Source organism: Streptomyces tanashiensis (assembly GCF_014648895.1).
Lineage (GTDB): Bacteria > Actinomycetota > Actinomycetes > Streptomycetales > Streptomycetaceae > Streptomyces > Streptomyces tanashiensis.
Genome location: NZ_BMRZ01000004.1, coordinates 55,475 through 168,585, shown reverse-complemented (window position 1 = coordinate 168,585; position 113,111 = coordinate 55,475). Strand labels below are relative to the sequence as shown.

The 113,111-nt window shown below is 71.0% G+C and carries 101 protein-coding genes and 10 pseudogenes (1 of these 111 cut by a window edge); 50 read left to right on the top strand and 61 right to left on the bottom strand.

The genetic code is table 11. The features are described from left to right. Positions 1-205 precede the first annotated feature (205 nt). The 3 genes from IE237_RS16525 to IE237_RS16515 form a co-directional block, all read right to left on the bottom strand. A complete protein-coding gene (locus IE237_RS16525; protein WP_189802721.1) occupies positions 206-406 on the bottom strand; it encodes a hypothetical protein in 201 nt (66 codons plus the stop codon). Positions 407-491: 85 nt separating this feature from the next. Then, positions 492-1,076 (bottom strand): DinB family protein, encoded by a 585-nt coding sequence (locus IE237_RS16520; RefSeq protein WP_189802720.1) that lies wholly within the window; start codon positions 1,074-1,076, stop codon positions 492-494. A gap of 111 nt (positions 1,077-1,187) precedes the next feature. Continuing rightward, positions 1,188-2,504: an MFS transporter gene (locus IE237_RS16515; protein ID WP_189802719.1), complete on the bottom strand. Its 1,317-nt coding sequence runs from the start codon at positions 2,502-2,504 to the stop codon at positions 1,188-1,190. An 89-nt stretch (positions 2,505-2,593) separates the two neighbouring features. Between IE237_RS16515 and IE237_RS16510 the strand changes: the two genes are divergently transcribed. Together IE237_RS16510 and IE237_RS16505 are read left to right on the top strand one after the other, a co-directional pair. Further along, positions 2,594-3,571, top strand: coding sequence for a winged helix-turn-helix domain-containing protein (locus IE237_RS16510; RefSeq protein ID WP_189802718.1), 978 nt, complete (start codon positions 2,594-2,596; stop codon positions 3,569-3,571). Between the two features lie 471 nt (positions 3,572-4,042). Further along, positions 4,043-4,775: pseudogene (locus IE237_RS16505) on the top strand (carbonic anhydrase). 66 nt (positions 4,776-4,841) lie between these two features. Here the strand turns inward: IE237_RS16505 and IE237_RS16500 are convergent. Continuing rightward, positions 4,842-5,012, bottom strand: coding sequence for a hypothetical protein (locus IE237_RS16500; RefSeq protein WP_189802717.1), 171 nt, complete (start codon positions 5,010-5,012; stop codon positions 4,842-4,844). Positions 5,013-5,124: 112 nt separating this feature from the next. Between IE237_RS16500 and IE237_RS16495 the strand changes: the two genes are divergently transcribed. From IE237_RS16495 to IE237_RS16485, 3 genes are read left to right on the top strand one after another with little or no spacing between them, the layout of a single operon-like run. Continuing rightward, on the top strand, positions 5,125-5,535 hold the full coding sequence (locus tag IE237_RS16495; protein WP_189802716.1) for an ATP-binding protein: 411 nt from the start codon (positions 5,125-5,127) through the stop codon (positions 5,533-5,535). After that, positions 5,532-5,735: a hypothetical protein gene (locus IE237_RS16490; RefSeq protein WP_189802715.1), complete on the top strand. Its 204-nt coding sequence runs from the start codon at positions 5,532-5,534 to the stop codon at positions 5,733-5,735. Before IE237_RS16495 ends, IE237_RS16490 begins: the two co-directional genes overlap by 4 nt. Continuing rightward, a complete protein-coding gene (locus IE237_RS16485; protein WP_157848163.1) occupies positions 5,732-5,890 on the top strand; it encodes a DUF6126 family protein in 159 nt (52 codons plus the stop codon). The genes IE237_RS16490 and IE237_RS16485 overlap by 4 nt, the downstream gene beginning before the upstream one ends. A gap of 163 nt (positions 5,891-6,053) precedes the next feature. On the opposite strand, the gene IE237_RS16480 is transcribed toward IE237_RS16485, so the two are convergent. From IE237_RS16480 to IE237_RS16455, 6 genes are all read right to left on the bottom strand, one after another. Then, positions 6,054-6,389, bottom strand: a complete 336-nt coding sequence (locus IE237_RS16480) for an ArsR/SmtB family transcription factor (protein WP_141297602.1) — start codon at positions 6,387-6,389, stop codon at positions 6,054-6,056. Positions 6,390-6,623: 234 nt separating this feature from the next. Beyond that, a complete protein-coding gene (locus IE237_RS16475; protein WP_189802714.1) occupies positions 6,624-7,034 on the bottom strand; it encodes an STAS domain-containing protein in 411 nt (136 codons plus the stop codon). Positions 7,035-7,050: 16 nt separating this feature from the next. After that, a complete protein-coding gene (locus IE237_RS16470) occupies positions 7,051-7,476 on the bottom strand; it encodes an ATP-binding protein (protein WP_229842713.1) in 426 nt (141 codons plus the stop codon). Further along, positions 7,473-7,895 (bottom strand): pyridoxamine 5'-phosphate oxidase family protein, encoded by a 423-nt coding sequence (locus IE237_RS16465; protein WP_141297604.1) that lies wholly within the window; start codon positions 7,893-7,895, stop codon positions 7,473-7,475. The genes IE237_RS16470 and IE237_RS16465 overlap by 4 nt, the downstream gene beginning before the upstream one ends. Continuing rightward, the gene (locus IE237_RS16460) at positions 7,892-9,547 is read right to left on the bottom strand and encodes a SulP family inorganic anion transporter (protein ID WP_189802971.1); all 1,656 of its coding nucleotides are present in this window, start codon (positions 9,545-9,547) and stop codon (positions 7,892-7,894) included. Before IE237_RS16460 ends, IE237_RS16465 begins: the two co-directional genes overlap by 4 nt. A 68-nt stretch (positions 9,548-9,615) precedes the next feature. Beyond that, positions 9,616-9,963: an ArsR/SmtB family transcription factor gene (locus tag IE237_RS16455; protein ID WP_189802970.1), complete on the bottom strand. Its 348-nt coding sequence runs from the start codon at positions 9,961-9,963 to the stop codon at positions 9,616-9,618. 328 nt (positions 9,964-10,291) lie between these two features. Here IE237_RS16455 and IE237_RS16450 point away from each other — a divergent pair, with 328 nt between their 5' ends. Continuing rightward, positions 10,292-10,651 (top strand): zinc ribbon domain-containing protein YjdM, encoded by a 360-nt coding sequence (locus IE237_RS16450; protein ID WP_141297605.1) that lies wholly within the window; start codon positions 10,292-10,294, stop codon positions 10,649-10,651. 225 nt (positions 10,652-10,876) lie between these two features. Here the strand turns inward: IE237_RS16450 and IE237_RS16445 are convergent. Further along, a pseudogene (locus tag IE237_RS16445) lies at positions 10,877-11,149 on the bottom strand (flavoprotein); the annotation flags it as partial. A 595-nt stretch (positions 11,150-11,744) separates the two neighbouring features. On the opposite strand from IE237_RS16445, the pseudogene IE237_RS16440 reads away from it, so the two are divergent. Then, positions 11,745-11,881: pseudogene (locus IE237_RS16440) on the top strand (CorA family divalent cation transporter); the annotation flags it as partial. Positions 11,882-12,494: 613 nt separating this feature from the next. On the opposite strand, the pseudogene IE237_RS16435 reads toward IE237_RS16440, so the two are convergent. After that, positions 12,495-13,748: pseudogene (locus IE237_RS16435) on the bottom strand (IS701 family transposase). A 457-nt stretch (positions 13,749-14,205) separates the two neighbouring features. On the opposite strand from IE237_RS16435, the pseudogene IE237_RS40750 reads away from it, so the two are divergent. From IE237_RS40750 to IE237_RS16405, 7 genes and pseudogenes are all read left to right on the top strand, one after another. Beyond that, positions 14,206-14,472, top strand: a pseudogene (locus IE237_RS40750) (NAD-dependent epimerase/dehydratase family protein); the annotation flags it as partial. Positions 14,473-14,518: 46 nt separating this feature from the next. Continuing rightward, positions 14,519-14,734, top strand: coding sequence for a hypothetical protein (locus tag IE237_RS40745; protein ID WP_229842744.1), 216 nt, complete (start codon positions 14,519-14,521; stop codon positions 14,732-14,734). A 295-nt stretch (positions 14,735-15,029) separates the two neighbouring features. After that, positions 15,030-15,674 carry a hypothetical protein gene (locus IE237_RS16425; protein WP_189802713.1) on the top strand — a complete coding sequence of 215 codons (645 nt, stop codon included), beginning with the start codon at positions 15,030-15,032 and terminating at the stop codon, positions 15,672-15,674. A gap of 23 nt (positions 15,675-15,697) precedes the next feature. Further along, positions 15,698-16,234 carry a flavodoxin family protein gene (locus IE237_RS16420; RefSeq protein WP_189802712.1) on the top strand — a complete coding sequence of 179 codons (537 nt, stop codon included), beginning with the start codon at positions 15,698-15,700 and terminating at the stop codon, positions 16,232-16,234. A gap of 284 nt (positions 16,235-16,518) precedes the next feature. Then, positions 16,519-16,977 (top strand): Crp/Fnr family transcriptional regulator, encoded by a 459-nt coding sequence (locus tag IE237_RS16415; protein WP_189802711.1) that lies wholly within the window; start codon positions 16,519-16,521, stop codon positions 16,975-16,977. 25 nt (positions 16,978-17,002) lie between these two features. Further along, on the top strand, positions 17,003-17,629 hold the full coding sequence (locus IE237_RS16410; protein WP_189802710.1) for a CBS domain-containing protein: 627 nt from the start codon (positions 17,003-17,005) through the stop codon (positions 17,627-17,629). A 65-nt stretch (positions 17,630-17,694) separates the two neighbouring features. Beyond that, entirely contained in the window at positions 17,695-18,381 is a 687-nt protein-coding gene (locus IE237_RS16405; RefSeq protein ID WP_189802709.1) for a response regulator, read from the top strand. Positions 18,382-18,392: 11 nt separating this feature from the next. Here IE237_RS16405 and IE237_RS16400 read toward each other — a convergent pair whose 3' ends face one another. Genes IE237_RS16400 through IE237_RS16385 form a run of 4 tightly spaced genes read right to left on the bottom strand, consistent with a single transcriptional unit; the run spans position 18,393 to position 24,560 of the window. Continuing rightward, positions 18,393-20,123 carry a sensor histidine kinase gene (locus tag IE237_RS16400; RefSeq protein WP_189802968.1) on the bottom strand — a complete coding sequence of 577 codons (1,731 nt, stop codon included), beginning with the start codon at positions 20,121-20,123 and terminating at the stop codon, positions 18,393-18,395. Positions 20,124-20,171: 48 nt separating this feature from the next. Next, positions 20,172-22,757 carry a cation-translocating P-type ATPase gene (locus tag IE237_RS16395; protein ID WP_229842712.1) on the bottom strand — a complete coding sequence of 862 codons (2,586 nt, stop codon included), beginning with the start codon at positions 22,755-22,757 and terminating at the stop codon, positions 20,172-20,174. Positions 22,758-22,800: 43 nt separating this feature from the next. Continuing rightward, a complete protein-coding gene (locus tag IE237_RS16390) occupies positions 22,801-23,661 on the bottom strand; it encodes a universal stress protein (protein WP_189802707.1) in 861 nt (286 codons plus the stop codon). Next, a complete protein-coding gene (locus IE237_RS16385) occupies positions 23,658-24,560 on the bottom strand; it encodes a universal stress protein (protein ID WP_189802706.1) in 903 nt (300 codons plus the stop codon). Before IE237_RS16385 ends, IE237_RS16390 begins: the two co-directional genes overlap by 4 nt. A 240-nt stretch (positions 24,561-24,800) precedes the next feature. Between IE237_RS16385 and IE237_RS16380 the strand changes: the two genes are divergently transcribed. Then, complete coding sequence (locus IE237_RS16380; protein ID WP_229842711.1) at positions 24,801-25,430, top strand: CBS domain-containing protein; 630 nt, start codon at positions 24,801-24,803, stop codon at positions 25,428-25,430. Between the two features lie 22 nt (positions 25,431-25,452). Beyond that, a complete protein-coding gene (locus tag IE237_RS16375; RefSeq protein ID WP_189802705.1) occupies positions 25,453-26,442 on the top strand; it encodes an Acg family FMN-binding oxidoreductase in 990 nt (329 codons plus the stop codon). Positions 26,443-26,450: 8 nt separating this feature from the next. Here IE237_RS16375 and IE237_RS16370 read toward each other — a convergent pair whose 3' ends face one another. After that, positions 26,451-26,915, bottom strand: a complete 465-nt coding sequence (locus IE237_RS16370; RefSeq protein ID WP_308433083.1) for a hypothetical protein — start codon at positions 26,913-26,915, stop codon at positions 26,451-26,453. Between the two features lie 277 nt (positions 26,916-27,192). Between IE237_RS16370 and IE237_RS16365 the strand changes: the two genes are divergently transcribed. From IE237_RS16365 to IE237_RS16335, 7 genes are all read left to right on the top strand, one after another. Further along, positions 27,193-28,620 carry an MBL fold metallo-hydrolase RNA specificity domain-containing protein gene (locus IE237_RS16365; RefSeq protein WP_189802704.1) on the top strand — a complete coding sequence of 476 codons (1,428 nt, stop codon included), beginning with the start codon at positions 27,193-27,195 and terminating at the stop codon, positions 28,618-28,620. Positions 28,621-28,714: 94 nt separating this feature from the next. Further along, a complete protein-coding gene (locus IE237_RS16360; protein ID WP_189802703.1) occupies positions 28,715-29,119 on the top strand; it encodes a cyclic nucleotide-binding domain-containing protein in 405 nt (134 codons plus the stop codon). Positions 29,120-29,129: 10 nt separating this feature from the next. Further along, complete coding sequence (locus IE237_RS16355) at positions 29,130-29,783, top strand: CBS domain-containing protein (RefSeq protein ID WP_189802702.1); 654 nt, start codon at positions 29,130-29,132, stop codon at positions 29,781-29,783. Between the two features lie 55 nt (positions 29,784-29,838). Further along, positions 29,839-31,173 (top strand): nicotinate phosphoribosyltransferase, encoded by a 1,335-nt coding sequence (locus IE237_RS16350; protein WP_189802701.1) that lies wholly within the window; start codon positions 29,839-29,841, stop codon positions 31,171-31,173. 302 nt (positions 31,174-31,475) lie between these two features. Then, entirely contained in the window at positions 31,476-32,201 is a 726-nt protein-coding gene (locus IE237_RS16345) for a potassium channel family protein (protein WP_308433082.1), read from the top strand. Between the two features lie 41 nt (positions 32,202-32,242). Further along, entirely contained in the window at positions 32,243-32,848 is a 606-nt protein-coding gene (locus IE237_RS16340; protein WP_189802699.1) for a CBS domain-containing protein, read from the top strand. Positions 32,849-32,853: 5 nt separating this feature from the next. Further along, positions 32,854-33,525, top strand: a complete 672-nt coding sequence (locus IE237_RS16335; RefSeq protein WP_189802698.1) for a DUF4389 domain-containing protein — start codon at positions 32,854-32,856, stop codon at positions 33,523-33,525. Here the strand turns inward: IE237_RS16335 and IE237_RS16330 are convergent. From IE237_RS16330 to IE237_RS16295, 8 genes are all read right to left on the bottom strand, one after another. Further along, entirely contained in the window at positions 33,453-36,206 is a 2,754-nt protein-coding gene (locus tag IE237_RS16330; protein WP_189802697.1) for a cation-translocating P-type ATPase, read from the bottom strand. The two genes, IE237_RS16335 and IE237_RS16330, sit on opposite strands and share 73 nt — an antisense overlap. After that, positions 36,199-36,750 (bottom strand): Rv1733c family protein, encoded by a 552-nt coding sequence (locus IE237_RS16325; protein WP_189802696.1) that lies wholly within the window; start codon positions 36,748-36,750, stop codon positions 36,199-36,201. The genes IE237_RS16330 and IE237_RS16325 overlap by 8 nt, the downstream gene beginning before the upstream one ends. 90 nt (positions 36,751-36,840) lie before the next feature. Continuing rightward, positions 36,841-37,344 carry a flavodoxin domain-containing protein gene (locus IE237_RS16320; RefSeq protein WP_189802695.1) on the bottom strand — a complete coding sequence of 168 codons (504 nt, stop codon included), beginning with the start codon at positions 37,342-37,344 and terminating at the stop codon, positions 36,841-36,843. After that, positions 37,341-37,796: an Hsp20/alpha crystallin family protein gene (locus IE237_RS16315; RefSeq protein ID WP_189802694.1), complete on the bottom strand. Its 456-nt coding sequence runs from the start codon at positions 37,794-37,796 to the stop codon at positions 37,341-37,343. The genes IE237_RS16320 and IE237_RS16315 overlap by 4 nt, the downstream gene beginning before the upstream one ends. 213 nt (positions 37,797-38,009) lie before the next feature. Beyond that, positions 38,010-38,423: a CBS domain-containing protein gene (locus IE237_RS16310; RefSeq protein WP_189802693.1), complete on the bottom strand. Its 414-nt coding sequence runs from the start codon at positions 38,421-38,423 to the stop codon at positions 38,010-38,012. A gap of 239 nt (positions 38,424-38,662) precedes the next feature. Beyond that, entirely contained in the window at positions 38,663-41,065 is a 2,403-nt protein-coding gene (gene ppsA, locus IE237_RS16305) for a phosphoenolpyruvate synthase (RefSeq protein ID WP_189802692.1), read from the bottom strand. A 128-nt stretch (positions 41,066-41,193) separates the two neighbouring features. Further along, positions 41,194-42,204, bottom strand: a complete 1,011-nt coding sequence (locus tag IE237_RS16300; protein WP_189802691.1) for a universal stress protein — start codon at positions 42,202-42,204, stop codon at positions 41,194-41,196. Then, positions 42,201-43,106 (bottom strand): universal stress protein, encoded by a 906-nt coding sequence (locus IE237_RS16295; RefSeq protein WP_189802690.1) that lies wholly within the window; start codon positions 43,104-43,106, stop codon positions 42,201-42,203. The genes IE237_RS16300 and IE237_RS16295 overlap by 4 nt, the downstream gene beginning before the upstream one ends. A gap of 224 nt (positions 43,107-43,330) precedes the next feature. Here IE237_RS16295 and IE237_RS16290 point away from each other — a divergent pair, with 224 nt between their 5' ends. Further along, positions 43,331-44,188, top strand: a complete 858-nt coding sequence (locus tag IE237_RS16290; protein ID WP_189802689.1) for a universal stress protein — start codon at positions 43,331-43,333, stop codon at positions 44,186-44,188. 290 nt (positions 44,189-44,478) lie between these two features. Here IE237_RS16290 and IE237_RS16285 read toward each other — a convergent pair whose 3' ends face one another. Together IE237_RS16285 and IE237_RS16280 are read right to left on the bottom strand one after the other, a co-directional pair. After that, entirely contained in the window at positions 44,479-45,204 is a 726-nt protein-coding gene (locus tag IE237_RS16285; RefSeq protein ID WP_189802688.1) for a helix-turn-helix domain-containing protein, read from the bottom strand. Beyond that, positions 45,204-46,103 (bottom strand): universal stress protein, encoded by a 900-nt coding sequence (locus IE237_RS16280; protein WP_189802687.1) that lies wholly within the window; start codon positions 46,101-46,103, stop codon positions 45,204-45,206. Before IE237_RS16280 ends, IE237_RS16285 begins: the two co-directional genes overlap by 1 nt. A 361-nt stretch (positions 46,104-46,464) precedes the next feature. Here IE237_RS16280 and IE237_RS16275 point away from each other — a divergent pair, with 361 nt between their 5' ends. Next, positions 46,465-47,064, top strand: a complete 600-nt coding sequence (locus IE237_RS16275) for a CBS domain-containing protein (RefSeq protein WP_189802686.1) — start codon at positions 46,465-46,467, stop codon at positions 47,062-47,064. Positions 47,065-47,089: 25 nt separating this feature from the next. On the opposite strand, the pseudogene IE237_RS16270 reads toward IE237_RS16275, so the two are convergent. Continuing rightward, positions 47,090-47,269 (bottom strand): annotated as a pseudogene (locus IE237_RS16270) (DUF1918 domain-containing protein); the annotation flags it as partial. Between the two features lie 244 nt (positions 47,270-47,513). Between IE237_RS16270 and IE237_RS16265 the strand changes: the two are divergent. The 8 genes from IE237_RS16265 to IE237_RS16230 are packed head-to-tail and all read left to right on the top strand — an operon-like array spanning position 47,514 to position 55,200. Continuing rightward, positions 47,514-48,191 carry a CBS domain-containing protein gene (locus tag IE237_RS16265; RefSeq protein ID WP_189802684.1) on the top strand — a complete coding sequence of 226 codons (678 nt, stop codon included), beginning with the start codon at positions 47,514-47,516 and terminating at the stop codon, positions 48,189-48,191. Continuing rightward, positions 48,188-49,990, top strand: coding sequence for an acetate--CoA ligase (gene acsA / locus IE237_RS16260; RefSeq protein WP_189802683.1), 1,803 nt, complete (start codon positions 48,188-48,190; stop codon positions 49,988-49,990). Before IE237_RS16265 ends, acsA begins: the two co-directional genes overlap by 4 nt. Beyond that, the gene (gene pdhA / locus IE237_RS16255; protein ID WP_229842709.1) at positions 49,990-51,060 is read left to right on the top strand and encodes a pyruvate dehydrogenase (acetyl-transferring) E1 component subunit alpha; all 1,071 of its coding nucleotides are present in this window, start codon (positions 49,990-49,992) and stop codon (positions 51,058-51,060) included. The genes acsA and pdhA overlap by 1 nt, the downstream gene beginning before the upstream one ends. Then, positions 51,057-52,067 (top strand): alpha-ketoacid dehydrogenase subunit beta, encoded by a 1,011-nt coding sequence (locus tag IE237_RS16250; RefSeq protein WP_189802682.1) that lies wholly within the window; start codon positions 51,057-51,059, stop codon positions 52,065-52,067. Before pdhA ends, IE237_RS16250 begins: the two co-directional genes overlap by 4 nt. A 1-nt stretch (position 52,068) precedes the next feature. After that, the gene (locus IE237_RS16245) at positions 52,069-53,400 is read left to right on the top strand and encodes a dihydrolipoamide acetyltransferase family protein (protein ID WP_189802681.1); all 1,332 of its coding nucleotides are present in this window, start codon (positions 52,069-52,071) and stop codon (positions 53,398-53,400) included. Further along, a complete protein-coding gene (locus tag IE237_RS16240; RefSeq protein WP_189802680.1) occupies positions 53,397-53,666 on the top strand; it encodes an acyl carrier protein in 270 nt (89 codons plus the stop codon). The genes IE237_RS16245 and IE237_RS16240 overlap by 4 nt, the downstream gene beginning before the upstream one ends. Then, positions 53,666-54,346, top strand: coding sequence for a CBS domain-containing protein (locus tag IE237_RS16235; RefSeq protein WP_189802679.1), 681 nt, complete (start codon positions 53,666-53,668; stop codon positions 54,344-54,346). The genes IE237_RS16240 and IE237_RS16235 overlap by 1 nt, the downstream gene beginning before the upstream one ends. Then, positions 54,343-55,200 carry a universal stress protein gene (locus IE237_RS16230; RefSeq protein WP_189802678.1) on the top strand — a complete coding sequence of 286 codons (858 nt, stop codon included), beginning with the start codon at positions 54,343-54,345 and terminating at the stop codon, positions 55,198-55,200. The genes IE237_RS16235 and IE237_RS16230 overlap by 4 nt, the downstream gene beginning before the upstream one ends. A gap of 12 nt (positions 55,201-55,212) precedes the next feature. Here the strand turns inward: IE237_RS16230 and fdhF are convergent, their stop codons facing one another. From fdhF to IE237_RS16215, 3 genes are read right to left on the bottom strand one after another with little or no spacing between them, the layout of a single operon-like run. Continuing rightward, positions 55,213-57,906 carry a formate dehydrogenase subunit alpha gene (fdhF, locus tag IE237_RS16225; protein ID WP_189802677.1) on the bottom strand — a complete coding sequence of 898 codons (2,694 nt, stop codon included), beginning with the start codon at positions 57,904-57,906 and terminating at the stop codon, positions 55,213-55,215. Next, positions 57,903-59,591, bottom strand: coding sequence for an NADH-ubiquinone oxidoreductase-F iron-sulfur binding region domain-containing protein (locus tag IE237_RS16220; protein ID WP_229842708.1), 1,689 nt, complete (start codon positions 59,589-59,591; stop codon positions 57,903-57,905). Before IE237_RS16220 ends, fdhF begins: the two co-directional genes overlap by 4 nt. Positions 59,592-59,643: 52 nt before the next feature. Further along, positions 59,644-59,901, bottom strand: a complete 258-nt coding sequence (locus IE237_RS16215; RefSeq protein ID WP_189802964.1) for an SHOCT domain-containing protein — start codon at positions 59,899-59,901, stop codon at positions 59,644-59,646. A gap of 236 nt (positions 59,902-60,137) precedes the next feature. On the opposite strand from IE237_RS16215, the gene IE237_RS16210 reads away from it, so the two are divergent. The 3 genes from IE237_RS16210 to IE237_RS41340 all read left to right on the top strand — a co-directional run bounded on the left by IE237_RS16210 (position 60,138) and on the right by IE237_RS41340 (position 62,212). Then, positions 60,138-61,352 (top strand): MFS transporter, encoded by a 1,215-nt coding sequence (locus IE237_RS16210; protein ID WP_308433081.1) that lies wholly within the window; start codon positions 60,138-60,140, stop codon positions 61,350-61,352. Between the two features lie 121 nt (positions 61,353-61,473). Then, complete coding sequence (locus IE237_RS41345) at positions 61,474-61,929, top strand: ABC transporter ATP-binding protein (RefSeq protein ID WP_268253700.1); 456 nt, start codon at positions 61,474-61,476, stop codon at positions 61,927-61,929. Beyond that, the gene (locus tag IE237_RS41340; RefSeq protein WP_268253699.1) at positions 61,877-62,212 is read left to right on the top strand and encodes an ATP-binding cassette domain-containing protein; all 336 of its coding nucleotides are present in this window, start codon (positions 61,877-61,879) and stop codon (positions 62,210-62,212) included. The genes IE237_RS41345 and IE237_RS41340 overlap by 53 nt, the downstream gene beginning before the upstream one ends. A 594-nt stretch (positions 62,213-62,806) precedes the next feature. On the opposite strand, the pseudogene IE237_RS16200 reads toward IE237_RS41340, so the two are convergent. Further along, positions 62,807-63,415, bottom strand: a pseudogene (locus tag IE237_RS16200) (carbohydrate binding domain-containing protein); the annotation flags it as partial. Between the two features lie 122 nt (positions 63,416-63,537). Further along, positions 63,538-65,904: an isoamylase gene (locus IE237_RS16195; RefSeq protein WP_189802675.1), complete on the bottom strand. Its 2,367-nt coding sequence runs from the start codon at positions 65,902-65,904 to the stop codon at positions 63,538-63,540. A 295-nt stretch (positions 65,905-66,199) separates the two neighbouring features. On the opposite strand from IE237_RS16195, the gene IE237_RS16190 reads away from it, so the two are divergent. The 4 genes from IE237_RS16190 (at position 66,200) to IE237_RS16175 (ending at position 69,864) form a co-directional block, all read left to right on the top strand. Then, positions 66,200-66,886, top strand: a complete 687-nt coding sequence (locus tag IE237_RS16190; protein ID WP_189802674.1) for an NADPH-dependent F420 reductase — start codon at positions 66,200-66,202, stop codon at positions 66,884-66,886. 70 nt (positions 66,887-66,956) lie between these two features. Continuing rightward, the gene (locus IE237_RS16185; protein WP_189802673.1) at positions 66,957-67,577 is read left to right on the top strand and encodes a TetR/AcrR family transcriptional regulator; all 621 of its coding nucleotides are present in this window, start codon (positions 66,957-66,959) and stop codon (positions 67,575-67,577) included. Positions 67,578-67,933: 356 nt separating this feature from the next. Beyond that, the gene (locus IE237_RS16180; RefSeq protein WP_189802962.1) at positions 67,934-69,409 is read left to right on the top strand and encodes a bifunctional aminoglycoside phosphotransferase/ATP-binding protein; all 1,476 of its coding nucleotides are present in this window, start codon (positions 67,934-67,936) and stop codon (positions 69,407-69,409) included. After that, positions 69,406-69,864: a CBS domain-containing protein gene (locus IE237_RS16175; RefSeq protein WP_189802672.1), complete on the top strand. Its 459-nt coding sequence runs from the start codon at positions 69,406-69,408 to the stop codon at positions 69,862-69,864. Before IE237_RS16180 ends, IE237_RS16175 begins: the two co-directional genes overlap by 4 nt. Positions 69,865-71,116: 1,252 nt before the next feature. On the opposite strand, the gene IE237_RS16170 is transcribed toward IE237_RS16175, so the two are convergent. Further along, positions 71,117-71,512 carry a cupin domain-containing protein gene (locus IE237_RS16170; protein WP_189802671.1) on the bottom strand — a complete coding sequence of 132 codons (396 nt, stop codon included), beginning with the start codon at positions 71,510-71,512 and terminating at the stop codon, positions 71,117-71,119. A 52-nt stretch (positions 71,513-71,564) separates the two neighbouring features. Between IE237_RS16170 and IE237_RS16165 the strand changes: the two genes are divergently transcribed. After that, a complete protein-coding gene (locus IE237_RS16165) occupies positions 71,565-72,557 on the top strand; it encodes a GlxA family transcriptional regulator (protein WP_189802670.1) in 993 nt (330 codons plus the stop codon). A gap of 433 nt (positions 72,558-72,990) precedes the next feature. On the opposite strand, the gene IE237_RS40740 is transcribed toward IE237_RS16165, so the two are convergent. The 6 genes and pseudogenes from IE237_RS40740 to IE237_RS16140 all read right to left on the bottom strand — a co-directional run bounded on the left by IE237_RS40740 (position 72,991) and on the right by IE237_RS16140 (position 78,872). Then, on the bottom strand, positions 72,991-73,728 hold the full coding sequence (locus IE237_RS40740) for an SAM-dependent methyltransferase (RefSeq protein ID WP_229842735.1): 738 nt from the start codon (positions 73,726-73,728) through the stop codon (positions 72,991-72,993). Between the two features lie 12 nt (positions 73,729-73,740). After that, positions 73,741-74,958: pseudogene (locus IE237_RS40735) on the bottom strand (glycosyltransferase); the annotation flags it as partial. A 268-nt stretch (positions 74,959-75,226) separates the two neighbouring features. After that, positions 75,227-76,444, bottom strand: coding sequence for a serine hydrolase domain-containing protein (locus IE237_RS16155; protein ID WP_189802668.1), 1,218 nt, complete (start codon positions 76,442-76,444; stop codon positions 75,227-75,229). A gap of 80 nt (positions 76,445-76,524) precedes the next feature. After that, entirely contained in the window at positions 76,525-77,190 is a 666-nt protein-coding gene (locus tag IE237_RS16150) for a DUF4097 family beta strand repeat-containing protein (protein ID WP_189802667.1), read from the bottom strand. Positions 77,191-77,246: 56 nt separating this feature from the next. Continuing rightward, positions 77,247-78,224: a GNAT family N-acetyltransferase gene (locus IE237_RS16145; protein WP_189802666.1), complete on the bottom strand. Its 978-nt coding sequence runs from the start codon at positions 78,222-78,224 to the stop codon at positions 77,247-77,249. A 102-nt stretch (positions 78,225-78,326) separates the two neighbouring features. Beyond that, on the bottom strand, positions 78,327-78,872 hold the full coding sequence (locus IE237_RS16140; RefSeq protein WP_189802665.1) for a carboxymuconolactone decarboxylase family protein: 546 nt from the start codon (positions 78,870-78,872) through the stop codon (positions 78,327-78,329). Between the two features lie 80 nt (positions 78,873-78,952). Between IE237_RS16140 and IE237_RS16135 the strand changes: the two genes are divergently transcribed. Beyond that, positions 78,953-81,919 carry an AfsR/SARP family transcriptional regulator gene (locus IE237_RS16135; RefSeq protein WP_189802664.1) on the top strand — a complete coding sequence of 989 codons (2,967 nt, stop codon included), beginning with the start codon at positions 78,953-78,955 and terminating at the stop codon, positions 81,917-81,919. A 330-nt stretch (positions 81,920-82,249) separates the two neighbouring features. Here the strand turns inward: IE237_RS16135 and IE237_RS16130 are convergent, their stop codons facing one another. Further along, a complete protein-coding gene (locus IE237_RS16130; RefSeq protein WP_268253703.1) occupies positions 82,250-82,921 on the bottom strand; it encodes an NAD(P)H-dependent flavin oxidoreductase in 672 nt (223 codons plus the stop codon). A gap of 417 nt (positions 82,922-83,338) precedes the next feature. On the opposite strand from IE237_RS16130, the gene IE237_RS16125 reads away from it, so the two are divergent. Next, on the top strand, positions 83,339-83,587 hold the full coding sequence (locus tag IE237_RS16125; protein ID WP_189802662.1) for a DinB family protein: 249 nt from the start codon (positions 83,339-83,341) through the stop codon (positions 83,585-83,587). Positions 83,588-83,629: 42 nt separating this feature from the next. Here IE237_RS16125 and IE237_RS41335 read toward each other — a convergent pair whose 3' ends face one another. Further along, positions 83,630-84,181 (bottom strand): alkylmercury lyase family protein, encoded by a 552-nt coding sequence (locus IE237_RS41335; RefSeq protein ID WP_268253698.1) that lies wholly within the window; start codon positions 84,179-84,181, stop codon positions 83,630-83,632. Further along, positions 84,178-87,843 carry a protein kinase domain-containing protein gene (locus IE237_RS16115; RefSeq protein WP_189802661.1) on the bottom strand — a complete coding sequence of 1,222 codons (3,666 nt, stop codon included), beginning with the start codon at positions 87,841-87,843 and terminating at the stop codon, positions 84,178-84,180. The genes IE237_RS41335 and IE237_RS16115 overlap by 4 nt, the downstream gene beginning before the upstream one ends. Before the next feature lie 227 nt (positions 87,844-88,070). Between IE237_RS16115 and IE237_RS16110 the strand changes: the two genes are divergently transcribed. Next, positions 88,071-88,739 (top strand): DUF7019 family protein, encoded by a 669-nt coding sequence (locus IE237_RS16110; protein WP_189802660.1) that lies wholly within the window; start codon positions 88,071-88,073, stop codon positions 88,737-88,739. Between the two features lie 8 nt (positions 88,740-88,747). Then, positions 88,748-89,983, top strand: coding sequence for a protein kinase domain-containing protein (locus IE237_RS16105; RefSeq protein ID WP_189802659.1), 1,236 nt, complete (start codon positions 88,748-88,750; stop codon positions 89,981-89,983). Here the strand turns inward: IE237_RS16105 and IE237_RS16100 are convergent. Next, on the bottom strand, positions 89,955-92,267 hold the full coding sequence (locus IE237_RS16100; protein WP_229842707.1) for an RHS repeat domain-containing protein: 2,313 nt from the start codon (positions 92,265-92,267) through the stop codon (positions 89,955-89,957). The genes IE237_RS16105 and IE237_RS16100 overlap by 29 nt on opposite strands. On the opposite strand from IE237_RS16100, the gene IE237_RS16095 reads away from it, so the two are divergent. After that, positions 92,268-93,139, top strand: a protein-coding gene (locus tag IE237_RS16095) for an IS5 family transposase (protein WP_370468197.1) whose coding sequence is annotated in 2 segments (ribosomal slippage) — positions 92,268-92,625 and positions 92,625-93,139 — 873 coding nt in all. Because the reading frame shifts where the segments join, the coding sequence is not laid out codon by codon here. It begins immediately after the preceding gene. Positions 93,140-93,151: 12 nt separating this feature from the next. Here IE237_RS16095 and IE237_RS16090 read toward each other — a convergent pair. Beyond that, a complete protein-coding gene (locus IE237_RS16090; RefSeq protein WP_229842706.1) occupies positions 93,152-93,484 on the bottom strand; it encodes a hypothetical protein in 333 nt (110 codons plus the stop codon). A gap of 209 nt (positions 93,485-93,693) precedes the next feature. Continuing rightward, entirely contained in the window at positions 93,694-94,581 is an 888-nt protein-coding gene (locus IE237_RS16085; RefSeq protein WP_189802657.1) for a PhzF family phenazine biosynthesis protein, read from the bottom strand. 358 nt (positions 94,582-94,939) lie between these two features. Here IE237_RS16085 and IE237_RS16080 point away from each other — a divergent pair, with 358 nt between their 5' ends. After that, complete coding sequence (locus tag IE237_RS16080; protein ID WP_189802995.1) at positions 94,940-95,161, top strand: hypothetical protein; 222 nt, start codon at positions 94,940-94,942, stop codon at positions 95,159-95,161. A gap of 19 nt (positions 95,162-95,180) precedes the next feature. Here IE237_RS16080 and IE237_RS16075 read toward each other — a convergent pair whose 3' ends face one another. Continuing rightward, positions 95,181-96,554: an outer membrane protein assembly factor BamB family protein gene (locus tag IE237_RS16075; RefSeq protein WP_189802656.1), complete on the bottom strand. Its 1,374-nt coding sequence runs from the start codon at positions 96,552-96,554 to the stop codon at positions 95,181-95,183. A 121-nt stretch (positions 96,555-96,675) separates the two neighbouring features. Here IE237_RS16075 and IE237_RS41510 point away from each other — a divergent pair. Together IE237_RS41510 and IE237_RS16065 are read left to right on the top strand one after the other, a co-directional pair. Further along, a pseudogene (locus IE237_RS41510) lies at positions 96,676-97,691 on the top strand (formylglycine-generating enzyme family protein). After that, the gene (locus IE237_RS16065) at positions 97,688-98,404 is read left to right on the top strand and encodes a cation:proton antiporter domain-containing protein (protein WP_229842704.1); all 717 of its coding nucleotides are present in this window, start codon (positions 97,688-97,690) and stop codon (positions 98,402-98,404) included. The pseudogene IE237_RS41510 and the gene IE237_RS16065 overlap by 4 nt, the downstream one beginning before the upstream one ends. Positions 98,405-98,953: 549 nt before the next feature. On the opposite strand, the pseudogene IE237_RS16060 reads toward IE237_RS16065, so the two are convergent. Next, positions 98,954-99,475: pseudogene (locus IE237_RS16060) on the bottom strand (hypothetical protein); the annotation flags it as partial. A 171-nt stretch (positions 99,476-99,646) separates the two neighbouring features. Between IE237_RS16060 and IE237_RS16055 the strand changes: the two are divergent. Further along, positions 99,647-100,291 (top strand): response regulator transcription factor, encoded by a 645-nt coding sequence (locus IE237_RS16055; RefSeq protein WP_268253702.1) that lies wholly within the window; start codon positions 99,647-99,649, stop codon positions 100,289-100,291. A 120-nt stretch (positions 100,292-100,411) separates the two neighbouring features. Here the strand turns inward: IE237_RS16055 and IE237_RS16050 are convergent, their stop codons facing one another. From IE237_RS16050 to IE237_RS15990, 13 genes are all read right to left on the bottom strand, one after another. Then, a complete protein-coding gene (locus tag IE237_RS16050) occupies positions 100,412-101,752 on the bottom strand; it encodes a sensor histidine kinase (RefSeq protein WP_268253697.1) in 1,341 nt (446 codons plus the stop codon). Then, the gene (locus IE237_RS16045; RefSeq protein WP_189802654.1) at positions 101,745-103,112 is read right to left on the bottom strand and encodes an ABC transporter permease; all 1,368 of its coding nucleotides are present in this window, start codon (positions 103,110-103,112) and stop codon (positions 101,745-101,747) included. Before IE237_RS16045 ends, IE237_RS16050 begins: the two co-directional genes overlap by 8 nt. Before the next feature lie 5 nt (positions 103,113-103,117). Further along, complete coding sequence (locus IE237_RS16040; protein ID WP_189802653.1) at positions 103,118-103,870, bottom strand: ABC transporter ATP-binding protein; 753 nt, start codon at positions 103,868-103,870, stop codon at positions 103,118-103,120. Positions 103,871-103,959: 89 nt separating this feature from the next. Then, positions 103,960-104,154: a hypothetical protein gene (locus tag IE237_RS16035; RefSeq protein WP_189802652.1), complete on the bottom strand. Its 195-nt coding sequence runs from the start codon at positions 104,152-104,154 to the stop codon at positions 103,960-103,962. A gap of 113 nt (positions 104,155-104,267) precedes the next feature. Further along, on the bottom strand, positions 104,268-104,933 hold the full coding sequence (locus IE237_RS16030) for an ABC transporter ATP-binding protein (protein WP_189802651.1): 666 nt from the start codon (positions 104,931-104,933) through the stop codon (positions 104,268-104,270). Continuing rightward, positions 104,926-105,924, bottom strand: coding sequence for an ABC transporter ATP-binding protein (locus IE237_RS16025; RefSeq protein WP_189802959.1), 999 nt, complete (start codon positions 105,922-105,924; stop codon positions 104,926-104,928). Before IE237_RS16025 ends, IE237_RS16030 begins: the two co-directional genes overlap by 8 nt. Before the next feature lie 11 nt (positions 105,925-105,935). Further along, positions 105,936-106,772: an ABC transporter permease gene (locus tag IE237_RS16020; protein ID WP_189802650.1), complete on the bottom strand. Its 837-nt coding sequence runs from the start codon at positions 106,770-106,772 to the stop codon at positions 105,936-105,938. Next, positions 106,765-107,757 carry an ABC transporter permease gene (locus tag IE237_RS16015; protein WP_189802649.1) on the bottom strand — a complete coding sequence of 331 codons (993 nt, stop codon included), beginning with the start codon at positions 107,755-107,757 and terminating at the stop codon, positions 106,765-106,767. Before IE237_RS16015 ends, IE237_RS16020 begins: the two co-directional genes overlap by 8 nt. Continuing rightward, positions 107,754-109,352 carry an ABC transporter substrate-binding protein gene (locus IE237_RS16010; protein WP_189802648.1) on the bottom strand — a complete coding sequence of 533 codons (1,599 nt, stop codon included), beginning with the start codon at positions 109,350-109,352 and terminating at the stop codon, positions 107,754-107,756. The genes IE237_RS16015 and IE237_RS16010 overlap by 4 nt, the downstream gene beginning before the upstream one ends. A gap of 111 nt (positions 109,353-109,463) precedes the next feature. Beyond that, positions 109,464-110,567 (bottom strand): acyl-CoA dehydrogenase family protein, encoded by a 1,104-nt coding sequence (locus IE237_RS16005; protein WP_189802647.1) that lies wholly within the window; start codon positions 110,565-110,567, stop codon positions 109,464-109,466. Further along, a complete protein-coding gene (locus tag IE237_RS16000; RefSeq protein WP_189802646.1) occupies positions 110,564-111,745 on the bottom strand; it encodes an acyl-CoA dehydrogenase family protein in 1,182 nt (393 codons plus the stop codon). The genes IE237_RS16005 and IE237_RS16000 overlap by 4 nt, the downstream gene beginning before the upstream one ends. Continuing rightward, a complete protein-coding gene (locus IE237_RS15995; protein WP_189802645.1) occupies positions 111,742-112,710 on the bottom strand; it encodes an NADPH:quinone oxidoreductase family protein in 969 nt (322 codons plus the stop codon). Before IE237_RS15995 ends, IE237_RS16000 begins: the two co-directional genes overlap by 4 nt. A gap of 69 nt (positions 112,711-112,779) precedes the next feature. Further along, a protein-coding gene (locus IE237_RS15990) for a helix-turn-helix domain-containing protein (RefSeq protein ID WP_189802644.1) crosses the window boundary here: on the bottom strand, positions 112,780-113,111 show its 3' portion. Its footprint extends 256 nt past the window's final position; the window shows 332 of its 588 coding nt (coding positions 257-588); its start codon lies off the right edge, out of view; the stop codon is at positions 112,780-112,782.

The following is a 113,111-nucleotide window of genomic DNA, read 5'->3' as shown; positions in this document are numbered from 1 at the left end:
CGAAGCTCTTCCCTACGCTCACCGAAGGCATCAAAGGCGCAGCAAGGCCGTATGGACCATAGGAAACGACCTCTTAGAGGGTGCGTAGCGTGGCAGGTTCCGCCGGCTTCTCGTAGCCGGTCAGGGCAGCAGCCAGGCCGAGGAAGGCCAGCCAGTGCGAGCCGTTTCGTTGGTATCGGACGGTGAGGCGGCGGTCGCCGAAGAGTCATGCGATCGACCGTTCGATCTTCCAGCGGTGCCGACCGAGGCGTTCTCCGGACTCGATGCCGGGCCGTGTGCTGCGCGCGACGCGCCCGATCTCGCGCAGCTGGGTCAGGTGCTCGACGGAGAAGTACGCCTTGTCCGCGCGGAGTTTGACGGGTCGGCGCCCGCCGTAGTCCCCGGCGGGACCGGACGGGCATGCCATGGATGAGCGGCTCGAGGGTGAGATTGTCGTGTACGGCACCCACGACCGGCATCATGCCGCACGATCACGTCACGTGAGACAACCTCTACGCCTTGATCGGTGCGGCCGACCGGGCGGCCTGCTCGATCTTCGCGCGGTGGGCCGCGCGGGCTTCCTCGTCGATCTGCTGCTCGTGTTCGGGGCGCAGGCCGGTCCGGCCGTCGAGGCCCTCGCGCAGGATGTCCGCGTGCCCGGTATGCCGGTTGGTCTCGCCGAGGACGTGGGTCATGATGGCGAACAGGTTCGTGTTGGGATATGGCTCCGGCCACCAGGGCACGTGGCCGGGGGCGTCGAGGGGAAGCTCGTTGATCGTGGCGTCCGAGTGCTCCCACGTGCGCCGGTAGAACGCGATGATCTGATCGCGGGTCTCGTCCTCGGTGGCGTACTGATCGCTGCCGTCGTGGTCCTGCCACCGGGGCAGCGGTTCCGGGGAAGGGCGGTCGAAGACCTCGCCGAAGTACCTGGCCTCGACGGTGGCCACGTGTTTGACCAGGCCGAGGAGATTGGTCCCGGTGACGGTCAAAGGCCGGCGGGCGTCGTACTCGGACAGGCCGTCGAGTTTCCAGAGCAGCGCCTCGCGGTCCCGCCGCAGTCTCCCGTGCAGGTTGTCCTTCGCGAATTCGTCGATCATGCGGCATGAACCTTCCATGGGCTTTATCGGGAAGCTGTCTGTCAGAGAGACGTGGGGATGGGGGTGGGGGTGGGGTGTGTAACGGCTCGCGGCCGACCCGACCTGTGACGGTCACCGCGCAGGAGCACGACACGCATGCTGTTCGGTGCCGTTCGCTGATCCCGTCGAACAGTTCGGGACGGGGACCGGGGATGTGGGCGGGTGCCAGGTGAGAATCCAGCCGGCGGTAAGCGCCGCCGCGCCGCCTGCCAGGGCGATTGCGCCGCCTGTTCCGATGCCTGCGGCCACCGAGCCGAAGCAGGCCGGCCCGACGCCCTGAAGCGTCATGCCGCCGGAGCCGAGCAGGCCGAAGGCCTGGCCCTGGCCGTCCTGCGGCAGGGCGTCCAGGAACGGCCGTTGCAGGCCGAGACCGTAGGCGAATCCGAAGCCGCAGAGCAGCAGCAGACAGGACGAGACGCCCACTCCGGGTTCGGCGGCGAAGCCGACCAGCGGCAGTCCCATCAGCGCGATCAACGGGACTACCAGTCGCTCCCGGGTGGGTGGCCGGAGCAGTCGGCCCACCAGCAGGTCACCGACCAGCATGCCGACCGGCAGACACCCCATCAGCACCGCGTACCAGCCGGGCGCGAAGTGGCGTCCTCCCGCGTAGGCGACGATCAGGCCTTCCGCGCCCGCTACGAACGCGGGCGGGAGCCACTGGGCCAGCATCAGTCGTCGCACCGTGTGTCCGCGCAGCAGTAGGCCGGACCCGTGCAGGCTTGCCCGGACGGCCCCGCCCTCGCCCCGAGCGCCGGCGGGTGTGCCGCCGGGCTCCCCCGGCTGCATCCGGGGTAGCCGGATGCGGATGGCGAGCGCGCAGCCGAGGTAGAGGGCGGCGCTTACCGCGAGCGCCCGGTGTGGGCCGAGTACCGCGACGACCGCGCCTCCCAGCGCCAGACCGAACAATTGCGCGCCGGAGGCGGCGATGTTGTTCAGTGAACGGCCCAGTACATAGGCGTCGCCCTCCAGCCACTGCGCGACCAGCCGACTCGACGCGCCGCTGAACACCGGTGTGGCGAGGGCGACCAGCGCCACGACACCGAGGCTTGCCGCGATCGGCATCCGCACCAGGGCGATCAGCAGGGCGGCGGCGCACGTCAAGGCGTAGCCGCCGGCGATGAGCGTGCGGGGCGGCAGTCGGTCGGCCAGTGAGCCCAGCAGCAGCGAGCCGAACAGCTGCGGGATGAAGCCGATGCCGAAGGCCAGTGCGCTCAGCAGCGCGGAGCCGGTGGTCGAGAAGACCAGCACCGAGAACGTGGTGATCCGCATCGCGTCCGCGGTGATCGCGACGGTGCGGGTCGAGAAGAGCAGCCGGAATCGCGGCTCGGCCAGCACCTCCCGGTAGGTGGCGCGGTGGTTGACCTGCGCGGGTTCGGCGGTTGGGGTCATGGCGCCCAGCCTCGCCATGCGTCCACGCCACTCACCAATGATTCGTCGCTGGACGAATCGAAGCAGACGTCCCGCGGTAGCCTGGCAGCGTGCTCCGCTTCGAAGTCTCCGTCGAGGACCTGCTGCGCAGCCGCTTCGCGCTGTCGCCCGCGCTGGACCTCTGTTTGCTGCTGCGCTCGCTCGCCGGCCGAGGGCAGCCGCTGCCGCGAGCCTGGGCCACCCGGCTCATGCCGGCCTTTGAACGGCTTCGCCGCGAGACCGAACTGAACGCCGCCCTCGCCCTGCAGACCCCGCAAGGCGGACCGAACTTCGTCGCCCCGCCCCCGCGCGGCCTCAACCAGACCTGGGCAGACGACCTGGCCATGATCCGGGCCACACCGCTGGAAGCGGCCCGCCACGAATTCGCCGCCACCGCGACCGGCCCGTCCGCCCGCGATCCCCGCGTACGCGCAGTGCTGGACTCGCCGGACACCGTCTCCAGGATCGCCGAGGCGATGGACCAGGCGTGGCACGAGCTGCTCGCCGCGGACTGGCCGCAACTGCGCGCGATCTGTGAGCGCGATGTCGTGCACCGGGTGGGTGTGATCGGCGAACACGGGTGGGCCGCGACCATCGAGAGCCTGCACCCGGGCATCGCCTGGCGCGCCGGCGGTATCGAGATCGGCTTCTTCCGAGGCGGAACGGTCCGCCTCGCCGGCGACGGGCTCCTGCTGATCCCTTCGGTCGTCGTCGGGCATATCGCCGCCCACATAGAAGACCCCTGGCCCAGGACCTTGGTCTATCCTGCCCGCGGCACCGCCGCCCTGTGGGGCGAACAGGAGACCGTCCCCCAACCGGACGCGCTGACCGCTCTGGTCGGCCGGGCCCGAGCCCGGCTGCTGTTGGCGCTGGAGGCCCCGGCCAGTACCAGCCACCTCGCCCGAAGCCTCGCCATGGCACCCGGCGCGGTAGGAGACCACCTCGCCATCCTGCGAGGCGCGGGGCTGCTCGTCCGCGCCCGGTCCGGACGGTCGGTGCTCTACCGGCGCACCCCGCTCGGCGAGGCACTGGTCGCCGCTTCGGGCTGAAGCCTCGGATCGGCACTGCTTCTTGAGGCGCCCCCAACAGATGCGCGAAGGGCCGGCCCGCCTGCCGCCGTACGCACGATCCGCGTGCGAAGCATGGCACGGGACGATTCGTTCGAGGTGGGCAAGGGCCTGAGAGGCCGCTGCCCTAGACCGGCAGCAGCACGGTCAGCCACGCGCCGTGGAGCCGTTCCAGGGGTGAGGCAGGTTTTCAGGACGGCCGGATGCTCGGCTGCCTGGCGGATTACGTACGGGCCAGAGGCCAGGACGGCGCTCCGCAGTGGGAGCAGGCCGGCCTCGGAACCGGAGCTGGTGAACGGGGGCTTCGCACCGCCCAGGCGGCAGGCGTACGCCAGCAGTCCACGGAGAGGGCTGGCCGACGAGGCCTGGCCGATCCTGGGGTCGCCCAAATCTTGCTCAAGGCCCGGCCTGCGCCCGCCACCCGGGCAAGGGAGGCGTCTGGCTTGTCCGGACATGAGTGTCGATCGTGACTGTGGGGCAGAGGTGCCTGCCGCGCGTCGCCGACTGGTGCGTGCAGCGTTGAGCGGGGCCGCGGCGTTAGAGGCGGGGGGGGTGGTGTGCGGGGCGTCGGCAGCCTCGGGGGCGCGAGCCGGGGCGGCAGCCGTTGGCGGGTCGCAGCCGTGCGCGCCGGGGCCTGCGTGGCGTGAGCTGGTGGCCGGGACCGGCGGTGGCGAGCGTTTCACGAGAGCCATCCGGACCGTACTGGGAATGTCCGCCGGGCGCTGGTGGGCGGGCAGCACCCCTTCGCGGTGGTCCTGGGCCGCATGGACTCGGGGGTGCCACCGAAGTTGATCTTCGACCAAGGGCTGGGTGATCTGCTCACCGTGCGGTCGGCGGGCGAGGTCCTGGACGAAGCGGTCCTGGGCAGCATCGCGAACTGGCCGTCCCCCTGATCGTCGTCCTGGGTCATCAGAGGTGCGGAGCCGTCGCCGCTGCCGTGCCCGCCGAGGCCGGCGGCGCGCTCCTGGCGCACATCCGCTACTTGGCAGAGCGGATCCGGCCGGCGATCGATCACGGGCTTGAGGGCGAGGCCCGGATCGACGCGGCGGTCACCGAGAACGTGCGCCGGGTCCGGGCGCGGCTTACCGCCGAGCCGGACCTCGCCGCCCGGATCGCCGACGGTTGCCTGGGCATTGTCGGCGCACGCTACGAGCTGACCAGCCAGCTGGTGCGCAAGGTGCCCTGATCAGCCGTGGCCGGTGAACTTCCGGGCGGACCCGCACCAGCTAGACTTGCAGAGTTATGCAATTTACTAGTTCTGGATATGGCGGACGGGGGGTGCGGTGTGGCCGGGTTCGAGGAAGCGGCGCTGGAACGGGTCCGTGTGGCGCGGGCTCGCCTTCAGGCTGCGCAGGAGGCTGACGATGCCTTCGATGAGGCGCAGGCCGCGGAGGAGCTGGAGGACGCGCTGCGCGTGGCCCACGATCACGGTGTGGCCACCGGTGCGTGGGACACCCGATGAACCTCGGGTTGCCCTCTGCGGGTCCGGGGCGTCGGTGATGGTCAGGCGCCCCAGCGGGCAGACGGCTGTCGAGGTGCGCAAGCACGTGTGGACGGTGCCGCTGGTGCCGGGTTCCGTGCGGGCCGCGCGCGAGCGCTGCGAACGCTCTCTGGTCCTCTTCGGGCTGGAGAGCTCCTCGGCGCTCTTCGGAGCCGTGCTCTTGGTGGTCAGCGAGCTCGTGACCAACGCCGTCCGGCACGCTCAGCACTCCCCGGACGCAGAGGTCACCCTCCACATGACCGAGGACCTGCTCGTGGCCTCCGTCGGGGACCTGGACTCGCGCCCGATAACGCTGGCCGACGCCGGCCGAGCCGCCGGGCAGGGGCTGCGCACGGTGGCTGACCTGGCGCGGACGTTCGGCGGTGACGTCCGCATCGAGCCCTTCTCCGGCGGGTGCGGCAAGACGGTTGTCGTCCGCTTCATCCTTCCGGAAGGCACTCCGTGACCAACAGCAGTGGAGAGGCCGCCCAGTCGTACGAGATCACTTACCTAAGCACCCGCCCTGAGCCGGAGGTCCGCACGGTCGAGGCCGGCGAGGTCGCGGCCGTCATCGAGCACGCAGGCGAGCACGGCATGCAGGTTCTCGTCCGTCCGTGCCGCCGCCCGGTCGAGGAGCCGGGCACCAGGAAGGAAGACGAATCATGACGGACAACCTGCCCGAGAAGGACACGGCTGCGGAGCACGAGAAGTGGAAGGAGAAGGGCGTCGCGATGCGGGCCTTCTTCTACATCTTCGGCACGCACGTGTTCGCCGGGTTCATCTGGTTGCTCTTCTACGTGGGGCAGCACGCCCAGAAGTGAGACCGGGACCGGAGTGGGATCCAGGCACGTCTGGGGTGCGGGTTCGGCATGGGAGGAGAGCGGCCGTCTTCCGGTCTCAGAAGCGCGTTGAACCCGCACGAACGGAAGACGGCCGCCGCATGTGGGGTGCGGGCCCCGTAGGGCCGGCACCGTCGGGCGCTGTTCAGGTGTGGCGGCCGGCCTTGAGGTCGGCCAGGAGTTCGACCTGGCCTTCCAGGACTCCGGAGAGGATGCCGCGGGCGACCCGCAGGAGCTCGGCGATCTGGGGATGGGTAAGGCTGTAGTGGACGTTCGAGCCTTCGCGGCGGGTGACCACCAGGTTGGCCTTGCGCAGGACGGCGAGCTGCTGGGAGAGGCTCGCGGCTTCCACGCCGACCTCGGGCAGCATCTCGGCGACCGCGTGCTCGCGTTCGGACAGGAGCTCCAAGACGCGGATGCGCACCGGGTGCCCCAGCGTTTTGAAGAACTCTGCCTTCAGCTGGTACAGCGGCGTGGTCACCTGTGCACCTCTCCCCTGACTGCCCATCTCATCCACCCGGAACCGTTCTTTCGTAGGGCATCCGTTCGGCCCTCTTCACACCTTGCGACCTCCACAATTGCAGATCCCTGCAACTCGCGGGTCCTGGCGGGGTGCCTTCGTGACCTTCGACTCCCCGGAGCGGGGCCTTCGCCGGTCAGGCCTTCTTGAGGAACCCGGTCTTCAGGACCAGGCCTCCGGACGGTGGTGCTGGTCTCAGATGAGGGCGGGCGCCTCGGGCGACTGCCCGGTGGGCCAGTCGTCGGTGGTCCACTGCTTGACCGTCCCGCGAGCTCCGTGGGCGGCCAGAGCGGCGGCGAGGTCGCAGTGGACGGGCACGGGCGGGCAGGTCGCATCGGGGACGAGCGAGCCGTCGGCGGGGATCGCGGCGAGCTCGAGCGGGCGTCCGCTCTCGGCGAGGCGGCGGGCGGCCTGGGCGACGGCGACCTGCCCGCCGGGCGACCAGCCCAGCAGTCCGGTCAGATCGAGGATGACCGGGCCGGTGCCACGGGCGAGCGCCCAGCCGATCGCTCCGGCAAACCGGTCGGTGGCCTCCGCGCCGAGATACCCGGCCAAGGACAACACGCCCACGTCCTGACGGGTGGTGTAGCGCCATTCAATCGTCATCGTCAGCTCCTCGACTTCACACGGGAAGGGTGATCCAGATGGCCTTGCCACGCCCGTCCGCATCCGCCCGCACGACAGCGGTGCCGCCGAGCTCCATCGTCATCTCCACCACCATGACCAGGCCGCTGCCCGGCGCGGTGCCGAGCGCACCGAACAGAGCGGGCTGATAGGGGTGACGGTCGTGGACGGCGAACGCAAAGGCGCCGGGTCCGCGGGCGTAGGTCACGGTGATCACCGGCGAGGACACAGCGGCGTGACGGACGGCGTTGGTGACCAACTCGGCCACGATCAGCAGCGCCGGTCCCACGCTCGGATGGCGAAGACCCACCCCGCATTCCACGAGGACCAGCTCGGTGGTCTCCCGGGCGATACGCACGGCCGAGCCCATGGCTGGCACGACCAGCACATGCCGGTAGGGCATCGCCTCGACCTGAACGCTCACCGGCCCGCCCCCGAGACCGTACGGGCGAGACGGAACCCGGACACGGACTGCGGGTGCAGGCGCAGCAGGGTGTCGTGCGGGCCGTGACTCCAGCCGGGCAGGGTACGCCGGTAGTGGGCGGCCTCGTCCGGGTCGGCGATGACGTCAGCCGGCCCGTGGGCGCTGACCGTCCAGCCGGTCCCCACCGGGGTGCGGATCTCATCGACCTGGTAGGTCAGCAGTGCCCGGCCGGGGATCGTGGCGGCCTGCACGGGGGCTCGGACGACGAGGCGTCCGTACTCCATCACGTGCGCGGCGGGCCGCACAACGGCCACCTCCCGCTGGATGTAGATGAGGCGGCCCTGAGCGGAGCCTTCCAGGAGCCACAGGGCCTCGGTGCCGGAGACCTCGATCATGCGGAGGTCGGCGGGGACGCTCATCGTGCGGCCTTCCGGATGCGGTGCGGTCGGTGAGGCGTACGGGGCAGCAGTCCCGCCTGCTCCAGATGCTTGCGGGCCCCGGCGATCGCCTCCGGGGTGGTGGCGTACTCGCGGCCTTCGAGGCGCAGCAGCTCCAGTACGCCGACGGCGTCCAGGGCCTGGCGCTGGCCGGGCCGGATGCCGGAGGTCATGACGGCGATGCCGCGCCGGTGCAGCTTCTCCACGGCGTCCTTGAGGACGAGGGCGCCGGTGGCGTCCAGGGTGGTCACCCGCGCCATCCGGAGGATCACCACCTTGACGTCGGCGACCTCTGAGAGCTCGAGGAGGAAACGGTGGGCGCCCGCGAAGAAGAGCGGTCCGTCGATGCGGTAGGCCACGATGTGCTCGGCGAGCAGGGCGTGCTCTTCGTCGCTGTGCTCGCCGGGTAGGTCGGGCCGGAAGTCGACCTGTTCCATCCGCGCCTGGCTCGCCACCGCCTTCAAGGCCAGGGCCCCAGCAACGACCAGGCCGATGATCACCGCATACACGAGGTCGAGAATCAGGGTGGCGGCGGCGGTCAGGACCAGAACGACAGCATCAGAGCGGGTCGCCTTCGCCATCGCGCGCAGCGAGCCGACCTCCACCATCCGGATCGCCGTCGCCAACAGCACCCCCGCGAGCGCGGCGAGGGGGACCTTCGAGACCAGTGGGGCGGCGGCGAACACGATCACGGCGAGTACCGCGGCGTGGGTGAGTGCGGCGAGCCGGGACGAGGCGCCGGTACGGACGTTGACCGCGGTACGCGCGATGGCGGCGGTGGCCGGGACGCCGCCGAACAGCGGGGCCGCCAGGTTGGCGACGCCCTGGCCGAACAGCTCCTTGTCCGGGTCGTGCTGCTGCCCCACCGTCATGCCGTCCGCCACCGTCGCCGACAGCAAGGACTCCAGCGCGGCGAGCGCCGCGACCGCGACCGCCGGGGCCAGCAGCGAGCCGAACGCGGACACATCGAGGAAGGCCAGCGACGGGGCGGGGAGCCCGGCGGGAAGGGCCCCGATCGGGGCCGTCGCGTCGAGATGGAACAGCTGCGCGATCACGGTCGCGGCGATCACCGCGACGATCGAGAACGGGACCGTCGGCTTCCACCGCGCCCCGGCGAGCATCACCACCGCGACACCCACGGACAGGCCGATCGCCGTCCAGTTCGGGAAGGCCACGAACTCCACGAAGGCCCGCCACGCCACCAGCACGACCTTCTCCCCCTCCGGCTTCTCGACCCCGAGTGCGTTGGGTATCTGCTGGAGGCCGATCACGCACGCGATCCCCAGGGTGAAGCCCTCCACCACCGGCGCCGGCACGTACCGCATGTACTGCCCAGCCCGCAGGACGGCGAGACCGATCAGAAGGACACCGGCCATCAGACCCACGGTGAGGACGCCGCCGGGTCCGTACCGGGCGACGATCGGCACCAGAACCACCGTCATCGCGCCGGTAGGCCCGGACACCTGGAGATTCGACCCGCCGAACAAAGCGGCGAGCGCGCCCGCGACCACGGCGGTCGCCAGCCCCGCCTCCGCACCCAAACCGGAGGAGACCCCGAACCCGAGCGCGAGGGGAAGGGCGACGATCGCCACGGTGAGGCCGGCCAACAGGTCCCGGCGAGGGCTGCGGGCCATCGCCGCGTAGTCCGCCCGGGCGGGCAGGACGGAGCGAACCCGGCCCAGCACGGCCGTCACCGCGGTGTTCACGCCCACGAGGCCGCGACCTCGGACTCGCGCAGTTCCTCCAGCAGCACGCTCTGCCCCGTCAGGACCTCGGTCAGGATCCGCCGCGCCGCCGGCATCAGCTGCGCCACGTCCCCGCCCGCCAGCTCGTAGACGACCGTCGCGCCGTCACGGGTCGATGTGACGATCCCCGATCGGCGCAAGACCGCGAGCTGCTGGGAGAGTGCCGAGGGCTCGACCTCGATCGCGGCCAACAAGTCCCGCACCGGCATCCGCCCGTCCTGCAGCAGCTCCAGAACCCTTATCCGCACCGGGTGCCCGAGCATCCGGAAGAACTCGGCCTTCGCCTGATACAGCGGAACCGGCACGGTCACGCACCCTTCTCACCACCCCGAACGGGGCAAACGCCTGGCGCTGTGCCCGCGGCTACCTACGAGCACAGCACATGCAGCATCTATGAAATTGCAGACTTTTGCAATTCAACGATCCTGCGACCCGTTGCCGGGATGCGGGCACTACGGGGCCACACGGGGATCACCGCCCGGCTCCACGCGCGACACCCCTGCCTGGGATGTAGCTAATTGCAGAATTTTGCAATTTGCTACTATGGCTACTCCATCGCGCGGTTGCCCGTCGGCCGGCCAGCCGGTCTACTCCAGGGCGCTCCCGCTTCCCGACGTTTAGAAACCTGCGTGAATGAGCGACAACCTGCCTCCGTGTCCGAAGTGCTCCAGTGAGTACACCTACGAGATGAACGCTCTGGCGGTCTGCCCGGAGTGCGGCCACGAATGGGTACCTGCCGAGAGCGCTGAAGGCGACGCCGGCGCCACGGGGGAGCGGGTGGTCAAGGACGCCGTCGGCAACGTGCTGTGCGATGGCGACAGCGTGACTGTCATGAAGGCGTTGAAGGTCAAGGGCAGTCCCTCGGGCATCAAGGCGGGCACCAAGGTCCGCAACATCCGCTTGATCGACGGCGTCGACGGCCACGACATCGACTGCCGGATCGAGGGCTTCGGAGCCATGCAGCTCAAGTCGAGCGTGGTCAAGAAGGCCTGACCCGCGGACCGCGCACGCAAGAATGCCCCGGACGCCGTGCGCTTCACGGAACTGGGCGGCGGCGCGTCCGGCGCCGGTGTCGTCGGGGCCGTTCCATCGTGCGCATCGACCCCGGCCTCCACCCTCAGCACCGGCGGCAGCGACAGCAGGCAACCCCGACCAGCCAGCACCGGACCGGTCCCCTGTTCGGGTCGCGGCCCCGCCGGCCTCGGTGTCGGGCTCGGTTCAGCAGCTGCCACCGCTCTCCTCGGCGGCCTCCGGCTCGTCGAAGAGACCCGCCCCGCCGCACACGCCCGTTTCGGGGAGGGCTAGTTCGACCCGTTCGGCGGCCTCGCGGTCCCCGGCGACTGCGGCGGCGATAGAACGCACCTGCTCGTGGCCGGTCATGGCGAGGCAGGTGGGGGCGCGGCCGTAGGACTTCATGCCGACGAGGTAGACGTCCTTCTCCGGGTGGGAGAGCTCGCCCACGCCGTGCGGGTAGACGGTGCCGCAGGAGTACCGGATGATGCTCGACCACTACCAGCAGACCAAGAATCTTCTCGTGTCGTACTCGCCGAAGAAGCTCGGCTTCTTCTAGGGACACAAAGAGAGGCGCCTGACCTGGGCCGCCCCGGCCGCCCAACTGGCGGCGCCGCAGGACGAGAGCACTCCACCGATGAAGGCCGAGGAAGGACCCCCGTTGGCGGGCTCCTTCGGGTCCCTGCTCAGGAACCCAGGCTGCGTGTTCGGACGACGACCGAGGACGACCCCGCTCTGGACTGCAAGGGCATGAACCGCTGGCCACTCACGAAAGACTCCCGCCGGGACGGGCCGCCCAGAACACGGACCACACGATCACGCTCCTCCCCCGGCACTTCGCGTAGCCGCTTCTCCGAGCCGAGAACCGGCCTTGACCAGGGGCGATGCTCCTGTCGAGGCAGCGCCAGCCGGGGAGAATCCGGGGAGAATCAAGCCGCCTTGGGGAGTGTCTGGGGAGAATCGACCGCGTAAGGCGGTGTCATCGTGAAAGCTCCAGAAAGGAGTAAAGCCGCAGGTCAGCACCCTTTAGACGTCTATCTGCGCAGGTCAGCACCCCGAGGGCGAGGACTTCTTGAAGGTCTTCTCGTGGGCGGCGATTCCCTTTGCTCCCACACGGGTGGGAACTATTTATGGCATGAGCTTCGACTCCATGCCGGAGCTGCGCTGGGGCCTCGGGTACCCTTCGCCATCGGCTTGATAGGGCTGGTATGAGGCAGTTTGTACGTGCTTTTCAAGCGGTGAGACCCGGCTGTAGCGAGCACCCGTCTCAAACACGCGCCGCGCACTGTTGGCGCATGCATCGCCGCGCAAACCGCCCATACGGGGCGCTGGGGAGAAGTGATGCGGGTGATCTCCTCGCCCTCGCCCTACATGGCCTCCGACCTGGCCTTTTAAGGATCCGTGAAACGCTGGGGGGGGAATCTGGGGAGAACCCCCCTTGTTGTTAATGATCCGGGGGGGGTGTCACCGGGTCCGGAGGCATCGACGGACCGCTGATGAGGGGCTTGAGCACCGGCTTCACCCGGGCCGGAAGAGCTCTCCGTAACGTGGATGTGGCAGGTCGGTGCCGAGGCAAGGCCGGACGAAAGCGTGATGGAGGGGCCTGCACGTGATCGACACCGGCGACATCGACGTCTTCCTCGGCCTAGTACTCCAGCAGGACTTTGGTGTCTGACCTGAGACGATGCCGGGCGGCTGGAGTGTAGCGGGACGGTGGCCGGTCAGGGGCGGTCTCGAAGAGACCGCCCCTCGATCGTGCGACAGCGCCGCTGGTAGTGACAGCGGCGGGCGACTGCTTGGCGTTGTCGGCGCCAGTTCGACCAGCTCAGCGCGTGGCGTCGTCCTCGGAGGCCACGAAGGTGCGGGGGCTGGGGACGACAAGCTGCCAGGAGTCGCCGAATCTCCGCCACTGTGAGCTCGATGAGCTCGGCTGTCTCACCGGTTCCGCCCCCTTTTCCCGGGGCTGGTGTGCGGTGGTGGCCAGGAAGGCGTGGGCGAGCATGGCAAGAGTGATGTGCCGATACCAGCCGACGTAGCGACGGACTTCGTACTGGTCCAGCCCGCACTCGTTCTTCGCGGCCTGGAAGCACTCCTCGATCGCCCAGCGCGTCCCGGCGATCCGCACCAGATCCCGAACAGTGGTCTCCAAGGGGGCATAAGCGAGGTAGTAGGCGATCTCGCCGGGCTTGCTGATGCTGCGGCGGGCCAGTGCCCACCGCATCCGGTGGGGGACCTCGCCTTGGTAGTCGAACTCGTCGACGGCCGGCAGCCGCACCGCCGCCCAGTGATAGACGCGCGTTCCTTTCGCGCCGTCACCGCACGAGATCTCCTCCCATGCTTCGGCGGGGGCCTGGGCGAACAGGCCGTCGATGCGGGGACAGCCCACGGTGAACTGGGACTTGGGAACGGCCAGCACGTAGCCGACGCCGGACTGTTCCAGCAGCCGACGGAAGCGGCTCTCCTGTCCGTAGGCGGAATCCGCGGTGACCCAGGCGATGGGCAGCGGCGAGGCCAGGCATCACAGCACCATGCGCCGGGCCAGTTCGCCCTTGGTGGCGAACTCCCGGTCGTCGGGGACCCTGGCGTCGCGGCATCGTGTCCGGTCCTCGGTCCAGGACCTGGGCAGGTAGAGCTCGCGGTCGGCCAGGGTCCGGCCGCGGGTGGTGGCATAGGCGGCGAAGACGCCGATCTGGCAGTTCTCGGTGCGGCCGGCGGTCCCGGAGTACTGGCGCTGGACCCCGGCGGAGGTGATGCCCTTCTTGATGAACCCGATGTCGTCGATGATGAGGACCCCGCCGTCCTCGCCCAGCTTGTCGGCGACGTATTGCTGCAGGTCGTCGCGGATGTCGTCGGGCTCCCACTTCGCGCCGGCGAGCAGGTGCTGCAGGCCGTCGGGAGTGGGGTGGCCGGCCTGTTCGGCCAACTGCCAGCTGTTCTTCCGGGCCACCGGGGCGAGCAGACCGCGTATGTAGTCACGCATGCGGCGACGGAGCTCGACCCGGCGGAAACGGTGACCGATGGTCACGAAGAGATCGTCCAGTTCATGGTCCCACTGCTCGGCAGCGTGCCCGGTGATCACGCGAGGAGGCTGCCCCGCCGCTGTCACTACCAGCGGCGCTGTCGCACGAGCGAGGGGCGGTCTCTTCGAGACCGCCCCTGACCGGCCACCGTCCCGCTACACTCCAGCCGCCCGGCATCGTCCCAGGTCAGACACCAAAGTCCTGCTGGAGTACTAGCCGCTGCTCAGAGGTACGAGGGCATCAACTGGGCCGAGGCGGGTGCCGAACCGCGGTGGCTGGGGATGGACACCAGCACCTGCGTCGCCGCCATCAACCCAAGCCACTTCCACATGCGGGGCGCGGACGAGTTCACACGTTTTCCCACGGAGCAGCTTCGCGCGGTGAGCCGGCGCTGATCATCGCCACGATGGGCGACGCGACCGGTGAGCCACGGCACTCGGTATTCGGCGGGGATGACGCCAGCGTGGACTTCTCGTATACGCGAACGCCGTCTTCCACCTGGCGGGCATCCCCGGGGTGCGCCCGTCTTGGGGTCCGAAGTTCACCGATCACGTGGCCTCCAACGTCATCGCCACGCACCGCGTCATGGACGCCGTCTCCCGGAGGGGCGCTCCCCGGCTCGTAGTGGCCTCCTCCTCCAGCGTCTACGGCTCCACCGACGGCGGTGCGAGCGTCGAGACCGATCGGCCGCAGCCGGCATCCCCGTATGCGGTCACAAAGCTCGCCGAGGAGCAGCTCTGCCTCGCGCACTCGACCCAGGCCCACTGCGCCACCAGCGTCGTCGCCCTGCGGTACTTCACCGTCTACGCACGCCGACGCATACATCAACGTGCAGGGCGACGAACCGTTCATCTCCCCCGCCGCGATCGATGCGGTCTCCGAAGCCCTGGAGCACCTGGCACCGGACACACTCGCGGTGAACGCATACACGGAGTTGACAGACGTCGGCCAGATGCTCTCCGTCGTGGACGACGGGCTAGCGGTCGACACACCTGAGGACCTCGCCAGGGCCGACCGGTTCCTCCGTTCTCGGCAGCTTCCATGAGTGACCCGGCACCGGTCGCGGCAGTAGTTGCATTGTGCCGCCCACACGCGTACCTGTGGGTCCTGCGCCGTATGCGTTGACCTGCGGGCCCTCGAGTCGCCTCGGGGATAGCCGGCAGCGTGCGTTCCGCTGGGTCGAGCGGCGCTCCCAGCTCCCCCGCCACCAACGGTTCCACAGCGCTCACAATTGGATGATCTTGACGTGTCCTGGTTCCGCAGGGGACCGGGGACCGTTCGGCCCCAGCGAGATGCCCAGCCTTGGACGAGACTGATGGTGTCGGATCTGGGAGGTGCACATGAATGCCCAGCCGCGTGTCGCCACGACAGCCGAGCCCCTCTTGCTCGACACGGCCCTGCCCGAGTTCCGGTTCTCCCGCCTCGAGTGTGCCGTGATCGCCGCTGCGCCGGACGTCGTGTACGGCGCAGCCCGAGATCTGGACATGCTGTCCATCCACTCGCCACTGTTCGACGCGGTCATGTGGGCACGTGGAGTTCCGGACCGCGTACGACGCCGGCCCGTGGTCACACCGCCTTCGATGCGGGTGTCCGACCTGTTCGAACCCGCCGTAGGTGGCGATCAGGGGGACCTGGAGGCCCAGCCCTGGGTTGCGCTGGGTGAGCGAGCGGGGCGCGAGATCGCCTTCGGGGCGGTCGGCAAGGTGTGGAAGCCCACGATCGAGTGGCGCCGTGTCGAATCCAGTGACTACGCGGGCTTCGACGAGCCCGGCTGGGCGAAGATGGCCGCCGCCTTCGTCGTCCATCCCTACGGGGCACGGCGGTCGCTCCTGACCTACGAAGCGCGTACCGCGTGCACCGATCCGGTTTCCACCACGCGGTTCGGCCGCTACTGGACGCTGGTCTCCCCGGGCGTCGGCATCGTCCTGCGCGGAGCGCTGCGGGCGATCGAAGCGGCAGCGGAGGCTGGAGAAGGAAATACCTGAGGAGATGAGCCGTGATGCGCGCTGTGATCGTGTACGAGAGCCTGTTCGGCAACACGCGCGAGATCGCCGACGCGATCGGAGAGGGTGTGAAGGAGACGCACCCGGACGCCGAGGTCGAGTGCGTGGCAGTGGTCGACGCGCTGCCGGAGCGCATCGGCCCCACCGACCTGCTGGTCGTCGGCGGTCCGACCCATATGCGGGGCATGAGCACCGGGATGAGCCGGAAGATGGGGCTGAAGGCCGAGAAGCAAGAGGCCGAGAACAGAGAGCGTCCCTTCACTCCCGAGGAGGGCGCCGAGGGCCCCGGCGTCCGAAACTGGTTCCACGACACACTCCCGAAGGCCCACACCGGTACCCATTCCGCCGCAGCCTTCGACACCAGAGCGGACATGCGCCTGGCCGGCGCCGCCGCGAACGGCATCGCCCGTCGGCTGCGCGGTCAGGGCTACGAACTCGTCGCGGAACCCGCGGGATTTGTCATCGAGGGCACCGAAGGACCGCTACGCGCCGGTGAACGAGACCGCGCGAAGGCATGGGGGGCGGCTCTCCAGGTCGCTTGACTGATCCAGCTGGAAACCGCCACTGGCAAGCGTGGGGGGCACGTCGAGCAGGACCCGCTTCCGTCGCGGATCCGCCATGCACGGGCATGTGACCTCCTGCCCGTGAAGGTGCTGGTCAAGCGCCCAGGACCAGAGGGTCATGCGTACCGCACCGGGCGGGACGCCAGGGGCGGGTGGACGCGCCTCGCACGGGCCGACCAGGCCCCCAAGGGGGCCCGTCCGGCCCTCCTCTCCCGTCACGCAGAGGGGCCAGACTGGGGGTGGACACCGCCCAGGAGGCCCCGATGAGCACACCTCCCAACCCACGGCTCACAGCAGCACTCTCCGCGGACCAGCGTGACCGGCTGTTGAAATGCGCCAGCCCGGTGGACTTCCCTGAAGGGACCCGGCCGTTCGAGGAAGGCGGGTACGCCGACCGGTTCTGGATCGTCCGGACCGGGACGGTCACCCTGGACGTCCGCGTGCCCGGTGGGCGGCCCCCCGTGGTCGACAGCGTCAGCGCCGGCGAACTGCTCGGCTGGTCATGGCTCTTCGAACCGTACCGCTGGCATTTCGGAGCCGAATCCATGACACGGGTACGAGCCGACGAGTTCGACGCGGCGACCGTGCGCATGCTGATGGACGCCGATCCGAGCTTCGGCTTCGCCCTGGACCACTTCGTGGGACAGATGCTCGCCCACCGTCTCTTCTCGGCCCGTGTGCGGCTGCTGGATCTCTACGCCCCGCACGGGAGCGGTCTGTAGCCCCTCACCCCTCAGGGAGAACGCGATGCCCGCCTCTCGCTACACCGTCAGCGACGTCATGACCCGCACCGCCGTCGCCATCGGGCGGGACGCGCCGTACAAGGAGATCGTCGCGCTCATGGCCCAGTGGAAGGTGAGTGCCTTGCCCGTTCTGGAGGGTGAGGGACGGGTGATCGGGGTCGTGTCGGAGGCGGATCTGCTGCCGAAGGAGGAGTTCCGCACGGACGAACCCCGCGCGGACGAGTTCGCCGCCGCGTCCAAGGCCGGAGCCGTACGCGCGGGGGAACTCATGTCCAGCCCGGCCGTGACCGTCCATCCTGACGCGACGCTCGCGGAAGCCGCACGGATCATGGCGACGCGGAGGGTGAAGCGCCTGCCCGTGGTGAACGGCGTCAGCATGCTGGAGGGTGTGGTCAGCCGGAGCGATCTGCTGAAGGTGTTCCTCCGTACGGACGCCGAGATCGAGGAGGACATCCGCCATTCCGTCCTCGGCGAGCCGGCCGCCCCCGTGGGGCTGGACGTGACGGTCACGGACGGCGTGGCTACGATCCGTGGCCCGCTGTCCGACCGGTCGCTGGTGCCGCTGGTCGCCCGCGCCGTGCGGGCCGTGGAAGGCGTCGTCGACGTCCGGATGGAGCTCGGTGCGACTTGAGACGATCCGTTGACGGACAATCCTTATGGGGGAGGGTGCCCAGCCGATCGACCACAGGGATCGCCATGACGGATCTACCGGCAGCCACCGCACCCACTCGGGTGTTCCTCGTCGACGATCACGAGGTCGTCCGCCGGGGTCTCCGTGACCTGCTCGACGGCGAACCCGGCATGGAAGTGGTCGGCGAGGCGGCAACGGCGGAGCACGCGCTGGCCAGGGGTCCCGCCCTGCGGCCGGACGTGGCGGTTCTCGACGTTCGGCTGCCGGACGGCGACGGGATCTCCGTGTGCCGGGAGCTGCGGTCCCGGATGCCCGAGCTGGCCTGCCTGATGCTGACGTCGTTCGACGACGAGGACGCCCTCCTGGACGCGATCATGGCCGGTGCGGCCGGATACGTCCTCAAGCAGATCAAGGGGTCAGACCTCGTCTCGGCCGTGCGGACCGTGGCCACCGGGCAGTCGATGCTGGACCCGGCCACGACAGCGCGGCTGATGCACTCGCTTCGAGACCCGGAGGCAGCGAAGCCACCGGAGGACGAACGGCTCGCAGTGCTGTCCGAGCGGGAGCGGTCCGTACTCGACCTCATCGGCGAAGGGCTCACCAACCGGCAGATCGCCAAGCGGCTCTACCTGTCGGAGAAGACCGTCAAGAACCACATCTCACGACTGCTCGGCAAGCTCGGTGTGGAACGCCGCGTACAGGCCGCCGTCATCGCCGCTCAGGTACACGAGCACGACTCCGAGGAGAAGTAGGCGTACGGTCCTCACTTCCGCCCTTCCGGCAGCGGGATCCTCCATTCAAGTATCGTGCCGCTGCGCGGCTCGGCTCTCGCCTGTACCGACAGTGTCCCGCCCAGCCGCTCGGCCCGTTCGGAGAGGTTGCGCAGTCCGCTGCGGCTGCCGCCCTGCGGGATGCCGGTACCGTCGTCTCTCACCGTCACTGCCAGCACGCCGTCCTCGGCTACGACCGACACCTCCGCGCTGTGGGCCCGCGCGTGCCGGGCCACGTTGGTGAGCGCCTCGCCGATGACCGCGATCACCTCCTCCGCCGCCTCATGGGGCACGTCTGTTTCGAGGAGACCCTCCATACGCAGCGCCGGAGCGAATCCGAGCGTGGTCGCGACCTCGTCGACTGCCTTGACCAGGCGACTTCTGAGCCTCGGCGCCTCGGCGGTCTCGTGTTCCCGTAGTCCGAAGATGGTCGACCGGATGATCTTGATGGTGGCGTCCAGGTCGTCGATCGCCCGGGTCAGGCGGTCCACGGCCTCCGGGTGCTCGACGAACCGGCGGGCGCTCTGCAGCGTCATCCCCGTGGCGAACAGGCGCTGAATCGCCAGATCGTGCAGGTCACGAGCGATCCGGTCGCGGTCTTCCAGGAGGCTCACCTGCTCGGCGTCCCGGCGGCGGTCGGCCAGTTCGAGCGCCAGGGCCGCCTGCCCAGCGAATCCCGGGAGAGCGATGATCTCCAAGCCGGTGAACGGGGGCCGCCCGTGCCGCCGTGCGAGGATCAGCACCCCGCTCAGGCGTTCCTTGGTACCGACCGTGACGGCGACCGCCGGCCCGAACCCCCTCCATCGTTCGGGCTGCACCCGGATACGCGACTCGTTCTCGACGTCGGCGACCGTGAGCAGGCCCTCCTGCGCGAGGGCGGCCTCGGCCAGGGTTCCCTCGCTGGTCGGCAGGACGACGCCCCGGTGCGCTTCGGCCCCCTCGCCGCGCGCCAGCGAGCCCCGCAGCTCGCCGCCGGCACCCACGAGGTAGAAGACCCCCATGTCGGCGGCCGCGATGTCCGCGGCCTGCTCCAGCATCCCGTCGAGCACCTCGGTCTCTTCCGCGCCGGACAGGAGTGCGCTGGTCAGGTCGGAACTCGCGGCGAGCCACCGCTGCCTGAGGCGGCCCTCCTCGTACAGGCGGGCATTCTCGATGGCGATGCCGGCCGCGACGGCCAGCATGGTCACGACGGACTCGTCCTCGGCGTCGAACTCGGCCCCTCCCCGCTTCTCGGTGAGGTACAGGTTCCCGAAGACCTCGTCGCGGACCCGGATGGGCACGCCCAGGAAGCTGTGCATCGGCGGGTGGTGGGGTGGGAACCCGTACGAGGCGGGATGCGCGGACAACTCGGTGAGCCGCAGCGGCTTGGGGTTGCGGATCAGCTCGCCGAGCAGTCCGTGCCCCGAGGGCAGGTCACCGATCTGCGCCCGCAGGTCGTCTGCGATGCCGACGGGGAGGAACTCCGAGAGCTTCCTGTCGTCCCCGATGACGCCCAGAGCGCCGTACTCGGCGTCCACGAGGGTGACGGCGGCCTCCACGATGTCCCTCAGCACCTGGGGCAGGTCGAGCTCCCTGCCCACGGACATGACGGCTTCCAGAAGCCCGTTGAGCCGGTCCCTGGTCCCTCGCACCTCGTCGATGCGCACTTGGACCTCGTCGAGCAGCTCGTCGAGTCTCAGCCGCGGAACCTTGCGGTTCGCAGGCCCCGGACCCTCCGGCACCATCATCACCTCCGGCCACGCCGAGAACCGGTCCACGCCTGAAGCACATCTTCACGGTAGTTCCGGTGCCCAGGACCCTCCAGCCGGACGCGCCCCACGGAAGGCGGTGCGGACGAGCCGTGCGGCCAGGAAGCCGACGGGTGCGCAGGCGACGGCGATCCCGGCGCCGGCCCAGCCGAGCGGTTCGGTCTCCAGAACCGTGCTCAGGAAGGGTACGTACAGCGCCGCTGCGGCCAGGAGGCCGGAGGCGAGGACGGACAGGGGTAGGAACGGGTTCTTCCGGGTGAACAGCCGGGAACGGAGCCCCAGCACCACCCCGAGCTGCGCGGCGAGCAAGGCGAGGAAGAGGACGCTCTGCCAGGCGAGGTCAACTGTCCGGGCGGCGAGTCCTGCGCTGAGGGAAGCCGCGGTGACGACGGCCGCGAGGACGAGCAGACGCTGCCAGGCACCGCCACCGAGGATGTGCTGGTCCGGCGGGCGTGGCGGCCGTCGCATCGCTCCCGGGGAAGCTGGTTCAGCGCCCATCGCGACGCCGGTGAGGCCGTGCGTCAGGAGGTTGATCCACAGGATCTGGCCCGCCCGCAGGGGCAGTGGCAACCCGAGCAGCGGGCCGATGATCATGACGAGGATCTCGGCGGCTCCGCCGGCCATCCCGTAGACCAGGAAGCGGCGGATGTTGTCGTAGACGCGCCGTCCCTCGTCGACGGCCGCCACGACCGTCGAGAGCTCGTCGTCGGTGAGGACGAGGTCGGCGGCCTGACGGGCGACCTCGGTGCCGCGTGCGCCCATGGCGACGCCGATGTCGGCCCGGTGCAGAGCAGGGCCGTCGTTGACGCCGTCACCGGTCATCGCGGTCACGGCTCCCCGGGAGCGCCACGCCTCCACGATGTCCAGCTTCTGCTGGGGGTCCGTCCGGGCAAAGACCCGCACCGAGGTGAGGTCGGCGACGCGACCCGCGGCCACGTCCGCCCCCGTGACCACGTGGCCTTCCGTCTCGCCGCCGTCACCCAGGAGGGCGACGTGGGACGCGACCGCCCGAGCCGTCGCCGGATGGTCCCCGGTGATGAGGACGGGGGTGATGCCGGCCGCCCGGCAGGCGGCGAGGGTCGCTGCCGCGTGCGGCTTGGGCGGGTCGCTGAGCGCGACGAGCCCGAGGAGAGCAAGCCCCGACTCCGCCGCGGTGATCGGGATCGGGGTGTCGTTCCGCACGCCCGATGCCACGGCGAGCACGCGGTAACCCCGGGCCGCCAGGCTCGCGGCCTCTTGGCGGGCCGCCGCGAGCGCGTCGGGGGGATCGAGCAGGACGGCCGGGTCGAGAACGGCTTCGGGAGCCCCCTTCAAGCAGACGAGCACCCTGCCTCCGCCCGTCTCGTGGAGCGTGGTCATGCGTCTGCGGAGGCTGTCGAAGGGTGCTTCTCCGATCCGCGGCCGGGTCACCGCCAGTTCTGCGGCATCCGGGCAGCCGGTCTTGGCCGCGGCCGTGAGCAGGGCGGCTTCCATGGGGTCGCCCAGGGCCGTCCAGCGGGCGTCGGACACCTTGCTGTCCGCGGGGCGCAGAGTGGCGTCGTTACAGAGCGCAGTCACCGTCAGCAGCTCACGCAGCGACTCGAGCTCGTCCGACGCCGCCGGCCTTCCGTCGACCAGGGCCTCGCCTACGGGCTCGTACCCCACACCCGAGAGCTCGGCGCTCACCTGCGGTGTCCAGACGTGGTCGACGACCATGCGGCCCTCGGTCAGGGTGCCGGTCTTGTCCGTGGCCAGGACGGACACCGAGCCGAGCGTCTCCACCGCGGGAAGTCGGCGCACCAGGGCGTGCCGGGTGACCATGCGCCGGGCTCCGAGCGCCAGTGCCAGGGTGACGACGGCGGGAAGGGATTCGGGTACAGCCGCCACGGCCAGGCTGATGGCGGTGACGGCCATCGTGCCGAGTGGGAGCCCCCGCACCAGGCCGAGCGCGAAGACCAGCACGCACAGGGCGAGCGTCACGCCCGCGAGGACGCGCCCCAAGGCGGCGAGGCGGCGCTGCAGCGGGGTCGGCTCGCGGCGCTCGTCGAGAAGGGCCGCGATGCGGCCGAGCGCGCTGGATGCTCCGGTCTCCGTGACAACGGCGACACCCCGGCCCCGGACGACGACCGTGCCTGCGCTCAGCGTCGCACCGGGATCCTTGTCGACGGGCACGGACTCCCCGGTGAGCATGGACTCGTCCACCAGTACTGCGGACGCCTCGGCGAGATCTGCGTCGGCGGCGACGATGTCACCTTCCCCGACGAGGAGGACATCACCAGGGACGACCACCGCCGCGGGAAGGTCGACAACGGCGCCGTCGCGCCGCACACGCGCGTGCGGGGCGGTGAGGGCCGAGAGTGCGGCGACGGCGTTGTCTGCGCGGATCTCCTGCGCCACGCCGACGGTCGTGTTCACGAGGACGACCAGGCCGATCACGATCGCGTCGGGATGGTCGCCGATCGCGAGAGTCAGTACGACGGCCCCCAGGAGCACCATGATCAGCGGGTCGGTCAGCTGGGCCAGAATCCGCTTGTGGAGCCGCACCGGCCTGCTTGCCGTCACTTCGTTGGGGCCTGTGCCGGCGAGCCGGCGGGCCGCCTCCTCCTGGGTGAGTCCCCTTGTGTCCCGCACCTGTGCAGGAGCCCGGTCCGGTGCTGACCTCGCCATGGCCCGCTCACACCGCGGGCACCGTGATCACCGGGCAGTGGGCACGATGCAGCAGTCCGTGCACGACGGAGCCGACGCGCATCCCGGTGTACCCGCCCCGGCCTCGACGGCCGACGACGACGGCGAGCGCGTGCTCGGCGGCGTTCGCGAGCGCCTCGACGGGGGAACCGATGGACACCTCGTGGGTGAGACGGACGTCGGGATACTTCTCCGCCCAGCCCGCGGTCGTCTCCGAGAGCAGACGGCGCTCGGCGTGGAACAGCGTGTCACCGCTGTGCAGGGAGAAGACCGGGGGCTGCCAGACAGCGATGGCCCGGAGCGCGCAACGCCGGAGGTCCGCCTCCTCGAAGGCCCAGGCCAGGGCTGCTCGCGAAGACTCGCTGCCGTCGACGCCGACCACGACGTACGGCGTCTCCTGGGTGACGTGCTCCGCGTCGCCCACGACGACCACCGGGCAGTGCGCCCGCGCGGCGACCGGGACCACCAGAGAGCCGGCACTCAGGAACTCCTCGGTGCGGCTGAGGTGGCGGGAGCCCAGCACGATCATGGCAGCCTCGGATGACAGACCGTTCAGGACACCTGCTGGGGATCCGTCGAAGAGGGCGGAGGTGGCCTTGACGGCCGGCTGCCGGGAGTGCGCCCAGGCAATTGCTGTGCGGAGTGCTTCCGTGCCGGCCTGCCGCTGTGCCAGATGACGAGGTGTGTCGTCGACGTGCTGGGTGTCGTGCTGCGGTGGAACCGCAACCACGAGCCGCAGTCCCACGCCTCGCAACCGGGCCTCGTCCACGGCCCAGGCAAGGGCCAGGTGCCAGTTCTTGACGGGGTCGATGCCGACGACGATGTCATGGCGATCCGTGGTGCGTGTCATGACGTACTCCCGTGTCCAGGGCCTTGCCGGGGGATGAGCTCCACGGGACAGTGGGCGTGCTGCAGCAGAGTGAGCGTGGTTCGCCCGACGCTGGGTCCGAGGTAGCCGGGCGACCGTCTCCCTCCGACGACCACGAGGTCGGCGTGGTGTGACGCGTCGACGAGAGCTCCGGGCACGCTGTGGCTCTTCTGGCCATCGGCCTGCAGCGTCAGTTCGGGGAACTCCTTCTGGACCCGGTCGGTGACTTCGGCCAACGCGTGTACGTGCTCGCGGGCGATCTCCTCGCCGCCGTTGTGCAACAGAGCGCGTGGGCCTGCGGACAGCCCCGTGTTCCAGATGTGCAGGAGCCGCAGCGGCACCTTGCGCAGCAGCGCCTCACGGGCCGCCGCGAGGGCGCAGCCCACGTCGGCCGCATCCCGGACCGCGGCCAGGACAACGCCCGTCTCGGCAGGCTCCGTGGCCTCGCGGACCACGACTACGGGCGTGGTGGCGGCAGCCACCACGCCAAGACCGACCGAGCCGAGCAACAACGAGGAGAACCCGCCCAGGCCCCTGTGCCCGACGACGATCGTTCCGGTCAGGGCAGCGGCCCGTCGCAGACTGTCAGGGGCGGCGTCATCGTCGAGTTCTGTGAGAACCGTGAGCTCGGGGTGACGCGTCGCGATCTCCTCGGCAGTCCTGTCGAGCAGTTCCCGCCCTGCTCGCCGACTCGCCGCGATCTCCGCCCGGGACAGAAACGGGAGCGCTGAGTCCGTGTTGGCCGCGTGGACGACGCGGAGAGAGCCACCCCGCAGAGCCGCCTCCTCTGCTGCCCACATCACCGCGGTACGCGCGGATGGTGAACCGTCGACGCCGACGACGACACCGCCGAGGCCCGGACGGGACGTGGATGCCGCCATGGCTCCTCCTCACACGATCCGAAGGACTCCTTCCACCTTCCCATCGGATCTCAGGCGGCCGGAGGGCCGCTGGGGCCAACGACGGGACCAAAGGGCCCCTCCACCTGGTCGGGAAAGAGCACAGGCCATGCCGAGACCGTTCGGTCCCGACGGTGGACCATTCGGCCCTCCCCCACACGCATCCGGCGGGGAAGGGTGATGAATCAGGACAGCACCCGCCGAACCCCCTGAACAGGAGGCATGGCGATGAAGCACATGAAGGTCGGCGGCCTGATGACCGACGACGTGGTTTCCGCCATCCCCGCGATGTCGTTTCGGGATGCGGCGAAGATCCTCGCCGAACACGACATCAGCGGACTTCCTGTCGTGGACGACGACGACCACGTCGTCGGAGTCGTGTCGGAGAGCGATCTCCTGGCCCACCGCGAACTGACCGTGAGGGACATGATGACGCGGCCGGCCATCACCGTCCACGCCGAGGAGACGGTGGCTGACGCGGCCCGGCTGATGGTGCGGCGAGGCGTCGAGCGCCTTCCCGTCGTCGACGAGGAGGAACGGCTGGTGGGCATCGTCACCCGCCGCGATCTGCTCTACGTCTATCTCCGCCCCGACGCCGAGATACGACGCCGCATCCATGAGGACGTCCTCTCGGACGCCATGGACCTGCCGACCGACGCGGTGGACGTCCACGTCCTCGACGGCGTGGCGACGCTCGCCGGCCGTGTCCCTCGACGCACCCAGGCCCGGATGCTCGTCGAACTCACCGAGAGGGTGGACGGTGTCGTCGCCGTCGTGGACCGGCTGTCCTCCCAGGAGGACGACACGCGCCTCTCGTCCGCCACCCGGACTCCGCACGACAGCCTCTGGTGACCCACAGCAGACAGGACTCACCGTGTCCACCACCCCTCTGACCCGACAGCTCGTGACGTCGCTGGTCGAGGACGCCGTCACCGCTCCCTCGATGCACAACGCACAGCCATGGACGTTCGTCTTCAGGACGGGCGCCGGCGTCATCGAGCTGCACGGCGACCCGCTGCGCGGCATGCCGCGCCAGGACCCCGACCACCGCGCCCTCCACCTCGGCTGCGGCGCCGCTCTGTTCGGTCTGCGAGTCGGCGCCGCGCACCGGGCCCTGAAGCCGGTGGTACGGCTGCTGCCCACCCCCGACGATCCCTGGCACCTCGCGGACGTACGGTTCGACGGTCCGGCCGACACCGACGGCGATCTGGTCGAGTTCCATGCCGCCCTGCCGCGTCGGCACACCAGCCGCTTCCCCTTCAGCGAGGAGGAGATCCCCTCCGAGGTGATCGACGGGCTCCGTGCCGCGGCTCTGCTGGAGGGCTGCCGGCTGGCCGTACCCGGGGCCTGGCACACCGACACCGTCATGGACCTCGTCCACGCCTCCGAACTGTTCGAGGCGGCGGACGAGGCCGTCCGGGCGGAGATAGCCGCCTGGACACGCACTGGCGCGCCCGGAGAAGGCCCTGACACCGAGGGCATCCCCTCATACGCCTTCGGCCCACGGCAGTACGACGTGACCTCTCCTGTCAGGGACTTCGGTGCCCCCCGCCAGGTACCCGGCCGCGAGTCGGCGCGCTTCGAGAAGCGGCCACAGATCGCGCTGCTCGGGACGGTCGCGGACACGCCGGAGGAATGGCTGAAGGCCGACCAGGCCATGCAGCGGGTGCTGCTCCAGGCCACGCTGGACGGTCTCGTCACCTCCCTGATGTCCCAGCCGCTGGAATGGCCCGAACTCCGGTCCGACGCACGCGATCCCGGCTCGGCGATGGGCTTCGTCCATATGGTGTTCCGCCTGGGCTACGGCCCCCAGGGGCGGGCCACGCCGCGCCGGCCCGTCGCCGAGGTGCTCACCTTCGACTGAAGCCGCGCTCAGAGCCGGAACCACCGCTCCTGCCCAGGTGCGACGCTGAGCTTCCGGTCACCGGGAAGTACGACGGCGAGCGGGCCCTCGGGCGAGTCAGGAACCGTGATGGCGAGCCGCCCGGGGAGCATCCTCAGCCGTACTCCGCGATGGCGGCCGCAGCACAGGGTGAAAGTGAACCGTGGGATCTCCGCCAGTGACACCGGAGTCACTCGCAGACCTTCCGGTCCCGTCTCCAGGCCGGTGATCCCGCGCTCGACGAGGTCGATCGTGCCGGCCATCGCGCCGAGATGGACGCTTTCCCCGGTCGTACCGCCCTGGATGTCGGCCACGTCGGCGAGCAGGGCCTCCTCGCAGTACCGCCAGGCGTCCGCGCCCTTCTGCCGGGCCAGCACCCAGCCATGGACGAGGCTGCTGAGCGTCGACCCGTGGCTGGTGCGCCGGAGGTAGTACGAGACGGTCGCCCGCCACACCTCGTCGTCCAGCGCTTAGCCGAGCCGGCCGAACAAGCGCGGCGGACGTGCCGTGCGCTGCCGTACGGATCAGTTGCCGAGCGCGTCGTCCCCACCGCCTCGTGACCGAGCACGCGGCCCGGCGTCACCTCCGGAACGTCCCCCCTTGAGTACGCTCCGCGGAGTCCCCCTGCGGTGCATGAGCCGGTCGGTCCCAAGACGGATCCGATTGGACCCTCAAGATGGGATCGGCCGGATGCGAAGGTGGAGACCGGCCCCCACCGAAGGAGGGCTGGCCATGTCCGAAGCAGCCCCGAACCCGGCTCCCACCACCCCTCGCCCGGCACTCCTGAGCTTCCTGGGCGCAGTGGGGACGGTCACCGGCAGCAAGTTCCTCGTCGAGAGCGACCATGCCCGGATCCTCCTCGACTGCGGTCTCTTCCAGGGTTTCGCGAACTTGCGGCGACGCAACTGGGAGCGGTTCGCCCGCGATGCCGCGGACGTCGACGCCGTGGTCGTCACCCACGCCCACCTCGACCACTGCGGCTACCTGCCCCGCCTGGTCCGGCAAGGATTCCGGGGCCCGATCCTCACCACCGCCCACACCGCCCGGCTCGCCGGGATCGTGCTGCGCGACAGCGCCCGCCTCCAGATGGAGGCCGCCCGGCATGCCGACGAGCACGGCTGGTCCAAGCACCGCCCGGCCAAGCCGCTCTACGACGACTCCGACGTCGAGAAGACGCTGTCGTTCTTCGACCCCGTCCCGGTCGGCGCAGACGTCGAGATCATGGCCGGCAACCGGCTGAGGCTCCACCACGGCGGGCACATCCTCGGGTCGGCGTGGGCGCACCTCACCCTGGAGGACGGCCACACGCTGGCCGTCTCCGGAGACCTGGGCCGGCCCGGACACCCGCTGCTGCTGCCGCCCGAGCCCTTCTCGGGCGCGGACGCGCTGCTCATGGAGTCGACGTACGGAGACCGCCGCCACGACCAGGAGTCCGCCCGGTCGGAGTTCGCCTCCGTGATCGCGCGGGCCCTCGCGCGCAGTGGCACCGTCGTCATCCCGTCCTTCGCGATCGACCGGACCGAGGTCGTCCTGCACGAACTGGGTCTGTTGCGCGACAAGGGCGTCCTGCCTCGGTCTGTGCCCGTGTACGTGGACAGCCCCATGGCGCTGGCCGCCCTCGACGTCTATCGGGACGCCGTACGCGAGCGTTCGGACGAGCTGCGGCCGGAGATCCTCGCCGAGGGAGAGGCCGCACTGAGCCCCGAACCGTTCCTCGCTGCCCGGACGGTCCAGGAATCCATCGACATCAACAGCACGCACGGTCCCGCCGTCATCGTCTCCTCGGCCGGCATGGCCACCGGCGGCCGCGTCCTGCACCACCTGCACCGGCTGCTCCCCGATCCGCGCAACGCGGTCGTCATCGTCGGCTTCGCCGCGGCCGGCACCCGGGCCCGAGACCTCGTGGACGGGGCCCGGGCGCTCAAGATGTTCGGCGAGTACGTTCCCGTACGGGCCGAGGTCGCCGACGTACCCCACTTCTCGGCCCACGCCGACGCCGGACAGATCATCGACTGGCTGCGCGGCGCCCCTCCCCCGCACACCACCTACCTCGTCCACGGCGAACCGGCCGCGTCCGAGGCCCTGCGCGACCGCATCGACCACGAACTGGGCTGGACGGCCGTCGTTCCCCGCTCCGGGGAGGCCGTCCTGGTCCGCTGAGGCGGGGCCCTTCGGTCCCCGGTGTGACCCGTACGGCCCTCCCGATGCCCACCCGCCGCGCGGAAGCCTGTGGGGAAAGGGCGGGAGGCACATCATGAGCACCAAGTGGATGCTGCTGAACGAACTCGCTCCGGCGGCGCGGGACCAGCTCCTGCGACGGGCGCGTCAGGTCCGGTTCGCCGCGGATACGCGCATGTTCCGCGAGCAGCAGCATGCCGACCGTTTCTGGATCATCGAGTCCGGGCGGGTCGAGCTGGACAAGCACCTCCCCGGTTCCGGCCGCGCTCTCGTCGACACGCTGGTGTCCGGCGATCTCCTCGGCTGTTCCTGGATGATCCCTCCGTACCAGTGGCGCTTCGGCGCCACGGCCATCACCGAGGTGCACGCCCTCGAGTTCGACGGGCGGACGGTCCGGGATCTCTGCGCACAGGACGTCTCGATCGGTGAAGCAGTGTCCGCGGCCGTCGCGGCGGCGCAGGAGCGCCGACTCCTCACGTGAGGAACAAGTCATGACACCTCAGCCGTTCACCGTCGCCGACATCATGACCACGAAGGTCGTCGCCGTCCTGCCCGGCGCGGAGTTCAAGGAGATCGTCGCCACCATGGAGCGGTGGAAGGTGACGGCCGTGCCCGTGGTCGAGGGCGAGGGCCGTGTCGTCGGAGTGGTCTCCGAGGCTGATCTGCTCCACAAGGAGGAGTTCCACGACCACCGCCTCGGCATCGTCGAACAGATGCGCCGTCTCGACGCCACCGCCAAGGCCGGCTTTCACAGGGCCGAGGACCTGATGACCTCGCCCGCCGTCACCGTCGATCCCAAGGCGTCACTGCCTCAGGCCGCGCGTCTCATGGCCGCCCACCGCGTGAAGCGGCTGCCGGTCGTCGACGCCGACGGCACGATCCAGGGGATCGTGAGCCGCTCCGACCTCCTCAAGGTCTTCCTCCGTCCGGACGACGACCTCGCTGCCGAGGTGCGCCGCGACGTCATCGAGCACCTCTTCCCGCTCTCCCACCACCAGGTCGACGTCCGTGTCGACGCCGGAGTCGTCACCCTGGCCGGCGAAGTCCGCGACAGCGCGCTCATCCCGCTGGCGGCCCGCCTGGCCCGCGCTGTCGAAGGCGTGGTGGACGTACGGTGCGAGCTCACCGCCCAGGGCCGGACATAGGCCGTCTCCGGCCCTGGGCGGTGCAGGTCACGGCTCCGTCGCTCATGCTCGAAGTATGTCCCAGGTGACCAGCACCGACCTGTACGAGGTCACGATGGCGCTCTCGTACCTGCGGGAGGACATGCGGGCCCCGGCCACCTTCAGCCTCTTCGTCCGCGACCTCCCCCCGGGCCGCGGATTCCTCGTCTCGGCGGGGCTCGAACCGGCCCTCGACTACCTTTCCCGGTTCCGGGTGAGCCGCCCCGACGTGCTGGAGTTCGCCGAGGCGCTGCGCCGGCCGGTCGAGGACCTGGAACCGCTGCACGGCCTGTCGTTCGACGGCCAGGTCCGCGCCGTACCCGAAGGACGGCTCGTCCTCGCCGGTGAGCCGCTCCTGGAAGTCACCGCGCCCCTGCCGCAGGCCCAGCTCGTGGAGACCTACCTGCTGTCCCTCGTCTGCCACCAGACGGCGGTCGCCTCCAAAGCGGCGCGGTGTGTGCTGGCCGCCGCCGGGCGGCCGCTGGTGGACTTCTCCCTCCGCCGGACCCACGGGCCCGAGGCCGGCCTGGAGGCGGCGCGCCTCTGCGCCCTGGTCGGGTTCAGCGGCACCAGCAACGTCGCCGCCGCGACCCGGTACGGCATTCCCGCATCCGGCACCATGGCGCACTCCTACGTCGAGACGTTCGCCTCCGAGGAGGAGGCGTTCCGGGCCTTCTCGCGCACCCATCCGGGCCCGGTGACCTTCCTGGTCGACACGTACGACACCGACCGCGGGGTCGCGACGGCCGCGCGCGTCCTGAGCGACTTGCGGCTCGGACCGGGGTGCGGAATCCGCCTCGACAGCGGCGACCTCGGAGTCCTCGCCCGACGCGCCCGTACCGCACTCGACGCGGCGGGGCTGAGAGACGTGCGGATCATCGCGAGTGGCGGCCTCGACGAGTACGCCGTCGCCGCGCTCGTGAGGGACGGGGCGCCCATCGACGTCTTCGCCGTGGGGACGAAGGTCGGCACGGCCGCCGACGCACCGTATCTGGACGCTGCGTACAAGCTGGTCGAGTACGACGGCCGGCCCGTCATGAAGCTCTCGTCGGCGAAGGTGACGACTCCCGCCCCGAAGCAGGTGTTCCGCGGCCCCGGCTTCCGCGATGTCATCGGCCTGGCGAACGAGGAGCCCCCCGAGGACTCGGAGCCGCTGCTGCGGACCGTGATGCGCGGCGGGCTCCGCACGGAACGGCCCGACACCCTGGCCACCGCCCGCGCCCGGTTCGATGCGGATCTCGCCGCACTGACGGAGGCGGCGCGCCGCATCGAGGACCCTGTGCCGCCGGTGCCAGTGGTGTCGAACCGCCTGTCGGCTCTGACGTTCGTCGTACGAGGCCGCATCGAGGCCCGGACGCAAGCCGGGCTGTAGCAACAGGGACACGCGGCGGAGACGGCACGCCCGAAGGAGCGAGCGGGCACGGCCAGTGGCCTGAGATCGAAGCCGGTCGCCGGGAGGCCGTCGCCGGTCGTGGGAAGAATGCGGGGATGACGTGGCTTGCGACACCGGTGGGTGCTGTCCTGGTGCTGTTCATCCTCCGGGACGTGTTCCACACGCTCTGGCACCCGACCCGTCACGGAGGTCTGAGCAGGTTGGTGATGGTGTCCCTTTGGTGGCTGTCCGCACGCCTCGGGGGGCGGAGGCGGCCGGCCGGTCTAGCGGGCCCGCTCGGCATGGTGGTGGTCGTCGCCGCGTGGGCGCTGACGGTGGCCGTGGGGTGGGGGCTCATCTACTGGCCCCACATGCCGGAGGACTTCTCGTACGCGACAGGGCTCGTTCCATCCGAACACGCGGGCCCGCTCGACGCCCTCTACATCTCGCTGGTCACCCTTGCCACGCTCGGACTGGGCGATATCGCGCCGGCCTCCGGATGGCTGCGCGTACTCGCCCCCATGGAGGCTCTCGTGGGGTTCGTCCTGCTGTCGGCGACCGTCGCGTGGATCCTCGGTATCTACCCGGCGCTGGCCCGCCGCAGATCGCTGGCCCTGCGGCTTTCGCACGTGCGCCGCAGCAGCGCCACCGCCCAGGCCCTCGACTCCGACGGCGGCGCCGCGCTCCTGGACGGACTCGCCTCGGCGCTCTCCACCATCACCGTCGACTTCCTTCAGTACGCCGAGTCGTACTACTTCCACGACGGGGACGACAACACGTCCCTGCCCCGGCAGATCCGCCACGCCCTCGGCCTCGCGGACCAAGCCGACGGGGCGCACCACCCGGACGTCAGGCTCTCCGCGTCGGTACTGCGGAGGGCACTGGAAGACCTGGCCGTGGTGCTCGACGAAAGCTTCCTGCACACGGACGGGGGACCCGAGCGGGTCTTCGCGGCCTACGCCGACGACCACGGGCATCCCCAGGGGCCGGACGGCCCTCCCCAGTACGGCGGCAGCGGGCGATCCTGAACGTGGGGGCGCCGGTCGAACGCGTGAGAAGGTGACGAGCGATGAGGCACCGCAGTGTCGCGGATCTCATGACACCCACGGCAGTCAGCGTGGTTCGGGGCACGCCGTTCGAGGAGATCGCACGGCTCCTGGACGAGTTCGACATCACCGCGGTGTGCGTGGTGGACGAGTCGAACCGACCACTCGGCGTGGTCTCGGAGGCGGACCTGGTTCGCCGCCGTGCTTCCGGGGCCGGGCTCGACACCGCGGGCGCCCTCATGTCGAGTCCCGCTGTCGTGGCCCGACCCGAGTGGAGCGTGGTGCGCGCCGCACGCGTGATGGACCGGGCCGGCGTCAAGCGCCTGCCCGTGGTCGGTGACGACGGGCTACTCGTGGGCGTGCTCAGCCGCAGCGACCTCGTCCAGCTGTTCCTGCGCCGGGACCGGGCGATCCAGGAGGAGATCGTCGAGGACGTGGTCACCCACACCCTGAGGCTGAGCCCGTCAGCCCTCTCGGTGGAGGTCGCGGATGGCAGGGTCACCCTCAGCGGCACGGTCCGCCGCCGCAGCCTCGTTCCGGTGCTTCTCAAGCTCTGCGACAGCGTCGACGGCGTCGTGGGGGTCGTCGACCGGCTCACGTACGAAGACGACGACCTGACGAGGAAGTGACGATCATGGTCACCCCGAGTGCCCCGTATGTTCCCGTGCATGTGGCGGCCGAGCTGGACAAGGAGCTGTCCCGCTGGCTGTGGCTGGTGAAATGGATCCTGGTGATCCCCCACTGGATCGTGCTGTTCTTCCTCTGGATCGCCTTCCTCGTCGTGACGGTGATCGCGTTCTTCGCCATCCTGTTCACCGAACGCTTCCCACGGGGCCTGTTCGACTTCAACCTCGGCGTCCTCCGCTGGTCCTGGCGCGTGTCGTACTACTCGTACGGCGCCCTCGGCACCGACCGCTACCCGCCCTTCAGCCTCGGCCCCGAACCCGACTACCCCGCCCGGCTCGACATCGCCTACCCGGAGCAGCTCTCCCGCTCGCAGGTACTGGTCAAGTGGTGGCTGCTCGCCATCCCCCACTACCTGATCATCGCCTTCTTCACCGGCGGCATCCGCGCCGGCTGGTGGAGCGGCGGCCTGATCACCCTGCTCGCCCTCATCGCGGGCTTCGCCGTGGCCTTCACCGACCGTTATCCGCGCGACCTGTTCGCTCTGATCGTTGGGCTGAACCGCTGGGTCCTGCGCGTCGCCGCGTACGCGAGCCTCATGACGGACGCCTACCCGCCCTTCCGCCTCGACCAGGGCGGTACCGAGACCGCCGCGACCGAGTGGGCCACCGCCGGCAGCTGACGTCGCCGCCTTGCACGCCGCAGCTCGTCAGTGCCCCACACAAGGACCGGGAACGTCGCGATGAGCAGGACAACATCCAGGGGAAGGGCGGCCGTGCCGAAAAGGTGTTGGAGCGGGGGCGCATAGACGAGGGCGGCTGTGAACGCGAGCTCGAAGGCGATACCGGCTAGTAGCAAGGGGTTCGAGAACAACCCGATGTCGCGCAGCGCCGCGTGGTCGGTGCGGGCCGCGAGGGCTGTGCCTACCTGGCAGGTGACGATGCCGGCGAAGGTGGCCGTGGTGGCCGTCACGTAGGCGTGGTGGAGGGGGCTGCCCGCGTCCGTGGGATCGCCCGGCTGCCAGCCCGCGCGCCACAGCACGTAGAAGTAACCCGCCATGACAAGGGCCGCCGAGACCAGTCCCAGGTAGCCCCAGCTGCGGACGAGCATGTCGCGGGAGATGACGCCCTGATGCCGTGGCCTGGGCGGCCGCTGCATGATGCCGGGCTCGGAGCGTTCCCTGCCGAGCGCGAGGGCGGGCAGCGTCTCGGTGCCGAGGTCGATGGCGAGGATCTGCAGGACGGTGAGGGGAAGCGGTACGGCGCCGGCGGAGAGGGCGAAGACGAGGAAGGGAACGATCTCCGGAGTCGCATGGGCGAAGATGTAGACGATGAACTTGCGTACGTTGTCGTAGACGCGGCGCCCGGATTCGACCGCGGTCACGATGGTGGCGAAGTCGTCGTCGGTGAGCACCATGGTGGCGGCTTCGCGGGCCACGTCCGTGCCGGAGCGTCCCATGGCCACCCCGATGTGGGCGCGGTGCAGCGCGGGGGCATCGTTGACGCCGTCGCCCGTCATGGCGACGATCCGGCCGTGGGCCCGCAGGGTGTCGGCCACCTTGAGTTTCGTCTCGGGCGAGGAGCGGGCGAAGACGATCTCGGCGTCGCCCTCCACCAAAAGCCGGTCGAGCTCATCGTCGCCCAGCAACGTGGAAGCCGCGACGACCTGGAGGCCGGGCACTCCGATGCCTACCTCCCGGGCCACCGCCGCAGCGGTGGCTCCGCTGTCCCCCGTCACGATGTGCACGCGTATCCCGGCCTCGTGGCAGCGGCGGACGGCCTCCGCCACCTCGGGGCGCGGCGGGTCGTACAGTCCGACAAGACCGAGCAGTGTCAGTCCCGATTCGGCTTCCTGACGGTTCGACGGCGACTCCGCGCCCGACGGCAGGTCGCGCGCGGCAACGGCGAGGACCCGCATGCCACCCTGGGCCAGCTCCTCCGCCGCCGAGCGGGCTGCCTCCGTGGCGGAGTCGGGATGCACGCGGGTCAGGACGGCTTCAGGCGCCCCCTTGGTGATGATCCGCAGGCGACTCGTCGCCTCGTCGACCTGCACGACCGACATCAGCCGCAGCCGCGGGTCGAAGCGGAACAGCCTGCGCCGTCCCTCGTCGCGCCGCGTGAGATCCACCGGGGCCTCGCGGTCGGCGGACCCCGTGACGAGGGCGGCCTCGGTCGGATCGCCGTGCAGCTCACCGTCCTCGTCACCGGTGACCGTGGTGCACAGCGCGCTCGCCCGTGCCAGCTCCTGAGCCCAGGGGCCGGGTTCCGTTCCATGACCTGCGGTCCACAGCACCCTCAGACTCATGCGGTTGCGGGTCAGCGTGCCGGTCTTGTCCGTACAGATGACAGTCGTCGAGCCGAGCGTCTCCACCGCGCTGAGTCGCTTCACCAGAGCGCCCTCCCGGGCCAGCGCGCGCACGCCGACGGCGAGGGCCAGGGTGATGGTCGGAAGCAGCCCCTCCGGGACGTTGGCGACGAGGAGCCCGATGGCGAACATGAGGGAGTCGGTCACCGGCAGCCCGACGACCACGCCCAGGACCAGGAAAACGCACCCCATGCCCGTTGCGACGCCGGCGATGAGCCAGGCCACCTTCTTGACCTGCCGCTCCAGGGGACTGGCCTCGCGCCGGGTTCGCTGGCTGAGGGCGGCGATCCGGCCGAGCTCGGTGTGGTTGCCGGTGGCGAACACGACGGCCCGAGCCTGTCCCTCGACGCAGGTCGTCCCGCTGAAGACGAGGTTCGGCTCCTCCAGCAACGGGGCCCCGAGGAGCCCGGCCGCGGCCATGCGTTCGGCGGGGACGGACTCCCCCGTGAGCATCGACAGATCGACTTCCATTCCGCCTTCGGTGACCCGCGCGTCGGCCGGTACCTTGTCGCCCTCCTCCAAGACGATCACATCGCCCGGCACCAGGTCGCGGGCCTCCACAGTGAGCGGCCGGCCGTCGCGTACGGCGAGGGCGTGCTCGGGCAGATAGCGCGCGAGGGTCTCCACCGCCCGCTCGGCCTGTCGCTCCTGAAGCAGCGCGAAGGCCGCGTTGACGGCAATGACCGCGAGGATCGCCCAGCCGAGCACCCCGAGGTCCGCGAGGAAGGCCAGCCCGGCTGCGGCCCACAGCAGCAGGGCCAGGGGGTGGATCAACTGCCCCACCAGCTCCCGCGCGAAAGAGGAGCGAGCCTTGCGCCGTACCTCGTTGGGACCGTGGACGGCGAGCCGGCGGGCAGCCTCGCGAGCGGACAGCCCGTCTGGTCCGGTGGCCAGTTCCCTGCGCAGTCTGGGCAGGGGCTCACTGGGGTCGAAGGGCAGAGCCGGGTCAGGGGTGGTGCTCGACTCCGCTGCGATGCGGTCGGTGGCACGGTCAGTCATCGTCGCCCCCGGCATCGCTGCCGCGACGCGGGCGGCCGGACCAGACGGGTTCCACCTGCTCCCACTCCCGTTCCCAGGCCGCGAGCCGGTGACCTTCGCTCCGCCGCCGTACGAGGAGGACCAGGCCGGCCCCCGCCACCCCGACGGCACCCGCCGCCGCGATACCGCCCGAGAGAGAGGTGAATGCTCGGTCCGCAGCGCTGCCCGGGGGGCGGGCAGGAGCACCTGCGTCGTCCACCCAGATGATCACGGTGCGGCCCTGGGGCGTCCTGGGCGGGACGTGGACGGTCCCGGAGCGGCGGACGTGCTCAGGCTGCTCCCACACCGCCGGTGCGAGGGCCTGCGGCTTCGCACCGTACCGGGCGGCGACGGATGGTTCCTTGGCCGGCCCTGTGGTGGTCGCCTTCACCTGATGCCGGTGAGCGGCGAGTTCGCGATCGGTCCTGGCTCCGGCGTTCCACAGTGTTCCGGCGGCCACGGCGCCGCAGACCAGGGCGATGATCAGGACGAGGACGAAGGCGGCACGCCCGCGGAATCCTTTCACCGGCGGATTGGACCCGCTGCTCGAAGACTCCTGGTGAGACATGCCGCACCTCCCGTCGGGGGTGGCTGACGGAAGGATCCGCGGCACCGCTCAGGGGGTGGCGCCGAGCTCCGTTCCGATGTGGTGGGCCCATGCCCGGATCCGTTCCGGATTGCGGAAGTCGCCGCACTTGCCGCGGTTCATCATGTGCCGGGCCACCGGCTCCGAGGTGTCGGCGGTCGCGGCGCCGCCGAAGGTCGTGTGCTCGCGGGCACCGAGCTTCCTCATCCGCCGGGCGACCCCTCGTACGGGCGGGATGTCGTGCTCGTACACGGAGGTGTCGACCGGACCGCTGCTGAAGAGCCGCAGCGGCCGATGTCTGAGCTGCTCGGCGTTACGCCGGGCACATCGTCGCGTCTTGCCGGTCCAGTGCCCGGCGCAGAGGGCTCCGCCGAGGACGACTCCGTCGTAGGCGCTCACGTCGGTGACGGTGTCGGCCGGCAGGACGACGGCGTCGAAGCCGTCGTCCCGGAGCGTCTGGCCGATCTCCTCGGCGATCCCGGCGGTCGCGCCGGCCCTGCTTCCGTAGGCGACCAGGACTCGCTTGGGTTTCACGACGTGACTCCGTCGGGCGGAGTGCCGCCTCGCTTCACCGGGATGGTGCGTGCGGCGCCGGCCTCCTCCTCGGGCATCGGGACACGGATGGTGAGGATGCCGTCCGCGTACGACGCCTCGACGCCGTCGGTCGGGATCGTGCCAGGGAGTCGCACGGTCCTGCGGAACGACCCGTAGCGGAACTCCGAGTGCTCTGTGCCCTCCTCGCTCTCACTGTGCTCCGCACTCACCGTGATCAAGTTGTCGTCGACGGTGATGGTGAGATCATCGGGGTCCATCCCGGGCAGTTCGGCCCGGAGTACGTACACGCCGTCTCCGCTGGTCACCTCCACCGGAATGGAATGAGCAGCCGTCGCGGGTCGCCACCCGGGAAGCCCCGGGAACTCCCGGTTGAACCAGTCGTTGAAGTCGGGGAAGAGGCTGTGCCTGCGTTCCACCTTGCCTCCGGCCATTGTTCTGCTCCTCGTTCCCGGGGCCCAGGGCAGTCGCCGTGGGCCTGAGTCGGTACGGACGGGCGGTGGACCGGCTTACGGGGCCGGTCCGACTCCGTAATCCCATCGTCCGCCCCCGAGGTCACGTGGCGCACCGTCCAAGGGGGTTGCCCGACGGGGCCGAGCGGGCCGCACCTGGACCGACCGGCCCATGGCGCCACGGCTCCGGTTCTGTCAGTTGCAGATCTCCTCGACGAAGTGGCCCACTCGTTCCTCCGGGAGGTGCCGGGCCAGGTCCGCCTCGCTGATCATGCCGACCAGGCGGTGATCGTCGATCACGGGCACGCGGCGGATGCGGTGGTCCTGCATCGTGCGAAGCACCTGCTCGCTGTCGGCGTCCACGTCCACGGTGATCGGCTTGCCCTGGGCGAGGTGCCCGGCCGTCATGTGGTGGGGGTCCTTGCCCTTGGCGAGGCACTTCACCACGATGTCCCGGTCGGTGATGATGCCGTGCAGCCGGTCGTCCGGCCCGCAGATGGGCAGCGCGCCGACATCCAGTTCGCTCATGCGCCGCGCGGCGTCCATCAGCGTCTCGTTCTCCTGCACGCAGCTCGCACCGGCGTGCATCATTTCCCTTGCGGTCGTCATGGCCGCGGCCTCCTTTCAGGCACCTACTAGCGATCCGGCCGATACGCCGTCGATTCAGAGGAAGAGCGTCGACACCCTGATGGTGTGCACCGGGCGCAGGGGACGCGGATTCACTCCCTCTGCAGGTGGCTGGTACCTCCTGGCGCGATCACGCCGCGTGTCTGTGGCCGCCTGTCGACGGTGGTCGGCCGCCGGCCCTGTGTCCCGGGCGTCTCGGTGCCGTGTCCTTCTGGGCATGGTCACTCCTCCGTTCGTCCGGCGCCGCTCTCGAGCGTCGCCTCCGCTGCGGCCACGTGCCGTTTGACGGCGGCGAAGCTGTCCGGTGCCACGGAGATGGAGTCGAGGCCCGCGTCGACCAGGATCGCGGTGAACGCCGGATCGTCGCTGGGCCGCTGCCCGCACAGTCCGACAGGGCGGCCGGCCTCGTGGGCGCGGGCGGCGAGGGTCTGGATGCTGCGGACGACGGCGGGGTCTCGCTCGTCGAAGACGTGGGCGAGGGCCTCGGAGTCGCGGTCGACGCCGAGGGTGAGCTGGGTGAGGTCGTTGCTGCCGATCGAGAACCCGTCGAAGCGTTCCGCGAAGTCCTGGGCGAGGATGATGTTGGCCGGTATCTCCGCCATGACGTGGACGCGCAAGCCGTTCTCGCCTCGTACGAGTCCCTCCTGTGCCATCACCGCGAGCACCCGGTCCGCCTCGCCGAGGGTCCGGCAGAAGGGGATCATGACGACCACGTTCGTCAGCCCCATCCCCTCACGGACCCGGCGCAGCGCACGGCATTCGAGGGCGAATCCCTCGCGGTAGCCGTCGCTGTAGTAGCGGCTCGCACCGCGCCAGCCGATCATCGGGTTCGCCTCGTCCGGTTCGAAGGGCCGACCGCCGAGGAGCTTGGCGTACTCGTTGGTCTTGAAGTCGCTGGTCCGTACGACGACGGGGGCCGGCCAGCGGGAAGCGGCGATCCGGGCGATCCCGTGGGCCAGGCGCTCGACGAAGTACTGTCCGCGGTCCAGGTAGCTCTCCGTGAGCAGGTCGATCACATGACGGTCATGCGGTTCGAGCCGCTCCGGGTGCAGCAGGGCCATCGGGTGGACCTTCACCTGGTGGGCGACGATGAACTCAAGACGCGCGAGGCCCACGCCGTCGGCGGGGAGCCTCCACCAGCGGAACGCGGCCGACGGGTCGGCCAGGTTGAGCATGACCCGGGTGCGCGTGGCGGGCAGCTCCGCGAGGTCGGTCAGGATCTCCTCGTACGCGAGCAGCCCGTCGTGGACGCGTCCGCGTTCGCCCTCGGCACACGAGACGGTCACCTGCCTGCCCTCCTGCAGAACCCGGGTGCCGCTGCCCGTGCCGACGACGGCGGGGACGCCGAGTTCGCGGCTGACGATGGCGGCGTGCGAGGTGCGGCCGCCGTGGTCGGTGACGATCGCCGACGCCCTCTTCATGACCGGTTCCCAGTCGGGGTCGGTGACCCGGGTGACCAGAACCCCGCCCTTCGGGAACCGGTCGAGGTCGACGGGGGCGTCGAGGGCGACGACCGTCCCCTGGCCGATCGTCTCGCCGACCGCGATGCCCTCCACGAGGGCTTCACCGGGGACGACGGTCAGCCTGCAGCGACGGAGGGTCGTGGAACGCCGGCGCGACTGCACCGTCTCAGGACGCGCCTGGACGATCCAGAGTTCGCCCGTGAGCCCGTCCTTGGCCCATTCCAGATCCATCGGGCAGCCGTAGTGCTCCTCGACGGCGGCCGCCCACGCGGCGAGCTCGCGGATCTCCGCGTCGTCGAGTACCCGCTGGTTCCGCTCGGCGTCAGGGGTGTCGACCGTCCGTGTCAGCCCGGTGTCCGCGTACACGGTCTTCAGCCGCTTCGTGCCGATCCGCGCATCGATCACGGGGTTCAGGGAGGGGTCCTTCAGGCTGGGCTTGAACACCGTGTACTCGTCGGGGTCGACCTGACCACTGACGACGGTCTCGCCCAGGCCCCAGGCAGCACTCACCACGATCACCTCGGGGAAGCCGCTCTCAGGGTCGAGGGTGAAGGCGACGCCGGCGCCGGCCAGGTCGGAGCGGACCATGAGCTGGACGCCGACGGAGAGGGCGACGGCGAGGTGGTCGAAGCCCATCCGCTCGCGATAGTCGATCGCCCTGTCGGTGTACAGGGAGGCGTAGCAGCGCCGGCACGCCTCCAGGAGCGCCTCGGGTCCTCGTACGTTCAGATAGGTCTCCTGCTGCCCGGCGAAGCTGGCCTCTGGCAGGTCCTCGGCCGTCGCGCTGCTGCGCACAGCAACCTCGGGCACCTCCCGGCCGCTCTCCTCGGCCAGCCTCTCGTACGCGGTCAGGATGGCGTCCCGCAGAGGCGGGGGCAGTGGCTGCGCCAGGAAGAACGAACGGATGGCCGCCCCTACCTCGTCGAGCGGGACCCCTTGGTGCAGGCGGCCGATCTGCTCCTCGACGGAGTGGCGCAGTCCGTGGCCCGCGAGAAGTTCCTCGTACGCCTCGGCGGTGGTGGCGAAGCCCGGCGGTACACGTATCCCTGCGGCGCCGAGCCGGGTGGTCATCTCTCCCAGCGAGGCGTTTTTGCCTCCTACCCGGCCGATGTCCGAGCGGCTCAGCTCATTGAACGGTACGACGCGTCGCGTCGGCTCCATGACATCCTCCGTGGCTCTCGGGAGTCCTCAGTACGGGAGCGGTCGGCCGGACGGGGTACGCAGATCAAGGGGGCTGGGCCTGCGGGGCTGTCGGGGCCGGGGGCTGATCCGGATGCGCCGCATGGTGCTCACCTCTCCGGGGAACCGGCGGACGAACCAGATGCGTCCTGTCGCTCCACCGTCCCGCGTGGAGGTCGTCGCGCTCCAGTGCCGAGCGGGTCAGCGGGGCGGGGCCGGTCGGTCGTCCCGGAACGGGACCGGTCGGCCCACGCCGCGTCGCCTACGCGCTCCTCGTGCTGCGGGAGGGGGACGGTGATCACGGGACACATGGCGCGATGCAGCAGGCCGTGGACCGTCGAACCCAGTCGCATGCCGGAGTAGCCGCCGCGGCCTCTGCGGCCGACGATCAGAGCGAGGGACTCCTGGGACGCCAGGGCGAGTTTCTCGACCGGGTGTCCTCGAAGGACCTCTTGGGAGATGACGACGTCCGGATACCGTTCAGTCCACCTCGCCACCGATTCGGCGAGCAGCCTTCGGCACTCGGCCAGGCCCTCGTCGAGATCGCCGCGGGCGAGGACGGAAGGGGGCCAGACCCAGACGGCGCGCAGTCGTGCCTCGCGCAGTCGTGCCTCTTCCACGGCGAAGGCGACCGCGGCCCGCGAGAACTCGCTTCCGTCCACGCCGACGACGAGGGTCGGTGGGTGCACGGCGCTGTGTTCGGGTTCGCGGACCACGACGACGGGGCATTCGGCCCGCGCGGCGAGCGGGACGACCACGGAGCTCTCGCTGAACACCTCGGCCGCGCGGCCGAGACGGCGCGAGCCGACGACGACGAGCGCGGCGTGCGCCGCCAGGTCGCGGAGCACGGTCGCCGGCACACCGTTCGCGAGGTCCGTCGCGATCCGCAGACCGCCGTGGAGTTCCCGTACGAGGTCCTCCGCATTGGCGATCGCCGACTCCGCACGGAGTCGCAGGGCGCTCTGGTGGGCCAGCGCGTCATAACGAAGCCAGTCGTGGGCGGGCGGTACGGCGACGACGAGGCGAAACGCCAGTCCCCTTCGTGAGGCTTCGTCGGCGGCCCAGACGAGAGCGGGGATCGACTGCTCCCGGGGGTCGATTCCGAGCAGTATCTCTTTCACGTCTCCTCGACCCGGGTGGCGAAGGCGGGTGGGACGATCATCACGGGGCAGTGGGCGTGGTGGAGCAGGATGTGAGCGACGCGCCCCAGAGACGCGCTTGCGCCCAGAACTCGGTGTTCTCTGCCCATCACGAGCAGATCGGTGTGGGCTGCCGCTTCCACCAGGATCCCGGGCGTGCTCGTGCCCGTCTCGACGTGATGGCTGACGTTGAGCGCGGGGTAGAAGTCACGCACACGGTCGGCGAGCGCCTTGATCTCGTGCACGCGCTGCCGAGCGATCTCGTCGAGGTCGTCCAGCATGGTCGCGACGCTGCCGACGTGGGTGAGCACGTTCCAGACGCTCACCAGTCGCAGCACCGCCTTGCGGGCGTCCGCCTCGGCAGCCGCGACGAGCAGCCAGCCGAGATCCGAGGCACCGTGCACGGCTGCCGTCACCGAGCCCGACTCGGGGCGGTCCCTGTCACCACGGACGACGATCACCGGCACCTCCGCGTGGGCTGCCACGCCCAGCCCCACGGAGCCGAGCATGAGCGCGGAGAATCCGCCGAGGCCCCGGTTGCCCACCACGATCGTTCCCCGGTGGCCGGCGGCCGCCCGGAGACCGGCGACCGGCTCCTGACGGCTCAGTTCCCTTGTGACGGCAAGGTCCGGAAAGCGCTCTTGGACCGTGCTCGCGGTCTCGACCAGCAGCTCGCGACCCGCGTCACGGACCGCCTGGATCGTCTCGGCATTGGCGAAGAGGGCCCGGCGGTCGGTGTCGGCGGCGTGGACGAGATGCAGGGGCCGCTCCCGTCGGTCCGCCTCGGCGGCGGCCCAGAGCGCGGCCGTGCGCCCGGAGGGAGACCCGTCGACTCCCACGACGACGTTTCCGAGCTCTGGTCGAGCGGGAATCTCGCTGGTCATGGTTCCTCCTCCGGGGCCGGCCCCGGGCTCGGGGCACGTCCCGAGGGGAGACACCTCCCACGCTGACACGGCGGTGCGACCTCATGGGATGGGCCGTTCGGCCCCAATCGAGACCTGCCCGGCCCTGCTGTCACCGGAGAACCTGGTCCGAACCTGGAGTTCCGGATGCCCCGCCCAAGCAGGATCACGACGGAGCGGAACGGATTCCACCGAGGAGGCACGCCATGACGGCTCAGGTCACTGTCGGTCTCGACGGCTCCGGAGAGAGCCTCTCCGCCGCGCGTTGGGCGGCGGAGGAAGCCGTGCTGCGTGAAGTCCCTCTGCGGCTGGTGTACGTGGAGGAGGGGCCGAACACCACGAGGGTGCCCTTGCCATACGCCCACAACATGACCGAGCGAGCCGAGGACCTGCTGAAGGGCGTGGCGGACAGCGAGCAGAAGAAACATCCGGGCCTTGAGGTGCTCACTCAATCTGCGCGTGGGCGGGCCGCCGAGGAGCTGCGGGCCGCTGCGGACGAGGCGGATCTGACCGTCCTCGGTTCTCGCGGTCTCGGTGGCCTCCTCGGCTTCGTGGTCGGCTCGGTCTCCCTTGCCGTCGTCGGCGCGGCGCGACAGCCGGTGGTTCTCGTGCGTGGGGAGGCCGACAAACTGGCTGGTGGAAGCACGATCGTGGTAGGAGTCGACATCTACCATCCGTGCGAAGCCCTGCTCGCGTTCTCGTTCAACGAAGCCGCCCGCAGGCGCTTTCCGCTGCGGTTCCTGCACTGCTGGACGCTTCCCGCCTCGTATGGCTACGCGACCCTCGTTGACCCGGGAATCGACGAGGAGCTCGGCGGTCAACTCCTTGGTGGGCTGGACGACCTACTGGAACCGTGGCGGAAGCGGTACCCGGGCGTGGACGTCACGGCCAAGAACGTGATGGGATCGCCCGCCTCTCAGCTGGTCGACGCGTCACGGACCGCACACCTCGTGATCGTCGGGCGCCGGAGCCGGACGGTCCCTCTCGGCCCGCATCTGGGTCATGTGGCCCACGCGGTCATCCACCACAGCCCCGCGCCGGTCGCCGTCGTCCCTTTGATGTGAGCCGTCGTCCCCTTGATGTGAGCGGCCGGCCAGTGCCCGCATCAGGCAACGTTCGCCCAGTCGTGACGCGTCGTCCAGATGTGATCTGGACAGTCCGTGTGGTGACCTGTCGGGTGGTGACCTGTCGGCGGGCCCAGATGGTGCTGCTGTCCGCGCAGGGCATGGACGTGGCGAAGGTTGCCGACTTCCTGGTCGCCGAGGGGGTGGTCGACGACATCGGCCACGAGGAACCGCCGCCCGGTGGAGCAGTTCGGAAGCCGCGGATTCGAGCCCGTCCCGGCACACGGAGATCACGCACGCGACGGCCCTTGGGCAACAGACCCGGACGGCGTGCCGGGCGCACCCGGCACCCGGATGCGGCGGCCGGTCACCCGGCGCGGCGAGAGCGTCACCAAGGTGTCGCGGCCTTCCCCGGCCCACGGCTCCGGGCGGCCGGCGTCCATGATCCTGCGTACCGCGGTCTCGTCCGACACCGTGCGTACCGAACCGACGAGGAGCACGCTCCAGCCCTGGCTGAACGCCTCGTCCAGGCGGTCCTCCTCGAAGGCGACTTCCGCGCCGGACGCTGATGCGCGCGCGAGGATCGAGTCCGCAGCGGTCGTGAAGACGATCTCCCTCTCGACGACCTGGTAGTTCACGGGGAACACCGCCAGCCCGTCCCGTCCCTCGACGGCGACCCGGCCGACGCCGTGGCCGTCGAGCAGCTCCCAGCACTCGGCCTCGCCGACTTCCTCCATCCGTGCCCGGTGCCCGGCATGGACTCCTCCGGGCGCGAGGTCCGCCCTGTACCCGGTGAGATCCTGCACGGTGGTCTCCAGTGCGTTCGCGAGCCGGACCAGGAATTCGATGCTCGGGGTGGGCACCTGCTCCTCCACGTAGGCGACGTAACCAGGCGTCGAGCCGGCTCTTTCCGCCACGTCCTCACAGGAAAGGCCGAGTTGTGCGCGTCTGGCCGCGACGCGGCGGCCGAGGTCGCTCGTGGCATGCGGAGGGTTCCGGTCAGCGTCCTTGTTCATCACTGCTCTCCTTCCGTGGTCTCCGGACGCTCCTGGGGTACGACGGCGACCGGGCACGAGGCGTGGTGGAGGGCGCGGTGGGACACTCTGCCGAGTTCCAGGCCGACCAACGCGTCTCTGCGTCGTGCCCCGAGGACCAGCAGGTCGGCGGCAGCGGAGCGCGCGGTCAGTATCGTGTGGGCGGGGCCCTCGACGGAGCTCGTGCGCAGGCGGACCTGGGGATGTGCGGACGCCGCGGTCTCAAGGGCCTTGTCGAGCAGTTCGGTGGACTCTTCCGCGAAGTAGGCTCCCCCGGCGCGCTTCATCAGCAGGTGGTCGGCCGGCCCATGCGCGGGTCGTCGCCAGGCGCGGACGACGTCGAGTTCCGCACCCCGGACCGCCGCCTCGCGGAACGCGAACCGCACGGCCGGCGAGTCCACGTCGTGTTCTCCTACTCCGAGCAGGACGCGCCCGTGACGTGCCTCCAGGGCCTGTCGGTCTCCCCGGACGACGACGACCGGGCAGTGGGCCCGGGCGGCCACGATGAGGCCGACGGATCCGAGCAGAAGGTCGGCGAACTCGCCGCGCCCTCGGGATCCGACGACGAGGATCGAGCCCTCCCGCCCCTCCCGGAGCAGTCCGGTGGAGGCGTCCTCAGCGAGGACATCCGTGGTGACAGGGAGATCGGGTGCACGGCGTCGGGCGCGTTCCGCCGCGGTCCCGGCGATGTTCTCGGCGAGGACCTGCCCCGAGGGCCGGTCCTTGGCCCAGGTCGGGACGACTCCTTCGTACCGTTCCCACATCGAGGCGTGGACGATCCGTAGGGGAAGCCCGTGCCGTACCGCTTCGTCGACGCCCCAGTCCAGAGCCGTGAGGCTGGCGTCGGACCCGTCGACTCCTACCACCAGGGGCGAATCCATCGTGCCCACCGCCTTCCGTGTCGCGTGGGAACCCGCTGCCAGGGTCGCACCGGGCTGCAGACGGTGAACAGGGCCGGTCGGTCCCACGCGCGGTCCGCCCGGACCACGCGTGCAGCTGGCGCCGAGACACGACGAAAGGAAGGGCCCATCCGCTTCTCGCGGATCCTGATCGCGCGGTGCATGGCTCGAAGCCGCTTCCCCGCGTCCCTGGGGCGAGCCCCTCCTCACCTTCAGGTAAGCACCGGTCGAGGGGCCGTGCCAGGGCTGCCCGGGTCCAGACGTGCCCCTTTCGGCCCTCGCCGTCGCCGCCCGGCGGCGACACGCTCTCAGCAACAGGACTCAGGAGTACCGGAGGCCGGTCATGAAACACCCACGTACCGTCGACGACGTGATGACCCATGCGGTGGTCTCCGCCAGGCTCGACGCACCGGTCAAGGAAGTCGTCCAGTCCATGCGGCGCTGGGGCGTGAGCGCGGTTCCCGTGCTGTCGGCCGAGGGACGGGTGGTCGGCGTGGTGTCCGAGGCGGACATTCTCGGCAAGGTTCCGGGAGAGGACCGGGACGGCGCGGGATCGGTGACGGCGGGCAGCTTGATGTCGGCGCCGGCCGTCACCGTTTCGCGTGGTGCCGCGATCGCGGGGGCTGCTCGGCTCATGGGTCGGGGCCGTCTCAAGCGGCTTCCCGTGGTGGACGAGGACGGCCGCCCGGTCGGCGTCGTCAGCCGGGGCGACCTGCTCAAGGTCTACCTGCGCTCCGACGCCGAACTCGCCGAGGACGTGCGGCACGAACTGCTCACGCACCTGATCCCGGAAGGCGAGGCCGCACTCGCCGTACGAGTCGTGGAAGGCGTGGTGACGCTCACCGGACGCCTGCCCGGGTCCGTACCCACGGACCTGGCCCTGCGGCTCACCAGGGCAGTACCCGGCGTGGTCGACGCGGCGGCGGAGTTCACGACCGCGTAGCGGCCCTCGAGTCATGCGGCGGAAAGTGCTGGACCCGCGCGTCCGGGCCCGGGAACACCAGAGTGACCCGGCCCGTGTCCGACCATCGGACGTCGAAGGGGGGAGTGCCGTCGACGTGATGCAGCCCGACGATCTCACCGTCACGCCCCTCGTCCCCGACCGTGGCACCGCCCACGATCAGCCGGTCTCCGACGCGGGCCCACAACCCGGCGCGTGATGTGTCCTGGCCTTGCCGTGTTCCGGACGCAGTCATCGTTCTCGCCTCCCGGCCCGCGCGTCCGGCCGCGGCCTCCCGGGACCGGCGCTCTCGCTCCACCCTGCGTCCCGGCCGGCCTGCCGTCATAGGGGCGAACAGTCCCGGAAGGGGACCATTCGGCACTGCCCGGGAGCGGGCTGCGCACAGCAGGGTGAGATCTACCGGGCCTCCGTGTCCCGCGAGGAGGACTGTCATGCAGCACCGCACGGTTTTCGAGGTGATGACCCACGACGTGGTCACCGCCGCCCCAGAGACCTCTTTCAAGGAGATCGCCCGTCTCTTCGCCGACAACGACGTCTCGGCGGTCCCGGTCGTCGACCCCGGCCGACGCCTGCTCGGCGTGGTCTCGGAGGCCGACCTGCTGCGGACCACAGCCGAGCTCCCCGATCTTGAGGGCCGCTGGGCGGGCGTCCGGCTGCTGTCCCAGGAACGAGGGGTGCCCGACGCGGAGACGGCCGCCCAGCTGATGACCTCGCCCGCCGTCACGGCACAGGCGAACTGGAACCTCGTGGAGACCGCCCGGACGATGCAGCGCAGGGGTGTGAAAAGACTTCCCGTCACCGACGAGACCGGTCGGCTCGTCGGAATCATCAGCCGGGCCGACCTTCTGCGGCCCTTCCTGCGCAGTGACACCGCGATCCGTGACGAGATCGAGCACGACGTCCTGGCCGACACGCTCCGCCTTGCCCCCGACACGATCCGTGTGTCCGTCGACGACGGAGTCGTCGGGCTGACGGGCCGGGTCGACGAGCGGGCCGACATCCGTGTGATCGTGCGGCTCTGCCGCTCGGTCGACGGGGTCGTCGCCCTGCACGAATCGATCGAGTACGCCTACGACAACCTGGCGCTCGACGTGGAGCCACCGCGATGAAGGCCCTGTGGGTGGCCCCGGTCATGCCCGACTACGAGAGTGCCCGGGAGACCTTCTCCTGGCGACGCGCGCGGGCACGGCTCGCCGGGCTGCCGGACGGCGGCATCAACATCGGGTACGAGGCGGTCGACCGGCACCTGCGCGAGGGCCACGGCGAAGGCGTCGCGCTACGCTGCATCGCCCGCGACGGATCGCTACGGACGGTGACTTTCACCCGGCTCGCCACCGAGAGCTCCCGCTTCGCGCACGTACTGGAAACGCTGGGTGTGGAACGCGGCGAGCGGGTCTTCACCCTGCTCGGCCGCCGGTTCGAGCTGTACGGCACCGTCCTCGGCACGCTGCGTGCCGGACGAGTCCTCTGCCCCCTGTTCACCGCCTTCGGCCCCGAACCCGTCGCGCTGCGCATGGAGCTGGGCGACGCCAGGACTCTGGTCACCACCCGGGAGCTGTACGAGCGCAAGGTGGCCCCGGTACGGTCCCGCCTTCCGCACCTGCGCCACGTCCTGCTTCTCGACCCCGGAACGGACCCGCCCCCGGACACCCTCTCCTTCCCCGCCCTCACGGCCGCCGCGCCGGACGAGTACACCGTCGGACCGACCGATCCGGCCGAACCGGCGCTGCTGCACTTCACCAGCGGCACCACAGGCACCCCCAAGGGTGCGGTGCACGTACACGAGGCGGTCCTCGCCCATCACGTCACCGCCGCCTACGCCCTGGACCTGCACGAGGGCGACGTCTTCTGGTGCACGGCCGACCCCGGCTGGGTCACCGGCATGTCGTACGGCATCATCGCGCCGCTCACCCACGGGGTGACGACCGTCGTCGACGAGGGAGACTTCTCCCCCGCCCGCTGGTACGGAATCCTCGCCGACCAGCACGTCACCGTCTGGTACACGGCCCCGACCGCGCTGCGCATGCTCATGCGGGCCGCACCGCGTGGCGGCGACGCGACGCCGGCCGCGCGCCACGACCTCTCCGCGCTCCGGTTCGTCGCGAGCGTCGGCGAGCCGCTCAACCCCGAGGCCGTGCACTGGGGACGGGAGGCACTCGGGCTGCCGGTCCATGACACCTGGTGGCAGACCGAGACGGGGGCGATCATGATCGCCAACTTCGCTGCCGATCCCGTGCGGCCCGGCTCGATGGGCCGCCCCCTTCCCGGTGTCGAAGCCGCTGTGCTGGCCTGCGGCGAGGACGGCCGGGCCGCGGTCACCGGCGGGCACGTCCAGATCCTCCGGGAGCCGGGCGCCCAGGGCGAGCTCGCCCTGCGCACAGGCTGGCCGTCGATGTTCCGCGGCTACCTCCACGAGCAGCGCCGTTACGAGGCGTGCTTCGCGGACGGCTGGTACCTGACCGGCGACCTGGTCAGCCGCGACGCCGACGGCTGGTACTGGTTCGTGGGCCGGGCCGACGACGTCATCAAGTCCGCGGGGCACCTCATCGGGCCGTTCGAGGTGGAGAGCGCCCTCATGGAGCATCCGGCCGTCGCCGAGGCCGGCGTCATCGGGCGCCCAGACCCGCTGGCCGGCGCGATCGTCAAGGCGTTCGTGCTGCCCCGGCCCGAGTATCCGCCCGACAGCGAACTGCGGCGCGACGTCATGGCGTTCGCCCGTCGGCGTCTCGGCCCGGCCGTCGCCCCCCGGGAGATCGAGTTCGTCGAGGATCTGCCGCACACCCGCAGCGGCAAGGTGATGCGCCGCCTGCTGCGGGCCCGCGAACTGGGCCTGCCCGAGGGCGACGTGTCCACGCTCGAGACACCCGAACCGGCCGGGACTGCCGGCATGTCCGGGAAGGAGCCGTGATGGCCACCGCACACGGCGACACGTCCGCCGGGACACCGCAGGCGAAGGGCCCCCGTCGTGCCCGTGGCACCGCAACCGCGACGCCCTCTCGCACTCCCGCGAGCGCCCACGACCTGGATCTCCTCAGACAGATGCTGCTCATCCGGCGGTTCGAGGAACGGTGCGTCGAGTTGTACAGCGCGGCGGCGATCCGCGGCTTCGTCCATCTCTACATCGGTGAGGAGGCCGTGGCGGTCGGCGTCCACCAGGCGCTCGACGAGCGGGACGCGGTCGTCTCGACGTACCGCGAGCACGGCCATGCCCTGGCCCGTGGGGTGCCACCCGAGGCCGTGATGGCGGAGATGTACGGGAAGACCACCGGGTGCAGCCATGGGCGCGGCGGCTCCATGCACCTCTTCGACGCCGCACGCCGCTTCTACGGCGGCAATGCGATCGTGGGCGGCGGGCTGCCACTCGCGGCCGGCCTGGCGCTCGCCGACCGGATGCGCGGCGAGTCCCGGGTGACATGCTGCTTCTTCGGTGACGGGGCCTTCGCCGAGGGGGAGTTCCACGAGACCGCCAACCTGGCGGCGCTCTGGGGACTGCCCGTGCTCTTCGTCTGTGAGAACAACCTGTACGCGATGGGGACGGCCCTCGTCCGCGAACACGCCCAGACGGACCTCGCCATGCGGGCCGCGTCGTACGGCATGGCTGCCTGGGCCGTCGACGGCATGGACGTACACGCCGTGGAGAAGGCGGCGCGCGGGGCGGTCGAGTCCGTCCGCGCCGGCAACGGACCGCACTTCCTGGAGATGCGGACGTATCGGTTCCGAGCGCACTCGATGTACGACCCGGACCGGTATCGGTCGAAGGGCGAGATCGAGGAGTGGAAGCGGCACGATCCCGTCACGGGCCTCGCCGATGGCATGCGTGCGTCCGGACTCCTCGACGACGCTGCAATGGAGGCCCTGGACCACGCCGTCATGGAGGAGATCGACCGCGCTGTACAGACGGCCGAAGGGGCTCCCGAGGAGGCGGCAGAAGACCTGCTGCTCCATGTCACCGGCCGACACGAGGAGGCTCCGTCATGAGCACGCGTACGCGACCGCGGGCGCATCCCGACGACGCCACCACCACATACAGGGAGGCCCTGCGGGAGGGCCTGCGCGAGGCCCTGACCTCGGACGACCGGGTCTTCCTCATGGGCGAGGACGTGGGCCGCTACGGAGGCTGCTTCGGGGTGAGCCTCGGCCTCCTGGAAGAGTTCGGCCCGGAGCGTGTCCGGGACACGCCTCTGTCGGAATCCGCGTTCGTCGGAGCCGGCATCGGTGCCGCCCTGGCCGGGATGAGGCCGGTCGTGGAGATCATGACGGTCAACTTCAGCCTGCTGGCCCTCGACCAGATCCTCAACAACGCCGCCACCCTGCGGCACATGTCCGGTGGACAGCTCGGCGTGCCGCTGGTGATCCGCATGACGACGGGCGCGGGACGGCAGCTGGCCGCCCAGCACTCGCACAGCCTCGAAGGCTGGTACGCGCACATCCCCGGCCTCCGGGTCCTGGCGCCGGCCACGGTCGACGACGCCCGCCACGTGCTGGCGGCCGCCCTGGCCGACCCCGACCCGGTCCTGCTCTTCGAACACGGCAGCCTCTACAACGCGGCCGGCATGCTCGATCCGGCGGTCCATGATGTCGACCTGGACAGCGCGGCCGTCCGCCGCGAGGGCGCCGACGTCACGGTCGTCGCGTACGGCGGTTGCGTGTCCAAGGCTCTCGAAGCCGCGGAGGCATTGGCTGAGGAGGGGATCAGTGCCGAGGTCATCGACCTGCGGACGCTGCGGCCTCTGGACGACGCCACGGTCGTCGGCTCGGTCCGGCGGACCCACCGGGCCGTCCTGGTCGACGAGGGGTGGCGCAGCGGCAGCCTCTCCGCCGAGATCGAGTCGCGCATCTGCGAGCAGGCGTTCTTCGACCTGGACGCGCCTGTCGAGCGAGTGTGCAGCGCGGAGGTCCCGATCCCCTACGCCCGTCGGCTCGAGGAGGCGGCACTCCCCCAGCCTGCCGGAATCGTGGCGGCGGCGCGCCGGGTGGTGAGCTGAGATGGCCGAGTTCACGATGCCGTCGCTCGGCGCCGACATGGACGAGGGCATGCTCTCCGAGTGGCTGGTGCACCCGGGTGACCGGGTGACCCGGGGCGACGTCATCGCCGTGGTCGAGACCGCCAAGTCCGCGATCGAGGTGGAGTGTTTCGACAGCGGTACGGTCAAGGCTCTCCTCGTCGACGAGGGCACCACCGTGCCGGTGGGCACCCCGCTGGCACGTATCGGCACGACCGCAGAAGCCCGGCCGGCCGAAAGCCGTCCCGCCGGTCGACCGCCTGTCGAAAGCCCGCCGGCGTCGACGCCCCTGGTCCGCCGACTCGCCGAGGACCGGCACGTCGACCTCGCCGCCGTCCATGGCTCGGGTCCGGGAGGCAGAATCACACGCGCGGACGTGGAGCACGCGGAACCGGAGCCGGAATCAGCGCCAGCACCAGAGCGCGAAAAGACCGCGCCGACGCCACGGCCGGCGAAGCCGGCGCGCAGCGACAACTCGACCGGGGAGCGTCCCGCTCCGGGACGCGTGAAGTCCTCACCGCTCGCGCGGAGGCTGGCCACGGAACTCGGAGTCGAGCTCTCCGACGTAGTCGGCACTGGCCGGGGAGGCACCGTCCGTGCCGAGGATGTCCGTTCGGCCGCAGCCGCCGAGGGCGCACGGCGGCCGGTCATCCCTGATGCGGCACGGGCGGCAACCGCCCGGCTCATGAGCCGGTCCAAGCGGGAGATCCCGCACTTCTACCTCTCCACGACTGTGGACATGGCAGCGGCCCTGGAGTGGATGCACGCTCGCAACCGCGAGCTGCCGCTGTCCGCCCGCCTGGTGCCCGCCGCACTCACCTTCAAGGCCGTCGCGATGGCAGCGCGCAAGGTGCCCGAGCTCAACGGGCACTGGGGCGACGACGGCTTCGTTCCGGCGGAGGAGGTACGGCTGGGCGTTGCCGTTTCCTTGCGGGGCGGTGGCCTTGTCGCCCCGGCCCTCGCCCATGCCGACACGCTCTCCCTGCCCGAAGTGATGGCCGCGCTCAAGGACCTGGTGGCCCGGGCACGGGGCGGTCGGCTCCGAGCATCGCAGACCGCCGATCCCAGTCTTACCGTCACGAACCTCGGCGACCAGGGCGTCGAGGCGGTGTTCGGCGTCATCTACCCGCCGCAGGTCGCACTCGTCGGCCTCGGCAGGATCGTCGAGCGGCCGGTGGCCGTGAACGGGCTGCTGGGAGTGCGTCCCGTGCTGACGGCGACGCTGTCCGCCGATCACCGAGCCGCCGACGGCGCCACCGGCGCGCGTCTCCTCACCGCCATGGACCGGCTCCTGCAACAACCGGAGGAACTGTGAACCACGACCAGGCCAAGGCGTTCGTTCGGCAAGCCGTGCAGCGCGTCGTCCCCGGCGCCGAGTTCACCGGGCTCGATCCCGGCATGTCCCTGCGGGACACGTTCGAGATGGATTCGCTGGACTTCCTCGAGTTCGTCGAGGCGCTCGCCGAACTCAGCGGGACGGAACTCACCGAGGATGACTATCCGGCCCTCGACACCTGGGACGGCTGCGCCGCTCGGCTGGTGGGCGAGGCGCGTACGTCCGTACAGGGAAGGAGAGGCTGATGCATCACCGCAGGATCAGTCGGCTGATGACCCGTAAGGTGGTGAGCGTCCGCGGCGACGCCTCGTTCAAGGAGATCGCCCGCACGCTCTCGCAACACCAAGTGACCGCGGTTCCCGTGCTGAACGGCGGGGGCCGGGTGGTCGGGGTGGTGTCGGAGGGAGATCTCCTGCGCAAGACGGCCGACCAAGCCGCCGCACCAGGGGGCCTGCCGGCCGTTCCGGACCTGGAGGCGTGGGAGCGGGCGAAGGCCGAGGGGACACGGGCCGAGGAACTGATGACCGCCCCCGCCGTGTGCGCGCGCCCCGACTGGACCGTGGCGGAGGCGGCACGGCTGATGGAGGTCCAGGGCGTCAAGCGGCTCGTCGTCGTCGACGACGAGGACCGCCTGGTGGGCATCGTGAGCCGCCGCGACCTGTTGGGCATCTTCCTCCGCGAGGACGACGACATCCGCCGGGAGATCGTCGAGGACGTGCTCGGCGACACGTTGCGACTCGAATCGGCCGCCCTCGGCGTCGAGGTGCACGACGGACGGGTGGACCTCAGCGGCAGGCTGCCCTTCCGGGGCATGATCCCGGCGATCGAGCGCATGTGCGCGACCGTCGACGGTGTGGTCTCGGTCTCCTGCACCCGTCTCGCGTACGACGTCGATGACACCGCACGAGGAGGTGGACGGTCATGACGCGGAGCATCGTGGTCGGCCTGGACGGCACGGAACAGGCGAACGCCGCCGCGCAGTGGGCGGCTGAGGAGGCGCTGCTCCGAGGGACCGGCGTGCTTCTGGTGCACGCGAAGGAACCGGTGCCGGAGGCGGTGCTGCCGTTCACGGCACGAGAGTCCGGGGAGGCGTGGGCCGAGGAGATGACGGCGCGCACCGCCGGTGCTCTGCGCGAGCGTCATCCCGGCCTTTCGGTGACCACGCGCCTGCTGCCCGCGGGTCCCGTACCGGGTCTCGTCGCCGCGGCGGAAGAGGGCGAGCTGCTGGTTCTCGGCTCGCGTGCTCTCGGCAGCGTGGCCGGCTACCTGCTCGGCTCGGTCGGTCTGACGGTCGCAGGCGCCGTCGCGCGGCCCGTCGTGCTGGTACGGGCCGGTAGGACGGCGATCGGCCTGCAAGGCCCGGTCGTGGTCGGGACTGACGTGCGGCAGCCCGTGGACGCCGTCCTGGGGTTCGCCTTCGAGGAAGCAGCCCGGCGGCGCTCCCCGCTCCGTGTCGTGTACGCGCAGCAGCTCCCGCTGTACGCGGGGGTGGGGCCCGCCATGGTTCCCGACGTCCTGCTCGCCATGGCTCCGGAGATCAGGCGCTCGCTCGACGAACTGCTGGATCCCTGGCGGGCGAAGTACCCCGACGTCGAGGCCGACGCACGCGTGGCGGCCGGATCGGCCGGCCTCGAACTGGTCGACGAAGCCGGGGAGGCCGCGCTCATGGTGGTGGGCAGGCGTGCTCGCCATGCGGTACTGGGTCCACACATCGGCAGTGTGGCCCACGCGGTGCTGCATCACAGCCCGGTACCCGTGGCCCTCGTGCCCCATGACTGAGCCCGGACCACGTCAGCCGCCGGACACCGCCGGACGCAACCGCACAGCCGTGACCTTGTACTCCGGACACGAGGTCACGGTGTCGGAGTGATCCGAAGTGAGGGAGTTGACACCGCTGGCCGGGAAGTGGAACGCGCAGAAGACCTGACCGGGAGCGAGTTCCGTGCCGACCCTGGCGACGAGTCGGGCCTGGCCGTGGCGGCTCTCGACGGTGACCGGGGCGCCGTCCCGGATGCCGAACCGGGCGGCGTCCTCCTGGCTGAGGTCAAGACGGTCGTTCGCGTCGAGCAGGAGATTGCCACCGCGCCTGGTCATGCTCCCGGAGTTGTAGTGTGCCCATCGGCGCCCCGTGACGAGGACCAGCGGATAGTCCTGGTCCGGTTCCTCGCCGGGCGGAAGATACGGGGCCGCAGACAGGTGAGCGCGCCCGTCCGCGGTGGCGAACCGCTCAGCGTACAAGGTGCGTTCGCCCGGCCGGTCCGGCGCGGTGCAAGGCCATGGCACAGCTCCCTGCCGGTCGAGCCTCTCGTGCGAGAGGCCCGCGAAGAGCGGGGTCACCCGACCGCACTCCGCGAGCGCCGCCGCAGGGGTGGGGCAGCCGAGGTCGGCGCCGAGGGCGTCGGCCACGGCGTGTACGGCCTCGAAGTCGGAGCGTGCGGTTCCGGGCGGGGTCACCGCCTGCCGCACGCGCTGGAAGCGGCGGTCGAAGTTGACGAAGGTGCCGTCCTTCTCCAGCCAGGAGGCCACGGGAAGGACCACATCGGCGTGTCGGGCGGTCTCCCCGAGGAAGAGCTCGTCGACGACGACGAGCGGGCAGGCGTCGAGGGCCTCCACGACCCGCCGGCTGTCGGGGTCGGTCGCGCACACGTCCTCGCCGATGACCCACAGCGCCCGCAGGCGGCCTTCGCGAGCGGCCGCGAACATCTCGGGGATGCGCATACCCGGCCTGCCGGGGACGGGCCGGCCCCACACCGCCTCGGCGCGAGCGCGGGCCTCCGGGTCGGCGACACGGCCGTAGCCCGGAAGCAGATCGGGCAGCGCGCCCATGTCGGAGGCGCCCTGCACGTTGTTCTGGCCGCGCAGGGGGCTGATGCCGAACCCGCGACCGGTACCGCCGACGGCACCGCGCAGGATGGGGAGGTTCGCCAGGGTCCGGACGCCGTCGGTGCCGTGCAGGTGCTCGGTGACGCCGAGCCCGTACACGACGGCCGGCCGCTCCGCGCGGCCGTAGAGCCGGGCGGCCTTCCTGATGTCGTCGGCGGGGACGCCGGTGATCCCGGCGACCCGCTCGGGCGGGTAGTCGGCCAGCAGGTCGGCGAGTTCGTCCAGTCCGGTGGCGCGATCGCGGAGGAAGTCCGGGTCGGTCATGCCTTCGTCGACGAGGACGTGGGCGAGGCCGTGGAAGAGGGCCACGTTGGTGCCGGGACGGGGGCGCAGATGCACGTCGGCATGGCGGGCGAGTCCGACGGTTCGGGGGTCGGCCACGACCAGGGACGCGCCGACGAGCGCCCGCTGGAGGAGGCGGGCACCGACGACGGGGTGGGCTTCGACGGGATTGGCGCCGACGACCACGAGGCAGTCGGCGGTCTCGACGTCGTCGAAGGGGTCGGTACCGCCGGCGCGCCCGAAGGAGGCGGTGAGGCCCGCGGCGGAAGGAGCGTGGCAGAGGCGGGAGCAGTTGTCGACGTTGTTGGTGCCGATGACGGTCCGCAGGAACTTCTGGACGAGGTAGTTCTCCTCGTTGGTGGCACGGGCGGAGGAGATCGCGGCGACCGCGTCGGGGCCCCCGTCCCGGACGGCCGCGCGCAGGCCGTCGGCGATCCGCGCCACTGCCTCCGCCCAAGTCGCGGGCCGCAGCACACCGTTCTCCCTGAGCAGGGGCTCGGTGAGACGTTCGGCGGAGCCTAGGTATCCGTACGCGAAGCGGCCCTTGACGCAGGCGTGACCCCGGTTCACCGGCCCGTCCCGGGCGGGGAGGACGGCGGCGACACGGTCCTCGCGGACGACGACGTCGAGGGTGCAGCCGACCCCGCAGTAGCCGCAGGTGGTGCGCACGCGGTCAGCGGGCGCCTGCCGCGAGGTGATGCCCTGACCGGGTCCGGGCTGGGTGATCGCACCCGTGGGACAGGTGTCGACGCACCCGCCGCAGGACACGCAGTCGGATGCGGCCCACGGGCCGGCGGTTCCCGGGGCTACGACCGTGTCGGAACCGCGCCCGGTGAGGGTGAGCGCGAACGTGCCCTGGACGTCGGAGCACATCCGTACGCAGCGCCCGCACGCGATGCACAGGTCGCGGTCGAGGTGGACGTACGGGTGGCTCTCGTCCCGCCCGCGCGTGGAGTCACCGGCAGCCGTGTCCGCGGGGATCCCCAAGGCCCGGCACGCCTGGGCCAGTTCACTGTGCGCGCCGTCGGCGAGCGCGTGCGGCGGGAGCGCCGAGGCGATCAGGGCGACCGCGTCCCGGCGCAGGTTCCGCACGCCCTCGTCGGCGGTGTCGACGGTGAGGTCCGACGTCGCGGGGGTGACACAGGCGGCGACGGTCCGTCCACCGGCGCGGACCAGGCAGCTCCGGCAGGAGCCGGCCGGCCGGAGACGGTCGTCGTGGCAGAGGGTGGGCAGGTCGGCCCCGGTGGCACGTACCGCGTCGAGCAGCGAGGCCCCGGCGGGCAGTTCGACCGGGACGCCGTCGACCCGGACCCGGGTCATCGGTCCCATCCTTCCAGGGCGGGCCCGTAGGCGCGCGCCAGGCTACGGACGGCGGCGGGTACGCGGCGGCCGAAGGCGCACAGACTCGCCTCGCCCATCAGCCGCGCCAGTCGTTCGTAGGTCTCCCCCGGCTCGCGCCGGACCTGCGCGAGTTCGAACCCTCGCCGGGTGCCGACCCGGCACGGCGAACAGGCTCCACAGCTCTCGTCGGCGGCGAACTCCCAGACATGCCGCAGGAGTTCGTACGGATCGGTGTCGGCGTCGAAGGCGACCATGCCGGCGTGGCCGAGGGCGGCACCGTGCTCGGTGAGCGCTGCCGTGGTGAGCGGGACGTCGAGCGCGTGCCCGGCGAGGAAGCCGCCGAGGGGCCCGCCGATCTGGAGGGCGACGAGCTCGCGGCTGCCCTTCAGGCCGCCGCCGAGCCGGGTGACGATCTCGTCCACCGGAGTGCCGAGTTCGACCTCGAAGGCTCCGGGGCGGGCGAAGCGTTCGGACAGGCAGACCAGTTTGGTGCCGGTCTCGTCCGGTACGCCGCGCCGGGCGTAGGACACACCGCCGTGGGCGACGATCCAGGGCACGGCCGCCAGGGTCTCCACGTTGTTGACCACCGTCGGTGTGTCCCACAAGCCGTGGTCCGTGGGATACGGGGGCCGGGGGCGGGCACAGCCTCGAGCGCCCTCGAGGCGGGCGATGAGGGCGGTCTCCTCGCCGGAGACGTAGGAACCGGCTCCTTCGACGATCTCGACGAACGGCCGCGGACCGGCTGCCCCGACCGAGGGAGCCAGGTCGCCCGCCGCCGTCGCGCGGTCCAGCGCCCGGCGCAGCCGAGCGCTGGCCTTCGGATACTCGGAGCGCACCAGGACGATCCCGCGCCGGGCGCCGCAGGCGAAGCAGGCCAGGGCGAGTCCCGTGAGGATGCGGTCGGGGTCCTCCTCCATGAGCAGCCGGTCGGCGTACGAGCCCGGGTCGCCCTCGTCCCCGTTCGCGACGACGACCGCGCCCGGCTTTCCCGCCGCCGCGGCCCACTTGTCGGCCACCGGGAATCCGGCGCCGCCCCGCCCGCGGAGTCCCGAGGCTGCGGTCTCCTGCTGTATGTCATCGGGCCGCAGCCCGGCCACCGCCCGGCGCCACACGTCCCAGGCGTCGTGTCCTCCCACGATGCCGGCGAGCAGGACGGGCGCCCCGGTGGTGTCGGCCGCGGGGATGCCCGGCGTGCACGGTTCGGCCCGCCCGCGGAGTTGGTCGGCCAGGTCCGGGCCCGCACGGGGAAGGGTGCCGTCGAGGGCGGCGGGGCCCGCGTAGCAGTAACCGAGGCAGTGCACGGTCTGCAAGGAGGTCGAACTCTCCTCGTCGACCCTGCCTGCCGTCACTCCGAGCGCCTCTTCGACCTCCGTGAGATGCCGTCCGCCCCGCGCGGCGAAACACGCCGTCGCGGTGCAGACGCGCACGTGCCGCTCGCCGCGCGGGGCGGCGAGATCGGCGAAGAAGGTGGCGGGGCCGAGCCCCGCGGCGGCCGGCAGTCCGGCTGCCTCCGCGACCTGGGGCGCCCATGCCTCGGGCCCTTCGGAGGTACCCGCCCTGGCACGCTCCAGCGCGGCCGACAGCAGTCCCCCGCGCCCTCCGTGCCGGGCGGACAGCTCACGGAGCGCGTCTGAGCGTGGGCCCGGCTCCCCGGACATCCTCATGCTCCCAGGGTGACCGGCCGGCACCCCGCCCGCATCCCAGCCGGTCGTGGGCTCACGGTTCCGCGCCACGCAGGGCGGTCAGGCGCCGACGGTACTCCTCCTCGTCGATCTCACCGCGCGCCAGTCGCTCGCCCAGGATCTGCTCGGCCGACGTGGCGGGCCGAGACCCCGGCGGCCGTTGCGAGGCGCGATCCAGCGTGCGGAAGAGCATCACCGCGACGGTAATGAGCAGGCCCCAGAACAGCACCATGCCGGCCGACATGGCGAACCAGCCCCATCCGTTCATGCCGTCGCCGTACCAGAACATCATCGCCACTCACACTCCCGGCGGCGGACCGGCAGGAGCGGACGTCCTGCCTACGGTCCATCCGCCACTCCCACCGTGCATTGCCCCAGGACGCGCGTACAGGGCCGACCGGCCCACGGCAGGGGTCCGGTCGGCCACGGATGGGAACGAGCGGCCCATGGAGCCGGGATCCCGACGGCCGGAGGGTGGGAAGGAGCAGGGCTCACGTCGCCCCTGCGGATCGCTGCCGGGAGGCCGCCATGGTCCGGAACTCGGGGAGCCCACTGGTCACGGATGCACCGCGGCCCTGGCAGATGCTGTTCCTCGCCACCACCGGGTTCGCCCTCTGCTTCTGGGCGTGGGCGCTGCTTGCCCCGCTCGGCCCGCGGCTCCGGGACGACCTCGGCCTCAGCTCCTTCGAGCAGTCGCTGGTGGTCGCCGTGCCCGTGGTGGTGGGCGCGCTCGGCCGGATCCCGGCGGGGGCGCTGACGGACCGCTGGGGCGCACGCCGCGTCTTCCCGCTCGTCGCGGGCCTGACGATCCTGCCCGTGCTGTACCTGGGTCACCTGGCCGACTCGTTGGCCGAGGTGCTCGCGGGCGGTTTCCTGCTCGGGCTCGGGGGGACGGCCTTCGCCGTCGGTGTGCCGTTCGTCAACGCCTGGTACCCACCCGCACGGCGGGGCGTCGCCCTCGGAATCTTCGGCATCGGCACCGGTGGAACGGCCCTGTCGGCCTTCACCACCGTCCAGCTCACCGACGCCGTCGGGCGGTCCTTCCCCTTCGATCTCGTGGCCGCCTGCCTCGCCGTGTACGCCGGGGTGGCCTGGTTCCTGCTCCGCGACCGTCCGGGGCGCGCGACGGCGACAGGGTCGATGCTCTCGCGCACTGCCCTCGCCGTGCGTACGCCCGCCACCTGGCAGCTGGCCTTCCTGTACGCCGTGTCCTTCGGCGGGTTCGTCGCCTTCAGCGTCTACCTGCCGACCTACCTCACCCGGGCCTACGAGCTCGGCCGCTCCGACGCGGCACTGAGAACCGCAGGATTCGTCGTACTCGCCGTGGCCATGCGGCCCGTGGGCGGCTGGCTGTCGGACCGCGTCCACCCCGTGCCCGTGCTGACGGCTTCGTACGGGCTCGTTTCGACGTGCGCCCTGGTCGCGGCGTTCGAGACGGAACTGGTCCCCGTGGGAACGGTGGCCTTCCTCGGCATGGCCGCGGGCCTGGGCGCCGGGTCCGGGGCGGTCTTCGCGCTCGTCGCACGACTGGTCCCGGCCGAGCGGGTCGGCTCGGTGACGGGAGTGGTCGGTGCGGCGGGCGGCCTCGGCGGCTTCTTCCCACCCCTCGTGATGGGGGCGGTCGACGGCATCGCGCACGACTACACCTGGGGATTCGTCCTCCTCGCCGTCACCGCGGCGGGCGCGGGAACCCTGTCCGCCACCGCCGTCCGGCGACGCGCGCGAGCGGCAGCGGACGCCTGACCACGATGGCGAACGCGCTTGAGCGGGTCTCAAGGTGAACCGGCGACTAGGCCCTTCGGCCCCTCCTCCGGAGCTGGGTGGCCGTAGCCTTCACCTCCTTCTGGCGGTTGGTATGGAGAGCATGAACACCGACCGGGCACTCCTCGTCGCCACCGGGGTACGCAAGATCTACCGGACGGGCTCCGTGGAGGTCACCGCCCTGCTCGATCTGGATCTCGTGGTGCGTCACGGGGAGATGGTGGGGGTCATGGGACCGTCCGGTTCCGGGAAGACCACTCTGCTCAACTGCCTGTCGGGGCTCGATGACATCGACGGCGGCCGGGTGGAGGTCGACGGCCACGATCTGTTCGCGATGTCGGACGCGGCGCGCACGGAGCACCGGGCGCACACCATGGGCTTCGTCTTCCAGGCGTTCAATCTCATACCGGTCTTCTCCGCGGTGGAGAACGTCGAGCTGCCCCTGTTGCTCGTGGGCACCCGGCCCCGTGAAGCGCGTCGCAGGGCTCTGGAACATGCTCGACCGGGTGGAGCTCGGCCACCGGGTCGAGCACCGGCCGAGCGAGATGTCCGGCGGTGAACAGCAGCGCGTGACCATCGCCCGCGCCCTGGCCGGACGCCCGGCCATCGTGTGGGCGGACGAACCCACCGGCAACCTCGACAGCGCGATGGCCGAGCAGGTCATGGACCTGCTGTGCGCGCTCAACCGGGACGAGGGCCAGACGATCGTCCTGGTCACGCATGACAGCGCCATCGGCGCCCGCGTCCCCCGACTGATCCGGATGCGCGACGGGCAACTGGTCGACGACGTCCGCCAGGCAGTCACCGCCCCGGCCTCGATCCGCGACATCCCCATGGGCTGACCATGTACCCGAACCTCCTCGTCCCGCTGCTCACCGCCCTCGCGCTCGCCCTCGCGGCCCTGGGGCTGGTGGCCGTCCGGCAGCCGGTGTCACGGCGGCTGGCCTTCCGGCAGGTCGCCCGCCGGCGCACCGAGGCAGCACTCGTGATCGGCGGTTCGATGCTCGGAACGGCCATCGTCACCGGGGCCCTGGTCGTCGGCGACACACTGAACTTCTCCGTACGACAGGAGGCCTACCGCACCCCTCGAAGGAGGGTTCCCCGCCGAATGGACCAGCATCCTCGGCCTGGCAGCAGCCACCTTCGCCCCCTCGCTCCTGGCCACGATCGGCCCAGCCCGACGTGCGGCCGCCATCCGCCCCGCGCTCGCGGTCCGCGTCGCGGAATGACCGGCCTCAGCAGCGGCAACACCCTTGCCTCCGCCAGGCACTGCTCGCTTTCCGGGTGGAACCCGCGATCGGGGCCCTCGGCGACAGCACCGCCAAGGGCCCCGCTCTCGTGCAGGAACGCACAAAGCCGGTGTCGGGGCTCGGCGCTACTGCGGGTACGGCCCGTCCGCGCCGATCTTGCCGGGCGCCGCGTTGGCCCCGGCGAGGTCGAGGACGCACTGTGGAGTTCCCGTTGCCGAGCTGGTAGTTGGCGCTGTTGTTGTTGTCCCAGACGCCGTTGCCGTTGTTGAAGGTGGCTTGCCAGGTAGTGGCGGCGCCCAGATCGACGGTCTTCTTCACCCAGCCAGTGCAGGCCGGTTCCATGCCCGTGCCCGGGGCGGTGGTCCAGGAGCCGCCGGTGGGTGCCCAGTGCAGGTTGACAGTGGTCCACCCGACCGTGGCGGCGGAGTACCGGACGGTCGCGGCGTTGCCCTGCGGTGGCTGTGTCGAGCCGCACGGGTCGCTGTGGGCGATCGCCCCGTCCCTGACGGTGATCGTGCCGGTGCCGAGCTGGTGGTTGGCGCCGCCGTGGTCGTCCCACGTTCCGGAACCGTTGTTGAACGTGGCGGCCAGGCCGGAGGCCATGCCCAGATCTACCGTCCTCTTGTACAAGCCGGCGCAGGCCGCCGTCATGGGTAGGCCGGGGGTTGTGGTCCGGCTGCCGCCGGCCGGGGCGTGGTGGATGTTGACGGCGATCCAGCTCGCGGCCGGCTTGCAGTAGACGGTCGCGGTCGTCGCCGCGTGCGCGGTCACGGCCGGCAGCAGCGCCGCCAGCATGCCGATCAGCGCGAAGAGAAGGCAGAGGCCGGTCGGGGGCGGGCTTCCCCGCGTGGCGGATTGCTCATGAGGGCGGCCCCTGAGAGGGAGGGGAGGCGTGCGGGTGCCCGCCTCCCCGACAGCTACTTGGCGATCAGCAGGAGGGTGGAGCGGCCGTTCAGGCGGTAGACGGTGCCGGCGCCGCCGATCAGGGCCTCGCCGCCCGGCTGGGCGAACTGACCCGCACCCTCGGCCCAGGTGGACGTGTCGGTGACGCGGTACCAGTTCTTGCCCGCGCCCGGGGACGGGAGCGTGAAGTCGACGGCTCCGGACCAGCCGTTGTACCCGACGTAGACCGCGCTGTTCGGGTCGCCGAGTTCGGTTCCGTCGTAACGCCATGCCAGAGCGTGGTTGTTGACATTGCTCCAGTACGCGCCGTCGGGAGCCGCCCCTGCCGGGGTGAACCACTCGAGCTGACCCATGCCGTTGCCATTGCCGTCCGACGCGCTGTAGAAGGTCGCCGGGCGCAGGGCGGGATGGGCCTTGCGGAAGGCGATCAGGCGCTGCGCGTAGGTGCGGAACGTGGACTGGTCCGACGACCAGGACGTGCTGAGCCAGTTCGCGGAGGAGTCCAAGTTGTAGGGGTTGTTGTTGCAGTTGACCGAGCGAAGGAACTCGTCGCCGCCGGTCATCATCGGGGTTCCGGCGGACAGCATGAGCAGGGCGAGGCCGTTGCGGGCCGCCTTGCGCTGATCGGCGGCGACGCCCGCCTGGTCCCAGGACAGGTTGTAGTCCGATCCGCCGTCGGACGGTCCGTACGGCCAGGCCTGATTGTTGTTCTTGGTGTTGCAGCGGTACAGGTCGGCGAGGGTGAACCCGTCGTGAGCGACCACGAAGTTGACCGAGTTCCAGGGCGCCCGACCGCTCGATGCGTACAGGTCGGAGGATCCGGCGAAGCGGGTGGCGAGGTCGCCGGGGGTGACGTTCTCGTTGCCCATGGCGTTCTGGTCGCGGCGTACGGTGTCGCGGAACTTGTCATTCCATTCGGACCAGCCGGTAGGAAAGTTGCCGACCTGGTAGGTGCCGCTGCCCAGGGCCCAGGGCTCGGCGATCCAGTCGGTGCCGGAGCCGCCGCCCGCGGGCCGCGGGGGCATCAGGGCGGTGATCCGGTTCAGGGCGGTGTTCGGGTCGGTGCGACTGTACTGGAAGCAGCCGTGCTCGCAGGTGTTGCCGAGGACGGGAGCCAGGTCGAACCGGAAGCCGTCGACGCCCAGGGCGTCCTTCCAGTGGGCGAGCGAGTCGGCGATGAGGTCCCTGGTGACGGGGTTGTAGGTGTTGAGATTGCCGTTGACACCGGTGTTGTCCCAGGACGCCTGCCTGTCGCCGGTGAGCGAGTAGTAGGTGGGATTGTCCAGGCCCCGCATGTTGTACAGGCTGTAGGTGTTCTTGTCGCCGGCGTTCCACGGCCCGCCCTCGGCGGCGTGGTTGTACACGACGTCGGTGAAGACCTTGATCCCGGCGTCGTGGTAGGCCTTCACCATCTCCTTGAACTCACGGGTCGGCCCGCCGGGGCTGTTGTCGGCGGCGTAACGGCGGTCCGGGGCGAAGAAGTTGAGGGTCTCGTACCCCCAGTAGTTGTCTCCCGCCGTGCCGGTGGCGTCGACGTCGTCGGTGTCGTTCTGGGTCTCCTGAAGGGGAAGGAACTCCACCGCGGTGACGCCGAGGGCCGCGAGGTCGGCGGCCTTGAGTCCGGCGCCTTTGTAGGTGCCTTGATACGCGGCCGGAACGGACGGGTCGCTCTTCGTGAGCCCCCTGACGTGCACTTCGTAGACGACGTCGTCCTTGAGGGCTCGGGTCGGCTTGGTTCCGGTGCTCGTCGTGTCGGCCGCCAGCACGATGCCCTTGGGCGCCTGCGTCCCGTTGTCGACTGCGCGGTACGACGGGCCGGTGCCGTAGACGGTCTTCGACGGGCCGCCCGGGGTGAGCGGGTCGTGGCTGAGTTCCAGCGCGTACGGATCGGTGAGCAGCTTGTTCGGGTTGAACCGGTTGCCCGCGCCGTCCACATCCGACACGAAGCCCGCCGTGGAGCCCTTGGTCCACGTCGCGTCGTACGGCCAGTTCGGGCCCCAGGCCCGGTAGCCGTAGTAGACCGGGCCGGTGATGCCGTACTGCTGCCGGATCGTGGCGACCGGCACGGTCACGGACCAGACGCCCGTGCCGGAGTCCTTGGTGAGCGTGAGCGCGGCGGCCTCGTGGACTCCGGTGGCCGCAGTGTAGAGGTACAGCTGGATGCGGGTGGCGCGCGAGGAGTGGATCCGGAACTCCACGTTGGCGCCGGACGCGTCGTACCGCGCACCCAGCGGACCGCCCGCGGCGGCCGCGGCGGGCGTGACGAGTGGCACGGGGACGGCAACGCCGGTGAACGCGGCCGTCGCCGCGAGGCCGACCGTCGCAGCGCGCAGAACCGTGCGGCGCTTTCTCCGGGGGCGGGCAGGGTGGAACGCGGACATGGCGGCTCCTGAGGGCGGGCAACGGGAAGCCTCCGGCGTCGTCCCGGACGCCGCTGGCTGAAATCTCTTGCTGAATCTTGCCGAAAATTAGTGCAGCCACCTGCGCGCGTAAAGACCCGCCGCACAGCTTGTTCCGGCGCGGCAGCGACAACCCCCGCCCACTCCCCAGAAGGCGCCCTCCCGCCCACCCCCTGCAACCGAGGCAGCTCTTGCAATACCGAACCGCTCGGTTTAGATTTAAAGGAGCAAGACGGCCCTGCTGTCGTGTCTCCTCACTCCCGGAAGGACCTCTCCCGTGCGCTACGCAGTTCTCGGCACCGGCATCGTCGGCCGGACCATCGCAGCAAAGGTGGCTTCCCTCGGACACGAGGTCGTCATCGGCACCCGCGACCCGAAGGCGACGCTCGCGCGCACCGAGCCCGACGGTTACGGAAACCCGCCGTTCGCCCAGTGGCTCGCCCTGCATGACCGGATCCGCTTGGAGGCCTTCGCCGACGCTGCCTCCTGGGGCGAGACGGTCGTCAACACCACCGCGGGCGCCGGCAGCCTGCAGGCCCTGGAAGCGGCCGGTGCGACGAACCTGGCGGGCAAGGTGCTCATCGACATCGCCAACCCGCTGGACTTCTCCCAGGGCATGCCTCCGTCGCTGAAGCCGGTCAACACCGACAGCCTCGGCGAGCAGATCCAGCGCGCCTTCCCCGACTCCAGGGTCGTGAAGACCCTCAACACGATGAACTCGCAGATCATGGTCGATCCGACGCGTGTCCCGGGCGACCACAGCGTGTTCGTCTCCGGTGACGACCCGGGCGCCAAGCAGGCCGTCACCGACCTGCTCGTCTCCTTCGGCTGGCCCGAGAGCAGCGTCCTCGACCTCGGTGACATCAGCACCGCCCGCGGCGCGGAGATGCTGCTGCCGATCTGGCTGCGCCTGTGGGGTTCGCTCGGCCACGCCGACTTCAACTTCCATGTCGCCGGAGCCTGACGAGGAGCTGATCGGCCACCGGAAATCCGTACCGAACCGCTCGGTGCGGATTTCGCCTTATCCTGACCGGATGGGTGATACGGAGAGCAGAAGTGCCGGGCGGCCGCGATCGGCCGAGAAGGACGCCGCCATCCTCCAGGCGGCGCTGGAGCTGCTGGCCTCGCACGGCTACACGCGCATGAGCCTCAGCCAGGTCGCCGCCGCCGCGCAGGTCAGCAAGTCCACCATCCACCTGCGCTGGAAGACCAAGGCCGACCTGCTCACCGCCGCCCTCGCCGCTCTGCGCATGGCCGACGCCCCACCCACGAGCGGGGACACCCGCTCCGACCTGATCGCCATCCTCCAGGACTTCGCCGCTACCGTCGAACGCGTGCGCGGCATGGCTCTCATCGGCACCTGCCTCGCCGAGGAGGCCCACACCCCCGAACTCCTCACCCTTCTGCGCGAACGGACCGTCCTACCCAGGCGCGCCCTGCTGCGCGAGGTCCTCGAACAGGCCCGCGACCGAGGCGAGATCCGCCCCGGGACCGACCTCGAAGCAGCCGTCTCCGCACTTCTCGGCCCCTTCTACGCCGACTACATGGCCGGACGCGGCGGCCGCACCGGCTGGGCCGAAGACGCCGTCGACCTCGTCCTGACGGGCCTGCCCCCGACGAGCAGTCAGGGCCTTTCCTCCGGCACAACGGAGTGACGTCGTCGTCGGCGGGAGATCCGCCACGGCAGGCGCGCTCGTCGCGGCCCGCGTGCGCGACGGAACGACCTGAGGTACTTCTCTGAGGGGAAGCGGTGCGCTCCCCTGCGGATACGCCCGCATGCCCGTCCGTCCCGGCATCGCACGGAAGGAGGCGGTCGCCATGGAGCCAGCCCTCGAACCGGCATGCGTCCCTTCGGAGCTCGTCCGGAAACCACGGGAGAGCACGGCCGAGGAGCGTCCGGGTGACTGAGCCGGGCGACCCGAGGGAGCAGGCCAAAGCGGGCCGTCCGGATCACGAGGACGCGCTTGGGGCGGGCACCGGGCTCGACACCGGCTCGCTCCCGCGGGCCGAGGTGATCGAGACCCACACCGCAGTCGTACTCTTCGTCGGCGATCGCGCCTACAAGCTCAAGAAGCCGGTCGACCTCACGTTCCTGAACTACACCGCCGTGGCGGCACGGCGGACCGCGTGTGAACGTGAGGTCGCGCTCAACCGTCGCTTCGCGCCCGACGTGTATCTGGGCATGGGCGAGATCCGTGCCCCGCACACGGAGGCACCCGAACCTCTCGTGGTGATGCGCCGCATGCCGGCGGAGCGCCGACTGTCCCAGCTCGTGCGAGAAGGGGCGGACGTCGGCGACGGCCTGCGGGCAGTGGCCCGTCTCCTCGCCACCCGGCACGCGGACGCACCCCGCACAGCGGACGTCGATGCCCAGGGCACGCGGGACGCCCTGTCATCACGCTGGGAAGCGAGCTTCGCGCAGGTGCGCGACCTGGCGGCCGAAGGCATGGCCCTGCCCGACGGCGTGGAGGAGATCGAGAAGCTGGTCCGAAGGTACCTCACCGGCCGGGACCAGCTGTTCGACATGCGCGTCGGGCAGGGCCGTATCGTCGACGGGCACGGCGACCTGCTCGCCGAGGACATCTTCTGTCTCGACGACGGCCCCCGCGTCCTGGACTGTCTGGAATTCGACGACCGCCTCCGCTACGTCGACGGTCTCGACGACGCCGCCTTCCTGGCCATGGACCTCGAACAGCTCGACGCACCGGAGTCGGCGGCCTCTTTCCTCACCTGGTACAGCGAGTACTCCGGCGACCCCGCGCCCCCCTCCCTGCGCCACCACTACGTCGCCTACCGTGCCTTCGTCCGCGCCAAGGTCTCCCTGATCCAGGCACGCCAGGGTGCTCCCGGCGCGGAGTTCGCGGCACGGCGACTGATCGCGGCGACGCTGCGCCATCTGCGCACCTCCGCCGTCGGCCTGACCCTTGTCGGTGGCCTCCCCGGCAGCGGCAAGTCCACGCTCTCCGGAGCGCTGGCCGATCGCCTGGGTGTCACGCTGCTCAGCAGCGACCGCGTACGCAAGGAACTCGCCGGCATCCCGGCGGACCAGCCCGCCGCCGCCCCGTACGGCGAGGGCCTGTACACGCCCGAGTGGACCATCAGGACGTATGCGGCCCTGCTCGATCGCGCATCCGCCCTGTTGTCCTGCGGCGAGTCCGTCGTACTGGACGCCACCTGGTCGAACGCCGCACAGCGCGAGGCCGCCCTGCGCATGGCCGAACGCACCAGCGCCGACCTCGTGGCTCTGCACTGTCACGCCCCGGACGCGACGGCGGCTGCGCGCCTGCAAGCCCGCACGACCGGACCGTCCGACGCGGACATCGACGTCGCGATCGCCATGGCGGAGCGCGAGTCGCCGTGGACCGAAGCCGTCGCGGTCGACACCAGCGGCGCCCTGGAGGCCGCGGTCGACCGTGCGCTGGCCGCGGTACGCCCGTACGGCACGGGCCCCCTGGTCTTCCGCCGCCCCTACCTGGAGGCGGGATGAAGGTCTCCGAGGTCATGAGTCTGCCGGCGGTCGCCGTTCCTGCGGGGACACTCCTGGGCCAGGTCGCCCAGGAGATGGCCGGGTACGAGGTCGGCTCGGTCCTGGTCACGGAAGGCGGAACGCTCCGCGGCATCGTCACCGACCGGGACCTCGCGGTGCGCGCTGTCGCCCGTGGATGGGACGCCGACGAGAGGGTGGACGCAGTGATGACCTCACCCGTGATCACGGTCGACGTCACCGACGACATCCACGTCGCCTACCGGACCTTCCGCAGGTCCGGGTTCCGTCGCCTGCCCGTCCTCGACGGTCACCGGATCGTCGGTGTCCTGACCGTGGACGACATGCTCATCGACGTCTTCCAGCGCCTGGCGGACCTGCTGGGTCCGATCGCGTGGAGCGTCCTCGAGGAACCGCCCGAGCCGCCCTCGGCGAGCACGGGACCGAACGGGACCTGACCGATCCGGTCGGCCACCGTCCTCGTGGCCCCCCGGGCGCGAGATGGAGCGCTGCGAGCCGTGGCGGACGTCGGCGCATCTGCGAAGTCGAAGCTCTGGTCGAAGAGTTGGATCGAGGCGTGCGCCTGGAGGCCTGTTGGCCCGCCACTCGTTTGTGTGTCGGCTCGCCGCCGCCACGGGCCATCGGTCAAGGAGCCCACCCCGTGACCAAGATCCGGGCCATACACGGACCAGCCTCCTGCAGCTTGGCCGAATCGTGAACGTTTCCACTGGTCAGGGGCCATACGAGGCGTGTACCACCAGCACACGAAGAAGCTGCTGGGCTCCGATCAAGCAGACCAGCACCCTGCGAGCGGACGGCATCCACCCCGCCCACCTTCCGCTACGGCATGCAGTCCCTTGTCTGGTTCGGATGATGCCTCTCACCAGCGGTGACGCCCCTCAGGAAAGGGTGCCCGCTGGGGAGAATCCGGGGAGAATGAAGGCCGTTGGGGAGCGGCTGGGGAGAATCGACCGCGTAGACCGGCGTCACCATGAAAGCCCCGGAAACGAGCAAACTCGCAGGTCAGCACGGCCGATACAGCCATCTGCGCAGGTCAGCGCCCCGAGGGCGAGGACTTCCTGAAGATCTTCTCGTGAGCGGCGATTCTCTTTGCTCCCAGACTGGTGGGAACTATTTATGGCCAGCTGCGCCCGCAGGGCCCAGGTGGCCCTGCCGCTCACCCGGCAAGAGCTGGCAAACGGCTCTGGGGACGTGGCACAGCGGAGCTGGTGCCCTCTCCACGGCCGGCGGCATCGGGTGGCTCGTACGGCACTGGGGCTGGGCCGGTGCACGCACCTCGGCCGGCCCACAGTCCATTCGGGTGCGCACGACGGTCTCGCCCCACTCTGCATCCTGGCGCGGCGCCAGATGGCCGTGTGTGATCGGGGCAATCGGCCCGGTTCTCGACGCCCTACTCCTCCTACCCGGTGCATGGACGCCGCGGTCACGGGCTTCGCGCTGAGGCTTCCACGTCCGCGAAGGGGGGCGTTGCTCGCCTCGCCCCGTTCGTCCACCACGACGTCATCATGGTCATCGTCGCGGTCGGTACTGCTTCCAGCTGCCAGACCTGCCCGACGGAGCGCGGTCCCGCACGATCCCGACTCCGCCGAGGGCTGAGTCCTGCGCCGTTTCGCCAGGTAGTCGGTATGTGCAACCCGGCCCGGCGACGGGCTGACGCCATGAGAACGAGCATGCTCGGCGCCTGTCGGCTCAGGCGTTGAGTGGATGTCCGGTCGTTGAGTCCACATGGTCCGGGACCTCGTCGTGGCGATCGCCCACGGTCAGTGTCCCGGTGGGCTCGAACATGAGGATTGCGGCGCCGGACGGGGCGTACGGCTTGTGCTCGGTGCCTCGGGGGACGGTGAAGACCGCACCCTGGGAGAGCAGGACCGTGCGCTCGCCATCGTGCTCGCGCAAGGAGATGTGCAGCTCGCCGTCGAGCACCAGGAAGAACTCGTCGGTGCCGTCGTGGACGTGCCAGACGTGTTCGCCCTCGACCTTGGCGACGCGGACGTCGTAGTCGTTGACGCGCGTGACGATCCGGGGGCTCCACAGGGCATCGAAGGAGGCCAGAGCCTCGCCGAGGGCAAGGGGTTCGTTACTCATGGGCTCATCCTGAGCCGTACCGCAGCGTCGGCGTGAGTGCTAGGAATTGCATATGACGAAAGAATCCTCGCATGCGGTTCACGCGGCGGGCATACACCGGGTCGTCGTGATCGTGGACGAGAACTCGAACCCCTTCGAGCTCGGCTGCGCGACCGAGGTCTTCGGTCTGCGCAGACCGGAGATCGGGCGTGATCTCTACGACTTCGGTCTCTGCTCTCCCGAACCGCGCACTCTGATGCGAGACGGGTTCTTCACGCTCACGGGAGTCGCCGGTCTGGAAGCGGCCGACGCGGCGGACACCTTGATCGTCCCCAACCGCCCGGACATCGAGGTGCCCCGCCGCCCCGCCGTGCTCGATGCCGTCCGACGGGCGCATGCGCGTGGCGCGCGCTTGGTCGGCTTCTGCAGCGGCGCGTTCACACTGGCCGAAGCCGGAGTCCTCGACGGGCGCCGGGCCACAGCGCACTGGCAGTGGGCGAAATCCTTCCGGGCCCGGTTTCCCTCTGTCCAGCTCGCATCAGACGTGCTGTTCGTGGATGACGGTGACATCCTCACCGCCGCGGGGAGCGCGGCCGCGCTCGACCTCGGGCTGCATGTGGTCCGCCGCGACCACGGCGCGGAGGTAGCCAACTCCGTGAGCCGGCGACTGGTCTTCGCCGCGCACCGGGACGGCGGGCAGCGGCAGTTCGTGGAGCGCCCCATGCCCGACCTGCCGGACGAGTCCTTGGCGCCGGTCCTGGCCTGGGCGCAGGAACGGTTGGACGCACCGCTCGCGGTCTCCGACCTTGCGGCACGTGCGGCCGTCAGTTCGGCGACGCTGCATCGTCGCTTCCGGGCACAACTGGGAACGACGCCGTTGGCATGGCTCACAGGGGAACGTATCGCCCTGGCATGCCGGTTGATCGAGCGCGGTGAGTACCGCTTCGAGGTGGTCGCACGGCGTAGCGGGCTTGGCACCGCTGCCAACTTGCGCGCGCTGATGCGCCGAGAGACCGGCGTCACTCCGTCGGCATACAAGGCCCGGTTCGGGCCGGAGGCGAATTGAAAGTGACATGTCCGCTCCGGGCGGAGTGGGACCTGCCGGATGCCGGGTGAGAGGGCAGCTGCCCCCATGGCTCCGGTCGGCTTTCCCACCGGAGGTACAGCACCACACGTCGTCCTCGACATCACCCGCATCAACGATGACACCGACTACCAGCCTGAGTACGAGGCCGAAGGCGCCACCGCTGACTACGTGGCCCGGCTCTGCGCCGGCAACGACAACTGGACCGCACTTGCCCTGGCACGCGTCCGCGCCAGGGCAAGTGCGGCAAGACGCCGTCCTGCCCCAGGTGCCTCCCATGCGGAGGCACCTGGAATTCGACCACCCGGGTTCGGTCTTCACGGTGCCGACCTGGCACCGTCCGCAGTTGATGGGACGGTCTCCACCTCGGGGTGCGGGGGACATCTTTGGTGTGGGCGTACCGGGGCCTACGCGATCACTCCGAGGTCCGACGCAGCACCATGCACACGAAACCGAAGCTGTCGCGGTATCCGTGCAGCCACTCCGAGCGGGCGGCGTTGGCCGTTTCCAGCGCCTGCGCGGCGGCCGGATGGGCGGGGTGGTCGAGTGCCCACGCGGCCAGGGAGCCCCAGCAGGCCCACTCGTAGGTGTCCAGCTCAGCCCGGGTGCTGACATGGCAGTGGACCGGGGTCCAGCCGTCGGCGACGACGCGGTCCACCGTGGTCGCCAGGTCGTCAAGGTCGCCGAAGATCTCGAGGGCCGCCGGTGACGGGTCGCGGTCCCAGAACGACTCGCCGATCAGGACGCGGCCACCGGGAGCCAGGTGCTCGCGGGCTGCCGCGAGCGTGGGCAGGAGACCGCCGTAAGCGTGCGTGGCACCGATGCTGATCACCAGGTCGAACGGCTGTGGGGAGACGAAGTCCGCGGCCGCCTGCTGGTGGAGGACCAGGCGCTCGTCGACCCCGAGTCCGCTCGCTTCCTGGCGGGCCCGGGTCAGGGCGACTTCGGACACGTCGACGCCTTCGGCGTGCAGGGCCGGGCGCGTGGCCAGAGCGCGCAGCAGCCATTCCGCCGTGCCGCATCCGAGGTCGAGGACACGCTCGTCGCCTCGCGGCAGGCCGCGCTCGAGCAGCCGGCTGACCGAATCGTCACCGAGCGGGGACTTGATCGGGTGGTCGGCATGCGCAATGCCGGAGATCTGTTCACGGCTCATCGGCGCAGCCTCCACCGTTTCGAGGAGCAGTCTTGCGGCCACCGCCGTCCCGTCGGTGCGGATGTTGTCGGCGACGGCCTTCGCCCGTGCTTCCGTTTCGGGGGTCAGGGCTGTCGCGAGTGCGGCCGACAGGGACTCGAAGGTCGGGGTCGGGCCGTCGTGGGCGGCTCCGATGCCGAGCTCGGCCACACGGCCGGCCCAGTAGGGCTGGTCCGCCATCTGGGGTACCACGACCTGGGGCACGCCGGCCCGGGCGGCCGTCGTCGTGGTGCCCGCGCCGCCGTGGTGCACGATGGCGGCCACCCGGCGGAAGAGGGCCTGATGGTTGACCTCATCGATGGCGAGGCAGTCGTCCTTGTCGTCGGCCGGTTCCAGGTCGGCCCAACCGCGGGAGAGCAGGACACGGCGGCCCTGCGCGCGGATGGCCTCGATGGCAGCCCGAGTGACGTTCTGCGCGTCGCGCACGGGAATGCTGCCGAAGCCCACGTACACCGGTGGTGTTCCGGCGTTCAGGAACGCCTCCAGATCAGCCGGGAGCGGGCGTTCGTCCGGGCGGATCCACGCGCCGGTCTGCACCACGTCGAGGTCCGCAGGTTCCCGCCACGGACTCAGGACCGGGTCGGCTGCCAGCAACGGCCGATCGGTGAGGACGTGGTCGCGGACGCTGTCCACCGGGGGCAGGCCGATCGATGCCCGGTGCGTGTTGATCGCCTTGCCGAACAGAGCGTTCAGGTTCTCCGCGTTCAGCTCCCACAGCGCCCGGTTGTCGGTCGCCTCCGCCGGGACGGGCCGGCCCGGCCACGCCAGCGGCGGGTGGTGCGGCGACGGCAGGAACGCCGGAAAGTAGGCCACGGGCATGTAGGGGATGCCCAGCTGCTCCGCCACCGACCGCGCGGCGGCCAAGGCCGGGAGCAGACCGGTCGCCACCACCACCTCACAGCCCTCTGCGGCCGCGGCGACCGCATCGTACGTGGAGGTGAGCAACGCGGCCGTGCGCTCGGCCAAGCCCTCCGCCGCCGTCGGCGCCGTGCCGGTCACCACTGCCTTCACGACCGGCCGCAACGGCTGGCCGATCGGTGCCAGCGGGAAGCCCAGGCTCTCCGAAAGCTCTGCGAAGTCCGGCGGCGCGCACACGCGCACTTCCGCGCCGAGCGCCCGCAGACTCACTGCGAGTCCCACCATCGGCTCGACGTCTCCACGCGACCCGTACGCCATCAACAACACACGCATTGAGCGGTTCTCATTTCCATGGATGCCGGCCTGGGCCGGTGAATGTGGGGCAAGGCCGGGGCCTTGCCGGAAGCCCCTGGGGGACCTCGGGTGCGGAGCTGCGGCGGTCACCGAGCCCAGGCAGCTCACGGCTGCCCTGGGTACCGGGTACGGAGGCGACTGCGTCGGAACGCATCGCGACGTGAGCCCCGGCCTGCTCCGGGCGCACATGGGTGCAGCCCGACCAATCCCCCATCCGCATGTGCGGACGGAACGGACTTGCTGGCGATCAGTCCTCGATCGCCTGGTACAGAGTGGTCCAGAAGTCGTGCATCAGGTGGATCGAGTCGGGCACGGATGTGCCGACCTGGGTGAGGAGGATGCCGACGACGTTGTTGACGGGGTCGGCGTAGGTGGAGGTGCCGGATCCGCCGTCCCAGCCGAACTGGCCGACGGGAGCGTAGTCGCCGAGGTAGGTCCGCACCGCCATCCCGAAGCCCCAGCCGCCGTGCTGGCCCTGGCCGAAGGAGATGTGGACGTTGTCGGTGGCCAGTTCGGTGCGGGCGGCGGTCTGCGCGGGGGTGAGGCGGTTGGTGGTCATCAGTTCCACCGCCTGCCTGGACAGTACGCGCTCGCCGCCGTGCTTGCCGCCGTTCAGCAGCATCTTGAAGTAGGCGTGGTAGTCGTCCGCGGTGGAGACCAGACCACCGCCGCCGCCCTGGAACGCCGGAGGGGTGCTCCACCGGCCGCCCTTGGGCTCGTCCCAGACGTGGAACTCGCCGGACTGCGGGTCGGGCGCGTAGAGGACCGGCAGCCGGTCGCTCTTGTGGTCCGGGACGTGGAATCCGGTGTCCTCCATCCCCAGTGGGCCGAAGACGTGTTCGAGCAGGGCTTCCTCGAAGGTCTTGCCGGTCACGCGGGAGACCAGTACGCCGACCAGGTCGCTGGCGAGCTGGTACTGCCAGTGGTCTCCGGGCTGGTGCATCAGGGGCAGCGTGCCCAGGCGGCGCAGCCACTCGTCCTGCTCGGGCATCGGCGTGGGCAGGTTGGGCGTCAGCCCCTGTGCGAAGACCTCGTTCATGATCGGCGTACCGATGGAGGTCATGTCCATACCGAGGCCGAAGGTGGAGGTCAGCACGTCCCGGACCGTGATGGGACGGCGCGCCGGGACCGTGTCGTCGAGCGGGCCGTCGAACGCCTTCAGCACCTGACGATCGGCCAGCTCCGGCAGCCACCGGTCCACCGGGTCGTCCAGCCGCAGCCGGCACTCGTCGAGCAGCACCATCGCCGCCGCCATCGACACCGGCTTGGAAGTGGACGCCATCCGGAAGATGGTGTCCCGGCGCATCGGTGCGCCGCCCTCGTGCTCCATTCTGCCGAGCGTCTCGACGTGCGTCTCGTCGTCCTTGCTGTACAGCGCGACGACGCCGGGGATCTTGCCGGAATCGACGTGTCGGGCCAGCACGTCGCGGATCCTGCGCTGCCCGGAAGCGGTGAACTGGGACATGGCGGGGTGGCGCTCCCTTGTCGGGTGGAAATGTCGGGTGGAGGGGTGAGGTGAGAAGGAGGAGGTGGTGGATGAGGGGGTCAGAGGCTGCGGGCGGAGACGTTGCCGCTGCCGCTGGTGGCGCTGATCTCCAGCACGGGGGAGCCGTCGTTCTTCAGGACGTTGCTGACGCGGCCGTGGCGGGCGTCGGCGTCGAGCGTGGCGGAGACACCGGGGGCGGCGGCGATCGAGATGTCGCCGTGCTGGGTGTGGAGCACCACCGTGCCGCGCACCGCCTCGCCGATGGTGATGCCGCCCCGCGCGGCGGAGATCTCCGCGGGGCCGCCCAGCCGGCCGACGTGGACATCGCCGTCGATAGTGGTGAGCCGCAGGCCCTCTACCTCGGCGATCTCGATGCGGCGGTGGGCGCCATGGACGGTGACGTCGCCGAGCCGGCCCTCGGTGCGCACCTCTGCGGCGGAGGAGGTGACCTCGGCGCGGGAGCCGGTGGGGAGCTGAACCGTCACCTCGACGGATCCGGGGTTGCTCAGCACCTGGTTCCGCGCCTCCGGCGAGATGACGCGCAGCACGCCGTCGCCGCACTCGACCGTCGTCTGCTCCGCGGCCTTCACATCGCGACCCTTGCCGGCGTCCGCGGGACGCACCTCGACGGTGGTCTCGGCGTGGTCGGCGGCGAGGAGGCTGATGCGCCCGGCGGGGATCTCCACAACGGCGACGATCGCCTCGGGGGCCTTGAACTTCTGCATGGGACGTTCTCCTTGGTGGGGTGGTCCGGCTGTGGCAAGGCCAGGTGGTGGACTGGTCAGGTGGTGGGCAGGTCGAGTTGGTATTCGTGGGTGCTGCGGTGGAAGCGGAAGCCCAGCTGCCGGTTCACGGCGAGCATGTGTGTGTTGTCCTGGGCGTTGTCGGTCTCGATCTCCACGATTCCGGGGTGCTCGGCACGGAGCCTGCGCACCATCTGTGCCTTGACCCACAGCCCGAGCCCGTGGCCGCGGTGAGCGGGCACCACCGCGGTGTCGTACTGCAGTGCCCGGCGGGTCTCCCCGGCCCGGATGACGATCTCGGTGTATCCGGCCATCTCCCCCTTGACGAGCGCGGCGGTCGTCAGCAGTACGTCGCCGCGCTCGGCCAGCACTTCGGCCATGGCCCGGACCCGGTCGGCGGTCCAGGTCTGACTGCCGTAGTCCATATCGCCCATGGGCATGTCATTCATCGCGTTCTTGGCGGCGGCGAACGCCTCGGCCAGGTCGTCGGGAACCGTGCCGGTCCAGTCGGCCAGTTCGTAGCCGGGGTGCTCGGCGTCGGCCGCGGCGTCGTCGGCCCGGGCGACGTCGAGCAGCAGGTGGTCCAGTGCCAGCACCCGCCGGAAGCCTCGCGCGGTGCAGAAGGCGTCCCCCGGTCCGTCGCCGGCCACGGCGGCGATGATGCTGCGCCGTTCCTCGGCCTGTGCCGCCGCCGCGACCGTGGCCAGCAGGAGCGAGCCGACGCCCGAGCCTCGCCGGTCGGGAGCGACGTGCAGCTCCAGCTCCGACAAGTGCCTTTGACCGGGCGAGGTGAACAACCGCAGCCCTGCCACGCCGACCGCTGCGCCGTCGGGCGCGGTGGCCTGCCAGAGAAGTCGACGGTTGTCCCGCCCGGGGACGGCGAGTTGGGCGTGGACCTGATCGACCGTGGGCCGGGGCTCTTCCGGCAGGTCGCCGGCGAGCGAGGCAGCCACGACCGCGTGCCAGGCGGCGGCATCTTCAGGAGAGACACGAGTGAGGGGGACGACGCTGATCATGTGGGGATCCTCGGTGGGGAAGGCGGTCTCGTTCAGGAGGGAGGTCGGAGTGGATCGGTTCGGGCCACCCGACGCAGCCTGCGTCATCGCGTTCACGTTCCTTCAGTCGGTGTGGCGCACGAGCGGCCAGTCGATGTCGATACGGGCCGTCGTGGCCAGGTAGTTGGTGAACACGTTGAGAGCGACATGGGCGACGACCTCGACGATCTGCCCGTCGGACAGACCGGCGCGCCGGGCCGCGGCCAGCTGCTCGTCGGTGGCGGCTCCGCGGTCGCGGACCATCACGGCGGCCAGCTCCAGGACGGCGGCGGCCCAGGGTTCCTCGGCCTCACCGTGGCGTGCGCGGCCGGCCTCGGCGGTACTCAGCCCGGCCGTCCTCGTCGCGCGGAACGCGTGCACGGAGAGGCAGTAGTCGGATCCGTTCTCCTGGGCCACCAGCAGCGCGATGCTCTCGCGTACGGCCGCCGGCAGGGTTCCCGCCGCGCTCAGGGCGGTGACGACGGCCACGTACCCCTTGAGCACGGGCGGGCTGTTGGCCATCACCCTGGCCAGGTTCGGTACGACTCCCAGGGCCTGGTGCGTGGCGTTGAACAGAGCTGCGGTCTCGCCGGTCGTGTTCTCCGGTTCGACGGTGTGGAGTGCTGTCATGCGGAGAACTCTGCCGGGCGATCTTGATACATTCCCGATGCGTCTTCGATGCGCGCGACGGTGACCTCTGGAGTGGCGGCATGCGGTTCACGATCCTCGGCCCGGTGGAGGCCGTGGCTCCCGGTACGGGCACGCCCAACCTGGCGCCCCGTCATCGGGCCGTGCTCGCCTACCTGTTGCTGCACTCCGGGGTCGCGATCAGTGTGGATCGCCTGATCGACGCGATGTGGGGGCCGCTGCCGCCGGATTCCGCCCGCGCGCAGATCCAGACCACGATCGCCGCGATCCGGCGGATGCTGCGGGCTTCAGGGGCCGACGGGATGCTGGCGACGCGGCCGGCCGGGTACGTGATCAACCCCGAGCCGGGGCAGCTCGATCTGGAGGAGTTCACCAGCCGGATCGCCAAGGCGCAGGCCGACTCCGACGACCCGGGGGACATCGCGGGCCGGATCCGTGCCGCGCTGGCGCTGTGGCGGGGCGAGCCGCTGGCCGACATCACCGCCCCGTACGTCCAGGGCACCCGTGCACGTCTGAACGGGCAGCTCCTGACCGCCGTCGAGCGCCTGGCCGAGCTGGAGCTGGCCCGGGGGCGGCACGACAATCTCATCGACGAACTGTCCGTCCACACCTCGGCCCACCCCCTGCGGGAACGGCTCTGCTGCCAGCTGATGCTCGCCCTGCACCGCGCCGGACGCCAGACCGACGCGCTGCAGGTGGCACGGGACTTCCGGACGACCCTGGCCGAACATCAAGGGCTCGACCCCGGCCACGCGTTCGGGAAGCTCGAACAGGACATCCTGCGGGACGCCCCCGAACTGCGGCCGCCGGTCACCGCGCCCGCCGCCGCGCAGGCCGTCACGCCGGACGTCGGGCCCGCCGCCGCGCCGGCGAAGCCGCAGAGGGCCAACTTCCTGCCGTACGACGTCCCGGACTTCACCGGACGCGAAGACGAGCTCGACGGGCTGATCCGTCTGTGGTCGGGCGACAACGGCGGTGTCGTGACGATCTCGGCGATCGACGGAATGGCCGGGGTCGGCAAGACGACGCTCGCCGTCCACGCGGGGCACCGCCTCGCGGACCGCTTCCCGGACGGACAACTCTTCGTCGACCTGCAGGCGCACACCGCCGGCCAGGTCCCCCTCGACGCCGGTGCCGCACTCGAGGTCCTCCTGGGCCAACTCGGCGTACCCGCCTCACAGATACCCGCGTCGGCCGCCGATCGCGCCGCCCTGTGGCGGTCCGAACTCTCAGGCCGTCGCGTGCTGGCCGTGCTCGACAACGCCCTCGGCGCCGACCAGGTACGTCAGTTGCTGCCCGGAGCGGCCTCGCGCGCCCTCGTCCTGATCACCAGCCGCCGACGGCTGACCGACCTGGACGGGGCGCACGCCCTGTCCCTGGACGTACTACCCGCCGCGGACGCCGAGGAGATGTTCACGGCCGTCGTCGGCGCACGGGCGGCCGCCGAACCCCTGGCCGTCCTCGACGTCCTGCAGCTGTGCGGATTCCTGCCGCTGGCCGTCCGCATCGCCGCTGCACGCCTGCACCACCGTCCCCGCTGGACCGTCGCATACCTGGCCGACCGGCTCCGCGACCAGCGCCGCAGACTCTCCGAGCTGGCCACGTCGGAGCGCGGAGTGGCAGCGGCGTTCACGCTGTCCTACGAGCAGCTGACCGAGGACCAGCAGCGCATGTTCCGGCTCATGGGACTCCAGCCGGGCCGCGACATCAGCGCCGAGGCGGCATCCGCGCTCACCGGCCTCCCGCTCGACGAGGCCGAAACGCTCCTCGAAGACCTCCTGGATGCCCACGTACTGGCGCAACATCAGCTCGGCCGCTACACCTTCCACGACCTGCTGCGCGAACACGCCCTCGCCACCGCGGCCGCCCAGGAACCCCCCGACGCTCAGCGCGAGGCCCTCGGTCGACTGTTCCACCACTATCTCCACATCGCGAGTACGGCCATCGACCATCTCTACCCCGAGGGCAGGAACCGCAGGCCGCGCATCCCCGCGCCGGGCACCCCGGCATGGCCCCCGCGGGACGAGGCCGAGGCGATCGCCTGGCTCGACGCCGAACGCGCGAACCTCATGGCGACCGGCCAGTACGCGGCCGAGCACGACATGCTCCCGCACACCACCCGACTGGCCGCCACCCTGCACCGCTACCTCCTCGGCCACGCCCACCAGGCCGACGCGCTGGCCCTCCACGGCCTGGCACTCCAAGCCGGCCGCCGGAGCGGCGACACCGCCGCCGAAGCGCGCACGCTCATCGATCTCGGCGAAGTGCATTTCTGGTGGCACGGCGACCACGAGCAGGCGGCTGAGCAATACCGGCACGCCCTGGACCTCGCGCACGGGATCGGCGACCGAGGTGCCGAGGCCCGCGCACTGCAGGGCCTCGGCATCGTCTCCAGGCGCCGACGGGACTACGACCGGGCCCACGACCACAGCGCGCAGGCCCTCGCGTTCTTCCGCGAGCTCGGCGACCGCGGCGGCGAGGCCCGATGCCTGACCGATCTCGGCATCGTCCACGAGCACCGGGGGCGGCACGAGGACGCCCACGAGCACCATCGGCAGGCGCTGCACGCGTACCGCGAGACGGGATCCCGCATCGGCGAGACCATCGTGCTGAACAACATCGGGCTGCTGTACCAGCGACAGGGCCGCTACGACGAAGCCCGGCGGCAGCACCGCCAAGCCCTTGAGCTGTGCCGCAGGTTCGACTTCCCCGGAGACGAGGCCGAGTCGCTCAACGCCCTCGCGGAGGCCGCCCGTTCGCTGGGCGACCTGGCCCGGGCCGTGACCGAACACGACAGCGCGCTGACGCTCGCCCGCGAGTTCGGCTACCGCCCCGAGCAGGCCCGCGCCCATGACGGCCTGGCGCACGTCCACCGCGACCTCGGCCGCATCGACCTCGCCCACGACCATGCCCGACATGCCCTGGACCTCTACACCGCCCTCGCCGTCCCCGAGGCCGACGAGATCCGCACCTTCCTCGCCGGGTTGCCGCCGACCACGAATGTCCCGACGACGACCGTCATGTCGTGAGGGCCTGCATCCAGGCATCCGGGCCGGGGTCGTCACGCTCGGCCCGTGCCGCCAGCCGCTCGAGGTAGTGCTGCCGGCCCTCCGTGTACACGGCGCATGCCCCAGAAGATTCGGACCGTCGCAAGCCGCTTCCCCATGGACCGCACCCGCATGGCCCTGCCCAACCGGGGCGAACCCAGCCATCCAAAGCTGGCGGAACCAGTGCACGTGGCCGAACGAGCGCTCGACAAACCAGCAGGACGGCTCCCTCGGGCTCACGGCCCCGGGCTGGGCGGTACGGGGCCGCAGGGCCAACCGACCTGCCCGGTAATGCGCCGGCGCCAGCCGTTCCTACGTGGGTTCATCGGCGCTGTTCCTCGCCGATGTCAGGTCGGCGAGAACGCGTAGCGTCGCCTCCGCCTCGGTGATCAGCCGGTGGACGAGTTCGGCGGCCGGAGCGATGTCGTGGACGAGGCCGGCGGTCTGGCCTGTCAGGGGGACCAGCTCGTGCGCCGTGCCGTCGCGCATCGACGTCATCACCCGGGTGCGCATCGCCTCGGCCTGGGCGGCGGTTGCTTCGGGGTGGGTGTTGCCGTCCTCGACGAACCCGGTGCGCAGGGACCGGGGAACGGTCGTGAACCCGCCCTCGGCCGGCGGGGGCAGGATCTGGTCGGCGAACGTCACTTTGACCGCGTCCCGGCTGGCGGCGGAGACGATGGCCGCCTTCCGGTCGTCGCTGACCTCGCATTCGGCCGAGGCCAGGAACCGGGAGCCGATGTTCGCGCCCTGCGCCCCCAGGGCCAGGGCCGCGGCGATGCCCCGGCCGTCGGCGATGGCGCCGGAGGCGAGTACCGGCAGCGGCCGGACGGCGTCGACGACCTGCGGCACCAGCGCCATGGTGCTGACATCGCCGCCGCTGGGAGGGCAGGGTCTACGGACTCCGACCGCTCCGGACTCCTGGCACGGCCGACCGGCGCCGAGATGACACGTTCGCTGCGGACCGGACGGACACCGGACGGACACCACGCCGCGTAACGCCGTTGAGCGTGGCCGGGGCAGACGCTAGGGACGGCGGTGACCGGAGAGCCAGCCAAGTGGCCGCTGCGGCACCGTCTTTGTGCGGACATGGCGCGAACGGATTCCTCCCGTGGGACGATCGGCGGCGGGCTTGCCGGCACAGCACGGCGCCGTACGCCGAAGCGACGCTGCTGTCAGCGCGCTGCCCGCGCCGTACGCACCGACCCCGACCCCTGTACGAGGTCGCGACACCAGCGAGGTCCGAGATGGCACGAGTGAGCCCCGCGTTCCTTGACACGCCGTACGAGGTCACCGATCACTCCGTCACGCTCGGCTGGCGCATCGACGGGGACACCCCGCTCAAGTACCTCGTCGCGGCCCGGCCGGGCACGCTCTCCCCGACAGTCGACGTGACTCATGGATATGCCCGCCCGTACCGTCGGATCCCTGGTGCTGCTCGACCTGACGGTGCCCGCCCGGGACCTGGCCCGGGCGACCGGATCACCCTTCGAGCCGGCCCCTGCGGTCGTGGCGGAACTGGCGGCGGTGTGCGAGGAGATGGCGCCGATGGGGCGCCGGATGAACGTCTTCGGCGAGGCCGTCGTTCCGCCGACGGACGCCTCCGCGTTCGAGCACCTGCTCGCCGCGACAGGCCGGGATCTCCGCATCTGATCCTCCCCCGCCCGCATCCGCTCCGGTACCCGCTGCGCTCGTTCAGTCGTCGGCAAGCAGCGGCCCGAAGGTGCGAGCTCCGATGACGAGGGCCTCGTCCTGGCTGATGATCCGGCCGGGAAATTCGGGGTGGCGACGCGTCCACAGCTCAGCGGTGGAGCGGTCGGCGAAGAAGTTCAGGGCCTCGCAGCACACGTCGGCCGCGGGGCCCTCCCCCGCCCGTCGGCCGACGAAGACCACCGCCTCCTCGGGTTCCCACCGCGCGGAACCGCCGGTGAAGGCGACGGTGATCCGCCGGCCGCCGACCGGGTCGCACGAGGTGACCTGGACGTCCTGGTCGAGCATCGCCGCGACGCCCAAGGCGTCGATCGCACACATCGACCACACCTCGACCCCGCCGCCCAGGCGGACCTTGTGCCGTGTCTCCCTCGCGGAGAAGGTGATCACCGTGCCCCGCGGTCGGTTTGAAGCGATCCGGGACACTCCGGAGCCTCTATGAGACCCGGATCGCTTCAGAACCAGCAGGGGTAGCGAGCTTTCGGAAGTCTTGGGCCGCGACGCTGCGCCGAGCCCGACCGCACCAGACTGGGTCATCGCTTCCTTTGCGCGACTGCCATGCGATCCAGTTCGGCCCGAACTCCCTCTGCTCGCAGCCAGCCGTAACCGGCGTCTTGGAGGAGGCGCAGCAAGCCGTCGATGTCGGCATCGGTCGGGTGCTGCCCGTGCCGGGCAAGAAAACCCTCCAGGTAGGGCGCTGCGGCCTCGTCCCAGTCGACCGCTTCCCGGGCCTCCAGCTCCCAGTCGAGCTCCCACAGTCGGGCGCCGTCGACTCGGCTCCATGAGAGCACGCGACGGCTGTCTGAGGCGACGACGATGTCGTCGACCGGCTGCCGGTGTTCACCGAGGACACGCAGGCACCGTCCGGTGCCGACATCCCACGCCCGGATCTTGAAGTCGCGGCCGGTGGAGATTGCGAAGCGTCCGTCGGCGGTGAATCGGAGCTTGGACGGTGTGTGGTCCGGTTCCTTTTCGAACTGCCGGAGTCGTTCCCCGGTGGCGAGGTCCCACAGCTGAATGGCCCCGGCCTCGTCGCCCGTCAGCAGTTGGCGTCCGTCGGCACTTAGGCCCGCCGAACTCCATTCGACCAAGCCACGCGGCTTGAAGAAGGCTTCATAGCCTGTCGGGTTCCGCGTATTTCCCGGGGGGCGTGGTGCGTCGATCCTGCGGACGAGGTGGCCGTCGGCCACCTCGTGCACCAGCACCGTGTCGCGGTGCACCCCGCCGATCGCGGCCGCAAGGGAGAGCGGACCGGCCCAAGCGACACTGGTGACTCTTTCGTGCATGGTGGACAACACGGAACCCGTGCGCAGGTCCCAGAGCTGAGTCCAGGGATGGCCGCTGAAAAGCGCGTGACTGTCGTCGGCTGCGAAGCGTACCGACCATATCTCGTGTTCGCCCACGTCGAAGGTGTGTAGGCATGCGCCGGTGTCGACCGACCACAGCCGCACCCGGTCGTTCTCACCGGACAAGAGTCGGCGCCCATCGGCGCTCAGGCTGAGGCAGACCCCCATCCCCCTCGACCTGCCGGGGTTCACACGGATCTCGCGCAGTTCGGTGTCGTGCTCGATGTCCCACAGCCGGACCGTGCCGTCGGTGTGGCAGACCGCGGCTACCGTGCCGTCCTGGGAGAGGTCGGCCGACTGGAAGTGCCCGGTGGCAAGCGTCTTGCCGGGCCAGGAGCCGCGTAGGACCGTGCGGATCGATTTGCGGGCCAGCTTTCGCCAGGCGGACAGCACGTGCGACTGACGTTCGTACCCTGCCGTGGCGCGCGCCTGCGTGAGCAGGTCAAGTGCCGCCGGCAGACGTCCGTCGGCCATCGCCTGCTCCGCCGAGACCACCTGCGCCTCCACCTTCTTACTCAGGTTGGCCAAGTCGGTGACGGGACGTGGCCGGCTCAGTTGGAGGATCGCGCTCCCGGTTTCGGCGGTCTTGGGTCCGGCCGGCATCGTCCAGCGCGCGACGGTGCCGTTGTCGCTGACCGAGATCGCACGGCGGGCGTCGCCCGCCAACCTCACCTCGTCCACGTAGCCACCCGTTTCGGGTAGGGCGAAGGTTCGCAGGCAACGGCCGGTGCGCAGATCCCAGAATCGGACAGTCCTGTCCACCTGTCCGCTGGAGAGTAGGAACCGCGAGTCACCGCTGAACGAGAGTGCCCTTACCCCACTGCGGTGCCCTTGGAGCCTGTGGGCGCACTGACCGCTCACCAAGTCCCACAGACGGATGGTCCCGGCTGCGTATCCGCTGGTGACCGCGGAGCGGCCGTCGGGGGATACGCGGAGAAAGCCCGGGGCGATCCCGTCGGGTATGGGCGCGGTCTGCCACCCGCGTCCGCTCGCCGGCTCCCACATCCGAATCCGATCGCCGTCGGCGAAGAGAGCCAGACGCCCGTCAGCGGTCAGGTCGATCCCTGCCCGCCAGCCTCCGTCGTCCTCGTCGTGCAGCACGGTCCGTCCAGCTCCCCAGAAGTCCCAGAGCGTTACCTTCCCTTCCTCCGCCCACAGCACGAACCGTGCGTCGGCGCTGATCCGGACGGTGTAGTACTCGCCCCGAGCCACGAACCCCCTGCCTGGTCGGCGCGGCCGCTCCGTGCGCACCTCGTACAGGCCGCGGCCGGTGGTCAGGTCCCAGATTCGAATCGTGTCGTCCCCGCTCGCGGAGGCACCGACAGTGCCGTCTGGACTGATGTCGACGGCGATCACCGGACGGCTGCTCCCAGAGAGCGTCAGGTGGCAGTGCCCGCTGTCCAGGTCCCACAATCGCACCGTGCCGTCACGGCCGCCGGTCAGCGCGAGCGGCGCGTCGGCGGCGATACGGACTGGGTTCACGATGGACTGCTCGCCGCGCCAGGCGATTGCCGAGGTCTCGGTGCAGCGGGCGTCGACACCCAGGGGGGACCGGGCGGCGCGTAACGCCGCTCTGACGTCCGGTTCATCAGAAGTCTCGTGCAGTGCCGACTCCAGCAACGCGCGGGCGGAGGTCAGGTCGCCGCGTTCCAGGTGTACTTGGGCGAGCAGGTGCCGGGCCTGCCAGGAGTCGTCGCCGGCGCGGATGCCGTCGAGTGTGGCGATGAGGTTCTCGTCGGTGATGTCCGCGCGTCGCCACCGCCGCAGGCCGTGGTTGTAGGCCGCCGCCAGGTGCTGCGGATCGGCTTTCGTCGCTGCCGTGAACGACCGGTCGGAATCGCCCGGTCTGCCGAGGTCGAGCAGGGAGAGGGCACGGTTGTTCAACTCGTCCGCCAGCAGTTCGGAGGCCTTGGGCATCTGACGAGGATGGGGGTGTCCCAACGCCCGCTGATAAATCCCGGTCAGCTCGGCGGCGATCTCGGACATCGATCCCGGTCGGTGCGCGGGGTCATGACGCAGGCATCGTTCCAGCAGGTCGGCAAGGTCCGAGGGCAGGTGAGGCGGGCCGCCGTCCGGGGGAACGCCTTCCGCCTGGGCGCGGTGCTGCGCGAGGACTTCACCCGCGACTTCGCCGGCCCGCCAGGTCGCTCCTCCGGTGAACATCTCCAGTACTGCGACCGCGTAGCTGTAGACGTCGGTGCGCCGACCCAGCGGCAGTCCGTCTACTTGCTCGGGCGAGGCGTATCTCCGGGTGTATCCGCCTGCCGAGACCGGGACACTCACGCCTGGCGCGGTGTCGTCCGCGGCCGCCGCGAGAGCGACGGCGCGCGCCCGGGCGATGCCGAAGTCGGTGACCTTCGCCGTGACGGCGCCTTCCCCCGCCTCCTCGATCAGGACGTTCGCCGGTTTGACGTCCTGGTGCACGAGACCTCGGCTGTGCGCGTGCTCGAGGCCCCACGCGAACTGGATCGCGAGATCGAGCATGCGGGCCAGCACGCCGCGGTGGTCCCCGTTGTAGAGCCTCCGGCCGCGGATCCAGTCATGGAGGCTGCCGCCAGGGACGTACTCGGCGAAGACGCGCGGGACTCCGTCGAAGACGCGTACGTAATGGCAGCTGCACACGTGCGGATGCAGCCCCAGCGACACCCAGGTCTCGGCCTCGGTGACGAACTGCTCCCGGCGAGTAGCGTTCCACCGCTGCCCTTTCGGGCTCTTAACCGCCAGGTCGGCGCCCCATGCGAGATGCCGGACCTGGTGCACCACGCCCATTCCGCCCTGTCCGAGGATCCGCGTCACCCGATAGCGGTCGTCTATGAGGTCACCCTCGCGCCACAGCACCGGATCCGCGTTCACGCATAGTCCGGTTCCGCGGCGACGTCACGCTGCCCCTCGCCGAACATGTCGGTGCCCTCAGTGTCGAACGTCATGACTGGGGATCCTGCGGTGCATCCAGGCTCTAACTGAGCGCCGCTTGAGGAAGATGTCATGACCAGAATTGAAGCACCGGCAGGCAGCATGACGCATACTGATTGCTGCAACCGGCCCGTGGGGCGAGGTATGTAAGAAGCGGGGGAAGCACCTTGGGCTTTCGGTACTACCTCTACGTCAGCGACAGCAAGGTCGACATGCTGCTGCCGCAGATCGATCCGTCGTTCGGCCAGAAGAAGACCAGAGAATTCGGGATCGACGCGAAGGTCGCCAGCTATCGCGATGTCACGGAGAGCACGCCGAACGACGACCGGATCAGTCGCCTGGACCGTGTCGTCAGTCACCTCGAGAAGCACGGTGAGCTGGGGTCGGTCGACGAGCCGGGGACATTCTTCCGAGAGCAACTGGCAATGCGGTGGAACGTGTTGACGGACAGTGACGGCACATCGCTGGCGTACTTCGGTGGTCGCACCGACAGTGGTGTCGTCGTCGGTCTGGGCGGTTCGACGCATCATGTCCTGGGGGCGTCTCCTGATGCCGGGGGCACCCCGACACTCGCCCGGTCCCTGTTGCCCTCGCTACTGGATGGGCTCCGCGTGGACCCGGAGATCGACTCGCTCGTCAACGGCGATCCCGGGCATCGTGCTACTCCAGAAGCGGCGGCTCTGAACGCGGTACGCCGGACCGTGGAAGCGTTGCAAGGGCCGGCGCAGACGATGGAGTTCGTTGCCAAGCGTCTTCTGCACGGGCCGAGTCCGGATCCGGAAGACAGATCCATAGTGCTGCTGGGTTCGCCCCTGTACGTCGCCACTGTCGACTGAGACCAGGCATGGCAGCGGAGGTACGGCTGAGCGTGGCCGTCGTCGGCGCGCAATCCATGACGTTCTCGTATGGCGAGCGAGGCACCGCCATCGTCGGCCGCGCCGCCGACTGCGCCATCGTGGCGTCCGCGGACCAGAGGCAAGTATCGCGCCATCACTGCGCGTTCGACATCGACCCGCCGACGGTGCGGGTACGCGACCTCGGGAGCCGGAACGGCACCTACGTCAACGGTGTCAGGATCGACGGTCCCGGCTCCCGGGCACACGACTTGGCCGACGGGGACGAGATACGAGTCGGCACCTTGCTGCTGCGCGTGTCCTCAGTTGATGACGGCTCACCCGCCCCAGCCGACGGTGACGCTGACGAACAGATCGACGGTTACACCATCGTGCGGGAAATCGGCAGGGGCGCACAGGGAATCGTCTACCTCGCGCGGCAGCAGGACTCCGGCGAGTCACTTGCCTTGAAGGTGCTCCGGCCCGAGGTGGCTATCCACCCGGAGGCGGTGAACGGCTTCCTGCGCGAGATCAAGAACACCAGAGTGCTCCAGCATCCGAACCTGGTGCGATTCCGCGACGCCGGCTCCACCGGAACGCTGCTCTACTTCGCCTGTGAGTACTGCGAAGGCGGAAACCTCGCCCAACGGGTGATCGAACAGGACGGGACCCTGACCCCCGCCGTCGCCATCGCCCTGATACGCCAGGTCCTCGACGGCCTCGCGTACGCCCACAGCGCCCCCCTGCCCGCGGTGCGCCTCAGTGACGGCACCACGGCTCCCGCGCGGGGCCTCGTGCACCGGGACATCAAGCCACAGAACGTCCTGCTGTCCGGCGCAGGACCCACCCCCGTGGTGAAGATCGCGGATTTCGGGCTCGCCAAGGCCTTCGAACACGCGGGGCTGTCGGACTACACCCGCAGCGGGGCGGTGGGCGGCAGCGTCGCCTTCATGCCACGGGCCCAGATGGTGAACTATAAGTACGCCACGCCCGCCGTGGACGTATGGGCCTCGGCGGCATGTCTGTACTGGGCTCTCACCCGCAGCACCCCCCGGGACTTCCCAGAAGGTACCGATCCCCTTCGTGTGGTCCTGCGTGAGCCCGCAGTGCCGATCCGCAAGAGGAACGCTGCACTCCCGACCGGACTGGCCGCACTGATCGACGACATCCTCGCGGTGGAGGATCCACGCGAGGGCGTCACCCCCTCTGCACAGGAGTTCAGACGCGCCCTGGAGGAGGCGATGTGAGAAGCCTCCGTTCCGGGACAAAGTCGAGCTCGTGCACCAGCAGCAATCTGCTCAAGCGCCGTACGACGACCCGGCCGGCCGCGTCGTACTCGTAGTGGAGGGACCCGGCCATCAGAAGACGGGTGCCGGCGTAGGTCCTCGGGCCGCGGGCCTCCCCGTGCCCGGCCCGGGCCGGCCAGTGCGCCGTGGCCTGGTTGCCGGCGCGGTCGTAGCCGTAGTTCTCCTGCCAGCCCGTGCCGGTGACGGCCAGGGGCCTGCCCATCGGGTCGAGGATGATCTGCTTGGCGTCGCGTTCCCCGCCGGGGTTCTGTTCGCCGATGACGAGCGGGAAGCCGTCGGCCCGGTAGGTGTGGTCGCGCGTCACCACGGGCGTGGGGCCGGTCCCGGCGACGAGGCTCTGGGCCGTCGGCCTGCTGACGCTGTCCCAGGTGGTGCTCAGGGTCACCGGGGTGCCCGGGTCGCCCCAGACGCGGGTGATCTCGCGGCCGAGCAGGTCGTGTCCGAAGGTGAGGGTGTGTCCGTCGACGGCCAGGTGGGAACGGTGTCCCGCGGGGTCGTAGGCGAGGCTCGTGACGGCGCCGGTGGGTGTGGTGCGGGCGATGCGGCGGCCGGACGGGTCGTAGGCGTATCGGAGGGTGCGGCCGTCGACGGTTTCGCTGAGCGGTCGGCCCATCGCGTCGCGTTCGACGCTCAGTGTCGAGGTGGCGGTGCGTGCCTCGACGAGTGCACCGGTGAGGTCGTACGAGTAGTGGGTGAGGTCGTCGTCGGCCTCGTCGGAGGTCAGTCGGCCCATGGCGTCCCACGTGTAGTCGACCATCTGTCCGGCGGGGTTGGTGCGTCGGATGATCCGGTTGGCCGGGTCGTAGGCGTAGTGGCTGGTGCGTCCTTCGAAGTCGGTCTCGGCCGTGAGGTTTCCGGCGGCGTCGTAGGTGTAGGTCCAGTGCTGTCCCAGCGGGTTGGTGACTTCCACGAGGCGCAGCTCGGTGTCGTAGCGCAGCTGGTGGCGGGCGCCGTCCGGGTCGGACCGGACCAGGGGCTTGTCGAAGGGCCCGTACTCGGTGCCCCACACGCCGCCGGCGGCGTCGGTGTAGGCCGCGCAGTTGCCTTCCGCCTCCCAGGTCCACGTCTCGCGGCTGCCGTCGGCGACGGTACGGGCGAGCAGGTGGTCGTCACCGTCCCGGACGAACTCCTGGACGCCTCCTGCCGGGTCGACGATCCGGAGGGGACGCCCGCGGTGGTCCCGCTCGACGCGCGTGACGCCTCGTTCGTCGTCGCCGACCTCCAGGGCGAGCCCGGCGCGGTCGGATCGGATGCGGATCGTGCTGCCCACCGCGTCGGTCATGGTCGCGATGGCGCCGGTGCGGTCGTACGTGAAGCTCCTCGCCGTCCCGTCCGGTGCCTGGACACTGGTGCAGTTGCCCAGGTCGTCGAAGGTCTGCCGCCACACCGTGTCGTCGTCTCCGGTGATCTCGACCGGCAGGTGCCGCTCGTCGTAGCGGGCCGTGGACGTGCTGCCGTCGGGCAGCCGTACCGCGATGAGGTCGCCGTCCTCGCTCCAGGTGAGTTCGGTGGTGTGGCCGAGCGCGTCGGTGCGGGTGAGGGGACGGTCGTAGGCGTCCCAGGTCAGGTGGGTGGTGTGGCCGAGGGGATCGGTCTCGGCGACGACCTGGAGGCGGTCGTTCAGGTGCAGGACGGTAATGGCGCCGGTGGAGTCGGTGTAGCGGGTGACGGGATGCCCGGTCTCCGGGTGGACGCCGTACGCGAAGCTCGACGAAAGGGTTCCTCCGGGGCGGATGGTGCGGGCGACCCGGCCCTGTCCGTCGTACACGTACTGGAAGGTGAACCCGTTGCGGTCGGTCCAGGACGTGACACGGCCGTCGCCGTCGTAGGTGAAGGCCATGGCGGGCCCCGAGGGTCCGTCCGGGCCGGTCAGGGCTATGAGGTGCCCTGTGGGGTCGTAGCCGTAGCCGACGACCGTCGCAGGGCCTCCGGGACCGCGGACGGCCAGGTCCGTCACCCGTGAGGTGGTGGCCGTGATCTGGACGACGTAGCCGCCCGTGTGGGACACGGCGGTCGGCGCGCCGTCGGGGCGGCGGGAGAAGACGACGCGGTTGCCGTTGCGGTCCTCGACGGCGGACAGCCAGTAGGCGGTGGAGGCGCGGTAGGGGCTGCCGGTGAAGGTCCGCACCTGCCCGCCGTGCGGATCGCGCACCTCGTAGGTGGTCTCGTCGCCGTCCACTCCCCCGTGGACCAGGGGGAGCCGGTCGCCTTCCACGGGGAGCACCTGTTCACCGTCGGGGCGGGGCAGGTCGTGCCGTTGACCGACGCGCAGTGGGCGCGGATAGAACCGTTGTTGCCTGATCGGACACCGCGGCGGGGCGGTAGGTGGCGTGATCACCGCCAGGTGATCGATGCGATCGCCTGGAAGTTTCAGACCGGGTCTCAGTGGGTGCACCTCCCCGCCGAGTACGGCTCGTGGAAGGGCGTCCATACGAGGCTGAGGAACTGGTCCATCGATGGCACGTGGGAACGTGTCCTCACCGCGCTGCTCGCGCAAGCGGATGCCGACGGTCACCTGGACTGGGTCGTCGCGGTCGACTCCACGATCGTGCGGGTCCACCAGAACGGCGCCGGGGCCCGCAACAAGGGGCCCCGGCCGGTGAGCCGGCCGACCACGCGATCGGACGCTCGCGTGGCGGGTTGACCACGAAGGTCCATCTCGCCGCTGACAGCCGCTGCCGCCCGCTGTGCTTCGTGCTCACGCCCGGCCAGGCAGGAGACGCGCCGGCGTTCGACCACGTGATGGCTGCCATCCGGATCCCGCGTCGAGTTGGCAGGCCCAGGACCAGGCCCTTCGCGGTGCTGGCGGACAAGGCGTACTCATCGCGAGCCATCCGGGACCATCTGCGACGACGCGGAGTACGGGCCGTGATCCCGCAACCCGCCGACCAGATCGCCAACCGCAAGGGCCGCGGCGACGGGCGCCCGCCCAGATTCGACCGCGATGCCTACAAGCAACGCAACACCGTCGAACGCTGCATCAACCGCCTCAAGCAATGGCGCGGTCTCGCCACCCGCTACGAGAAGACCGCCACGGTCTACCGCGCCGGTCTCCTCATCGCGGGCATTTTCCTCTGGTCCGGGTCCGCCCGATGAAGAGCAGGCAGCTCACGGCCGGAGGCACTCTCCCTGCGGATCGAAGCAGACGAGGTCATGCTCGCGAGCCAGTGCAGCGGCATACTCGGACACTTCTTCAGCTTTGCCGTAGGACATGAGCAGGTACACGATCGGGCCCGAGGCCTCCTCGATGACCGGGGGCGACGCCCACACGACACTGCGATCGACGTCGTCGGGATATCGCCCAACGAGAGCTTCCACATACGCCACGATGCGCGGCGCCGGAGGCACGACGACATCGTCCGACTCCAGATGGCGCTCGTAGAGCTCGTCATACGTCGAGCTCGCAGCACGGTTGTCGAATGGACGGTCGCCGTCCCACACAGCAAGGTCGTAGCTCCCAGGCGCATCGTCGCAGGCAACGGTTCCGCCGCCACCAGCAGGTCCTGCGATCTCTCTGCCAGTGATCCGTAAGAGAGCTCCTAGTCGAACCGGCATGAGACGCGTCGTGCCCCACACCGCAGCGTGGGGCACGAGGGAGGCGCACCAGCTTGACCCAGTCGGTTCGACCCCACGGCTCAGCCACAAGTGGATCAGGCCGGGATGCGGGTCCCTGCGCCGCCCACCCTGATCCGCCGGTCGCCCGCCCGCAGTTCCACCGTCAGGACGCCGGGGCGTCCCATGTCCTCCCCCTGGTGGAGGGTGAGAACCGTCGCCTCGGGCACGAGTCCGAGCTCACGGGCGTACGCGCCGAAGGCGGCCGCCGCCGCCCCGGTCGCCGGGTCCTCGACCACACCGCCCACCGGGAACGGGGCGCGGACATGGAAGACCTCCGCAGAGGCGCGCCAGACCAACTCCAGCGTCGTCAGGTCGAGCCGGTGCATGAGGGCCTCCAGGCGGGCGAAGTCGTACGCCAGGTGGGCCAGGCGCTCTCGGCTCGCGGCGGCAAGGACCAGATGGCGGGCGCCCGCGAAGGCGATGCGGGGAGGCAGGGCGGGATCGAGGTCGCCGGCCGGCCAGTCGAGCGCGGCGAGTGCCTCTGCCAGGTCATCGGCCGCGACGTCCTCGATGTGCGGCTCGACGCTCGTGAGTGTGGCCCGCAGCGCCCCGCCCTCGCGCGTCACGGTGACCGGCACGGTCCCGGCCCGCGTGGTGAATACCAGGTCGCCGGGGCCGATGCGCTCGCCGAGGGCCACGGCCGTCGCGACGGTGGCGTGACCGCAGAAGGGCACTTCCGCCTTGGGGCTGAAGTAGCGGATGGTGTACGCGCGCCCGACGTCCGACGCGCTGGGGCCCGCTCCCTCGGACGGCGCTGTCAGGAACGCGCTCTCGCTGTAGCCGACTTCGGCGGCGATCGCCAGCATCTCCTCGTCGCTGAGGCCCGTGGCGTCGAGAACGATTCCGGCGGGATTGCCTCCCTCGGGATCGTCGGAGAAAGCGGTGTATCGCAGGACGTCGAAGGTTTCCCGTACGGAGTTCATGCCGGGAGAACTACGCCGAGCCCCGAGGTGATTCCCCAGGTACGGGGACAGTCTCGGAGCTCCGCGTCCGGACACGACCTACACGCGGGCGCTGTCAGGAAGCTGCATCCGACAGGACGGAGCGTCCCTGATCCCGCCCGCCGATCGCAGACGCCGGGCCGGCACCGCGCCGCAGACCTCGGCAGGTGACACGAAGGACCGTTTCCCCGGTGAATTTCGTCCCCCAGAGGGAGGATGAACTTTCGGATTTCAGCGGGCGAAGGGGATGTGGGACTGACTTCGCCATGGTGACCTTGTCGATCCCCGATGACATGACCGCCGCGCTGGTCGCCGCGTCGGTGAAGGTCACATTCCACCTGTGGTCCTTCAGACGCTGCTGTTCCTGGCGGAGCGCGTCGTCCCACCCAGTACCTTGAGCTTGTCCGTCACGGCGGCGGTCTCGAAGTCCGACTTTTGGCGCTTCCACGTGGACCGGGATCAGCGCGACGAGTTGGTGCTGTTCTTCTTCGTCGGCGATCCCGACATCGGGAACACGTACGTGATGCGCCGCGAGGCGGCGTCCGGGCCTGAGGCCCCCTGAACCGGGGGCGGGGCGTCCGTCAGACGGGCTGGGTGGCGAAGACGAAGAGGCCCTCGGAGGTGTGGATGGCGGCGTACCCGTTCGTCGTGAACTGCGGCATCTCCGCGATCTCGGAGGCCAGCAGCTTCTTGTCGTCGGCGTCGAGCGCGGCTCCGACGCCGTCCAGGTACGCGTAGAGGACGCCGTTGCCCGGGAGGTCGCCCGGCCCGATGGTCACCTCGTCCTCCGCCTGGCGCCACAGCTCCTTGCCGGTCTCCGTGTTCCAGGCGACCGCACCCTTGCCGTACTGCACCACGGCGGTCTTGCCGTCCGGGGAGATGGCGAGGCCGTCGTCGTCGGTGGTGCCGTTGGTGTCGATGGCCGGCCCCTCGGCGAGCCGGCGGCCGCTCTTGACGTCGATCAGCGTCATGACCGCTTCGGAGCTGCCGTACGAGGACCATTCGAGGAGGGCCTTGTCGCCCCGGAAAGGCATCAGCCGCGCACTGGTCGCCTTGTCCGAGGTGACCAGCTTGGCGATGGCGGCCGGCGGCGTGAGGTCCTTGCTGTTCCACGCCTTGTTGCCCGTGCGGACGTCCTTGACGGTCAGCCAGTCGGCGGAGGGCTGGTAGGAGATGTCCGGCTGCGAGTAGTAGCCGAGACCGGAGCCGACCGTCCCCTTGAGGTCGAAGGCCGAGACATCGCTGGTCACGGTCTCCCCGCCACCGATCGGGATGAACGTGGCGCCGCCGCCGATGGAGCTGGCATCCACGAGGTAGCCGTTCCGGACGGGCGTGGACATGTGGGTGTCCTCGTCGAAGGAGGAGCTCCCGAGCTTCTCGCCGGACGGCGCGTACATGGTCAGCACGGTCTGGGTCGAGGCCTTCTTCAGGCCGCTCGCCGGGGTGTCGACGCGGTTGCGGATCAGGAGGGCCGGCGAACCGTCCCGCCACTCGCCCACCTGCGCGAGGGCCACCGCCGAGGAGGACGTGGACCCGCTGTCATCGGCGGCGATGGCGAGGTCGAACTTCTTGCGCAGCTTGCCGGTCTCGGCATCGAGGAGCCGGACGGTGAAGGTGTTCGTGCCCGCCTGCCCGTTGCTGTAGGTGGTGAGGACGAGGGCGTCCCCGACCGTGCAGATGTCGTTCTGCGACGAGTCCTTCACGGACGCGTTGCCCGCGCAGTTCCCCGCCTCGTCGCGCGTCAGGCTCCAGGCCGGCTTCGCGGCAAGGCCGGGCACCGGCTTGCCCTGGTAGACCGCGCTCTTCGGCGTCGCGGACGCGGACGCGGACTCAGTGACCGTCCCCGTCTCTCCGCCGCTTGGCTTGGCATCGGGCTCCGCGCTTCCGGAGCATCCGGTCACGAGACCCGCGGACAGCACCAGACCGAGCGCCACCGTCGTTCGTATGCGATTCAAGTTCCTTGCCCGTCTTTCCTCTTGAGTGATCAACGGACCAGCTTACTTCGATCATGACCCGCTCCTGCCAGGTGTGTCGGGGGCGCCTCGATACCGGGTGCGGACGGGTCGGGACCCGATCATGAGCGGATCGGCCCGTTCCCTCCCGATTGGTGCGCCACCCATGCCGGAACGTGGATCAGGTAAGAACTGCTGCAGTCCGTCCCGGAGCGAGGCGGGGCGGCGTGCGGATACCGCCCGGGCGACTGTGGCCGCGTCCAGCGGCCGGCCGGCCGCCGGCATGGTCCGCGTTCCCGGCGGTGAGTTCCTGATGGGGGCGGAGGACGACTGGGTCGTGCCCGGCGATGGAGAGGGGCCTGTTCATCCGGTGCGGCTCGCGTCCTTCTGGATCGACCGCTGTGCCGTCTCCAACGCGGCATTCCGGGACTTCACCGAGGCGACCGGAATCATCACGGATGCCGAACGCTACGGCTGGTCGTTCGTTTTCGCCGGGCTGTTGCCCGGCGACTTTCCCGACACCCGTGCGGTCGCCGAGGCTCCCTGGTGGCGACAGGGTACGGGGCGTGCTGGCGTCACCCCGAAGGGCCCGGATCCGATGTGGACGACCGCGCCGATCACCCGGTCGTCCATGTCTCGTGGAACGACGCCACGGCCTACGCCGCCTGGGCGGGAAAGCGGCTGCCGACGGAGGCGGAGTGGGAGTTCGCCGCCCGTGGCGGGCTCGAACAGCGCGCCTTCCCCTGGGGTGACGAGCTGGAACCCGGCGACGAGCACCGGATGAACGTGTGGCAGGGCAGTTTTCCCGACCACAACACGGCCGCGGACGGCTGGTACGGCACGGCACCCGTCACCGCGTATCCGCCGAACGGCTACGGCCTGCACAACATGTGCGGCAACGTCTGGGAATGGTGCGCGGACTGGCACTCGCCCGCCTACTACCGGTCCAGTCCCCGGGCCGACCCGCAAGGCCCACCGGTCGGCCTGGGCAAGGCGATCCGTGGCGGGTCCTACCTGTGCCACGCCTCCTACTGCCGCCGCTACCGTGTCTCGGCCCGGAGCTCCAGCGGGCCGGACAGCAGCACCGGCAACCAGGGTTTCCGGTGCGCCGCCGAAGACACGCCCGCGGGGCCCCCGTGAGCGGCGGCGCGTGGGCGGGTGCGGCCGTGGCCGCGGTCACCGCGGGGTACGCGCTCGTCTCCCGGCGGTTGTCGACGACCGCCGTGTCGGCGCCGATGGTGTTCACCGGCTTCGGGGTGGCCATCGGTCCGCTCGGGCTCGGCCTCCTCGACCTGGAACACGACGCGGGACCGGTCCTCACCCTGGTCGAAGCGGCCCTGACTCTCGTCCTGCTGACCGACGCCATGTCCGTACGCCGTCGTGACCTGCGCGTCGGCGGCTTCCTCCCCGTTCGCCTGCTGGGCATCGGGCTGCCGTTGACCATCGGGGCCGGCTGGCTCCTGGCGTGGCCGCTGCTGCCGGGGCTGACCGCGTGGGAGCTGGCGCTCGTCGGGACGATCTTGGCACCGACCGACGCGGCCCTCGGCAAGACCGCCGTCTCCAGCCCGCGTGTCCCCGTGCTCGTGCGCAGCGGCCTCAATGTCGAGAGCGGCCTCAACGACGGCATGGCGCTGCCCTTCTTCGTGCTGTTCCTCGCGGCACTGCCCGCAGCGACGGCTTCGGAGGAGGGGGTCGCCGGGGTCTTCTGGCGGGCGCTGGTGCTCAGCTCCGCGCTGGGTCTGGCCGTGGGCTGGGGCGGTGGTTGGGTATTGCGTCGGTCGCGCGAGAGGGGCTGGATCGCCGACGAGTGGCGCCAGGTGTTCGTGAAGGACGACTGGATCACGCTGTTCTAGCGGTGCGGAGCGCCCCACCGGTCAGGGAGCGGACGGCCCCCGATGAGGCATCAGCCGCCGGGCGAGTACGCCATTCGCGTGTGGGACGCCTGGCTTCTGGGCTGCCCACGTCTACGCGAGCCTCGCCGGCGCACGACTGGTCGGCCAGCCCGTCGGTTGGGCAGAGGTCCGAGGGGGTGAACCCACGACGCGCGTTCGGACAACAACCGAGGACGAACACACCCTGGACGGCAAGGCCACGAACCGTTGGACACTTACCGAAGGCTCCCGCGGAGACAGACCGTTCAGAACACGCACGACACGATCATGCTCCTCCCCTGACACTGTGCGTAGCCGGTTCTCCGAGCCGAGAACTAGCTTGGCCGGGGGCTGTGCTCCTGCCGAAGCAGTGCCAGCCGGGGAGAATCTGGGGAGAACGAAGGCGCCCTGGGGAGCGGCTGGGGAGAATCGACCGGCTAAGACGGCGTCATCATGAAAGCCTTGGAAAGCTGCAAAGTCGCAGGCCAGCACACCTCGCACGGCCATCCGTGCAGGTCAGCGCCCCGAGGGCGAGGACTTCTTGAAGATCTTCTCGAAGTCGAGGCGGGTGACGGCCTCGACGGTGGAGGAGCGCTGCGGCAGCTTGTACTCGGCGAGGGTGTCGAGGGTGCGTGGGTCGAGCAGCTTCAGCAGGAAGCCGCTGAAGGTGCCGCAGACGGTGACGAGACGGCCGGCGGCGTCGAAGGTGACGGTGGCGCACTCGCCGCCGACGGCGGCGATCTTCGCGCTGAGGACCTCGGGGTCGCGTCCGAGCGGCCCGGAGAAGGGGTGGGTGCCGCTGCCGGCGCCGTGGGCGTGCATGCCGCTGCGGCCGTTGGGGGCGAGGTACGGGTGCTGGGCGGGGCCCTTGCCGGGCACGGGCCGCGCGGTGGCGGGTGCGCCCTCGTAGTGGTCGACGAGCCGGTGGCCGGGGGCGAGAGGCATCTCCTCGGCCGCCTGGGCGACGGGTGCGCCGCCCGCCAGGAGAAGCCCCGCGAGCGCGGTGATCAGCGCGAGCGCGCGTGCTCGTCTGCGGGGCGGTGGGGTGGTCACAGCGGCTCCTCGGGTTCCTGACGTGTGTCGCGCCGGCGCCCGACGGTAGGCGGGCGAACACGAGAAGTACATGGAACTGCCCCTGGTTTCATGAGCCGTTCACGAGTGGCGGGTGCGGATCCTGGGACGGAAGGGACCGATAATGGCCTGGTGAACGACAGTTGTCTGCGTGTGGTGCTGGCCGAGGACTCCGTCGTCCTCCGGGACGGGATGGTCGAGCTGCTCGGCGCCCGCGGATGCCAGGTGGTGGCCACCGCGGGGACGGCGGACGAGCTGCTCGCCGAAGTGGCCCGGCACCGGCCCGACGTCGCCGTGGTCGACATCCGGATGCCCCCCACCCACACCGACGAGGGCATCCGCGCCGCCGTGGAGATCCGGGCGACCAGCCCGGAGGTCGGGGTGCTCGTCTTCTCCCAGCACATCGAGACCGCCTGGGCCACCCGGCTCCTCGCCGGCGGGGCGACGGGCGTCGGGTACCTGCTGAAGGAACGCGTCGCCCGCACCTCCGAGTTCATGGACGCGCTGCGGCGGGTGGCGGGCGGCGGGACGGCGCTGGACCCGGAGGTGGTCGACCGGCTGGTGCACGGCGACCGCGTCGGCCGGGTGGACTCCCTGACACCGCGCGAGCGGGAGGTCCTGGAGCTGATGGCCCAGGGCCACTCCAACCGTTCCGTCTCCGAGCGGCTGGGGGTGTCGGAGCGGGCGGTGGAGAAGCATGTCGCGGCCGTCTTCACCAAGTTCGGCCTCCCGGCCACCCAGGCGGACAACCGGCGGGTGAAGGCCGTCCTCGCCTATCTGTCCGAGACCGCCGGGTGACGTCGGCCCTCGCCCCTCTCGCCGAGACCGGCAGGGGACGTCGGTCCTCGCCTTCTCTCCGAGGCCGGCAGGGGACGTCCGTCCTCGCCCCTGCGCCCGAGACCGGTAGGTGATCGGAGGTCACAGCCGCGCGGGCAGCTCGGCGGTGATCTCCGTCGGGCCGCCCGGCGGGCTGTCCACGCGCAGGGTGCCGTCCACCGCCGCGAGCCGCTCGGCGAGACCGGCGAGGCCGGTTCCCCCGCCGGGTGCCGCGCCGCCACACCCGTCGTCCCGCACCGTCAGCCGCACCCGGCCGTCGCGCACGGCGGCCTCCAGTGCGGCCGTCCGCGCGCCGCTGTGCCGGGCGATGTTGGTCAGCAGCTCCGCGGCACAGAAGTAGACGGCTCGCTCGATCGCCTCGTCCGGGCGTTCGCCGAGGTCCAGGCGGACGGCGACGGGGACGGGCGAGGTGGCGGTGAGTCCCGGCAGCGCCTCGCCCAGGCCACCGTCCAGGGCCACGGGGTGGATGCCCCGGGTGAGCAGCCGCAGCTCGGCGACGGTCTCCTCGGTCTGGCCGCGGGCACGGTCGAGGAGGGTCCGCAGCCGGCCGAGGTCCGGGCCGGCGGCCGGATCGAGCGCGTCCTCGGTCAGCGAGAGGGTGATGGCCAGGGCCACCAGGCGGGCCTGGGTGCCGTCGTGCAGGTCACGCTCCAGGCGGCGGAGCCGGTCGCCGTTGTCCGCGAGGAGTACGGCGCGGGCCGCCTCCAGTTCACGGACGCGGCGCTGGGCGCGGGCGGGCCCGAGGAGCAGCCCCGCGAGCCGCCGGTTCGCCCCGGCCACCACGCGCAGCGCACCGGGCGCACCGGCCAGCAGGACCAGACCCAGGAGGACGGCGAGCGCGTTCATCCCGGCGCCCGGCGGGGAGTCGGGCTCCATCAGGCGGCCCCAGAGCGGAAAGCCGATCAGCCATCCGCACGCGAGGGGCAGACCGGCTCCGGCGGCGAACCCGAGGACGCCCAGCGGCAGTCGCAGGACCAGGTACAGGAGCGTCCGCCAGGCGACCGGGTCGGTCAGCACGACACGGCCGCGGGCGACGAGGCCGTCGGGGCGCGGCAGTCCGGCGGGGGCCTCGACGTGCTCACCGAGCAGCGCGCCGACCAGGTGGCGGTGCGGCCTGCCGAGGCCGCGCGCGCCGAGCAGCGCGACGACCACGAACGGCAGGCCGAGCACGGTGAGCGAGAGCAGTGTCCCCGCGTACAGGACGGCCAGGGCGTACACCCCGCAGACCAGGGCGACCGGCAGCCCCGCGACGGCGAACACCCATTCGCCTGCGCGCAGGGAGAAGTACGGGCGCCGCACCGGGCCGTCCCCGGCCCCGGCGGGGACGGCCCCCGGCGCACCACGGGACGCCGGGCCCCGGGCCCCCGGCCCGCCGCCGGACGGCCGGATCTCCGGAGGCCCGCCGGCGGCCGTGTCAGTCACGGCCGCCGCCCGCCCGTTCCGCCGCCGGGCCCTGGATCGCCCGCAGGCCCGCGCCGAGGATGCCCGGGACGGTCAGCGCGGCCGCGCCCACGACGATCCATCCGCAGGCCGCGGCCGGGACGGACGGCATGGCGGAGCCGGTCGCCGCCGTGCTGAACGCGGCGGAGGCGAGCGCGGCGACGCCGGCACCGAGGAGGACGCCGACGGCCGTGGTCAGCAGGGCCTCGGCGGTGAGCATGCGCAGCAGTTGGCGCCGCGTCGCCCCGACCAGGCGCAGCAGCGCGAACTCGCGGCGCCGCTCCCCGGTGACGGCGATGACCGTGTTGACCGTGGAGACGGCGGCGAAGCAGGTCAGCAGCGCCAGTTCGGCCTGGCGGAGCCAGACGTCGGTGTCGGAGGCGGCGCCGGTCGCGCCGGCCGCGTGCTCGGCGGTACGTGTCATGATCATCATGGTCCCCGACAGGCCCACGAGGAGCGCGACCGGCACCATGGCGGACGTCAGCCGCCGGGCGTACCCGCGCAGATTGGCCTCCGCGAGCCAGCCCGTGCCGGGCAGCAGCGCCCGCAGGGGCACGCCCAGGACGAACACCAGGGCGCGTGCCGCGAGCGGCCCGGTCAGGCCGACCGCGACGAGCAGCACCAGCGAGCCGAGGAGCGCCGCCTGACCCGCCTTGTCCAGCTCGTCCGCCGGCCGTGTCGCGGCCAGCCGCAGCAGCAGACCGCCGCCCACCAGGGCGCAGGCGCCGACGAGCAGGCGCAGCACGCCGGTCCGGCCGTGCTCGGTGGTGGTCGCGGTGAGCGCGGCGGCCGGCGCGATGCGGGAGATCCGCCGTACCGCCACGGCCGACGCCGCGAGCCCGACGAGGAGCGTGATCGCCAGTGCGATCAGCGCGGGCAGGGGTGTCATCGGTACCCGCAGGCCCGGGGCGGCCATCCCCCGTTCCTGCAGCGCGACGAGGAGGAGGCGGGCCGCCTGGGCCCCGGCGAGCGCGCCGGGCACGGCCACGGCGAGTGCGGTGACGAGGATCTGGACGCGGACGAGTCGCCGTACCTGGCGGGGTGTGGCCGCGATGGTGCGCAGGAGCGCCAGCTCGCGGTGCTGTCGGCGGAGCGCGAAGCCGATGGCGTTCACGACGACGAAGAAGGCGACCAGGACGGCGATCTCACCGAAGGCTCCCGCGATCACCATCAGCCCGGGTCCCGCTACCGGCGTCGCGCGCAGGGCTTCGGGAGCGGTGGCCTGGGTGGCGAACAGGGAGCCGAACAGCGTCGTCGTGGCGACGAGGAGGAGGAACGCGACGGCGAGTCCGGCGAAGGCCGCCGGGGTTCGGCGCATCTGGCCGAGGGCGAGGACGGTCATGGCGCTCACCCGCCGAGCCGGCCGAGGCGCGCGGCGACCTCGGAGGCGGTGGGGCGGTCCAGTTCGTCGACCACGAGGCCGTCGGCGAGAAGCAGCACCCGGTCCGCGTATCCGGCGGCGACCGGGTCGTGGGTGACCATCGCGCAGGTCTGGCCCTCCCGGTCGACGCCCTCGCGCAGCAGCGCGAGGATCTCGTGACCGGTGGCCCGGTCGAGCGCGCCGGTCGGTTCGTCGGCGAAGAGCACACGCGGCCGGGAGACGAGCGCGCGGGCGATGGCCACGCGTTGCTGCTGGCCGCCGGAGAGCTGTCCGGGGCGGTGCCGCTCGCGCCCCGCGAGGCCGACCCGGGCGAGCGCTTCGAGGACGCGGGCGCGGTCCGGCCGTGTGCCGGACAGCCGGCCGGGCAGCTCGACGTTCTGGGCGACGGTCATCGCGGGCATCAGGTTGAACGCCTGGAAGACGAAGCCGACGCGGGTGCGCCGCAGTTCCGCGAGCTTCCGCTCCGGCAGTCGGGTCACGTCGGTGTCGCCCCACCGGACGGTGCCGCGGGTGGGGCGGTCCATGCCGGCGAGGCAGTGCAGCAGGGTGGTCTTCCCGGACCCGGACGGGCCCATCACCGCGGTGAAGGTTCCGGGTGCGAGGGCCACCGACACCCCCCGCAGCGCGTGTACGGTGGCGGCGCCGCGCCCGTACGCGCGGTGCAGGTCCTCGGCACGGGCGGCGGTCGCCGTCCTCGTGTCCATCGTCGTCTCAGCCATGCCCTCATCCTCGGCGGGCACGGCGGGGCGGGTCGATCATGCCCGCCCCCGGATCGGGGGTTCGGGTTTCCGAACCCCGGCGGGGCGGGTCAGGGCCTGAGGCTGGAGACCACCTCGGCGGTGGCGGCCACGCCGTTGTGGATGGTGGGCGCCATGCTGGTGCCGGCGAGGAAGAAGCCGAGCAGGGCGCAGACGAGGGCGTGGGTGACCTTCAGGCCGCCGTTGCGCAGGAAGATCACGGCCAGCACCAGCAGCAGCACCACGACAGAAATGGAAACGGCCATCGCACTCACGTCCCTCCGTCGCCGCACCGGAATTGCGGCGTTCGGCGGACAGTGTGGCGGAATGCGCGGTCCGTCCGGGCGTATGGCGGGGCGGCCATACGGGTGAGATTCGGTCAGGGCGCGGCGGTCAGGCAGTCCTTCCAGTCGACCGTGCGGTCGCACCACCGGTTCAGCAGGACGCGGTCGTGGCCCACGGCGAGGAGGCCGGCTCCGGTCTCGGCGCGGTAGGTCTCGACGGCGGCGACGAGGGCCGCGGTGGTGGAGGCGTCGAGCATGGCGGTCATCTCGTCGCAGATCAGCCAGCGGGGGCGGAGGGTCAGGGCGCGGGCCAGGCAGGCGCGTTGGAGCTGGCCGTCGCTGACCTCGTGGGGGCGGCGGCCGAGGAGGTCGGGGGTGAGTCCGACGGCCGGGGCGAGGGCGGCGACCCGGTCGGCGGCCTCGGCACGGCGGCCGGTGGCGCGCAGGGGTTCGGCGATCAGCTCGGTGAGGGTGAGGCGGGGGTCGGCGGCGGTGCGGGGCTGCTGGAAGACGACACCGACGGCGGTGCGCTGTGCGCGCGGGGCGCGGTGGCGCCAGGCCCGGACCTCGGTGCCGTCGAGGACGAGACGGCCCGCGTCGGGACGGTGGAGGAGGGCCGCGACCCGGGCGAGGGTGGACTTGCCGCAGCCGCTGGGGCCGAGCAGTCCGACGGATTCGCCGGGGGCGACGGTGAGGGAGGCGCCGTGGAAGACGGGGGCGCGGCGCTCGTAGCCGGCGGTGACGGAGTCGAGTTCAAGCACGGGGCTGCTCCGGGTGGTGGCAGGCGACGCCGGCCGTCGGTGCGGGGCGGGTGCCGCAGCGGACGGTGGCGCGGGGGCAGCGCGGGGCGAAGGCGCAGCCTTCGGGCAGGTCGGAGAGCTCGGGCGGCATGCCGGGGATCGGGGTGAACGCCCGGTCGGGCAGCGCGTCGAGGAGCCCTCGGGCGTAGGGGTGGCGGGGTCCGGTGGGGCCGAAGAAGCGGTGGGCGGGGGCGACTTCGACGATCCGGCCCGCGTACATGACGGCGACGCGGTCGGCGATGCGGGCCGCGGCGGCCAGGTCGTGGGTGATGAGGAGCAGAGCGCGTCCCTCGTCGGCGTGGCGGCGCAGTTCGTCGACGGTGCGGTCGACGAGGTCGCGGTCGAGGCCGGTGGTGGGTTCGTCGGCGAGCAGCAGGCGGGCGTCGCCGATGAGGGCGAGTGCGGTGGCGGCGCGCTGGGCGAGTCCGCCGGAGAGTTCGTGCGGGTGGCGGTCGAGGTGTCCGGCGGGGAACGCGGCCCGTTCGGCGGCGGTCTCGGCGGCCTCGCGGCGGGCCCGGCGGGAGGTCCCGGTGAGCGCGCGGACGGTCTCCTCCAGGTGGGACCGTACGGTGCGGACGGGCGTGAGGTGGGCGGCGGGGCTCTGCGGCACGAGGCCGACGCGCCGCCCCCGTACGGTGCGGGCGAGGGTCTTCTCGTCGGCGGCGAGCAGGTCGGTGCCGGCGCCGCCCTCGGGTCCCGCGAGGAGGGCCGTACCGGAGGTCTCTGCGTTCCCGGGGAGGAGACCGAGGAGGGCGGAGGCCAGTACGGACTTGCCGCATCCGCTCTCGCCGACGAGGGCGAGGCACTCTCCCGCCCCGAGGTCGAAGTCGGCGTCGCTGACGGCGTCGACGGTCCGGCCGCCGCGCAGCCGGAAGCGGACGGTGAGCCCGCGGACGCTGAGGACGGCCCCCTCGGCGCGCTCGGCGGAGACGGCTGCAAGGGCGCGGAGCACGTGGTCGGCGGTCACAGCATCAGCTCCGATCGGCGGCGCGGGTTGAGGCGGTCGCGCCAGACGCCCGCGAGTCCGGCGATGGCGAGGGTCGGCAGGATGAGCAGGAGGCCGGGGAAGAGGGTGGGCCACCAGTCCCCGGCGAGGAGCGAGGAGCGGGCGTTCTGCACGAGGTTGCCGAGGCTGGCCTGGTGGCTGGGGAGGCCGAGGCCGAGGAAGGAGAGCGCGGACTCGTGCCACATGGCGTGCGGGACCATGAGGACGGCCGCGAGCCCGGCCTGGGGCAGGACGGCGGGCAGCAGGTGCCGGACGGCGACGCGCCACCGGCCGGCGCCACCGGAGACGGCGGCGTCGATGAAGGGCCGGGTGCGCAGGGAGAGGACCTCGGAGCGGACGATCCGGGCGGTGGAGAGCCAGTGGGTGACGGCGACGGAGGCGATGACGGGCCAGACGCCGGGCCGGAAGAGGGCGACCACGAAGATGCCGAGCAGCAGGTGCGGGACGGAGGAGAAGGCGTCGACGAGCCGCATGAGGGTGCGGTCGGTCCAGCCGCCGAGTGCTCCGGCGGCGGCTCCGACGGCGGTGCCGACGACGGTGGCCACGAGCGCGGCGACGAGTCCGACGAGGAGCGAGATCCGCAGGCCGTAGACGCAGCGCAGGAGGAGGTCGCGGCCGAGGTCGTCGGTGCCGAAGGGGTGCTCCCAGGATGGCGGGAGGAGCTTGCGGGAGAGGTCGACGGCCTGTTCGTCGAGCTGGACGAGCGGGGGCACGAGGAGGACGGCGAGGAGGATCACGCCGACGGTGAGGCCGGAGCTCCACAGGCGCAGGCGGTGGGTGCGCGGGTCAGCCATCGAAGCCCACCCTGGGGTCGGCGAGGCCGTAGAGCAGGTCGGAGAGGAGGTTGCCGAGGAGGACGGCGGCGGTGGCGAGGACGGTGAGCGCGGCGAGCAGCGGGAAGTCGACGGAGGTGGCGGCCGTGACGGTGGCGGCGGCGATGCCGGGCCAGCTGAAGACGGTCTCCACGAGCAGGGCGCCGGTGATGAGTTCGGGGACGCGGGAGCCGACGAGGGTGAGCATGGGGAGCATTCCGGAGCGGAGGGCGTGGCCGGTGAGGACGGTGCGTTCGCGCAGGCCGCGGGCGCGGGCGCCGCGCACGGGGTCCTCGTCGAGGGCGTCGCCGACGCCCTGGCGGACGTACAGGAAGAACCAGGGCAGTTGGGAGAGTCCGAGGACGAGTGCGGGCAGCACGAGGTGGCGGGCGACTTGGTCGGCGGTGACGGTGTCGCTGGCGGTGTCGGTGAGTCCGCCGGCGGGCAGGGCGCCGAGCCTCAGGGCGAAGAACCAGATGGCGAGGAGTCCGAGCCAGAAGGCGGGGGCGGCTTCGAGGGTGTACGCGGCGGAGCTGACGGCCCGGTCGAGGAGGCCGCCGCGGCGGCGTCCGGCGAGGACGCCGAGGAGGGTGCCGAGGACGATGGCGACGGCGAAGGCGGTGGCGGCGAGGAGGACGGACCAGCCGAGGCGTTCGCCGATGACCTCGGCGACGGGGCGGCGCATCACGGCGGAGTCGCCGAGGTCGCCGGTGAGGGCGGAGGTGAGCCACTCCCACCAGCGGGCGAGGAGGGGCCGGTCGACGCCGAGGTTGGCGCGGAGCTGGTCGAGGTTCTCCTGCGAGGCGGTGAGTCCGGCGGTGCCCGCGTAGGCCTTGACGGGGTCGAAGGGGGAGGCTTCGGCGACGGCGAACACCGCCAGGGTGACGCCGAGGAGGACGGGGACGGCGGTGAGTGCCCGCCGTCCCGTCATCCTGGCCATGGCCCCCCAGGGGAGGCGGCGGCTCAATGCTTCGGCTTCCAGTTCTCGACGTTCCACCAGGGGCCGGAGGCGAGGCCGTGGTCGTGCGGTTCGGTCTGGGTGGTCAGGCCGTCCCAGCGGTCGTTCACGACGTAGAGGTGGTCGATGTGGGTGAGGAAGGTGTAGCCGGGGTTCTCGACGAGTGCGCGCTGGACGGTGTCGTACGCGGCGCGGCGCTTGCCGGGGTCGTCGGTCCGGCGGCCGTCCTCCAGGGCGCGGTCGACGGTCTTGTTGTCGTACCAGGCCATGTTGTTGAAGCCGTCGCCGCCGAGGGTGGACTTCAGGAGCAGGTACTGGTCGAAGTCGGGGTCGCCGGGCGAGCCGCCGCCGGCGAGGACGGCGTCCGTCTTCATGCGGGGCTCGATGACCTCCCAGGTGCCGGCCTGGGTGGTGATGTCGATGCCGGCCTTCTTGGCGTCGGAGGCGTAGGCGAGGGCGTGGTCCTGACGGAGCTTGTCGCCGGAGAGGTACCAGAGGGGGAAGGCGGCGCGGACGCCGTTCTTCACGCGGACGCCGTCCGGTCCGGGCTTCCAGCCGGCCTCGTCGAGGATCTTCCGGGCGCCGTCGAGGTCGTGGCGGCGTTCGGTGCCCTTGGCGAACCAGGGGCTGTCGGTGGGGACGGGCCCGTAGGCGGGCTTCCCGGCGCCTTCGAGGATCTTGTCGACCATGGCCCGGCGGTCGACGGCGAGGTCGAGCGCGCGGCGGACGGCGGTGTCGCCGGACACCGGGTGGTGGGTGGGGAGGGTGACGGTGCGGTAGTCGAAGGTCTTCGCCGTCCAGGTCTTCTTCGCCGCGTCGCCCTTGAAGCCGGCGGCGAGGTTGGGGGGCAGGATCGCGCCGTCGAGGTCGCCGGCGCGCAGGCGGGTGGCGCGGACGTCGTCGTCCTTGATGATCGCCATGGTGAACTTCTTCACGGCCGGCGCGCCGTTCCAGTAGGTGGGGTTGGCCGTGAAGCTGAGCTTCTCCCCCTTGGACCAGCCGGTGAGGACGTACGGTCCGGTGCCGATCGGCCTGCTGGTGAAGGCTCCGGTGTTGACGTCCTGCTTCGCGGCGACGTGCTCGGGGGCGATGGCGTGGACGGTGCGCTCGGCGAAGGGCGCGTAGGGGTACTTGAGGTGGAAGACGACGGTGTCGTCGCCGACCGCGTCGACGCTCTCGAGGGCGTCGAGTTCGGTGCGGGAGGGGTTGTTCGTCCTCGGGTCGAGGATCGTCCGGTACGTGTAGACGACGTCCTTCGCGGTGAAGGGGACTCCGTCGCTGAAGGTGACGCCCTCGCGGAGGGTGTACGTGTAGGTGAGGCCGCCGTCGGTGACGCGGGGCAGCTTCACGGCGAGGGCGGGCTTCAGCCTCATGCCGGCGTCGAAGGCGAGGAGCCCGTCGAAGATCTTGGAGTTGCCGTCCTTGCCGTAGCCGAGGAGGGGGCTGAGGGTCTCGGGCTCGTAGGCGATGCCGACGACCGCGGAATCCTTGGGTCCGCCGGAGCCGCCGGCGGTGGAGCCGGGGTTCGAGCAGGCCGCTGTGGCGAGGGCGAGCGCCCCCGCCGCGGTCACGGCCGCCGTACTGCGGATGGATCGGGCGGTCATCGTGCCCACACCCCTTTTGAAGATCAACTGTTATTGCGAACAGCTTGCAATTAAACAGCAGGTAAAGGGGTGCGGACACAGGGGGGCCCTTACTCGGAGGCCCCGGCTCCGTTACGCGGGTGCCGGGAGCTCCATCAGAGCGGCGATCGCGTCCTGGTGGCGGCCCGCCGAGCCGAGGGCGATCTGGTCGGACTTCGCCCGCTTCAGCGCCAGGTGCGCCGGGTGCTCCCAGGTCATCCCGATCCCGCCGTGCAGCTGCACGCACTCCTCGGCGGCGCGGACCGCGACCTTGGAGCAGTAGGCCTGGGCGACCGCCACGGTGAGCGGTGCGTCGGGGCTGCCGGTGGCGAGGGCGTCGGCGGCGGCGCGGGCCGCGGCCCTGGCCCCGACGACGTCCAGCCAGAGCTGGGCCATGCGGTGCTTCAGGGCCTGGAAGGAGCCGACGGGCCGGTTGAACTGGTGGCGCTCGCGGGTGTACCGGACCGTCTCCTCCAGACACCGCTCGGCGAGGCCGAGCTGCTCGGAGGCGAGCAGCCCCGCCCCAGAGAGCAGTCCGCGCCGGACGGCCGCGCGGGCCGCGTCCGCGTCGGCCAGGCGACTGCCCCCGGCTCCGGTGGGGTCGACGACGGCGAGCGGCCGGGTCAGGTCGAGCGGGGTCAGCGGGGTGACGACGGCGTCGGCGGCCGGGACCGCGTACAGCCCGTCGGGGCGTCGTACGAGGAACACGTCGGCGGCGACCGCGTCGGCGACAGCGCGCACCGGGCCCTCCGGGAGGTCTCCGTCTCCGGCGCCCGCCGGGTGCGGCGCGGTGGAGAACGGCACCGCCAGGACCGCGACGCGTTCACCGGACGCGAGGGAGGCGAGCAGCTCGGCGACGGGGCCGGCCCCCTCCCCCGCGAGGCCGAGCAGCGTCTCCGTGGCCACCACCGCGCTCGTGAGGTACGGCAGCGGAGTCACCGCGCGGCCCAGCTCCTCCAGGACCACGGCGGCCTCGCGGTGGCTCGCGCCCTGGCCGCCGAGCTCCTCGGGGACGAGGAGTCCGGCGGCGCCGATGTCACCCGCGAGGGACTTCCAGAGGCCGGGGACGTACGGATCGTCCGTCTCGATCCGGTCGAGCAGGGTCTGGTGGCCGGCCCGGTCGCCGAGCAGGGAGCGGACGGCCGCCCGCAGGTCGTCCTCGGTCTCGGAGTACAGCAGATCGGTCTGGGCTTTCATCGGGCCAGGTCCTTCCAGGCGACGTCCTTGTCGTTGCGGGGCTCCGGGGGCAGGCCGAGGACCCGCTCGGCCACGATGTTGAGGAGGACCTCGGTGGTCCCGCCCTCGATCGAGTTGCCCTTGGAGCGGAGATAGCGGTAGCCGGCGTCGCGGCCGGTGAAGTCGACGAGCTCGGGGCGCCGCATCTCCCACTCCCCGTACAGCAGGCCCTCGTCCCCGAGGAGTTCGACCTCCAGGCCGCTGATGGCCTGGTTGAGCCGGGCGAAGCCGAGCTTCATCGCGCTGCCCTCGGGGCCGGGCTGTCCGGCGACGAGCTGCTGACGGAGGCGTTCGCCGGTGAGCCGGGCGACCTCGGCGTCGACCCAGAGGTCGAGGAGGCGCCGGTGCAGGTCATGGGTGCGCAGCTCGGGACGTTCGCGCCAGGTCGTGGCCAGCTTCCCGATCATGCCGCCCTCGCGGGGGATGCGGGCGCCGCCGATGGAGACCCGCTCGTTCATGAGGGTGGTCTGGGCGACCCGCCAGCCGTCGCCGACCTCGCCGAGGCGGTGGGCGTCGGGGATGCGGACGCCGGTGAGGAAGACCTCGTTGAACTCGGCCTCGCCGGTGATCTGGCGCAGCGGCCGGACCTCCACCCCGGGGTCGGTCATGTCGCAGACGAAGTAGGTGATGCCCCGGTGCTTCGGCGCCTCGGGGTCGGTGCGGGCGATGAGGATGGCCCAGCGGGCGACGTGGGCGCTGGACGTCCACACCTTCTGCCCGTCGATCACCCACTCGTCCCCGTCCCGGACGGCGCGGGTGCCGAGCGCGGCGAGGTCGGAGCCGGCGCCGGGCTCGCTGAAGAGCTGGCACCAGACCTCCTCGCCGACCCAGAGGGGCCGCAGGAAGCGGGACTTGACGTCCTCGGAGCCGTAGGCGAGGAGGGTGGGGGCGGCCATACCGAGGCCGATGCCGATGCGTCGCGGGTCGTTGTCGGGGGCGTCCGCGGCGGCGAGTTCGGCGTCCACGACGGCCTGGAGGGCGCGGGGCGCGTCGAGTCCGCCGAGGCCCACGGGGTAGTGCACCCAGGCGAGTCCGGCGTCGAAGCGGGCCTTCAGGAAGTCGGTCCGCCCGGTCGTGGCGGGCGGGTGCTCGGCGAGCAACCGCCGGGTGCGGGAGCGGAGTTCCTCGGCGTCGGTCATGCGTGGGCTCCTTCCGGGAGGACGACCAGCCGGCCGGTGGTGGTGCCGTCGGCGACGCGCTGGACGGCGTCGGCGGCACCGGCGAAGGGGACGCGCTCACCGATGAGGGGCTTGATGAGCCCCTTGGACGCGTAGGCCGTGAGGGTCTCGTGGCAGCGGCCGATCGAGGCCGGGTCCTTGGCCGCATAGAGGCCCCAGTGGAGGCCGAGGATCGAGTAGTTCTTCACCAGGGCGTGATTGAGGGCGGGGGCGGGGACGCCGCCGGACGCGAAGCCGACGATCACGATCCGGCCCTCGAAGGCGACGCACTTGGCGGACTGCTGGTAGGCCTCGCCGCCGACGGGGTCGTAGATCACGTCCGCGCCCCGGCCGCCGGTCGCGGCCTTGACGGCGGCGACGACGTCCTCGGAGCGGCGGTCGATCACGACGTCGCAGCCGAGGGCGCGGGCGACCGCGGCCTTCTCCGGGCCGCCGACGACGCCGATGACGGTGGCGCCGGCCGCCTTGCCGAGCTGGACGGCGGCGCTGCCGACGCCGCCCGCCGCCGCGTGGACGAGCAGGGTCTCGCCCTCCTTCAGGGCGGCGCGGCGGTGCAGACCGAACCAGCCGGTCTGGTAGCCGATGTGCAGCGCGGCGGCCTCGGCGTCGTCGAGCGCCTCCGGGGCGGGCAGGAGCCCGGCGGCGTCGGCGAGGGTGTACTCGGCGAAGCCGCCGTGCGGGAGGGCGGCGGTGGTGATGACCCGCCGCCCGTCCTCGGTCTCGGCGCAGACCTCCACGCCGGGGGTGAAGGGCAGCGGGGGCCGCACCTGGTAGTGGCCGCGGCAGAGCAGCGCGTCGGGGAAGTTGACGTTCGCGGCGCGGACCCTGAGGAGGACCTGGCCGTCGCCGGGCGCGGGCGGTTCCACCTCCTCGCGGCGCATCACCGCGCCCGGTTCGCCGTTCTCGTACACACGCCATGCCTGCATCCGGAAGCCTCCTCCGTACCGAGCGGTCGGTGGCATACTAAGCGGTCGCTTGCCCGCTGCGGAACCGGGTCAGCCGGACTTCTTGGGACGCGCCCGCACGTGCATGCGCTCGCCCTGCGGTCCGAAGAGGCTCAGGAACTCCACCGGCCCGTCCCCGGCCGGCCCGAACCAGTGCGGGACGCGGGTGTCGAACTCGGCCGCCTCACCGGCGGCGAGCACGACGTCGTGCTCGCCCAGGACGAGCCGCAGCCTCCCGGAGAGCACGTACAGCCACTCGTACCCCTCGTGCACCCGGGGCTCCGGGTTCTCATGGGCCTTCTCCTGGATCACCTTGTACGCCTGGAGCCCGCCGGGCTGCCGGGTCAGCGGAAACATCGTCCGGCCGTGTCGCACGATGGGCT

What these genes read in the sequence shown, in the direction of transcription:
- IE237_RS16525 (WP_189802721.1), bottom strand. Translation starts at nt 406, where the DNA reads ATGGCATGCCCGTCCGGTCCCGCCGGGGACTACGGCGGGCGCCGACCC.
- IE237_RS16520 (WP_189802720.1), bottom strand. Translation starts at nt 1,076, where the DNA reads ATGATCGACGAATTCGCGAAGGACAACCTGCACGGGAGACTGCGGCGG.
- IE237_RS16515 (WP_189802719.1), bottom strand. Translation starts at nt 2,504, where the DNA reads ATGACCCCAACCGCCGAACCCGCGCAGGTCAACCACCGCGCCACCTAC.
- IE237_RS16485 (WP_157848163.1), top strand. Translation starts at nt 5,732, where the DNA reads ATGACGGACAACCTGCCCGAGAAGGACACGGCTGCGGAGCACGAGAAG.
- IE237_RS16475 (WP_189802714.1), bottom strand. Translation starts at nt 7,034, where the DNA reads ATGACGATTGAATGGCGCTACACCACCCGTCAGGACGTGGGCGTGTTG.
- IE237_RS16465 (WP_141297604.1), bottom strand. Translation starts at nt 7,895, where the DNA reads ATGAGCGTCCCCGCCGACCTCCGCATGATCGAGGTCTCCGGCACCGAG.
- IE237_RS16460 (WP_189802971.1), bottom strand. Translation starts at nt 9,547, where the DNA reads ATGGCCCGCAGCCCTCGCCGGGACCTGTTGGCCGGCCTCACCGTGGCG.
- IE237_RS16450 (WP_141297605.1), top strand. Translation starts at nt 10,292, where the DNA reads ATGAGCGACAACCTGCCTCCGTGTCCGAAGTGCTCCAGTGAGTACACC.
- IE237_RS16425 (WP_189802713.1), top strand. Translation starts at nt 15,030, where the DNA reads ATGAATGCCCAGCCGCGTGTCGCCACGACAGCCGAGCCCCTCTTGCTC.
- IE237_RS16415 (WP_189802711.1), top strand. Translation starts at nt 16,519, where the DNA reads ATGAGCACACCTCCCAACCCACGGCTCACAGCAGCACTCTCCGCGGAC.
- IE237_RS16410 (WP_189802710.1), top strand. Translation starts at nt 17,003, where the DNA reads ATGCCCGCCTCTCGCTACACCGTCAGCGACGTCATGACCCGCACCGCC.
- IE237_RS16405 (WP_189802709.1), top strand. Translation starts at nt 17,695, where the DNA reads ATGACGGATCTACCGGCAGCCACCGCACCCACTCGGGTGTTCCTCGTC.
- IE237_RS16400 (WP_189802968.1), bottom strand. Translation starts at nt 20,123, where the DNA reads ATGGTGCCGGAGGGTCCGGGGCCTGCGAACCGCAAGGTTCCGCGGCTG.
- IE237_RS16390 (WP_189802707.1), bottom strand. Translation starts at nt 23,661, where the DNA reads ATGACACGCACCACGGATCGCCATGACATCGTCGTCGGCATCGACCCC.
- IE237_RS16385 (WP_189802706.1), bottom strand. Translation starts at nt 24,560, where the DNA reads ATGGCGGCATCCACGTCCCGTCCGGGCCTCGGCGGTGTCGTCGTCGGC.
- IE237_RS16380 (WP_229842711.1), top strand. Translation starts at nt 24,801, where the DNA reads ATGGCGATGAAGCACATGAAGGTCGGCGGCCTGATGACCGACGACGTG.
- IE237_RS16365 (WP_189802704.1), top strand. Translation starts at nt 27,193, where the DNA reads ATGTCCGAAGCAGCCCCGAACCCGGCTCCCACCACCCCTCGCCCGGCA.
- IE237_RS16360 (WP_189802703.1), top strand. Translation starts at nt 28,715, where the DNA reads ATGAGCACCAAGTGGATGCTGCTGAACGAACTCGCTCCGGCGGCGCGG.
- IE237_RS16355 (WP_189802702.1), top strand. Translation starts at nt 29,130, where the DNA reads ATGACACCTCAGCCGTTCACCGTCGCCGACATCATGACCACGAAGGTC.
- IE237_RS16350 (WP_189802701.1), top strand. Translation starts at nt 29,839, where the DNA reads ATGTCCCAGGTGACCAGCACCGACCTGTACGAGGTCACGATGGCGCTC.
- IE237_RS16345 (WP_308433082.1), top strand. Translation starts at nt 31,476, where the DNA reads ATGGTGGTGGTCGTCGCCGCGTGGGCGCTGACGGTGGCCGTGGGGTGG.
- IE237_RS16340 (WP_189802699.1), top strand. Translation starts at nt 32,243, where the DNA reads ATGAGGCACCGCAGTGTCGCGGATCTCATGACACCCACGGCAGTCAGC.
- IE237_RS16335 (WP_189802698.1), top strand. Translation starts at nt 32,854, where the DNA reads ATGGTCACCCCGAGTGCCCCGTATGTTCCCGTGCATGTGGCGGCCGAG.
- IE237_RS16330 (WP_189802697.1), bottom strand. Translation starts at nt 36,206, where the DNA reads ATGACTGACCGTGCCACCGACCGCATCGCAGCGGAGTCGAGCACCACC.
- IE237_RS16315 (WP_189802694.1), bottom strand. Translation starts at nt 37,796, where the DNA reads ATGGCCGGAGGCAAGGTGGAACGCAGGCACAGCCTCTTCCCCGACTTC.
- IE237_RS16310 (WP_189802693.1), bottom strand. Translation starts at nt 38,423, where the DNA reads ATGACGACCGCAAGGGAAATGATGCACGCCGGTGCGAGCTGCGTGCAG.
- ppsA (WP_189802692.1), bottom strand. Translation starts at nt 41,065, where the DNA reads ATGGAGCCGACGCGACGCGTCGTACCGTTCAATGAGCTGAGCCGCTCG.
- IE237_RS16295 (WP_189802690.1), bottom strand. Translation starts at nt 43,106, where the DNA reads ATGACCAGCGAGATTCCCGCTCGACCAGAGCTCGGAAACGTCGTCGTG.
- IE237_RS16290 (WP_189802689.1), top strand. Translation starts at nt 43,331, where the DNA reads ATGACGGCTCAGGTCACTGTCGGTCTCGACGGCTCCGGAGAGAGCCTC.
- IE237_RS16285 (WP_189802688.1), bottom strand. Translation starts at nt 45,204, where the DNA reads ATGAACAAGGACGCTGACCGGAACCCTCCGCATGCCACGAGCGACCTC.
- IE237_RS16280 (WP_189802687.1), bottom strand. Translation starts at nt 46,103, where the DNA reads ATGGATTCGCCCCTGGTGGTAGGAGTCGACGGGTCCGACGCCAGCCTC.
- IE237_RS16275 (WP_189802686.1), top strand. Translation starts at nt 46,465, where the DNA reads ATGAAACACCCACGTACCGTCGACGACGTGATGACCCATGCGGTGGTC.
- IE237_RS16265 (WP_189802684.1), top strand. Translation starts at nt 47,514, where the DNA reads ATGCAGCACCGCACGGTTTTCGAGGTGATGACCCACGACGTGGTCACC.
- acsA (WP_189802683.1), top strand. Translation starts at nt 48,188, where the DNA reads ATGAAGGCCCTGTGGGTGGCCCCGGTCATGCCCGACTACGAGAGTGCC.
- pdhA (WP_229842709.1), top strand. Translation starts at nt 49,990, where the DNA reads ATGGCCACCGCACACGGCGACACGTCCGCCGGGACACCGCAGGCGAAG.
- IE237_RS16250 (WP_189802682.1), top strand. Translation starts at nt 51,057, where the DNA reads ATGAGCACGCGTACGCGACCGCGGGCGCATCCCGACGACGCCACCACC.
- IE237_RS16245 (WP_189802681.1), top strand. Translation starts at nt 52,069, where the DNA reads ATGGCCGAGTTCACGATGCCGTCGCTCGGCGCCGACATGGACGAGGGC.
- IE237_RS16235 (WP_189802679.1), top strand. Translation starts at nt 53,666, where the DNA reads ATGCATCACCGCAGGATCAGTCGGCTGATGACCCGTAAGGTGGTGAGC.
- IE237_RS16230 (WP_189802678.1), top strand. Translation starts at nt 54,343, where the DNA reads ATGACGCGGAGCATCGTGGTCGGCCTGGACGGCACGGAACAGGCGAAC.
- fdhF (WP_189802677.1), bottom strand. Translation starts at nt 57,906, where the DNA reads ATGACCCGGGTCCGGGTCGACGGCGTCCCGGTCGAACTGCCCGCCGGG.
- IE237_RS16220 (WP_229842708.1), bottom strand. Translation starts at nt 59,591, where the DNA reads ATGAGGATGTCCGGGGAGCCGGGCCCACGCTCAGACGCGCTCCGTGAG.
- IE237_RS16215 (WP_189802964.1), bottom strand. Translation starts at nt 59,901, where the DNA reads ATGATGTTCTGGTACGGCGACGGCATGAACGGATGGGGCTGGTTCGCC.
- IE237_RS16210 (WP_308433081.1), top strand. Translation starts at nt 60,138, where the DNA reads ATGGTCCGGAACTCGGGGAGCCCACTGGTCACGGATGCACCGCGGCCC.
- IE237_RS41345 (WP_268253700.1), top strand. Translation starts at nt 61,474, where the DNA reads ATGAACACCGACCGGGCACTCCTCGTCGCCACCGGGGTACGCAAGATC.
- IE237_RS16195 (WP_189802675.1), bottom strand. Translation starts at nt 65,904, where the DNA reads ATGTCCGCGTTCCACCCTGCCCGCCCCCGGAGAAAGCGCCGCACGGTT.
- IE237_RS16185 (WP_189802673.1), top strand. Translation starts at nt 66,957, where the DNA reads ATGGGTGATACGGAGAGCAGAAGTGCCGGGCGGCCGCGATCGGCCGAG.
- IE237_RS16175 (WP_189802672.1), top strand. Translation starts at nt 69,406, where the DNA reads ATGAAGGTCTCCGAGGTCATGAGTCTGCCGGCGGTCGCCGTTCCTGCG.
- IE237_RS16170 (WP_189802671.1), bottom strand. Translation starts at nt 71,512, where the DNA reads ATGAGTAACGAACCCCTTGCCCTCGGCGAGGCTCTGGCCTCCTTCGAT.
- IE237_RS16165 (WP_189802670.1), top strand. Translation starts at nt 71,565, where the DNA reads ATGACGAAAGAATCCTCGCATGCGGTTCACGCGGCGGGCATACACCGG.
- IE237_RS40740 (WP_229842735.1), bottom strand. Translation starts at nt 73,728, where the DNA reads ATGAGCCGTGAACAGATCTCCGGCATTGCGCATGCCGACCACCCGATC.
- IE237_RS16155 (WP_189802668.1), bottom strand. Translation starts at nt 76,444, where the DNA reads ATGTCCCAGTTCACCGCTTCCGGGCAGCGCAGGATCCGCGACGTGCTG.
- IE237_RS16150 (WP_189802667.1), bottom strand. Translation starts at nt 77,190, where the DNA reads ATGCAGAAGTTCAAGGCCCCCGAGGCGATCGTCGCCGTTGTGGAGATC.
- IE237_RS16145 (WP_189802666.1), bottom strand. Translation starts at nt 78,224, where the DNA reads ATGATCAGCGTCGTCCCCCTCACTCGTGTCTCTCCTGAAGATGCCGCC.
- IE237_RS16140 (WP_189802665.1), bottom strand. Translation starts at nt 78,872, where the DNA reads ATGACAGCACTCCACACCGTCGAACCGGAGAACACGACCGGCGAGACC.
- IE237_RS16135 (WP_189802664.1), top strand. Translation starts at nt 78,953, where the DNA reads ATGCGGTTCACGATCCTCGGCCCGGTGGAGGCCGTGGCTCCCGGTACG.
- IE237_RS16125 (WP_189802662.1), top strand. Translation starts at nt 83,339, where the DNA reads ATGCCCGCCCGTACCGTCGGATCCCTGGTGCTGCTCGACCTGACGGTG.
- IE237_RS41335 (WP_268253698.1), bottom strand. Translation starts at nt 84,181, where the DNA reads ATGACCCAGTCTGGTGCGGTCGGGCTCGGCGCAGCGTCGCGGCCCAAG.
- IE237_RS16105 (WP_189802659.1), top strand. Translation starts at nt 88,748, where the DNA reads ATGGCAGCGGAGGTACGGCTGAGCGTGGCCGTCGTCGGCGCGCAATCC.
- IE237_RS16085 (WP_189802657.1), bottom strand. Translation starts at nt 94,581, where the DNA reads ATGAACTCCGTACGGGAAACCTTCGACGTCCTGCGATACACCGCTTTC.
- IE237_RS16045 (WP_189802654.1), bottom strand. Translation starts at nt 103,112, where the DNA reads ATGACCGTCCTCGCCCTCGGCCAGATGCGCCGAACCCCGGCGGCCTTC.
- IE237_RS16040 (WP_189802653.1), bottom strand. Translation starts at nt 103,870, where the DNA reads ATGGCTGAGACGACGATGGACACGAGGACGGCGACCGCCGCCCGTGCC.
- IE237_RS16035 (WP_189802652.1), bottom strand. Translation starts at nt 104,154, where the DNA reads ATGGCCGTTTCCATTTCTGTCGTGGTGCTGCTGCTGGTGCTGGCCGTG.
- IE237_RS16020 (WP_189802650.1), bottom strand. Translation starts at nt 106,772, where the DNA reads ATGGCTGACCCGCGCACCCACCGCCTGCGCCTGTGGAGCTCCGGCCTC.
- IE237_RS16010 (WP_189802648.1), bottom strand. Translation starts at nt 109,352, where the DNA reads ATGACCGCCCGATCCATCCGCAGTACGGCGGCCGTGACCGCGGCGGGG.
- IE237_RS16005 (WP_189802647.1), bottom strand. Translation starts at nt 110,567, where the DNA reads ATGAAAGCCCAGACCGATCTGCTGTACTCCGAGACCGAGGACGACCTG.
- IE237_RS16000 (WP_189802646.1), bottom strand. Translation starts at nt 111,745, where the DNA reads ATGACCGACGCCGAGGAACTCCGCTCCCGCACCCGGCGGTTGCTCGCC.
- IE237_RS15995 (WP_189802645.1), bottom strand. Translation starts at nt 112,710, where the DNA reads ATGCAGGCATGGCGTGTGTACGAGAACGGCGAACCGGGCGCGGTGATG.